Genomic DNA, 115343 nt, shown 5'->3' with positions numbered 1-115343 from the left:
GAACGACGCCTCCCCGTTTTCCCGTGCCGTATTGTCGCGAAATTCGCGCTTCGCGTCGTGAACGGAATCCGGCACCTCGGAATGCAGCCGCTTCAGCTTGTCGATGGCTACCTGCTGCGACTCGACGGCGTTGCGCAGACTCGAGATCACGCCTTCGATCTCCCGCCACCCGTCGAGATTCGACTCTCCCACGGACCTGTCCCCTCTTCGGCGGATAACAACACGGTAGCGTGCTCGAAACCAGGTCGTGACCGCCACAAGGGTTAACCGGGCAGCCGGTATTAATACCGCTCCTATGGTCGCATTGAAGTTCCGTCACGGCACCGCGAGACTGAGCAGGAACTCCGGCGATCGACGAGAGAGCGAAATGCGATTCGAATCCGGACCACTCGACGGCAAGGTCGCCCTGGTGACCGGCGGCGCTCGCGGATCAGGGCGCGTCATCACGGACGAGATCGCGCGGCGCGGCGCGCACGTGATCATCAATTACTGCCACGCCGAGGAAGCGGCGAAGGCCGCGGAGGCGGAATTGCTCGCCGGCGGCGCTTCGGTCGAGCTGATACGCGGCTCCGTGGCGCGGGAGAAGTCGGTGCGGGCGATGTTCGACCGAATCGCGGAAAGGCGGCCCGCGCTCGACATCCTGGTGAACAACGCCGCTTCCGGCGGTTTCGGTGGTATTCGCGAACTCACGGCCAAGGACTGGGCGCGAGCGGTGGACACCAACCTCTACGGCACGCTGCACTGCGCGCTGGCGGCCGCGGCGCTGATGCGGGGCGGTGGGGTGATCTGCAACCTCTCCTCGACCGGAGCGCGGAACATTGTCCCCGGGTACGCGGCGGTCGGGGTGACGAAGGCCGCCGTGGAGGCACTGACCCGGTATCTCGCCGAGGAACTCGCCCCGTTGGGGGTCAGGGTGAACTGTGCGTCCGCGGGCCCGCTCGACAGCGCCGTGCTCGACACGCTGGCGCCAGGAGCCAGGCACCGGATCGCCGAGCGGACCCCCGCCGCGCGCCTCGGCACCGCCGAGGACCTGGCCCGGCTCGTGGGTTTCCTGGTGTCCCCGGAGTCCGGCTGGATCCGAGGCCAGACCATTGTCGCCGACGGCGGCCTCACCCTGTCGTCCTGGCCCGCGCGATGACCGCCGCACCACCGGTCGCGCTCGTCACCGGCGCCTCGGGAACACTCGGCAACCGGGTCGCGGATCTCCTTGCCCGGCGCGGGATTCCGACCGCGTGCCACTACGCGCGCCGGAATCCGCCGACGTGCGAACCCGGCATCGCCGTGCAAGCCGATCTCGCCCGCTCCGACCAGGTCGAGGCCATGATGGACGAGGTGCGCCGGCGGCTCGGGCCAGTGGGCATCGTCGTGCACTGCGCCGCGGCCACGGCCGACCGGCTCGCCGTCGAGCAGAGTGAGCGGGAGTGGCGTGAGGTGATCGAGGTCAACCTCGTCGGCGCCTACCGCGTGCTCCGGTGTGCGCTCCCGTCGATGGCCCGCCGCAGGTTCGGCCGCGTCGTGCTCGTCTCGTCACCGTCGGCGATCCGCGGTGTGCCGGGCCAGTCGGCGTATGCCAGCGCCAAGGCCGGCCTGCTCGGGCTCATGCGCACGCTCGCCGCCGAGTACGCGCGGCGCAACATCCTCGTCAACGCGGTGACGCCGGGATTCATGGACAGCGAACTCACTACGGGTATCACCGAGCAGGCCCGCACCACGCTCCTCGCACGCACGCTGCGCGGCCGCCCGCTCGATCCGGACCGGGCGGCTGAGGCCGTGCTGTTCCTGCTCGACAACGACGCCGTCACCGGCCACAACCTGGTCGTGGACGGCGGTTTCACCCTCTACTGAAAGGGGCGAGGAGATGATCGGGCTGTGCTTTCCCGGCCAGGGCATACCGGAGACCGAACTCGCCGACGCACTGGCACGGCTCGGGGACGACCGCGTCGCTCCCCTGCTGTCGGCGCTGTGTGCCGCGACGCTCGGTGAGCTCGATCTCACCGACACGCGCGTGGTGCAGCCCGCGATACTGACGCTCAGCCTCGCGGGCGCCCGCGCTACGCCCCGTCCGGACATCGGACTGGTGCTGGGGCACAGTTTCGGCGAGATCAGCGCGCTGGCCTGTGCCGGTGCCCTGTCCGATGTGGACGCTCTCCGGATGGCGGTGACGCGCGGGGAGCTCTGCCGTCGGCAGGCCCGGCAGCGGGGTGGCGCGATGGTCGCGGTGCTGGGCCTGGTGCCGACCGAGATCGAATGGCTTCGCCGTCGCGTGCTGGGCGCCCTGCCGGGCGCCCAGCTTGAGGTCGCGGCCGTCAACGGCCCCCGCCAGATAGTGCTCTCCGGTGACCGGCCGGCCGTGCGCTCGATCGCCGAGGACGTGGTCGCGCGCGCTGCCGAAGCCCGGATCCTGCCGATCGACGGTGCGTTTCACAGCCAGCACATGGCGGGTGCGGTGCGAGAGTGGGCGAAGTTCCTGGACGCCGTGGAGATCCGGGAAGCCCGGGTCCCCTTCGTGTCATCCACCGAAGTGCGGGTGGCGACCACACCGTCGGACATCCGCCGCGCACTGGTGCGTGCGCTGGTGCTGCCCGTCCGGTTCACCGAGGCACTCGATCTCGCGGCCGCGCACGGCGTCCGCACGATGACGGACTGTGGGCCGGGCAAGGTCCTCGAGAAACTCGTTCGCAGGCACGGCGGCTTCACCGTGCGCTGACCAACCACTGTGGACATTCCCGTCGGCGCGGCTGAACCAGCCCCGGCGGTCAGGACACGCACCCGGCGAGCGCTTCGCCGCGGTCGGTGTCTTCCCAGGGCAGGGTCAGGTCCGGGCGGCCGAAGTGCCCGTAGGAAGCGGTCTGCGCGTAGATCGGGCGCAACAGGTCCAGATCCCTGATGATCGCCGCCGGCCGCAGGTCGAACACCCGCGTGATCGCCGCCTGGATCTTCGACGGATCCACCGTCTCCGTCCCGAAGGTCTCCACGAACAACCCCACCGGCGCCGCCTTGCCGATCGCATAGGCGACCTGCACCTCCACCCGCGACGCCAGCCCCGCCGCGACCACGTTCTTCGCGACCCAGCGCATCGCATACGCCGCCGAGCGGTCCACCTTCGACGGGTCCTTCCCCGAAAACGCGCCACCACCATGGCGGGCCATGCCACCGTAGGTGTCCACGATGATCTTCCGGCCCGTCAGGCCCGCACCCCCCATCGGGCCGCCGATCACGAACCGGCCCGTCGGATTCACCAACAGCCGCACATCGGCGGTGTCCAGTTCCAGCCCGGCAAGCTCCGGCGCGACCACCTGCTCGCGGACATCCACGCCCAGCATCGACTCCAGGTCGATGCCCTCGGCGTGCTGGGTCGACAGCACCACGGTGTCCAGCCGCACCGGCTGGTCCCCCGCGTACTCGATCGTCACCTGCGTCTTGCCGTCCGGCCGCAGATACGGCGCCACCCCGTCCTCGCGCACCCGCGCCAACCGCCGCGACAACCGGTGCGCCAACGCGATGGGCAACGGCATCAACTCAGGCGTGTCCGAACAGGCGTAACCGAACATCAGGCCCTGGTCGCCCGCGCCCTGCCGGTCCAGCTCATCCGCGACATCCTGCCGCCGCACACCCTGTGCGATGTCCGGGGACTGCGAACCGATCGCGACGTTCACCCCACAGGAGTTGCCGTCGAAACCCTTGGCGGAGGAGTCGTAACCGATCTCCAGGATCTTCTCCCGCACGATGGTCGGGATGTCGGCGTACGCCTCGGTGGTCACCTCACCCGCGACCTGGACCTGACCCGTCGTGATCAGGGCCTCCACCGCCACCCGCGAACGCGGATCCTTCTCCAGCAACGCGTCCAGCACCGAATCACTGATCGCGTCGCAGATCTTGTCCGGATGCCCCTCCGTCACGGACTCCGACGTGAACAACACGGCCATCGACCCACGCTGGCACGGTTCCGTGAATACATGGTGGGGCCGACACGGTTCATGAACCTCCAGTCCTGTTTCGATCTACGCCTGGCCGAAACCCCTGCAGCAGCCGCGGCCGCCCGTGCTCGTCGGCGGAGACGGCCCCACCGTGTTCGACCGGGTCCTCGCCTACGGTGACGGGTGGATGCCCGGCCACCACGAGGACCAGGGCTTCTTCCGGGAGCGGGTCGCGGAGCTGCGGGAACGCGCCGCGGCCGCCGGCCGGGGGCACATGGAGATCACGATCTTCCTCGCCCGCCTCGACTCACTCGACGACTACGCCGCCGCCGGCGTGGACCGAGTCGTGGTGATGCTCCCGACCGGGGAGGAACGGAAGTTCCTGAAGGGCGTCGCCAAGGCCAAGGACAGCCGCTGAAGGTCCGCGGCGCCCTCGCGTCCCGAGACGGGAGCGTAATACCGCCGCGGTTCAGCGACGATGTTCGGGCGGCAGCAGGGCGGTGAACCAGATGTCGCTGAGCACCTCGGCCGCCTCGTCGGCGGAGGAGTCGATGGTGCCCTGGACCGCCCAGCGGACGAAGAACCGTTCGAGTTGGCTGACCAGCAGTTCGATCCTCAGGCGCGCTTCGTGGTCGCGATCCGGGCCCCAGCGCTCCAGGTAGCGGGGCATCGCCGCGGGCAGCTCCGACACGGCCCGCCGGGCAATGGCCTGGAACTCCGGTTCGAGCGCGACCGCCTCGTCCCAGGCGGGCAGGATCTCCTGGTTGGCCTCGAACCACTCCACCGCGCGCCGCATCCAGCCGGCGAATTCCGCGCGGGAACCCGAGGCGAGTACCGGGTCGAGATCCGCGTACATCGTCACGGCGCGCCGCGCCATGGTCTCCGCGCCGATCTTCTGCAGGATCTCCGGCTTACCGGAGAAGTGAAGGTAGAAGGTGGCGCGGCTGCATCCCGCCGCGGAGACGATGTCGTCGATCTTGACCGCGGCGTACCCGCGCTCGACGAACAGCGCCTTGGCGCAGTCCAGCAGTTCGCGGCGGGTCCGCAGCTTCTGGCGTTCCCGCAGCGTCGGCCCCTCGCCCACGATGTACCTCCAGCACTCGACGACACCCAGCCTACTCACTGGACACCGTGTCATCGAAGGTGTCACAGTGGCAGCGGCACCGTAGCCAGCGCAGGAGGTAGTCGTGAGTTCGCTTCCGTCGGTCTGCATCATCGGCGCCGGTTGTTCCGGCTTCACCACGGCGAAGCGGTTGAAGGACCACGGCATCCCCTTCGACTGTTTCGAGGAATCCGACGACGTCGGCGGCAACTGGTATTTCGGCAATCCCAACGGCCGGTCGGCCTGTTACGAATCGCTGCACATCGACACCTCGACCACCCGCCTGCAGTTCGAGGACTTCCCGGCGGGCGACGACTGGCCCCATTTCCCCCATCACAGTCTGATCCACCGGTATTTCCGGGACTACGTCGATCATTTCGGGCTGCGCGAGGCGATCACGTTCGACACCGCGGTCGACCGTGCGGTGCGGCGGCCCGACGGCACCTGGGAGGTCACGCTCGACACCGGGGAATCCCGCAGCTACGACGCGCTTGTCGTGGCGAACGGTCATCACTGGAACCCGCGATGGCCCGGGTACCCGGGCACGTTCGACGGCACGATGCTGCACAGCCACGCCTACCGGAGTCCGTTCAGTCCCGTCGACATGCGGGGCAAACGCGTTGTCGTGGTGGGCATGGGCAATTCCGGCCTCGACATCGCCTCCGAGCTGTCGCACCGCTCGCTCGCCCAGCACGTCTGGGTGTCCGCGCGCCGGGGTGTCTGGGTGCTGTCGAAGTACCGCGGCGGCCGGCCCGCCGACAAGATGATGATGCCGCCGTGGATGCCGAAGAAGCTGGGGCTGGCGCTGTCCCGCCGGGCGATCAAGAAGATCCTCGGCAACATGGAGGACTACGGGCTGCCGAAACCGGACCACGAACCGCTGTCCGCGCACCCGTCGGTCAGCATCGACTTCCTCGCCAAGGCCGGCTCCGGCGATCTCACGTGCATTCCCGAGATCGCGCGCCTGGACGGAGACGCGGTGGTGTGCGTGGACGGGACCCGGGTCGAGGCCGACGTCATCGTCTGCGCGACCGGATACACCATGTCCTTCCCGTTCTTCGACGATCCGGCGCTGCTGCCGGACGAGCGACACCGGCTCCCGCTGTTCAAGCGGATCGTCAAGCCCGGCATCGACAACCTGTACTACGCGGGTCTCGCGCAGGCTTCGCCCACGATCGTCAACCTCGCCGAGCAGCAGAGCAAGCTCATCGCCCGGCACCTGACCGGTCGCTATGTGTTGCCCGATGCCGAAGAGATGAAGGCGATCATCGCCCACGACGAACGCAAGCACCTCGGCCAGTACTACGCCGCGCCGCGGCACACCATCCAGGTGGATTTCGCGCGCTACGTCAGGGATCTGCACAAGGAGATCGAGGCGGGCGCGAAAAGGGCGAAGGCGACGGTACGGTGACCGCCGCCTGCCGGCAGGTCAGGCCCAGGTGACCGGGAGTTCGTGGACGCCGTAGATGTTCATGTCGGTGCGGAGTTTCACTTCGCCGGCCGGGACGGCGAGCCGGAGGGCCGGGAAGCGGCGCAGCAGACCCTCGAAACCGGCTCGCATCTCGATGCGGGCCAGTTGCTGGCCGAGGCACTGGTGGACGCCGTGGCCGAACGCCACCTGACCGCGGACCTTGCGGTGCACGTCCAGGACATCGGGGTGGTCGAACCGCCGCGGGTCGCGGTTGGCGGCCAGCAGCGAGACGACGACCGTCGAACCCGCGGGGATGGTTTCACCGCTTAGTTCGATGTCTTCGGTGGCGTAGCGGTAGAAGATGTCGGCTACGGACAGGAAACGCAGGAGCTCCTCGACGGCGTCGGGCAGCAGGGACGAGTCAGAGCGCAGCTCGGCCAGCTGGGCAGGGTGCTCCAACAAGGCGAAAGTGCCCAGCGCCAACATGTTCGCGGTGGTCTCGTGGCCCGCCAGCAACAGCAGGAAGGCCATGCCGGTCAGTTCTTCGACGGTGAGGTCCTCGTCGCGGGCCAGGTCCGACAGGATGTCCTCGCCAGGCTCGGCGCGCTTGTTCGCGCACAGCTGCCCGAGGTAGCCCATCATCGCGCCGAACGCGGCCATCTTGTCCTCCAGCGTCACATCCCTTTCCATGAACTTCGAGGAGTTCGCCTGGAAGGTCTCGCGGTCGGAGTAGGGGACGCCGAGCAGTTCGCAGATCACCAGCGACGGCACCGGAAGCGCGAACTCCCGCACCAGGTCGACCGGCGGGGTGAGGGCCGCCACCAAGTCCAGCTGCCGCTCGGTGATCGCGATGATGCCCTCTTCGAGCTGCTTCATCCGCTTGACCGTGAACGCGCCGGTCAGCTTTCGCCGCAAGCGAGTGTGGTCCGGCGGGTCCATGCTGATGAACAGGCCCGGCACCTGCGGGGACGGTTCGGTGGCGGCCGGCATGCCGGGCGTTTCGAACGGCACGTGGATGATGCCGATGTCCTGACGGTTGCTGAACCTGGTGTCGGACATGACCTCGCGCACGGCGTCGTAGCCGGTGATCAGCCAGCCTTCGTGGCCGTCCGGGAAGATCATCGGGCTGACGGGGCGGATCTCACGCAGGCGGGTGATCTGGCTGGGCGGGTTGAACGGACCCGCGTCGCGGTCCATCGGCAGGCCCTGCGGGACGGAGATCGTCTGGCTCATCGGATTTCCTTTCTTGTGCCTCACACGCCGGCGGGCTTGAACCGCGCTCAGTGCCTCTGATCGCGTCAAGCCCGGTGCAGGTCGCGCCTTTCTTGTGCCTCACACGCCGGCGGGCTTGAACCGCGCTCAGCGCCTCTGATCGCGTCAAGCCCGGTGCAGGTCGCGCCTTTCTTGTGCCTCACACGCCGGCGGGCTTGAACCGCGCTCAGTGCCTCTGATCGCGTCAAGCGCGGTGCAGGTCGCGCGTTTCGTGGTGGTGTCTTGGCACCACGGTCGCCGACAGGCCGGACACCGCGCTGTCACGACGCTGACACGGCCGGAGAACCGTGTCAGGGCGCGAGTACCACCGCGACCAACTCGGTCCAGCCGGTCTCCGCGCCTTCCCGGGCCGCCATGTCGAACGCCGCGTCGCCGAGCCGGCTTCGGGCCGCCTGCCCGATCCGGGCCACGTCCGGGTTGGACCGGTCCGCCAGGCCGAGCACGCCGGCGCTCGCCGCCAGCAGCCGTGCGGCGTGCTCGTACTGTTCGCGACGCAAGGCCAGATCCGCGACGCCGACGATCATCCGCGCGATCAAGGGTGCGTATCCCGTCTCGGCGGCTGCTTCACAGGCCGCCGCCCGGTGCGCACGCGCTTCGCCCAGATCGTCGGCGAAGTAACCGTGCAGATCGTGGGCCGCCGCACGGATGTGTGGTTGCGGCGCTTCCTCGCCCAGCAACTGCATCGCGACGCCGAGTTGGCCGAACGCGTCCGAGGCGTCGCCGTTCCACCGCGCGAGTTCCGCTTTCGCCAGTGCCAGCGTGGCCAACGTGCCCGGCCAGGTAACCCCTTCGGCGTGGCGTTCCGCCTCGGCCACCGCGGCCGCGCCGGCGTCCTTGTCGCCCATGAGCCAGTACAACCGTGCCTGTCGTACGCGTATCTGGACGACATCGTCGACCGCACCGAGTTCGGCGACGGCCGCGATCGCCTGTTCGAAGTGTTGGCATGCCTCGGCGAAGTCGCCGCGCAGGGCGATGTGATCGGCCAGTTCGGTCTGTGCGAAGGAGATGCCGAACCGCTCGCCGAGTGCCCGGAACTCGGCGAGTGCCTCCTCGAAGTACGCCTGGACGTCCTCGCCCTGGCCAAGCATCATTCGCATCTTGCCGATGTGCAGCCGGGACAGCGCCCGCACCCACGGATCCTCGTCGTCCAGCAACGACTCCCACGCCGGCAGCGCGGCATCCGGCTCGCACAGCAATCGTTCCAGCGGGATGGCCAGCCTCAGCCCGGGGTGGTCGTGCCGACTGTGCCGGCCGAACTCGTAGGCCTTGTGGATCCACTGCGCGGCCTCGGGCGTATCACCCGGCCCGGAGGTCACGAACATCGAGGTGAGGGCGTAGACCACCGCCCGGACCCCGTCGGGAACCTCGCCCGGTGTGTCGATGGCCGCGGTGATCAGTTCCATGCCCTCGGACTTGCGGCCGGTGAGCCACCAGTACCAGGCGGCGGCCGCGGCGAGCCGCATCGCCGCGTGTGCCTCACCGGCGGCGAGCGCACCGCGCATCGCCGACGTGATGTTGTCGTGCTCCGCCTTGAGCGTGGCGAGCCATTCCCGTTGCCCGGCACGGCGAAGACGCGGTTCCGCCGTCTCGGCCAGCTCGGTGAAGTACGCCAGATGGGCCTGCCGCGCCGGCTCCGACTCCCCCGCCTCCGCGAGCCGCTGGGCGCTGTACTCCTTGATGGTGCCGAGCATCCGGTACCGCGGTGCGCCATCACCGGACGCGACCAGCAGTGATTTCTCGGTCAGCGCCGTGAGCAACTCGAGAACCTCGTTCTCCTCAACGAGATCTCCCGCGCACACCCGCTCGGCCGCGTCCAGGCTCGCCCCGCCGGCGAAGACCGACAGCCTGCGCAGCACCACCCGTTCGGCGTCGGTCAGCAGCTCCCAGCTCCAGTCGACCACCGCACGCAACGTCCGGTGGCGGGGCAGCGCAGTACGGCTGCCACCGGTCAGCAACCGGAACCTGTCGTCCAACCGGTCGGCGAGCTGGCCGATGGACATGGTGCGCAACCTCGCCGCGGCCAGCTCGATCGCGAGCGGCATCCCGTCCAGCGCCTTGCAGACCCGCGCCAGTGTCGAGGCATCGACGCCCAAGTCCTTGCGCACCGCGACCGCGCGGTCGGTCAGCAGCTGGACCGCGTCCGCCAGGCCAAGCGGTTCGACCGGCCACAGCGCCTCGCCGGTGATGCCGAGCGGTTCCCGGCTCGTCGCGAGAATCCGCAGCCTCGGGCACTCCCCGAGCAGCCGATGGGCGAGCGCGGCGGCGGCCTCGATCACGTGCTCGCAGTTGTCCAGGACCAGCAGCGTCTCCCGGTCGCGGAGCGCGGCGACGAGCCGGTCCACCGGCTCCGCGCTCGACGCATCGCCGAGGAGTGCGTCTCGCAGCCCCAGTCCGGAAAACGCCGCCTGCGCCACGTCGCCGTCGGCGCCGATGGCCGCGAGCTCCACGAGCCAGGCCCCGTCCGGCAGATCAGCGAACGTGCGGGCGGTTTCCGTTGCCAGCCTTGTTTTTCCGGAACCGCCGGGACCGGTCAGGGTGGTCAGCCGGTGGCCGGTCACGAGTTCGCGGACGGTGGCGATATCGGCGTCCTTGCCGACGTAGCTGGTCAGTTCGGCGCGCAGGTTGGTCTTGCGGTTCGCCTCGCGACGCCCCATCTCGCCCCGCAGCAACGCGACGTGCAACGCGGACAGCTCGGGTGACGGGTCTGCGCCGAGCTCTCCGGCGAGGACCTCTCTCACGCGCTGATATGCCCGCAGCGCCTCGCTGTCGCGGCCGGCGGCCACCAGCGCGCGCATCAGCGCGGCAACCAGCTTCTCCCGCACCGGATGCGCGGCCACCAGGTCGGTCAGTTCCGTGATCAGCTCCGCGCCGTGGCCAAGGCCGATCTCGGCCTCGAACCGCTCTTCCATTGCCGCGAGGCGCAACGCGTCGAGCCGAGTGACCGCGGCGTCGAACGCCTCGCTCTCCTGCAGACCGACGTCCTGCATCGCCGGGCCACGCCACAACTCCAGAGCCTCGCGCAGCCGCCGCACCCGCAACAGACCCTGGTCGCCGCGTGCTTGGACGACGAGCCGTTCGAACCGCACCGCGTCGACCGCGTCAGCTTCGATCATCAGGCGATAGCCGTCCGTCAAGCCCTCCACGACCGCACGCGGAAGTGCCTTGCGCAACCGGGAAACCAAGCGCTGCAAGGCGTTCACCGCATCGGCGGGAGGGCGCTCACCCCAGATCCAGTCGACGAGCGTCGCCTTCGGAATCACCTGGCCCGGTCGGAGAGCGAGGGCGGCCAGCAGCCCGCGCAGCCGCGCGCCCGGTACCTCGGCGACGGTGCCGTCGTCCGCGCGAACCTCGAACGGCCCAAGGATCCTGATATGCACCTGGTCGATCCTGCCATCGGCGAAAGCGGGCCCCGGCCGCGATCGGGCATCACTCCGGTTGTGCTGTGGCGCCCAACTGGTCCGTCAGCTCACTGAGGGTCAGCCGGCTGAGAATCTTGGAGATCGGCAGCAGCACCCCGTGCGAGCGTTGCACCTCCTGCCTGAGCTGAGCCGCCATCAACGAGTCGAGTCCCTGGCTGGTCAGGTCCCGGTCCGGATCGAGTGATCCGGGGCCGACGCGCAGGATGGCGGCGACCTGGGCCAGGAAGGACTCGGCGGGTGCCGCCGCACCGGCTTGTGCCGTCCCGTTCCCGGACGGGGAGGATGCACGCGGGGGTTCCGGCCGCTGGACGGGAGCCGTCGGCCGTGCGCGGCGCTCCGGCCGGATCCGTGCACGCTCGGCCGGAGCCGCAGTGGCATGGGGCGCCGGCGTGTCGTCGACGACGTCCCGCAGGAACGGGGAAGCGGCCGCGACCGGGTACGCGGCCCGCCACTGTGCCCAGTCCACCGGCATGACCACGGTGTCCCCGGCGCCCGTGGCCAGGAGGTGGTCCAGGACCGCGAACCCCGCCTCGGAGGTGAAGCCGGACATGCCCCTCGGGATCAGGTTCCGTCCGAGTTCGGTGCCTGCCCGTGCGGCCATGCCCCGATCGGTCCAGAAACCCCAGTTCACCGCGAGCGCCCTGCCGCCCCGGCCGCGACGGCCGCGGGCGATCGCGTCGAGGCCCGCGTTGGCGGCGGCGGCCGCCGCGACCTGGGGCGAGGCCAACAGCGCGTTCGCGGAGGAGAACAGCACGAAATGGTCGAGGTCGTCCCCGAAGAGACGGTCGAGGACACGGGCGCCCTCCAGCTTCGGTCTCAGCACGGCTTCCAGATCCCGCAAAGTGGTCTCACCGATCGGCTTGTACAGGAAGACACCGGCGGTGTGGAAGACGCCCCGGATCGGCGGACGGCCGGCGGCGCGGCGGTTGCCGACGAGCCGGCGCATCGAGGCCTCGTCCGCCGCGTCCACCGGGGCGTACTGCACCTCGGCGCCCAGGCCGCGCAGTTCTTCCAGCAGGGCCGCGATGGTGCCACCGTCCGGCGAGGCCAGGGCGGGCACCGAGCGGCCGGTGAGCAGCAGGTGCCGGGCACCGCGGGCGACGAGCCGGCGGGCCAGCCCGGAACCGATGCCCCCGGCGCCGCCGGTCACGAGATAGGTCGCATCCGGCCGCATCGAGGTCGGCGCGGGTGCCGGCGGGTCCGCCGGGGCGGCCGGCAGATCGATGAGCACCTTGCCGACGTGCCGGGCCCCGGCCATGTCGGCGAACGCCGCGTCGATGGCGTCGGCCGGATACACCTCGGCGGGCAGCGGCGTGAGTTCACCGGCCGCGATCAGCCGCAGAACCCGGCCGAGCAGCGCCCCTGCCCGTCCGGGGTGTTCGCGGCAGAGGGCGGCGATGTCGAGGACCTGGAAGGAACCATTGCGCAGCAGCCCGCCCAGCCCGGTCGGCCGGGCGTCCTGCTTGGCCAGTTCCACATAGCGTCCGTACGGGGCGAGTATGCCGAGGTTCGCTTCGACAGCCGCCCCGGTCAGCGAGTTGAGGATGACGTCCATCCCCGCGCCCCACGTCGCCTCCAGCAGTGGACCGGCGAAGTCGCCCCGGGAGTCGGCGACCTGGGTGACGCCCATCGTCCGCAGGAGGGCCCGCCGCTTCTCGCTGCCGGCGGTGGCGAAGATCTCGGCGCCCCGCCACCGGGCCACCTGGATCGCGGCGAGTCCCACGCCGCCGGTGGCCGAGTGGATGAGGACCTTCTCGCCCTCGCGGAGCGTGGCCAGTTCCATGAGGCCGTACCAGGCGGTCAGGTAGGAGATCGGCACGGTGGCGGCCTCCGCGAGACCGAGACCGCCGGGGATCCGGTGGGTCAGCCGGCGATCGGCGAGGACCCGCGTGGCCAGGCCTGGATGGGCGACGGCGACCACGCGATCGCCCACCCGCAGTCCCCGCACTCCGGCACCGGTCGCCGTCACCACACCGGCGGTTTCCCAGCCCAGCCTGCCGTCGTCGTCCTGGTCCGGGTAGGCCCCGGTGGCCTGGAGCACGTCACGGAAGCCGACCCCGCCGTAGGCGGCGGCGATCTGCACCTCGTCGACCGCCGGGGGCCGCGCCTCGGCCACTGTGCGCACTGGTCCGGTGCGGCGGTCGCCGGCCGGCACGAACTCGGTGACGTCGTCGCTGCCCGGCGCCGGTGCGGTGCGGCGCAGCCGCAGGACGTACCGGGCATTCCCCCGCAGCGCGATCTGGTCCTCGGTCGCGTCGGCGGCCGCGATTTCCCGGACCAGCGGTTCTGTCCGTGCCGTTTCCTGGGCCGCGTCCAGGTCGATCAGGGTGTGCCGGACGGCGGGCAGTTCGCTCGCCGCCGTACGTCCGAAGCCCCACACGGCGTACTGTTCCGCATCCGGCACCCCGTCCGTGTCCGTGACCGTCACGGCGCCACGGGTGACGAGCACGAGCCGCGGGACAGGGCCATCCCACCGCGCGATGGACAGCGCCCGGTCCAGCAGCAGCACACTGCCCAGCCCCAGGGGCACCACCCCCACCGGGCTCGGCGCCCGCATGCTCCACAGGTGCACCACGGCGGCGACGCCCTCAGGACACTCGCGTCCGACCTCCAACAACAGCCGGGCGTAGTCATCGAGCCGGGACGGGTCGATGCGGTACGTCCCATCGCCGGTCCGCTCGTACCTCTCCCCTGGCAGTACCGAGATCCGCGCGCCATGGTCCGGTGCGAGCCGCGGCCCGAAGTCCTCGTCCTCGAACACCAGCCAGGCCCCGGTGGCCGCCCGCGGCGCTGCCGGGGGCGCGGCGGCCGGCGTCCACCGCGGCTCGTAGAGCCAGTCGGTCAGCGGGCCGGGCTGTTCCCGGCGCAGCAGCCAGCGGATCCGCAGGCCGCGGAATTCGGCCAGCAACGTGCCCCGCTCGTCGCGGACGGCGATGTCGCCGCTGAACGACTCGGGCGTCAGGTCGCGCTGCACCACATGGCTGTAGAGGGTCCCGGTCAGCGGACCATGGCGGCGGAACGCTTCGACGGAGCCCAGGATGAACGCGTGCTGCTCGCCGGGGACCGCCAAGTCGGCCAGGGTGGCCGCGAGCACCTGCCCGCAGGCATCGAGGACCGCCGGATGGACGTGGTGCCGCTCGTACTCGGCGAGGCCTGCCGGGACGGCGACCTCCGCGAGTGCCTCGTCGTCGCCGCGCCACACCTGTCTGATGCCCTGGAAGACGCCGTACCAGTCGTTGCCGCGGGCCGCGCACCGTCGGTAGAACTCCGCGCCGGTGAGGTGGTCTGGGACGCGTGCGGCGATCTGGTCGGGCGTGTCCCCCGGGATGTCCACGAGGGGTACGCCTGCGGGCGCCTGCTCGACCTGGCCGTGCGCGTGCCGGACCCAGTCGGCGCCGTCGGCGGTGGCGACGTCGAAGACCCACCCCCGGCCGGCGGGCCGCAGCGTCACCCGCAGCACCGGCGGGTTTTCGGCGGTGAAGAAGAGCGCCTTGTCGTAGCGGACGTGCGTGACGACGACATCGGCGGCGGTGACTTCGGCGGCCACCGCCGCGAGTTCCAGATAGGCCGTGCCGGGCAGGATGACCATGCCCTGCACCTGGTGGTCCAGGAGGTAGGCGTTGCGCTCCAGGTCGATCGGGCCTTCCCACCGGTGCGCGCCGTCGTCGAGGACGGTGTGTGCGCCGAGCAGCGGGTGCCCGCCCGGGCGGTCCGTCGCGGGCGGAGTCATTCGCGGGCCGGCCGTTTGCTCGAACCAGAATTCCGTGCGCTGCAAGGGATAGGCCGGCAGCCCCACGAAGGCGGCCGGCCCGTCGAACAGTGCGCGGTGCCGCAGCGGGTATCCGGCCTGGTAAAGCTGCCCGGCGGAGGTCAGCAGCGCGGTCAGGTCGTCGGTGTCGCGCAGCAACGAGGGCACCACCTGGTCGTCGTTGCGTTCCTCGGGCAGGCATTCCTTCACCGCCGCGGTGAGGATGGGGTGCGGGCTCATCTCGACGACGACCGCCGCCTCGGTGCCGGCGATCTCGGCGTCGACGGCCGCGTGGAAGCGGACCTCGTCGCGGAGGTTGCGCACCCAATACTCCGCGTCCAGTTCCTCACCGGTCAGCAGTTCCCCGGTCACCGTCGAACGCAGCGGCACCCGGCCCTTACGGGGCCGGACCGGCTCCAAGGCGCCGCGCAGCGCGTCCAGCAGAGAGTCGACCTGACTGCTGTGCGAGGCGACGTCCACCTTGACGATCCTGGCGAAGACGTCCTGCTCGGCCAGTTCGGCCAGCACCTTCTCCACCGCCGCCGTGTTGCCCGAGATGATGGTGCGCCGTGGGCCGTTGCTCGCCGCGACGTCGACGTCGGTCACGTCGGCGAGTTCCCGCCGCAGCTCGTCGGCGGGCAGGTCGACGGCGGCCATGGACCCGGCTCCGGCGATCTCCTTGAGCAGGGCGCTGCGGCGGCAGATCACCGCGGCGCCGTCGGCCGGGGTGAGCGCGCCGGTGGCGCAGGCGGCCGCGACCTCGCCCATGCTGTGTCCGATCACGACATCGGGCACGACGCCCCACGCCCGCCAGAGCGCGGCCAGTCCGACCTCGACCGCCCAGAGCAGCGGCTGCACCACGTCGATCGGCCAGGCCGCCTCGTCGTCGGCGGTCAGGTGCTCGATCACCGACCAGCCGCGCTCGGCGCGGACGTGCCGATCGCACTCTTCGACCGTCTTCCGGAAGACCGTGGAGGTGCGCAGGAGCCGGCGCCCCATGCCGGCCCACTGGGAGCCCTGGCCGGGAAAGACGAAGACGGTCTTCCACCGCGCGCCGGGGTCGGCGGCGACGATCGGCCTGCCCTTGCGCAGTTGCCGGACGACCTGGTCGTGATCCGGGGCGAGAACGGTCATGCGGTGCCGGTGATGGGCGCTGCGGGCCAGCGCGCTGAAACTGACGTCGCGCAGCTCGTGCCGGCGCCCTTCCCCGCCTGGTTCGAGGAAGTCCGCGTAGGCGTCGGCGAGTTCCCTCAGCGCGGTGGGCGTGTGCGCCGAAAGCGCGAGCAGGTACGGCTGTGGCTCGGCGGGCGGCGGCACGGCGGCGGAGCGGTGCTCACCGAGGACGACGTGGGCGTTGGTGCCGGAAATGCCGAACGAGCTGACGGCGGCATACCGGAGAGCGCCGTCCCGGCCCCAGTCGCGGGTGGTCTGCGGGATCTCCAGCGCCATGCCGTCCCAGTCCACCGCGTCGGTCAGCCGATCGCTGTGCAGGCTGGGCGGGACCACGCCGTGCGCGACACACAGCGCCGCCTTGATGACCGCCGCGATGCCGGCGGCCGCCTCGGTATGACCGATGTTCGTCTTCACGGAGCCGACCAGCAGGGGGTCCGCCGCCGACCGGCCCGCGCCCGTGCCGTACACCGCGTTCAGTGCGCGCAGTTCGATCGGGTCGCCGGTGGGTGTGCCGGTGCCGTGCGCCTCCACGAACCCGACGGCGCGCGGGTCGACGCCGGCGCGCGAGCAGGCGTGCCGCATCGTGTCGATCTGGGCGGTCTCCGACGGGGTCATCAGATAACCGCTGCTGCGGCCCTCGTTCTCGACCGCCGAGCCGAGGACGACCGCGTGGATCCGGTCCCCGTCCGCCTCGGCCCGCGCCAGCGGTTTGAGCACGACGACGCCGACGCCGTCACTGCGGACGAAGCCGTCGGCACCGGCCGCGCCGAACTTGCACAGACCGTCCGCGGACAGCATGTCCGCCTGGGAGAACGTGATGCTCTCCTCCGGTGTGAGCACCAGGTTGACGCCCGCGGCCAGGGCGAGGGTCGCCTCCCCACCGCGCAGCGCGGCGCACGCCTGGTGCACGGCCACCAGCGACGACGAGCAGGCGGTGTCGACGGAGGTGCTCGGGCCGCGCAGATCGAAGAAGAACGACAGGCGGCCGGACAGGACGCTGCGGGAGGTGCCGGTGTTGGCATAGATGTCCAGCGCCCCGGCGGCGCGCAGCAGGTCCCAGTACTCGGCGGTGCGCTGCCCGACGACGACCGCGGTCGGGCTCCCCGCGAGTTGCTCCGGCGTCAGGCCCGCGTCCCGCACGGCCGCGGCGGCGGTGTGGAGCAGCAGCCGCTGTTGCGGGTCCATGTGGCTCGCCTCGCGGCCGGAGACGCCGAAGTAGCGGGCGTCGAAGCCCCGGATGTCGGGCAGGAAACCGCCGCGGCGGCTGACGATCCGTCCGGGCGTGCGCGGGCGGGGGTCGTGGAAACTGTCGATGGGGAACCGGTCGATGGGGACGTCCGTGGTGGCGTCCACCCCGTCGAGCTGCATCTTCCAGAACGCCGGGACACCATCCGCGCCGGGGAACTCGCACGCCATGCCCACGATGGCGATCGGGTCCTGCTGCCGCACCACCACGAGACTCCTTCTGCTCGGCCGTGCTCGGTCCCTATGTCCAGAGGGGCAGTTCGGTGATGGTGAGGACCACCGCCACGGCCGACCATCCCGGAGCGCCGCCGAAGAGCAGGAGGTGGTCACCCGCGTCGAGTTGCCCGGTGCGCAGCAGATGGTCGACGGCGATGAACTGGTCGCTGGACGAAGCGTGTCCGATCCCGCACCCGAATTCCCACTGCGATCGGGAAATATCCAGGCCGAGCGGGTCCATCATGCAGTTCCGGGTGGTCGCCTCGTCGCCGTTGGGCACGAGGACCCAGCGCAGGTCCCCGACGCCGATGCCGGCCTCGTCCACGGCTGCGAGCGCCGTCTCGGAGCAGGCTTTCGCTATGCCGTCGGCGACACTCATCCCGCCGATTTCCCGCACGCGCTCGTTGAACTGCCGGGCGCGTCCCACGGTGTCGATCCGCCGGCCCGTGGAGCCGGTAGGCGGGAACAGCGGCTCGTCGCCGCGCGCCATCGCCTCGAACTCCGGATAGATCCGGGAGACGACCGCGTCGACGCGGGCGAAGCCGGCGGCCGGGCTGATCACCACGGCGCTCGCCGCGTCGGCGGCGATCACGCCCATCGGCCCGCTGTCCCACCGGTCGAACAAGGGCGAATTGAAGTTGTCCGCCGTGGTCAGCAGGATGTCCGGACGGCCGGGCGGCTGGTGCGAGAGCAGGCCTGCCGCCAGTTCGATACCGGTGAGCATGCTGTTACACCCGTTGCGGATCTCGGTGCCACCGGCCCCCGTGATGCCCAACTCCCGCATGATGTACGCCGACGGCGACCACATCTCGGGCCCCTGGTAGAACGTCGAACCGTGCAGCAGCGCCCCGATCGCCGCGGCACCGCCCGGGGTGCGGGCGAGTGCCGTCCGCGCGGCCCGTACGGCCATCTCCGGCGGCGACTCCGGACCGGCGACCAGCACGCCACGCAGCCTGCTCTCGGCGAACACCGTGGCGTCATACAGGCCCGCGGCGGCTGCCTCCGATGCGGCGTAGGCGGTCGGCAACCAGCAACCGAGGCCGGAGAGGAACACGTTCACCGGCTTCATGCCGCTCCTTGGCCGGGATTCATGGGCGTCCTGCCCTGTTCGACCCGCGACGGCCGGGGTTCGCTCATGTCGATGTAACCGCTTTCTCTTCGCGTTTTCTCAGCCGCTCCGGGAATCGCTCCGCGCTGTTTTCCGTGCTTTGGCGAGAAGCCGGATCAGAGGGACCGGTCAACACCGTTGTGATCAGAACTATGAGGACGAGGAGGTGAAGCCGACCTCGTCGGGAAACCCCTATCGCGGCCGCGGAATCCGACGGTCTATCGAACTGAAAAGGTCACCTTGCGTCGACACCATTCCCCGGCGCCTCCTGCCGGCGAACGCGTTTCACGTCGCCGAGCGGTGCGCCGCACTGTGAACCAGCTTACAGTCGGCAAGGCCGGCGTGTCATTCCTCTGCACTTACAGGCAAAAGGTCAGCCCATTTGGGAAGGAAATGGACAAAGAAGGAGGAGCGTGTCTCCGGGCCGGGGTCCGCCGGAGCGCGGTCATGGGCAGTGGGTCCGGTAGGGCAGCTCCGGAATGAGTTGTGCCCATTGTTCCGGGCTGATCGTGCCGCTCGTCGTCGTGCACAGGCGCCCGGCGACCATAGTTGTGTCGAGGTTCCACAGTCTGGTGGTGCCGTCGTCGCCGGCGGTGGCGAGAACGTCGCTCCCGGGGCTGAAGGCGAGCGCGGTGACACTGCCGCCGTGACCGGCGAGGGTGGCGATTTCGGTCTTCGAGGCGGGATCCCACAGGTAAACAGTGCCATCGCGGCCGCCGGCGGCCAGGGTTGTCCCGTCGGGGCTGAAGGCGATGCGGTCGAGAGGGGTTGATCGGCTCGTGAGGGTGGTGGTTTCCGCGCCGGTTGTACCGTCCCGCAAGATGATGGTGCCGTCCGCGGCGGCGAGGGCGAGGGTATGCCCGTCGGGGCTGAAGGCGAGTGCGGTAAAGGTGTCGTGGTAGCCGATAGGGTGGCTGTTCGTCTGATGGCCGGACAGATCCCACAGTTTCGCGGCGCCGTCGCCGGTGGTGGCCAGGCTGTGCCCATCGGGGCTGAAGGCGATGTCGCCGGGTAACCGTCCGGTGGAGGGCCACGTGGCGATCTTCCTGCCGTGCACGAGGTCCCACAAGGTCACGCTCGTATAGCTGACGACGCTTCCCTGTTCGACGGTCGCCAGAGTATGGCCGTCCGCGCTGAAGGCCACACCCGCGACAAGGTAGGCATCCGGTAGCCACGCGGGTGTTTCCCAGCCCCGCTCGGCGGTCCACAGCGCCAGGTGGCCATCACGGCTGATCGCGGCCAGAGCCTGTCCGTCCCGGCTGAAGGTCAGCGTGCGCAGGGCACCGATACCGGTGACCCAGGTGCCGATTGTGCCGCCGCTCTTCGTGTTCCATCGATCGACCGTGCCGTCGCGGGTCGCGGTGGTCGCGATGTCACTGCCGGGGGTGAGGGAGATTCCGAGCACCGGTGCCGCTGGCGCGGTGGAGAGCACGCTACCGCTGGTGTTCCCCGTGCCCGTCGTGTTCCACACAGCGACGGTGCTGTCCTCGCCGGCGGTCGCCAACTGTCGCCCGTCCGGGCTGAACGCGACGTCTGCGATCGTGCTGCGGTGGCCGCTCCAGATCGCCCGCGCTTGCCGGGTGGCGATCTCCCACAGAGCGGTCTCGTCCCCCGTGGCGGCAAGGGTCCGGCCGTCGGGGCTGAAGGCCACCGCCATGGTGGCGGAGGAGCCGGTGAGGGTGGCGTCCTCGTGGCCTGTGGCAGGGTCCCAGAGCTGCACGGCGCCGTCATAGCTGGCGGTCGCGAGGGTCAGTCCGTCCGGGCTGAAGGCCGCCTGCCGGATGAGGGGACGGCCGGTCCAGGCGAGCCGTTTCTGGTGCGACGGCACGTCCCAGAGCGTGATCGTGCCGGTGGAGTCCCCGGTGGCCAGGGTGCGGCCGTCAGGGCTGAACGACGCGCCCCAGACCCCGGGAGCATCGGGCGTCAGCGTCGCGATTTCCCGGTGCGAGGCGACATCCCAGAGCGCGGCTCCTTCACCGGCGACGGCGAGCGTTCGCCCGTCCGGGCTGAACGTCAAGGCCATGATCCCTTTCCCGTGGTGGGTTCGGCTGAAAGTCTCTTCGCCGGAGGTGACGTCCCAGAACCGCAGGGTGGCTGGATCGCTCGTCGTGGCGGTGACGAGGGTGTGGCTGTCGGGACTGAATGCCAATGCTCGAATGGCGGCATTGGCGCGAGATGGTCCCGGCAAGGGGGTGTGCGTTCGCGTGTCCCACAGTTTGATGTCGCCGTTCGTGCTGCCGGCGGCCAGGATGGTGCCATCCGGGCTGTATCGCACGGACAGCCAGGTGTCGGATGGGGAACCGTAGAGCCGGGCTTGGAACGGTTGGGTCTGCGCGGTGAGCAGGGCGCCGCGGGCCTCGGGGGTGGGGGCCTGATCGAAGGCCTCGACCGCGAGCCGCATCGACGCCTCCGGCTGGCTGGCGGCCAGGGCGGTGGACCTCGCCGCCAGAGCCCGTGAGAGCGCTGTTCTTTGCTGGTCCGCGGCTGCGTGCCCGCGCTGGATCGCGACCACACCGGCGGTGATGGCCACGCTCACCGCGAGCGCCAGACACGCCAAGGTCGCCAACACTCGGTGCGTGCGGCGCCGGGACGAGCGATACTCGCGGGTCTGCTGGTCGATACCGGCGTCCAGGAATTCCCGCTCGCTGGCCGTGAGTCTGGCCCGGCGGCGCTCGTCCCACTCCCGGGTCAGCGCCAGCTGCAGTCCCCGGTACAGCGCGCCGGGATCACGGTCCAGCGTTTCCCAGGTTCGGGCGGCCTCGGTGAGCTGCCGATGCAGGCGTAGCCCGTCACGGTCTTCGGCGAGCCACCCGCGCAGCCGGGGCCACGACCGGATCAGCGCCTCGTGCGTGATCTCGACGGTTTCCTCCCCGACGGTGAGCAGGCGTGCCCGCACGAGCATGTCCAGCACCACCCCGAAATCGGAGCCGGCACCGTCGTCCCCCGGGTGGATACGGTCGAGTTCGCCGCGCCGGACGCGACGCCGGGTGTCCTCGGTGCCTTCGCCCGGTGCGGTCAACCGCAGGAACATCTCCCGGGCCAGGCTCCGCTGGTCGCGGTTGAGAGCCTGGTAGACGCGTTCCGCGCTCTGAGCGAGCGCGCCCTCCACCCCGCCCGCGGTCTGATATCCGGCCAGCGACAGCGTGGTACCCCGGCGGCGGCGCCAGGTCTCCACCAGCGCGTGCGACATCAACGGCAGTGCGCCGGGGCGGCCCACCATTTCCGCGACGATGGTCGCGACGAGCGCGTTCTCCACGGTCAGCCCGGCGCGGACGGCAGGTTGCACGATCGCCTCACGAAGCTGGTCCGCGGCCATCGCGCCGACCAGGGTCTGACCGTCACGCAGCGCTTCGATCAGATCCGGATGTTCGGCGCACCGGCCGTAGAAGTCGGCGCGGATTCCGAGCACGATCCGAGCCCGGCTGGTGCTCGCCCGCGCGGCGCCGAGCAGCGCCGTGATGAACTGCGCCCGCTCACCGATGTCTTGGCAGAGGGTGAAAACCTCCTCGAACTGGTCCACCACGATCAGCAGCTCCACATCGCCGGGCCGGTCGGCCAGGGCCTGGCGGATCGCCAGATGCAGATGGTGCGGATCGGCCCGCAGGTCGGCCAGCACGGCGCTGGCCGGAATCCCCATCAGCCGCGCCAGTTGTGCCGCGCCCTCCTCCAGCGGGTGCTCGCCGGGGGTGCACAAAACCACCGGCCGACCGTGGTGATCCCCGCCCGCCAAGGCCGGAACGAGTCCGGCCCGCAGCAACGACGACTTCCCGCTGCCCGAGGGCCCGAACACCGCCACGAAACGACGTTGGGTCAGTTGGTCGCGTAACTCCGCCACCAGCCGCGACCGTCCGAAGAACCGATCGGCGTCCTCCGGCTGGAACGTGCCCAAGCCGACATAGGGCGCGCGCAGGTCCTGCTCCGGGGTCTCCAACTCCATCGGCGCCAATTCGGTCGCGACCGCCCGCCACCGCGCCTCCCACTCCACGGGATCCCCGCCACACGCCCGCACATACGCCAGCATCACCGCGAGGCTTGGCAGTTTCCGGCCCGCCGCGGCATTCGACAGCGTGGTGGCCGAATAGTGCGCCCGCCGCGCTAGTTCCCGATAGCCGGGAGACCCCGCGCGCTCGCGCAAACGCCGCAAACCAGCTGCCAGACGCTGCAGCACATCGCCGTCGGCGTCCAAAGGCCGTTCCGGTCGTGGCATCGAAGCCTCCCTTCCCCGTCGCCCGATCATCCACCCCGTCCGCACCGCGCAGAACCCTCGGTTGTCCGCCATTGGTTGTTCACCGACCCGGTGCCGACACGAAACAACCCCATACGGCTAGACAGAAAGCGCGGCCGGAGGAGGACAACCAAGGGGGCCACCGGCCGCCCCTTCGCCTGGGTAGCCGGATCGGGAACGAAGGCCGCGTTCAAGAATTTCGCCGACAACTGGACCTGAGACAGGGGGTCCGCCGCGGCGACACACAGGGAGATCAGGCTCAGGTAGAGCCCGGCTTCGATGTCCCAGTCCCGCGGATCGAGGCCCGGCCGCGCGAAGCTCGGGCTCACCTGGACCAGGGCCGATGAGCGTGTGCTGAGCGTCGAGCCCGTCCGGGGTGAAGGCGATGCCGGTGATGACTTCCCCCAGCGCGAGCAACCACGGCGCGGCGTTACTCGCTGGGGCCGGAAGAGACGCGGTATAGGGCGCGAGCAGTGGCGGGGCGTCACGGTGCTCCGGCCGCATCACGGCGACATCCGAGCCGGGTTCGGCGTAGTAGACCAGCCGGTTGCCGTTCGTCTCCCAGTCGATGCAGAGAACAGTCCCATGTGGACGGAGAGCGTCGACCACCTTCTGCGAGAACGGCCTCCGGTTGAACGCGATCGCGAGTGTCCACTCGCCTTCGCGCCGCAGCGCGACCTGTTCGGTGTCGGTCAGTGAGACCGGCCCCGTGCCCAAAGCGACGTCACCGAATGCCGCCGCTACGGTGTCGAGCGGGATACCTCGTGCGTAGGTGATCGAGGCACTGAGACCGAGCCAGTGATCGGTGATCCACGCGTGGCGCTCCAGCGGGCCGCCGTCGCCGGCCACGGCACCGTCCGAACCAGACGGTGCCGGCGGATTTCCCAGGAGCTCCAGGAAACCGGCGAGCAGCGGCGCCGGATCGGCGTTGTCCCGCCGCTTGGCGAGTTCCGCCGTGGCGATCGTCCTGAACGCGGCGGTCAGTGGGTTCGGCGCGAGCCGGAGCACGCGAACGGCATCCAGGGCGGCAAACCACAGGTGATCGTCATCGAAGACGTCCGTACCCGCCTCGTAGCGGGCCATGCGGATCATTTCTTCGAACTCGGCGTCGTCGTCGGGAACCCCGGGCAGGCCGGACGATGCGACCAGCCCGTCGACGGCGGCACGCGCGACCGTCATCAGCGCCTCGTCGTCGGCGCGCCGCAACGCGGCGGCGAGTACCGGATGCTGGTATTCCAGCGGCTCGAACCCCGGTGTCACCGGCCGCACGTCCTCGACGTGCTGCGCGATCGGCGCGATGAGAACGTCGCCGTCCAGCCAGTCTTCGGTGCACGGCTGCCCGGTGATCCTGGCGGCGAGCACAAGCAGGCTCTCCTGCCACTGGTACGTTTCCCAGTCGACGTCCGCGACCACCGACGACAGGCAGTCCGGGTCGTCGCCCCACCGCCCCGAGTACGCTCCCGCCTCGAACGCCGTCTTGACCCGGCCGTCGGCCGCGTAAGCGAACCTGGTCGCGCCTTTCACGCTCCAGTAGGCAGGGCGAGTACGTCGTCGCGATCGAGGTCAACGGATTCCAGGGCTCGCGCCTCGTCGAACGGAAGAAATCGAGCCTCGCTCATCACCCCGCCGAACCCGTCCATCACCGCGTCCACGTCAGTGGTCCGCACCATGGTCACGCAGGCGGCCTTTTCAGCAGTGGCCGCCGTTACGAAGTCGGGGGTGCGACCGCGAGGCGTGTGCCGGTGAGCCCGCTCAGGCAGGAGGCTGCGCCGGGCGGTTTCGGCGCCGCCCGCGCACCAGCCGGAACACTCCGATGAGGAGGGTCGCGGCGGTGGTCGCGGCCATGACCGGGAACTGAGGCAGCACGGGAACGGCTATCGCGAGCCCGATCGTGCTCACCTCACCCCGGGGACGGACCTCGACGAACACGCCGATGGCGGCGGCGACGATCATCACCAGCGGCGGGCCGAACATGGGCGCGGTGAGCGCGCGACGACGGGTGAAAACGACCGCGAACAGGCTGCCCAGCACGACCGCGGTGTCGAAAGGCACGCCGAGGGTGTGCGACACGCGCAGATCCCACAAGCTGCCGCCGGTGGCGACGGCGAGCGACAGGAGCATCGTCACCGGCCATGGCAACCCGCGTAATGGGACGGGTTCCGGCCCGGCGATCTCCATTGTGGGTTCCTCGTCCACGACGCCCGGCCCGGTGCGTTCGGGGTGATCAGTGCGCACGGTGCGCCGCCGGGGGACGATGGGTGTGCGGCGTGGTGGCGTCGCCGGGGATGTCACGGTCGACGTGGTCGGCGTGGAACAGCGCCTGGGACAGCAGGCGCCGCACATGGTCGTTGGCGGCGGAGTAGTACACGAACGTGCCTTCCCGCCGGCCGGTGACCAGCCCGGCCAGCCGGAGTTTCGCCAGATGCTGGCTGACCGCGGTCGGTGCGGCTCCCGCCAGTTCCGCCAGACATGCCACGGAAGACTCTCCCTGCAACAGTGCCCACAGCACCTTGATCCGGGTGGGGTCAGCCAGCATACGGAACGACTCCGCGGCCAGATGAACCTGTTCGTCGGCGGGCATGTCGAAGTCCGGCCGGCTCGTGTGCATGACCACCACGATACCGACGATGCCACTGCCTGCGTAACTGCACATCTGCGCAGGTACGCTATCAGGGAGCGCGGCCGCGCACAGACCTCGAAACCAGCACCCGGTGGAGCACTTCGCCATGACCGACCGACACCATCACGCCGAGCATCACGGACACGGCCACGGCGGGGGGCCGCCGGCGCGGTTTTGGGAGCAGGTCAAGCACGCCGTGACCCCGCACAGCCACGAGAGCGCCGACATCGTGGACTCGACGCTGGAGGCCAGCGCGCGGGGGATGCGGGCGCTGTGGATTTCCTTCGCCGGCCTGATGGTCACCGCGCTCGCGCAGGCGATCGTCGTGGTGCTCAGCGGTTCGGTGGCGCTGCTGGGCGACACGTTGCACAACTTCGCCGACTCGCTGACCGCGGTCCCGCTGGCGATCGCGTTCCTGCTCGGGCGGCGGGCCGCCACCCGGCGCTTCACCTATGGGCTCGGACGGAGCGAAGACCTTGCCGGCCTGGCGATCCTGCTGGTCATGTTCGCCTCCGCGGTACTTGCCGCGTGGACGGCCATCGACCGGCTCCTCCACCCCCGCGACATGAGTGCCCTCGGCTGGGTCGCCGCCGCCGCGGTGGCGGGATTCCTCGGCAACGAGGCCGTGGCCCGTTACCGCATCCGGATCGGCCGCGAGATCGGGTCCGCCGCGCTGGTCGCGGACGGTCTGCACGCCCGCACGGACGGGTTCACCAGCCTGGCCGTGCTGCTGGCCGCCGGCGGCTCCTGGGCCGGCTGGCGCTGGGCCGACCCCGTCGTCGGATTGCTGATCACCCTCGCCATCCTGTCCGTGCTCTGGGGCGCCGCCAAAGAGGTGTTCTCCCGCATGCTCGACGCGGTCGATCCGGCTCTGGTGGACGCCGCCGAACAGACCCTCGCCGCCACCCCCGGCGTTCGCGGGGTCGACACGATCCGCCTGCGGTGGGTCGGCCACACCCTCGTCGCCGAGTCCGAACTCGACGTCGACCCCGCGCTCACCCTGCTGCAGGCCCACACCATCGCCCACGACGCCGAACGCCGTCTCGCCCACGCGCTGCCCCGGCTGAATCAGGCTCTCATTCACACCCACTCCGCCGAACATCATCAGCCCGCGACGCCGTGACCGGTCAGGTCCTGGCACGACGTCGACCGGACGCGCCGTTGTGCCGCCCGAGGGTCACCACACTGGTCTCGGCGTCGCCCTGATCTTCCAGTTGCACGACTCCGTCGGCGTCGCTGCCGACCGGTTTGGCCGCTCCTTCGAGCACCTCTCCGACCGCACGGACCACCCGGGGCAACGCGCTGTCGGTCAGTGCCTTGAACACCGGCACCGCGGCGATGAACACCGCCAGCGGTGGCTCGACCAGACCCAGGCCCACCGCGGCCGCCAAGCCCCCGAAATAACCCACCGACCTGGGTACGTCCATTTTGATCCGGCCGGTTTCGATCGCCAGGACACTGCCCGGGGCACCGATTCGGACCTCCACCACACCGTCAGACGCCATGACGTCACCTCTCCGCGTATTCATGCTCGTGCCTGCCGGCCGCTCCGGGACCAGGACAGGCCTTCGCCATCGGCATACCCGGGCACCACCTCGTCACCCATGCCACCCCGAACAGGGCCCGACTCACCCAAACGGGTGACTAGGCGGGAAAGGCGCGGAAACTATGATCTTCGGCTATCTACTTGGGCAAAGGTGCCGGGGGCGAGGCTCATGGACGCGAGCACGGAACGCCGACAGGCCGGCGCGCTGGTGCGGGCGCTCAGCCGGTCGTCCCTGGACCATGTCGAGCTGCTGGCCGACGCCATCGTGGAGCGGGTTTGGTCGGACGTGTACGTCCCCCTGGGCCCGGTCCGCAAGGACGACCTGTGGCGGTCCTGCCACGACAACCTGTCCAGCATGCTCGGGTTCCTCAACGACGCCCCGGCGCCGGACCCCGGCCGCCTCGGCACCGCCCGCGCCACCGGTGTCCGGCGGGCGCGGCAGCGATGCCCGCTGGAGTGGGTGCAGCACGCCTGGCAGGTCGGCGGCCAGGTGATGTGGGAGGACTTCACCAACCAGACCGGGGCGCTCGACCCCGACGAACTGCGCCAACTGGTCCGCGGTGCCGGTGACGTCTGGCAGGTCGTGGGCGAGTTCACCGCCGAGATGGCGGCCGCCTACCACGCGGTCGAGCAGAAGCTGGCGGGCACACCCGACCCACGGGTTCCCGAGCTCATGGACGCGCTGCTCGACGGCCGGGGCGCCGAGGTCGCCACCGAGGTGACCCGGGTGCTCGGGTTGCCCTCGCCCGGCCGCTACGTCGTCATCGTCACCGAAGACGACCGCCGGACCGTACTGCGCCCCCTCACGCGAACTCTGGGCCTGCACGGGATTCCCGCGGAGTGGCGTCATCGCGGCGGTCTTGCCGTCGGCATCGCCGCGGTGGGCGGGGACGAACCACGCGCACTCGCCGACCTGCTCAGGCCGGTGCTGTCCGGCCGCACCGGCCTGTCCCCCGCCGTCGGCGAACTGGCCGGCCTCCCGCTCGCGCACCGGATGGCCGAGCTGGCGATGCACACGATCGCTCCCGGCGCGTCCGGGGTGATCACCCTCGACGACAGTCTGCCCAACGCGTTGCTGATCAACTCGCCGGAGCTGGCCCAGCGGCTCGTCGACGTGACCTTCGGCCGGCTGCTGACACTGCCGGCGGCCGAGCGCGACGAGATGCTCGACACCGCGGCGGCCTGGATCTCCTCCGCCGGTTCGAGCGTGCAAGCGGCCAGAGTGCTTTATTGCCACCGCAACACCGTGCTGAACCGGTTGCACCGCATCCACACGCTCACCGGATTCGACCTGACCGACACGGCAGCCTGGTCACAGGTCATGCTCGCGCTGTCCGCCCTGCGCTACCAGGACTCCCGCACGCGGGCCTGACGAGGCGACAAGGTGCCCAGCGAGCGCCCGGCAACCTTGTGCGATCAGCCGCTGACGACCCGGCTTCCCCGGTGTGAGACTGCACCAGCAAAGCTGCCTGCCGGGGAAGGACTGCTATGGCGGATCATCGTCGATCCACGCAGGGAATGGAACGTCGCCGATTTCTCGGGTACGTACTCGCCGCGCCGACCCTGATGGTCGCGGCACAGGTCGGCGGGTCGATCGCGGCCCCCGAGGCCGCCGCGGCCGTCCCCACGCCGCCGCAGCCCGCCGATGTCTACGACCTCAACGACCTGCTCACCGACGCCGCGCTGCCGACCTCGGCCCTGATCACCGTGCAGGTGCACACCGACGGGACCGCGTCGTTCGCGCTGCCGCGCGCCGAGGTCGGCCAGGGCGTCACCACATCGACGGCGATGCTGATCGCCGAGGAGCTGGACCTGCCGGTCGAGAAGATCAAGGTGTCGCTCGCCGACTCACGGCCCGAGTTGGTGTTCAACCAGCTGACCGGTGGATCGAACACGACGATCTCGACCTACACGCCGATCCGCGTCGCCGCGGCGGTCGCGAAGGCCAGGCTGATGCGGGCCGCCGCGGTCGTCCTCGGCGACACCGTCGGCGATCTCACCAGTCGCCTCGGCGTGATCACCGGCAGCGGGGGAAGGAGTGTCACCTACGGCGAACTCGCCCAGCGCGCCGCGAGCACGGAGACCACGCAGGTTTCCGTCGTCCTCAAGCCGCGCTCGGAATTCAAGGTCATCGGCACCGCGCACAACCGGATCGACGCGCTCGACGCGGTCACCGGCCGCAAGGTCTTCGCGATGGACCTTCAGATCCCCGGCGCGCTGCCCACCATGGTGTGCCGCCCACCGACGATCAACGGCAAGGCGCGGTCGGTGCTGAACGCGGCGCAGGTCGAGGCGATGCCCGGGATCAGCGACGTGGCCCTGGTTTCCACCGGTGTCGCGGTGCGCGGGCGGACCTTCGGCCAGTGCATCGACGCCGTCCGCGCGCTCCGGGTCGACTGGGGTCCCGGCACCGCGCCCGGCGCGTCCGACGCCTCCGTGCTGCGGGAACTGAAAGCGGCCCAGCTCCCTTTGGCGGTCCCGCCACTGCCTTTGCTCGCCAAGACGCTGGACGCCGAATTCACCTTCGCCTTCCGCAGCAACAGCGCGCTGGAAACCAACTGCGCGATCGCCGACGTCCGCCAGGACCGCGCGGAAATCTGGGGCAGCCTCAAATCCCCGATCGTGACGCAGCAGGCGATCGCGGCGAAGATCGGCCTGCCGCAGGGCGCGGTCAAGGTGCACGTCACCGAGGGCGGCGGCTCGTTCGGCCGCAAGCTGTTCTCCGACGCCGCGCTCGAAGCCGCCGAGATCTCCCACAAGATCGGGAAACCGGTGAAGCTGATGTGGCACCGCACCGACGACTTCCGGCAGGGCCGCACGCATCCCATGTGCACCGCCCGGATCCGCGCCACCTACGCGGCGGGCAACGTGCTCACCTTCGAACAGCGCCACACCAGCGTGTCGACCGACTTCGGCCACGGCGTCGGCGAGATCATCACCGCGCTGTCGGCCAAACTGCCCGTCGGGGACATCGGGTTCTCGGAGACCATTTTCGAGCTGTCCCAGAGCATGCCCTACAACTTCGGCGCCACCACCCAGTTGCTCAACGAGGTGGACAAGGGCTTCAACACCGGGAGCATGCGCAACATCTACTCCCCCGACGTGTGCTGCGCGCGCGAACTCGTCGTCGACCAGCTCGCCAAGGGCATGGGCAAGGATCCGTACGCGTTCCGCCAGTCCTTCGTCAAGGACGCCCGTGCCCGCGCCGTGCTCGACAAGGTCGCCGAGGTCGGCAAGTGGGGCCGGGCGATGCCCGCGGGAACCGCGCAGGGCATCGCGATCCACGCCGAGTACAAGGGCGTGACCGCCGCGCTGGTCGAAATCGACTGCCGGCCCTCGACGGTCGGCCGGAAGGTCCGGGACGCCTATACCGGCCCGAGGGTCACCAAGGTCGTGTTCGCCGTCGACGCGGGACTGGCGGTCAACCCGCGTGGGCTGGAAGCGCAGATGATGGGCGGGATCAGCGACGGCATCGCGCTCGCGCTGTCCTCCAGCCTGCACCTCGAAAACGGCTCCTTCCTCGAAGGCAGCTGGGACAACTACTTCTACACCCGGCAGTGGAACGTGCCGCCGGAGATGGAGATCGTCGTGATGCCGCCGACCACCGGCGAACCCGGTGGTGCCGGTGAACTCGGCGTCGCCTCGTCCTACGCCGCCGTCGCCTGCGCCTACACCCGCGCCACCGGGACCCTGCCCGGCGCGTTCCCCGTCAACCACGACGGCCCGCTCGGCTTCGATCCGCTGCCGACCGTGCCGCCGATCCCGCAGTCGCCGACCGACGGCCTCAGCCATTCCTTTTAGCCAATCCGACTGGAAGTAGGCGGATACGGGCCGCAGCAGACCGCTTGCAGGCAGCCGTTTCCGCCGTGACTGCCGTCGGATTGCCAAAACACGACACAGGAGGAGTACCCATGCCCCGGCACACCTTCATGCTCAACGGAAAACAGGTCAGCGTCGATGTGGAGGACGACGTGCGCCTGCTCTGGGTGCTGCGCGACCTCCTCGGCGTCACGGGCCCGAAGTACGGCTGTGGCCTCGAAGTCTGCAAAGCCTGCACCAGCCACATCAACGGCAAGGCCTTCAACCCTTGCTCGGTCCCGGTCGGTGACATCAAGCCGACCGACGAAATCACCACCATCGAAGGGCTTCCCGGCACCGTGGGCGAACCGCTGCACCCCATGCAGCGGGCCTGGCTCGACCGCGATGTCGCCCAGTGCGGGTACTGCCAGCCGGGCCAGATCATGGCCGCGGTGGCGAAGGTCAAGCAGGCCAAGGCTCAGGGCCGTCAGATCAGCGACGCGGATTTCGACGAGATCCGCAACATCTGCCGCTGCGGCACCTATCACCGCATCCGGGAGGCGATCACGGCCGCCGCCGAGCACATGTAGGAGGAGCGCTTCTCCCGGCGGCAGGCGGAACCGGAGGCCTTCTTCGCGAGTCCCAGGACGGCACCACCGGAGCCGACTGAGGGAGCTCGATGAACACCTGGAAGAACAAGGCCGCCGCCACCGTGGCGGGCGCCGTCGTCGTGTTCGGGACGACGGCGCTCATCGCCCCGCCCGCGTCGGCGGCGATCAGTTGCGAGACATCGTCGAGCGGGAAACCCGCGTCCTTCTACGACGGCCCTTCCGCGTCCTATGCCTACGACAGCCGTTTCGCGAAGGGCCCCGCGATCCCCGAACTGGACACCTACACTCCGCAGGGCATCGCCACCTGGTACAGCTGGGACGGCGGCAACGACCTGCTGGTCATCAGCGCCTACTCCGACGGCGGGGACGCCCACCTGATCGGCGTCGACGCCAAGACCGGCAAGCACATCGGCACCGTCGCCATCGCACCCACCCACGCCGGCGGTGTCGCGATCACCCAGGGCTGGGCCTTCGTGGCCGGCGAAGGAAACACCATCCGCAAATACCGGCTCTCCGACCTCGAAACCGCGATGAAGCAGTCCGGCACGCCCTATCTGGAGCAGGTCGGCGACCCCCGGGAGGTCTACGGCGCATCGTTCCTGACCAGCTACGGCAACAATCTCTACGCCGGGAAGTTCAGCGAAAACGACCGCGAAAAGATGTACCGCTACACCGTGGACACCGACGGATCGCTGACCACCCAGTCCGGAGCCTACGAAGTGCCGGTCAAGACGCAGGGCCTGATGGTCACCGACACCCACTTCGTCTTCAGCACCTCCTACGGCAACGACAACCGCGGCAACATCTACGTCGTCGACGCCGGTGCACGCGACATCGACATCTCCTCGACCCGCTGCTACCGGTCCCCGAGCATGAACGAAGGCATCACCGAATCCGGTGGCTACGCCTACCTCGTCTTCGAATCAGGCGCCGCGCAGTACGTCGCGAAGAACCCGCGCAACGTCATCCGGAACCTGCACATGGGCCCGGTTTCCGGACTGTAGGGCGGTAATTCGCTTGATCCGGCCCCGGGGTCGGCGGTGCACTGTGGACCAAGGCGCCACCCGTCGTGGTGCCGGTACCCCAGGAAGGCAGCGGCCGCGATGGAGATCCGTTCCACGACCGAGAAGGACCTCGGCGTGTTCGCCGACACGATTCATGCCGCGTTCGGGCGCTTCCGGGCACCCTCGGCCGAGGACAGCGGGGACTGGTTGTCGGCGCTGGAAATGGAGCGGAGTCTGCTCGCCCTGACGGCCGACGGGCGGCCCGTCGGCACCGCCGGTGCGTACTCCTTCGAGCTGACCCTGCCTGGTGAAATCGTCGTCCCCGCCGCCGGGGTGACCGCCGTCGGCGTCCTGCCCTCGCACCGGCGCCAAGGCGTGCTCAGCGCGCTGATGCGGCGTCAACTCGAGGAACTGCGCGCCCGAGGGGAGTCGCTCGCGGTCCTGCTGGCCTCCGAAGCCGTGATCTACGGAAGGTTCGGCTACGGACCGGCGACCTACACGCGGCACCTGAAAGTGCAGCGTCACCGGTCCGCGCTGGCTCTCCCCCGGGCGCGCGGCACGGCCGCCGCGGCGGAGACCGGCTCGGTCGAACTGCTGCGGCGCGCCGAGTGCGGCGCGATCCTGGAAGAGGTCTACGACCGCTACCGTCGCCAACAGCCCGGCGCCCTGTCCCGGCCGCACCGCTGGTGGTCCTCGGGCGCCGGACAGCCCCCGGTCTCCAAGACACCGCGCTATCTCGCCGTCCATCGTGACGCCGACGGCGTCCCGGACGGGTACGCCAGCTACTCGACCGGCGAGCCGCCCGGCACCTTGACCGTCGACGAGGTCATCACCACCGGCGACGCCGTCTTCACCACGCTGGCCCGGTTCGTACTCGGGCACGACCTCATCACCCAGGTCGTGTTCAAGCATTTCCCGCCCGGGCATCCGCTGCGCTGGCAGCTCGCGGACTTCCGCGCCGGGCAGGTCAGCGACCACACCGACTGGCTCTGGGTACGGCTGCTGGACATCCCGCGCGCGCTGACCGCACGCGGCTGGTCCGCCGAGGGCGAAATCGTCCTCGACATCGACGATCCGTTCCTCGGCGAGCACAGCCGCTATCTGCTCACCGTCCGGGACGGCAAGGCCGGCTGCGTCCCGACCGACCGGGAACCCGACCTGTCCCTGGACGTCAGCGACCTGGGTTCGGTCTATCTCGGTGGCACCGCCCCGAGCACGCTCGTGCGGGCCGGGCACATCCGGGCCCACCACCCCGGCGCGGCCGCCCTGGCCGACTCCCTCTTTCGCGGCGACCGCCCGCCACACTGCCTGCACTGGTTCTGACCACTGGTTTTACCAATCCGACCAAAAGTAGGCGGAGACGGCCCCGAGCCGAACCGCTTACAGAGCCCCATTTCCGCCGTGGCTGTGGTCGGATTGGTAACGACCGGCACAGCAACCAGGCCAAGCGTGCGGGGGCGGGCGGCTGAAGTCCCACCTTCGAGTTAATTCTCAGCACGATGCCGCGGCGATGTCCGACACTGGGTGGTATGGCGATCACTCGACGTGTCTTTGTCAGCGGCTCGATGGCGGCACCCCTGGTCGCGCAGCTGGCCGGCGCCGGGGCCGCGAACGCGGCCGGCGAGCAGACGCTCACCGCCCTCGACGGGCTGGCCGAACTGCGGTTGACCGACCTCGCGCTCAAGCGGCTCGCGGGCCAGGGCATCGGTGTGCACGCGGTGGACCCGGCGACCCCGATCCTGGACACCGACGGCGCGACGGTGGGAGTCAAGCTGACCCCGGAGTACGCCGGTGGCACGATTCTCGCCACCGGGCAGCCAGGAAAGGGCAGCGGGCGCGCCCACGGCGGTGTCGTGCTGTCGAACTCCCGGGCGCGCATGGAGATCACCGACATCAGGGGCTCGGTGCCCGACGGCGTGATCCTCGCCTTCCTGAAGGTGAACGACGTGTGGCTGGGCGAGCTGTCCCTGTTCTCGTCGGACCCGAGCGCGGTGCGGCTGAGTCTGCAACCGGGCACGCCGGGTCAGCCGATCCTGGTGAGCTGCAACGGAATCCCGGTCACGCCGACCCAGGAGGGCGTGGACGAGTTCGCCAACGCCTTCGGCACCGCGCTGTTCACCACCAAGGACACGGTGTTCACCGCGTCCGGGCACGGCAACGCGTGGCCGGTGCCCTCCTTCCCGGCCTGAGGGCCGGGCACCGGTCACTGTCCGCCCGGCACTGCTTTTCCCGGGTGGGTTTTCGTGGTCGCGATCGCGACGGCCTGCAGCCGGCTGGCGCGCAGGAACGGGTACGCGGCCTCGCCGTGCACTCCCCCGCTGCGCCCGGTTCCGCCGAGGCCGGGCAGATGCGGCCCGTGTCCCATGTGCGAGTCGTTGACCTTGAGCAGCCCGCCGTTGACCACCTCGCTGACGAACCGCTCGATGACCACGGAGTCCTCGGCCCACAGCGAATTGCGCAGGCCGTAGGTGTTGCCGTTGAGGAAATCGATGCCGCGGTCCAGGAGGTCGGGGCCGTCGTCGGGCACCACGACCGACAGCAACGGGAAGAAGGTCTCCTCGCGCACGGCGGCGATGGTGCCCGCCGGCTCGAAACCGTTGACGCGCACCACGGTCGGTTCGATGAACAACCCTCTCGGATCGGGCTCCCCACGAAGATCCACCTGGTTGCCACCGCAGATCTTCGTGGCACCGGCGCCGAGCGCCTCGTTGAGGCAACGGTGAAACGCGGTGGCGCGCAACACCGGACTGAGCACGGTGTCGGAATCCTCGGGGTCGCCGGGGCGGAGCGCGGAGGCCGCCGCCTCGAGCCGGGCCAGCAGGTCGTCGGCGATCGCGGGGTGGACAATGGCGTATTTGGGGCTGAAACAGGTCTGGCCGGAGGCGTAGAACGCCTCGATCAGTGCCGCGACGGCGTGGTCGAGGTCGGCGTCCCGCCACACCAGCACGCCGTCGTTTCCGGACAGCTCCAGAATCGCCTTCTTGCCGCGCTCGACGCATTTCCGCTCCAGCGCGAGCCCGCGCTCGCTGGAGCCGAAGTAGTAGATGGTGTCGACCAGTGGGCTGTCGAGCCACTGCCGCATGGTGACCTCGTAGTCGGCGCACAGCACGTTGAGCGACCCGGAGGGTGCGCCACGGGATTCGAACACCGGGATGATGACGTTGTGCAGCGCGTAGCTCAACGAACTGGCGCAACTGCGCGGTACGCGGACGACCACGGCGTTGCCCGCCATCAGCACGAGCGAGGCGATGAGCCCGAACAGGGGCGCGTTGGCCGGCGGGTCGACACAGACGACTCCGTCGGGCTGGCGTTGCAACACGATCCTGTGCCCAGCCGTGGTGATCTCCTGGCGGAGCAGTGCCCGCGTATGCTCCAGGCTTTCCGGACGGACCAGATCGAAGATCACGCCGAGTTGGGCTTCGGCCAGATTCCGGGGACAGCCTTCCGAACGCAGGAGACGCGAGATTTCCGCCCGGTGGGCCAGAAAAGCGTTGTGCAGGTCCTGGACGCAGCTGAGCCGGCGGTCCAAGGGCACCGCCCGCAGCTTCGGCACCGCCTCCGCCGCGGCGCGCAGCGCGGCCTGCCCCAGTTCCGGGGTGGCCAACGCGGCCGAGCACAACACGTAGGGATGAGCGTGCAATTCCTCCTCGCTGCCCTCACGCAGCAGGCGGAACAGCCTGGCCGTTTCGGGGCCCGTCGGGTCCAGCACCGCGCGCACGCTCACCCCGTAGGCCCACTCCGCGGTGTCGACACGCTCATTCCCGATATAGAGCGGAAAATGGCTCACGGTGCTTCCTCCACGAGTTTGCGCGCCCCCGCGATCGTGTCGACAGGGCGCTCCTGCTCAGGCAGCGGTACGTCCGGCAGAAGGGTGCCCTGCCGCCCCGATAGCGGATAACAAAGGCGCGCTCCGTGGTCACCTTCACTGCCGCGAGTGGAGGTCACCTTGTTTCCTCGGTTCTGAAGTAGGTGACCAGCGACCTGGCCAGATCGTCGATACCGCTGCTGGCGACGACGCGCATGAGCGGGACCTCCCGGCCGAAACGCCGCCGCATCTTGGCGATCAGTTCGGCGCCCATCAACGAGTCCACGCCGAGTTGATCCAGCGGCCGGTCGCGGTCGATGCGCTCGGGAGCGACGCCGAGAACCTCGGCGAGCGTGGTGACGATGGTGTCGGCGGCCAGCGCGATCGCCTCCTCCGCCGATGCTTCCCGCAAGCGGTGCAGCAAATCGTCGTCCCCCGGATCCGGAGCGTCCTCGCCACCGGCGAGCTCACCGAGCCGCGGCGTGGTGAGGTGTGGGTAGAGCCGGCGCAGAAACTCCCCGTCGTGGCTCCACACCAGCGCGACTTCGGGCCCGTCGACCAACTCGTCGAGCGCCTGACGCACCTGGTGTGGCGACAACAGGTCCAGCCCCGCACGCGTCATGGTGCGGGCCGTGGCCTCGTTGCGGGCCAGGTAGCCGACCTCGCCCAACGGTCCCCAGGCCACGGCCTGCCCGGCCAGTCCGCGAGTGCGGCGGGCACGGGCGAGTGCCTCCAGGAAAAGGTTTCCCGCGCAATACGCGGCCTGTCCGGCATTGCCGAAGACCGCGGCCGCGGAGGAAACCAGCAGGAACAGATCGAGCGCGTGGCCGTCGGTGACGCGGTCGAGTACGAGTGCCCCGGCCATCTTCGGCGCCAGCACGGCGCGGAACCTGTCGGCGGTGGCGTCGGCGAGCATCACGTCGTCGAGCACCATCGCGGCGTGCACCACCCCGCGCAACGGGGCGCCCGTGCCGTCGATGGCCTCCACGACGTCGCGCATCGCCGACTCATCGGTGACGTCGGCGGCGTGCACGGAAACCGTCGCCCCTCCCGCCGTCAACTCGGCTACCAGGTCCTCCGCGCCCGGCACGGCCATGCCACGGCGGTTGACCAGTGCGAGGTGCCTGGCTCCCCGGCAGGCCAGCCATCGCGCGATTTCCGCACCGAATCCGCTCGCGCCGCCGGTTACCAGGTAGGTACCCGAAGGGTCGGGTTCGAAGGGGTCCGGGGGTGCCACGCTTTCCACGGGCGGTCGCTGGTCGAAGGTGACGACCAGCTTGCCGATGTGCCGGGAATGCTGGATCGACCGGAACGCCTCCGCCACTCCGGCCGCCGGAAAGACCCGGTGCGGAACGGGTTGAACGGTCCCCGCGTCGATGTGGGCCATGACCCAGCTGTGGTGGTTGGTGAGCAACCCGAGGCGCTCCTTGCCCAACTGGTCGACGTCGACCACGAAGTAGCTGACGTTGTTGCGCAGCGGGAACAGGGGGATGTTCCGGTCGCTGTAGAGATCGCGCTTGCCGAGTTCGACGAACCGGCCGCCGAAGGCCAGCAGATCGAGGCTGCTTCTGAGGAATTCCCCGCTCAGCGAGTTGAGGACGACATCGACGCCCCGCCCGCCGGTGACCGCGAGCACGTCGGCGACGAAACCGAGGCCCCGTGAGTCGAAAACGTGCTCGACGCCCAGCAACCTCAGGAAATCCCGCTTCTCCTCGGTGCCCGCGGTGGCGATCACCGTCGCGCCGGCGAACCGGGCGCACTGGAGTGCGGCGAGCCCGACCCCGCCGGCCGCGCCGTGCACCAGCACCACCTCGCCTTGGGAGACATTCGCCTGGCGCAGCAGTCCGTAGCTCGCGCTGATCAGCGCGACGGGCATGGTCGCCGCGGAGGTCAGGTCGATGCCCGGTGGCACGATTCCGATCAGGTTCTCCTCGGCCAGCGCGTGCGAGGCGAACGAGCCGGAGACGGAGCCGAACACCCGGTCGCCGGGCCGGAACCTGCTCACCCCGGGCCCGACCGCGGTGACCACTCCCGAGCACTCACCGCCCAGCCGCATTCCGGTCATCCCGGCGTCCACCACCCAGCCGGGCAGCATGCCGACCGCGATCAGCGCGTCGCGGTAGTTGATGCCCGTCGCGTGGACCTTGACGACCACCTGGCCCGCCGCCGGTTCCGGCATCCTGGTCGTCACCCAGGCCAGTTCGTAGGACGGCCCGGTGTCCCGGACGACGAGCCGGTAGGCCGTCGCCGCGTCGGCCGAGACGACCGCGGGGAGGTCGCGCAGCCGCGGCACGAACCGGCCCGACGAGGTCAGCACCACCTCGTCCTCGCTGGTGGGCTCCAGAATCTCACGGGCGATGTCGTCCGCCGGGACGTCCCGCTCGACCGAGATCCGCCGGATGCCCGCCATGCCGTGTTCGGCGGCGACGACACGGGTGGCGCCCCACAGAGCGGCCTCGACAGGGCCGGCCGCCTTCTCCGGCGCCGGGTTGCCTCCGGTGGGGCGACTGATCAGCCACAGTCTCACCACCGCACCCGCGGGCAGGTCCGAGGAGCCGATCGCGAGCGCGCGCACGAATTCGAACCGCCGGGTGGTGGCGTCGACGGCGGCATCGGGGGCCGTGCCCGCCTCGCCGAGTATCAGCACCACGTCGGTCTCGGGCGCCGACAACCAGTCCCGCGTGCCGGTGCCCACGCCGACGCGCACGGCGTCGGCGCCGAGTTCGGTCAGCCTCGTGGCCAGTGCGGTGGCCAGGTCTGCCTCCGCGTCGTCCTCGGCGACGACCACCACGCGCGCGGTCGTCACGACGGTCGGTGGCTCCAGTGACGGGCGGGCCGCACGAGTGGCCGAGATCAGCGAGCACAGCTCACCCTCCACAATGGTCCTTGGGTCCCGGAAACCTTGATCCGCCACCAGGTCTCGCCATTGCTCCGTGGACAAGAGCGGCGAGGCGGGCCGCAGGCCGCCATCGGCCATCGACCAGAATCCGGGCACCAGGCCGAAGGGCAGGGCCACCATCGGCGGATCGTGTGCCTCGATGAACAGCAGGCGGCCGTCGCCGGTCAGCAACTCCGCCACCGCGCGCACCGCGGCCCGCGCGTCCTTGGTCGTGTGCAGGGCGTTTCCGGCGACCACGACGTCGAAGGTGCCGGGTTCGAGGTCGGGTTCTTCCAGGTCCAGCTTCCGGTACTCGACGAAGTCGTAGCGCGCGAATCTGGCCTCGGCGGGAGCGAGGAAGAACGGTGAGACGTCGGTGAACACATAGCGGGTGCGATCCGGTGGCAGGACGGGCAGCAGTGCCGCGGTCAGTGCCCCGGTGCCGCCTCCGACTTCGAGAATCCTCAGTGGACGGTCGGTGGGCCACACCCGCGCCAAGGACCTCATCACCTCGGCGGCGGCCTGGTTGCAGGGCCGCATGGCGGGCGACAGCTCGTAGTAGTGGGCAAGGGTGTCGCTGCCGTGCGTGGGAAAAAGAATGTCGAGCGCGTCGCGGCCGCCCCGCAACAACTCGGCCAGGTGCAGGCCACACCGGCCGAGCAGGGTCAGATCGGTGACATAGGCGGGGAAGCTGGCGACCAGATCGGCGAACGATCGTTCGGCGGCACCGGGATGTATTCGCCACCGGGCACGGCCCTGGAACTCACCGAGCCATTCGAGGTGACCGTGGTCGACGGCCAGCCCGGTCAGCAGGTCGAGCAGGCGGGCGAACTCGGGACGCACCCCGGCGGCCAACAGGTCGTCGGTGAAGAACACCTCCGCTCCGTCGAGAAGGGTGGCGTAGGCGCGCACCGCGAAGGCGGCGGTCAGCGCGATACGCCGCCGCCTGAACTCCGAGTAGCCCTCGATCGGCCGTGACTCGGCCGGTGGCGGCGTGTGGACGACTTCGGCCGCGGGCGCCGGTCCTCGCGGGGCGGCGCGGAGTTCGACGTGCTGGCGCCGCATCGTGCGCCGGTTGGGGGCCTTGATCCGCAGGAAGCGAAGGTCCAGCAGTTCCAGCAGGACGATTCCGGCTTCGTCGGTCAGCACGATGTCCGTCGAGGCCCAGGTGTCCGACACGGTCCGGCACCGGAAATACACCGCGCCCTTTTCGGCCGGGGCGCCCCACAATCGCCCGGTACCGACCGCCACGGGCAGGTAGGAGTCCTCCTGATCGACGCGGCCGTGCCGCATCCGGCCGAGTTCGATCCCGAGCTGCGGTGCCGCGTCCGTCCATGCCGGGTGCGCGTGGAACCCGCTGAAATCCAGGTGCCCGCAGTCGTAGTCGGCCAGCGCCTCCCTGCGCCCCACCCACAGCTGGGAAATCACCAGGAAGGCGGGGCCGTAACCGAGGCCAAGGCGTTCGCCGTCGGCATAGAGCGTCTCCCGGTCGATGTGCTCCGCCTCGCCGGCGAACCGGGCGCGTAACGCCGTCAGGTCCAACGGTGGCGGCGGCTCGGCCACCCGTCGCCGTACCCGGCCGCGTGCGTGGGTCTGCCAGGGTTTTCCCTCCGCCGAGCGGGTGGCCACCCGGAACACACCGTCCTCTTCGGACAGTGAAACCTGCAGGCGGGGCAGCTCCGACTCGTCGTCGGGAGCGACCATCGGCCTGGTGATGTGCAACTCGCGCACCTCCACCGGCCCCTCCAGCGCCAGCAGGCCGGCCGCCCAGCCCATCTCCAGGTAGCCGGCCGCCGGCATGATCGCCGCCCCGGCGGCCCGGTGGCCGGTCAGCCACGGAAGCCGGGCCGGGTCCACGGTGGACAGCCAGGTGGGGTCGGCGACCGCGGTCCGGTCGCCGAGCAGGACGTGATCGGGGGGCGTGGTGACACCGCTCCAGGTGTACTTGCTGCCCAGCCAAGCTCGTTCGCGTTGCCACGGGTATGCGGGCAGCGACACGACGCGTCCCGGTCGCGGGAAGTACCGGCCGGGGGCGATGGAGACGCCCGCGGCGAGCGCTGACTCCACCGTCGCTCGTAAGGCCGCCGTTCCGGGCTCGGACCGCGTGAGCGTCGGCAGAACGGCGAGCACCCCGTCCTTCGCGGCCCGCTTCAAGTACGTCCGCAACACCGGTTTCGCCCCGATCTCGATGATCGTGTCGAAGCCGGCGGCGACCAGGTGACCGGTGGCCGCGGCGAACCGCACGGGTTCCCGAAGGTTGCGCCACCAGTATTCGGAGTCGAGTTGTTCCCCGGCGATCGGCTCACCGGTGACCGTCGAGACGAATTCGGTCGTGGCGGGTTTGGGTTTGAGGTAAGCCAGGGAGGTCAGCAGCGATGGCCGGAGAACATCCATCGCCGAGCTGTGGAACGGGTAGTCCAGCTCCAGCAAGCGGGCGAAGACCTCTCGTTCCGCCATCCGGGCGACCAGATCCCGGAGGTCCTCGTGGGAACCGGCGAGCGTGACGTCGACCGGGCTGTTGAACCCGGCGATCTCCACCCGGCCTTCGTAGCGCGCGATCGCCTCCTCGGTCTCCTCCGGGCCGAGGTTGACCGCCGCCATGGTTCCGGTGCCCGCGGTGCGCGCCTGGGCCTGGCTGCGCGCCACCGCCAGTTCCACGGCCTGCTCCACGTCGTACACACCGGCGACGAACGTGGCGGCGATCTCGCCCGCGCTGTGCCCGTACACGGCCTCCGGATGCAGGCCGTACCCGGCCAAGCCGGCCACGATGCCCGCCTGCAGCGCGAACAGGACGGGCTGAACCACCCGCGTGTCATGAAAGCGCGGCTCGGGCGACCTCAGCTCTTCCGCGACCGTCCACCCCACGCGAGGCGCGAGCAGCTCGTCGATCTCCGCGATGGTCCGCGCGAATACCGGGTCGGCATCGAGGAGGTCGCCGGTCATGCCGGGCCACAGCGCACCGTGGCCGGAGAAGGCGAACGCCACCCGGCCCTGCTTGGTGGCGCGTCGCGGTTCGACCCGATCCGCGAGACGGCTTCGCGCTTCATCCGCCGTGGCGGCGAGCACGACCCGGCGATACGCGTGTTTGCCGCGCCGTTGGTACGAGGTGTAGGCGACGTCGTGAAAGTCCGGACAACCATCCAATCGTCTGTCCATTCGGGACAGTGCTTCGGCCAGGGCGGCTTCGGTGTGCGCGGAGACGACAACCGGCACCTCGTTTCCCGTGCCCGGTGCGGGCCGCGGCGCCGGGGGCGGCTTCTCCAGGACGACGTGCACGTTCGCGCCCCCGAACCCGAACGAGTTGACGCCGGCCAGACTCCCCGTGGCGGGACCGCGCCGCTCCACCGGCGTCAGCGCCAGCCCGTCGAAGTCGATCTGTTCGCTGCGCCGGCAGGCGTGCGGCGCCGGGGGAATTTCCCCTTGGCGCAGAACCAGAATGGCCTTGCACAGCCCGGCCATGCCCGACGCCGGTTCGAGATGCCCGAGGTTCGCCTTGATGGACCCGACCGGCAGCGGCCCGCCCGACCGGCGCAGGCCCAGTGCCTTCCCGATGGCCTGGCACTCCGCGGGGTCGCCGATCGGTGTCCCGGTGCCGTGCGCCTCCAGATAGGCCAGATCATCCGGGTCGAGCCCGAAGCTGTCATAAACCTCGCGCAGCAACGCCTCCTGAGCTTCGCTGCTGGGGAGCACCAGCCCGCTCGTGCGGCCGTCGCTGTTGGTCCCGGAGCCGGCGATCACGGCGTGCACGCGATCGCCGTCCGCGATCGCGTCGGCCAGCCGCTTGAGCACCACCACGCCGCCGCCCTCGGCACGCACGTACCCGTCGGCGTCGGCCGAGAAGGGGCGGCAACGCCCCGTCGGTGAAAGGAAACCGGCCTTGGCGAACCCGGCGAAGGTCAACGGGTTCAGCAGCAGGTTGACCCCCGCCGCGAAGGCGACCCGGCCGCCACCGTGCCGCAGGTGCTCGCAGGCCAGATGGACCGCGTTCAGGGACGAGGCGCACGCCGTGTCCACCTTGAGACTCGGCCCGTGCACGTCCAGGTGATACGACATCCGGTTCGCCGTGTTGGACAGCGCCGCGCCGGAGTTCGTGTAGGGACCGATGCCGCTCGGCGCCAGCATCTGCTGTCCGGCGTAGTCCAGCGCGGACACACCGACGAACACGGCGGCGTCCGTACCCGCCAGGGACCGGGGATCGATCCCGGCGTCGTCAAGCGCTTCCATCCCCAGCTCCAGCAACAACCGTTGCTGAGGGTCGATACACGCCGCCTCGCGCGGGCTGATCGCGAAGAAGCCGGCGTCGAATCCCGTGATGTCACCGAGATAGCCGCCCGCGAACGTGTAGGACTTGCCCGGCCGCAACTGGTTCGGGTCCCAGTACCGTTCGATGTCGAACCGGTCCGCGGGCGGCGCGCTCACCGCCTCGCGGCCGTCGCTCAACAGGGACCACAGGCTGTCCAGGTCGGCCACCTCGCCGGGAAACCGGCAGGCCACCCCCACAATCGCGATCTTGTCAGGCACGCGGCCATAGTGCCGTCGTTGCCGGGTCGCCCAACTGGGGCAGACGGGCGTTCACCCGATTAACCAACCGAACAGGTGACACCCGCCTGGAATCGGCGCCAGTACCCGGGACAGGGATGCCCTGAGCCGGGGGTCAATGCGCCGTCACGCGGCGGTAGTGGTTACGGGACTTCATGCGATTGCCGCAGCGGGCCATCGAGCACCACTGTTTGTTCCGGGCCGGGGAGAGGTCCACGTAACGGATGCTGCAGTCTTCGGCGGCGCATTGGCGGACACAAGCCCGCTCCGCCACTCGTTCGATCGCGTCGGCCGCCAGCGTCGCGAGGGCCGCGGCCGCCGGGTCACCCGGCAACACCTGGCAGGACTCGGGAAGCCCCCTCGACGGCAAGCGCAGTTGCAGCACCGCCCGAGGCGCGGAGGTCGCCGTCGCATTGAGCATGTGTACCGCTTTGGCGGACGGTCGTTCCCGGCGGCCCACCGCCATGAGGACCGCGTCCATGGCCTCCCTCAATGCCACGGCCTCGGCGAGTCGCGCAGGCGTCAATTCGGGCGCGCGATCGGTCAGTTTCGCCGCGACCAGCCACTCGCCGAGCAGTTCCGGCGTGGTGAGCAGTTCCCAGCCCCCGAGATAACGGTCCCGGAGCGTGTTTAAGAAATTCACGCTGGGGTAGGGGCTGTCGAGAATCCAGTCACCGGACATGTTCCGAGTCTAACGGGTTGCATGAGCCCGGGATCCGCCACTAACCTTCTTAGTGGGTTAGGTGGTCGGCGGGAGGCCGGCGGACAGCACCGATACCCCTCGGCCGCGGCCGTGTTCTCCGAAGTCTCCCTCCGGCCTCTTTCCCGGGTCGACGACGACTCGTCCGATGTCTACTCACAATTTGGGAAAGGTTTGTGTTCGTGCTGCCATTTCCTCCTGATCACACTCCTCGTTATCAGGACTTCTCGATCAAGGCCATCTCCGACGAAACGCTCCGCGAGGGTGGTGAACGCGCCCCGTTCGGTGCGGACGACCAGCGGAAAGCCCGCCTGATCGAGGCGATCACGCAGGCAGGCATCACCGATATCGATGTCGGGTCCGGAATCACCGAACCGGCGTTCGTGCGCTCGATCCTGGACGCCAAGCACCTGATGGGCCGGATTCCGGAGCAGGCGGGCTTCTCCTTCAACCTGACGCTGAAAACCTGGGAACCGTTGTGCGAGGAGCTCGAACGACAGCTGCCACGCACCTATCTCGAAGACATCTACGTCAGCATCGGCATGATCGAGATCGACAGCGAGAGCCACCTGTTTGAAAAGGTGTGCGACCGGCTCCGTTCGATCGGCGTCGGCAAGCTCCGCTCCAGCCTGCTCAACGCTTTCTCCAGCACCGTGGACGACGCCAAGTACGAACACCTCAACCGGCAGATCGAACGGTGCCGGCGGCAGGGCATTTCCCTGATCCGCATCAACGACTCCGTGGGCACGCTGATGCCCGACGCCACGGCCGTCCTCGCGGCCAACCTGGTGCGGGACAATCCGGACATCACGTTCTATCTGCACAGCCACAACGACCGCGGGCTGGGCACGGCGAACTCCCTGATCTCGGTGTTCCACGGGTTCCAGATGATCGAGGGCGGCGTCGCCGGGGTCGGCAACCGGGCAGGCCTCGCCGAAATCGAGAGCATCGCGTCCGTCTTCGAGGAGAACGACATCACCATCGATTCCGGCCCGCTGGATCAGGACAAGCTGAACTCCGCGGCACTGCTGGCCGAGAAGACCTTCATGGCCGCGCCCGATCCCTACCGCGCGGTCAGCGGGTTCCTGGTCCGGAACGAGAACGCCGGCATCGTGAACGTGCCGGACTACCTCGGCGTGTCCCGGCCGGTCGACTACTTCCTGAACCGGATCGGGCTGTTCCCGACCTACATCAAGCAGATTCTCACCGAGTCGGGAATGAACACCGAAGCCATCACCGACGACGCGTTCATCGATGAGGTCTACGAAGAACTGGCCGCGCGGATGGACCGGAAGTACCAGGCCAAGCGCGACGAGTACGACCGGCTCACCAGTGAGATCGTGGGGTTCTACGACGACATCGTCCGCCTCGACGAGGTCCAGACCTGCGCACTGGATGTGATGAGCCGGCACCAGTCCATCGACCGGCAGGTCACTCTGAGGGCCGCTTGATGAAGGTCCTCGTCTACGGAGCCGGGGGAATCGGCCTGTACTTCTCGGCCGTGCTGGCGGCCGCCGGCGCCGACGTCACCCTGATCGGCAGGTCCGGCACGGTGTCGGCGGCCCGCACCAGTCCCCTCGTGCTCACCAGGCACGGTCGCTCCGAGCGCGTCGACGGCGTCACCGTCGTCGACGCGCCGGACGGCCTGTCCGCACCCGACCTGGTGATCGTCGCGGTGAAGTCCTGGCAAGTCAGGACAGCGGCCGAAGAACTGGTCAAAGTCGTCGGGCCGGAGACCGTTGTGCTGCCCATGCAGAACGGCGTCGACGCCCCGGGCATTCTGGCGGCCCGTCTCGGGCTTCAACCGGTTCTCGGCTGCGCCTGTGTGGTCATCAGCAAACGCACCGGACCACTCGACGTGACCTGTGTGGGCGCCGACGCGGCACTCGAGATCGGCGCTCTGGACCCGGACACCAGGCCCGGCTCGCCGCGTGTGACCGCGGTGCGGGAGTTGCTGGAAAGCGCCGGTGTGCGGGTCACCTGGTCGGACAACATCCAGGTCACGCTGTGGAAGAAGCTCATGCTGATCGCCTCCTACGGAGGCATCGGGGCGCTGTCACGGTCACCGGTCGGCGTCACTTCCGGTACACCGGAACTGGCAGAACTCGTCGAGCGTGCCATGCTGGAAGTGGCCGCGGTCGCCCGCGCGCGAGGCGTTCCTGTCGAGGAGCACCATATCGACGGGGCAATGCGGACGTTCCGTTCGTTCGCTCCTGACACGACCGCGTCGATGCAGCGTGACCTCGCCGAAGGGCGGCCGTCCGAACTGGCCGACCAGAGCGGCGCGGTCGTCCGGTACGGCAGGGAAAGCGGTGTCGACACACCGGTGCACGCGTGCGTCTACGCCGCCTGCCTTCCCGCGGAACGATCAGCCCGCGAGAAAGAGGGTTGATGAGCACGGCAACCGTCGAAAGCACCGCCACCCGGCTCTCCCTGACCGGTGTGATCGCGGTCAGCACCGGGAACTTCTTCGTCACGTTCGACGCCTCGGCCGTGAACGTGGCGCTGCCCAGCATCCGGAGTTCACTGGGCGCGTCCAGCGCCGCGCAACAATGGTTCCTCGACAGCTACACCATTCCCTTGTGCGTTTTCCTGCTGGCCGCGGGAGTTGTCGGGGACCGGTGGGGCGTCGGGAGGGTCTATCGCTGGTCCCTGGCGGCTTTCGGCGTGGCGTCCTTGCTGTGCGCGCTCGCACAGACCAGCGCCGAGCTTGTCGCCGCCCGTGCGATCCAGGGCGCGGCGGCGAGCTTCATGCTGCCGATGACCCTGTCCATCATCACCAAGGGCATACCCGATCTCGACCGCCGTGCCCGCACGATCGGCGGATGGGGCGTCGTCGGTGGCTTCGGCATCGCGTTCGCCCCCATCATCGGGGGCGTCATCGCGAACTATCTCGGCTGGCGCTGGCTGTTCGCGGTCAACGTGCCGGTGTGCGCCGCCGCGCTCCTGCTGATCCTGCGCTTCGACGACGTGCCGAGCCACTCGGGGCGCCGGTTCAGCCCGAGCGGGCAGATCCTGTTCTGCCTCACTCTCACGTGCCTGACCGCCGCCCTGATCGAAATGGGCCGCCGGTCACCGGGTTCACCCGTCGTGCTCGCCCTCGTCGGCGGGTTCGTGGTATCGCTGGCCGCGCTCGCCGCCTCCCAGCGCCTCAGCACCGTGCCGATGCTTCCCCGTGCGCTGTTCACCCACCGGCCGTTCCTGTTCGTCGTGCTGTCCGGCGGTTTCTACCAACTCGCCTCATACGGCTCCTTACTCGTCCTCGCCCTCTACCTGCAGGCCAAACAGGGATATTCGCCGGATGTGGCCGGCTATGCCTTGCTGCCGTGCTGCGTGGCCTGGCTCGCCGGGAACGCCCTCGCCGTCAAGGTGACACCGGCGGCGCGGAGGAGAGTCATCGTCGCCGCCACCATTCTCGGGGCGGGCGGCGGCGCGGCCGTCGCGATGATCTCCCTCGCCGGCTCATCCCCCATGACCTTGGCGGCCACCGTCCCCATCGGACTCGCCTCGGGTCTGCTCGCGTCCTCGCTCAGCGCCGAAGCGATGCATCTGTGCCCAGCGGAAATCTCGGGCACCGCGTCCGGGCTGCTCAACACCAGCAGGCAAACCGGAATGGCCATCGCCATCGCGGTGCTCGGCGGCCTCGGCTACGCGCACCAGTTGCTCGTCCCGATGAGCATCATCGCCGGAGCGTTCGCCGTCGTCTTCCTTTGCTGTCTGACCGCCTTCGCGGTATCGGCGCCCTCGGCTCACGCTGTCCGGTCATGAGGTTTTCGCGTCCGCGGCGGACTTCAGCACTTACCGGTGCCAGGTCCGGAAGCCCGTCGCCTGGAGCTGACCCAGACGTTCCTCGGTGGGCGAATCCGGAGCACAGGTGTTCGGGCCACGTTGCGCAGGTGCTCACGCTCGACCGCACAGGCCCTCGACGCCCTCGCGGTGCACCCCGGGCAATGGCTGTTGATCACAGGTGCCGCGGGCGCGGTGGGATTTACCGCGACACAACTCGCGGTATTGCGGGGCCTTCAGGTCGTGGCCCAGGCACGCCCCGAGGACGCGGCCGCGCTACGGGACCTCGGCGCCGAGAAGGTCGTGCCGCGGGGGGAGGACCTGTCCGCCGCGGTCCGCGCGATCTTTCCGGGCGGCGTCGATGGTGTGCTCGACGCCGCCAACACTCCATTGCCCGCGTTCGATGCCACCCGGCACGGCGGGCGTCCACTGTGGAAGGTCCGTTTTCACGCGCTTTCCGCGGCCTCGCTTTCGATGCCTGCACGGAATCGCTCTTCGATTTCCTTGTCCCCGAACGGCCAGGTCCGCTCGACCCGCGCCCAGATCAGGAAGGCGATGATGCCCGCGAGAAGCCACAGCAAGGACAACACGATGGCCTGCGTTCCCGACTTGTAGTAGACGAATACCCACCCTATGAGGGCGATGATGCTGGGCACCGGGTAGGCCCATTGCCGATAAGGGCGTCGAAGGCCGGGCTGGCGGCGGCGCAGCACCGTCAGGGCCACAACCTGCGCGATGGATTGCACGAGCACGAAAACCGCGGTCAACATCGCGATGACCTCCGACAGGTCGAACAGGGACCCGATCGCCGTCACGGCACCCATCGCCAGCAGACCGACGGTCGGGAACTTCAGCCGCGGGTGCAGCCTCCCGAACCACGGAAGGAACAGTTTGTCCCTGGCCGCCTCGTACGGCACCCGCGAGCCGCCGAGCAGGCCGGCGAAGACGGAGCCGAACGCGGTGATCACGATCGCCACGGTGAGGATTTTCGCGGTGGTGCCGCCCCACGCCTTTTCGAGGACCAGCGACGCCATGGAGGTCGAGTGCTCGAGATCCTGCCACGGCACCGCGCCGAGGACGCCGACCTGCAGGACGAAGTACAGCGTCATGATCCCGACGATCGAGAACACGATGGAACGCGGGATGGTCCGCCCCGGATTCCGCATTTCCGCGCCGAGGTACGAACTCGTGTTGTAGCCGAGGTAGTCATAGATCGCGATGATCAGCCCGGCGCCGAGCCCGGTCCAGAACGGTCCCCCGAAGAGCTTGAAGGCTCCCGGGGTGAAGGCGACATAACTCGCGTGAAAGTTCACGAAGGCCGCCACGATGACAGCGAGCACCGAGAACAGCATGACCACGAACAACACCGAAGTCAGCCTGCTGATCTGGCCGGTCTTGCGATACAGGGCGACCACCACCAGCGCCACCACCCCGATTCCGACGAGGTGGCCCACCGTGGTGGTGTGCCCGTCCGAGTCGACCAGGCCCGGCACCAGGAACCCGAGGTAGTCGACGAGCCCGATCACCCCGGTCGACATGATCAGCGGGATGAACAGCACGGCGCTCCAGGTGAACTGGAAGGGCATCAGGCGCCCGGTGCGGTACTGGAACGCCTCCCTCAGATAGAGGTAGGTGCCGCCGGCGCCGGGCATCGCCGCGCCGAGTTCGGCCCAGATCAGCCCGTCCGCGAGCACGATCACCGCACCGACGACCCAGCCCAGCATCGCCTGCGGGCCCCCCATCGCGGTGATCATCAGCGGGATCGTGAGGAAGGGCCCGATGCCGCACATCTGGGTCATGTTGATCGCCGTTGCCTGCAACGGACCGATCTGTCGGTCGAACTTCGGCTCACCGGCCTTTCCGGTGGTGCCGAGCCTGGAGGAAAATCCCATGACGGCCTCCGTGATTCTGGTGGTCACGTTGCTTCGACAGCGTCAGAAGACCCCGTCCCGTGCCGGCTCACTCACCGACCGTAAGCCAGTGGTCTAGGCCAGGGCAAGATCCGCGAGAGCGTTCCCGAACGGTTCGCGAGCGGGCCGATCCGTTTGTCTACCCTGGGCTTATGGAGCCGAGCGTTTCATCGCCCCTCGTCGAACTACGCGACGAGCGCGTGGAGCGCCATGGCATCCGGGTCTGGCTCACGCGTGACGACCTCGTCCACCCCGGCATGCCGGGCAACAAGTGGCGCAAGCTCAAGTTCAATCTCGCCGACGCCCGTTCCTGGACGCGGAGGTCCGGCGCTTTCAACACGACGGTTTCGGAGCCGTGACGACCAACTGGACGATCGACCATGACTACGCTTTCGGCGGCTACGCCAAACGCACACCGGAACTGGACGGTTTCCTCCACGATTTCGAGGAACGGCATACCATCGTCCTCGACAGGACTTACCAATCCGACCAAAAGTAGGCGGAGACGGACCCCAACCAATCTGGCTGGATAGAACCGTTTCCGCCGTGGCTGTGGTCGGATTGGTAACGATCGGCACGGCATGAAGCGAAAATGCTCTATGGTCTGTTCGCCCGTATCGAAGCCGGGGATTTTCCGGCCGGAACGACGATCGTGGCCGTGTTGAGCTGACGGCTCCCGCCTTGCCGGGAGACGACCGGCGAGAAGTCTCAGTCGGTTGACTGGTCGGTCAAGGGTGACTGCCGGACCATCGGGGTGAACGACGCGCGCCGCATGGGGCTCAACGCCTGCATCATGCCGCCCCGCACCGCGGGAATCGCCGCTGTGGCCGCCCGCTGACCGAGCGGCGCCGCGAGGGTGCCTGGCTCCGGTCGGGCCAGTGCGCCTGCCGCCTGGGGGTAGTCCGGCACCGAGTACACAACGGTGATCGACAGGCCACCGGGTGGATTGATCGGATCGTACGGCTTTTCCCGGCCGGACAGCCGCTCGAAGGTGCCGGACAACGCGGCCAGACTCCCGTCGACGGTGCCGGCCAGGTCACCGACTTCGGCCGCGGTCTGCCGGCACAGCCTGCTGATCGTGTCGGTGTCCTGGTCATCGGACGCGGCGGGATTGGCCATGCGCCAGCTTTTGGCGTCGGCGAGCAGCCACTCGCAGCGGGTGGCGGCCTGGCTCTGCGCGTACGCGATGGCCGCGACCGCCTGGTCCGCCGCGTCGGCCGCCTGGGTGAGTACTTCGGACAGGGCGCTGCCCGCGTCGGTCAAACGATGGGTGTAGTCGGTGAAAGCGGTCGCGGTGGCGCCGGTCCACTGGCCTTCCAGGCGGCGTGCCGCCCTGGTCACCGCGGCTCCGCTCGTAGCGCACTGGCCTGCCGCCTGTTGCCAGCGCCGCGTCAGCCCGGACAGAATGCCGCTGTCCACCCGGTTGACCCGATCCAGCGCGGAGACGACCCTCCCGCCGCCGGGCAGCGCGGCGATGTCGTCACGCAGGTCCATCCGGACCGATCCTCCTCGCGTTGATGCGGTCCAGGTCGTGAAAGAACCGAGCGCCGCCACCGGCCGCGTCGCCACCCGCGCGGATCAACGCGGCCGCCCGGCTCAACTGGCCGAACACCGCCTGGTCGAAGGCGCGCACGCTCTTGGCGAGCCGCACGGCGTCATCGGAATCGCCGAACGGGTTGCCACCGATCGCCGGGACCGGACCTGCCACGACGTTGTCCAGGTCCCGCGCCGTCTGCTCGAGTTCGGCGCGGCAGGCACTGACCGCCGCGGGGTTGATCGAAGTGGACTCCACGGCGACGAGTGTGCAACGTCCGCGCTCACCATCAGTAGTGGCTGCCGCGAGCAGGCCCGGAGTTTAGGAGAAACCCTCAGCTACCCTCGCCGGTAGGCGTAGAGGATGAGGCCTTCGTGGAATTCGGCCAGCTGGTCGTACAGCGCGCGGGCCGGGGCGTCGGCGAGCGTGTTCCAATAGAGGCGCGGATAGCCGTGCTCCTCGGCATCCCGCGCCACCCACCTGATCAGTGCCGTCGCGACACCTCGTCGCCGAACTTCCTGGTCCACGAACAGATCCGCCAGATAGCATCTCCCGCCCGGCCTCCAGACGGCGGCGTGGAACACATAGTGCGCGATGCCGACCATCCTGCCGTCCAGCCTCGCGGCGATCCCCCGCGTCGGCTGTCCCTCGAGCAGGCGTTGCCAGGTCTGTTCGTAGCCCTCGTCGTTGATCCGAGTCCCGAAGTGGGCGTGGTGACCACGGGCCAGTGGTTCCCAGTCGGTGCGGTCGGATTCGGTCAGCAGGCTGATCTCCACCATAGGGCTCATCGTCCTCCCAACTGCCGGGAAAGCGCTTTCCGGAAAGAGCGGACACGTCGACTCGCCCGAAAATGGTTGGGGCGTGTTCGGTGCCGCCACTACTTTTTCACCGCGTGAACGGTGTCGAGGTGCTCGTCCTGCATGGATCGCCGGGTTCGGGAAAGACGACCCTGTCGAGAGTCATAGCCGAGCACCTGCGGACGGCAGGCGTGGCGAACGCGGTGATCGACTTGGACGATCTGTGCATGGTTCATCCCAGCCCTGACCGTTCCTTCGCACGTGAGAACCTCAAGGCCATCTGGCCGAACTATGCGGCTATCCCGCAGGTGAAGGTGATCATCCCCAGCGTCATCGCGGACGAGGAGGAACGGCGCGTGCTGCGCGCCGCCGTGCCCGGCACGAAGTTCGCCGTCTGTGAATTGACCGCACCCGAAGCCGTCCTCAAGCAGCGGGTAACGGCGCGGGAACCCAACGAGTTCTGGAAGAGGCGGCTTCGCGACTTCGTCGACCTCTACCACCGGCGGACCGATCTTTCCAAGATCCGGGACTTCCAGGTCTCCACGCACGGCAGATCGGTCGACGAATCGGCCCGGGAAGTCATCGAAAAGGCCGGCTGGCGGAGGCACGCACGAGGCGAGGTAGGTCCGTAACGGACCGCCCGTCACCGCCGGGCGAACCGCAGCGGCCGGACGGACGGCGCGTCGAGCAGTCGCGCGGCCAGCCACGCGATGGCGTCCGCGGTGTGCGCCGGGGTGTCGGAGGGCTGCATGACGTGGCTGAGCACGGTGCGGACGACGACGTCGATCAGCGCGGTGATCTGCTCCTTGGTCAGGGGCGGGCGGTAGGGCTCGACGCGGCCGGCCAGCATCGTCTTCGCCTCGGTGAGCAGGCTCGAAGCCTGCGTGGTCAGCAGTGGCAGGAGTTCGGTGTCGGCGCCGTGAGTCGCGGACGCGATCGCGCGCAGCAGGATGTTGCCGTTGGCGAGTTCCAGGACGCTCCGGACGGCGTCGTAGATCGCCTCGACGAGATCTTCGGGATGGCGTTCGAAGGCGTCGCGGACCACGGCGAGGAACCGCTCGAGTTCGTGCGAAATCATGGCTTCCGCGAGCGCCGTCTTCGAGCCGAGTTCGTTGTAGACGGTGCGGCGGCTGACTCCGACGATCTCGGCGAGCCGGTTCATGGTGACCGCCGCCCAGCCCTCGGTCGCCGTCAGCTCGATCGCGGCCGTGAGGATCGGCCGGCGGTACTGGCCGCCGGCCGAAGGCGCGGTGGACAGGGCTGGGCTCACGACAGTCATTCTAGGCGGCCCCCTGGCGCCGGATCCTCACCGTGCGCTCACCTTGCCCGGCGCCACGAAGTCGACCTTCTCCCTCACCCCGCAGTCGGGACAGCACCAGTTGCCGGGGATCGACGACCACGGGGTCCCGGCCGGGAACCCTTCGCGCGGGTCGCCGATCTTCTCGTCGTAGAGGTAACCGCAGCCGGGGCACATCCCGCCCTCGGTCGCGTCACCGTGGGTGTCCGCCGCCACCGGTTCCGGGGTGTGCCCGGCAACGTCATCCCGAACGCCATGGCGGGCAAGGACTTTCGCGCGTTTCGCGGGCTGGATGTTGGCCCGGGTGATGTCGCCGTCGAAGTGGGCGAGCACGCGCGGGTCCATCACGCGCCGCCACAGTGGCGGGATGAGCGCCAGCACGATCATTCCGGCATAACCCGTCGGCAGCACCGGCGATTCGGCGAAGTCACGGAGCGTCTGGTACCGGCGGGTGGGGTTGGCGTGGTGGTCACTGTGCCGTTGCAGGTGGTACAGCAGGACGTTGGTGGCGATGTTGTTGGAGTTCCAGCTGTGACTGGGGTCCACGCGCTGGTACCGGCGCCGTCCGGGCGCTCCCACGCGCCGGCGCAACATCCCGTAGTGCTCCAGATAGTTGACGACCTCCAGCAGCGAGAACCCGACCACCGCCTGGATGACGAGGTAGGGCAGGATGCCGAGGCCGAGCCACGCGATCATCGCGGCCCACAGCACGGCGGACATCAGCCAGGCGTTGAGGACGTCGTTGCCGATCCGGAACGGATGCCGTCCCCGGCGGGCGAAGCGCTTGCGCTCCAGCCGCCACGCCGATTTCAGCGAGCCGGCGACCGTGCGCGGCCAGAACCGGTAGAAGCTCTCCCCGACGCGGCTGCTCGCCGGATCGTCCGGTGTGGCCACCCGCACGTGATGGCCACGGTTGTGCTCGATGGAGAAGTGGCCGTACCAGCTCTGTGCCAGCGCGATCTTCGACAGCCAGCGCTCGTGGCTTTCCTTCTTGTGTCCCAGCTCGTGCGCGGTGTTGATGCCGATCCCGCCGATGCAGCCGATCGAGACGGCCAGCCCGATCTTGTCCACAGTGGACAAATCGCCGCGGCCGATCAGCCAGCACGCGCCCGCGAAACCGAGGTACTGGATGGGCAGGAACAGATAGGTGATCCAGCGGTAGTACCGGTCGTTCTCGAGCCGCTCGAGCACGTCGTCGGGCGGATTGGCGCGATCCAGCCCGGCGACCAGGTCGATCGCGGGAACGATGACCAGGATCACGATCGGCCCGATCCAGAACCACACGCCCCAGCCGGTGGCCGCGTGCAACCCCATCGCCAGGAACGCCAGCGACGGCACGACCAGGCCGATCAACCACAGGTAGCGCTTGCGATCAGTCCATGTCCCGGTCGAACCGGGCGGCACCGTCGGATTCGCAGCGGTCATCGCAGCCTCCTCGTTGAGCTTCACAGAAGTGAATGAGGTGTGCATCGCGATGCACAAGTGACGAGATTTTGTAAACCCGGGCCAACGGTAGGATACGAGCGAATCCAGCTTGGGAGGCAACCCACTCATGTCACGCTCCGCGCCGTCCTCCGTCCGGCCGCCGACCACGTCAGGCGGTCGCGCGAACGGCGTGATCGCGGTGCTGGCCTTCGGAGGCGTCGTCGTTTCGGTGACGCAAACCCTGATGGTGCCGCTGCTTTCGGAGCTTCCGTCGTTGCTGCGCACGTCGAATTCCAACGCCGCCTGGGTGATCACCATCACCCTGCTGACCGGCGCCGTCTCCACCCCGGTGCTGGGCCGTCTCGGGGACATGTTCGGCAAGCGGCGCACGCTGCTGATCGCGCTCGGCCTGCTCGTGGTGGGGTCGCTGGTGTGCGGTCTCGCCTCGTCCCTGCTGCCGATGATGATCGGCCGCGCGCTCCAGGGCTGCTCGATCGGCGCCATTCCGTTGGGCATCAGCATCATGCGGGACGAACTCCCGCCGGAGCGGCTCGGCTCGGCCATGGGCCTGATGAGTTCGTCGCTGGGCATCGGCGGCGCGCTCGGGCTGCCGGCCTCGGCACTGGTCGCCGAACACCTCGACTGGCACGTCTTGTTCTTCGGGGCGGCCGGTATCGGCGCGATCGGTCTCGCGCTGATCCTGCTCGTGGTGCCGGAGTCCACGGTGCGCTCCCCCGGCCGGTTCGACGTGCCGGGCGCGATCCTGCTTTCGGCGGGGCTGGTCTGCCTGCTCCTGGTCATATCCAAAGGCAGCGACTGGAGCTGGAGCAGCGGCCGCACTCTCGGTTTCCTCGCCGCCGCCGTGCTCATCCTCATGGTGTGGGGTGTGCTGGAACTGCGCACCGCCGAGCCGCTGGTCGACCTCCGCGCGACCGCCCGGCCGCAGGTGCTGCTGACCAACCTGGCCTCGATCCTGGTCGGTTTCGCGCTCTACTCCACCCAGCTGGTGCCGCCGCAACTGCTGCAACTGCCCACCGCCACCGGATACGGGCTCGGCCAGACGATGCTTATGGCCGGACTGTGCGTCGCCCCGACCGGACTGCTGATGATGGCGGTGTCTCCGCTGTCGGCGCGCCTCACCAAGGCCCTCGGCCCCAAGACCACGCTGATCTGCGGGATCGGCGTGCTCGGCGCCGCCTACCTGGCAGGCCTCGCGCTGCTGAGCGAACCGTGGCAGCTCGCGCTGTTCTCCGCGATCGCCGGCGCGGGTGTCGGCCTGGCCTACGCGGCGATGCCCACGCTGATCATCGCCGCGGTGCCCGAGTCCGAAACCGCGGCGGCCAACGGCCTCAACACCCTGATGCGATCGATCGGCACCTCCTCCTCCAGCGCGGTGGTCGGAATGGTGTTATCCCATATGACGACCCGCTTCGGGGCGGTTTCGGTGCCGGCCATGGCCGGTTTCCGCACGGCGCTGCTCATCGCGTGCGGTGCCTGCGTGGCCGCTTTGCTCGTCGCGGCGGGCATTCCCGGGCGCGGGCGGGCGGCGGTGAAACCGCGCACCGTCACCGGCGCTGTCCTCGGCACGAACGGCGGCGCCGTCGCACGGGCACTGGTCGTGGCCGTCGACGCTCGCGGCGAAGTGGCGAGCAGCGTCAGATCCGGCCCGGACGGCACGTTCGATATCACCGACCTCCGCCCCGGCCGCTACACGCTCACGGTCAGCGCGACCGACCATCCGCTCGTGGCGCGCTCGGTCGACATCGGCGACCGGCTCCAGACCCGCCAGGACATCGAGCTCGATTCGGGCGGCTCGGCCCGTGTCGCGGTGCGGACGCCGGACGACTCACCGAGCGTCGCGCTGACCGCGAGGAACATGGTCGAATACCGGCGCCACGTCGGTCACCGCCCGGGTGGTGCCAGCCGGTAGACGGCGCCGGCCTCGTCGTCGGTGATGTAGACGGCGCCATCCGGTCCGGCGACCGCGGCCACCGGGCGACCCCAGCGGGATCCGTTCTGGGCCTGAAACCCGCCCACGAGGGTCCGCTGTCCGCCCATCTCGCCGTTCTTCCACGGGAAGAACGACACTTCCGGAGCCCGTGGCGGTGTCGCGTTCCACGAACCGTGCACGCCGACCAGCGCACCCTGGCCATAGCCGTCCGGCAGGTCCGTGGTGACGAACGACAGCCCCAGTGGCGCCGAATGTCCGCCGAGCCCCTGTTCGGCCGGGGGCAGCGCGGCACAGTCGAGCTTCCGTCCGTCCGGATTGGTCTCGAAGTCGCGGACGAACGGGATCTTCGAGAAGTTCAGCGCGCTGCCGCGGACACCCTGTTGCACATCGGGATCCGGTTCGCAGTAGGGCCAGCCCAGGTTGCGCCCGGGGGTGAGCTTCGCGAGAGGCTCGGCGGGGTGGTCACGCACGTACTCGTCGATCACCTTGCCCTGCGAGGATTTCGAGCCACCGGCGTAGGGACGGTCGAACGGGTATTGGATGTTGTCCCGGCTGTTCACCGCCGTCCACACCGCACCGTCAGGGGCGACGGCAAGTCCGGTGCCGTTGCGGACTCCGACGGCGAAGGGCCGCGCCGGTCCGCCGCCGGGCGGAACGCGCAGGATCGAGGCCCGCGGCGGGTTCGCCGAGAGGTCTTCGGCGGAGATGTTGCCCGTGGAGCCGACGGACACATAGACGGCCCCGTCCTGACCGACCGCCACGCTCTTCAACGCGTGGGCGTACTTACCGCCCAGTTCCGGGCTCTTGGCGTCGGGCAGCCCCGTCACGACCGGATGCGGATTCGTCGCCATGCCCGCCGCGTAGGCATAGGCGTCCACGCGGTCACTCTGCGCGACGTACAGGGTCGAACCCGAGAAGGCGAGGCCGTGCGGCTGATTCAGCCCACGCAGCAGCACGGACACCGTCGCCCTGTCGTGTCCCACCGGCACCAGCCGCACCACCGTGCCGTTCTTCGGTACCGACACCAGCAGCGTGCCGTCCGGCGCCCACACGGCGAGCCGAGCCCCCGGGACGCGCGCGAACACCGAAAGCGTCCAGCCACGCGGCACGAGCGCCTGCCGGGTCTCGTCCAGCGGAGCCGAGTTCATCCCTTCCGGGACGCTGACGGTGACCGAGGCCAAGCCCTCCGGATGGGTGGCGGCGGGGGCGGACTGCTGCGCCGCGCAGGCGGACGCGAGGAGCGCGGCGGCCGTCACCAACAGCGCGAAACGTCGGGCAGGCATGGGCCTCCTTGGAATCCGGCCAGGTGCACACAACTACAACCACGGTAAGGCCCGTGCGGAGGTTCACGACCGTCGCGGGCCGGTGAGTTCGGCGATCACGCACTGAGGCGCCCGCATTCACAGAGCTTGCACAGCCGGAAGACAGCAACGCACCGCAGTGCCCCTTCTATCCTGGGTGACCGGCGACGGTGCCGGACATGGCTCGCGACGAACCCGGGAGGACCGCTGATGGCGTCCGGCACAACCATCGAACCCGTAGCCGGCGGCGGTCGCTTCCCGGTGACCATCGACGCCAAACGGAAAACGCTGGTGATCGCGCTCGTGGTGATCGCGGCGGTCGCGGTGCGGCTGGTCTTCTTCGGCTACCGGTCCGGCGACTACGCCGGCTTCGTGTCCCGGTGGTACGACTACATCTCTTCGCACGGCGGCTTCGCCGCGTTGAAGGACAATTTCGCCAACTACAACGAGCCCTATCTTTACCTGCTCGCCGCGCTCACCTATACGCCGATTCCGCCAATGGCCGGTATCAAGCTGATGTCGGTCGTTTTCGACTTCCTCCTCGGCTTCTTCGCGTACCGAATCGTCGACCTGCGCCATCCCGGCCGCTGGTGGCCGATTCTGGCCGGGGCGATCGTGGTGTTCCTGCCGACCGTCGTCCTCAACAGCTCCATGTGGGCCCAGGCCGATGCGATGTACGCCGCGTTCGGGGTCGGCGCCCTCTTCTTCGTGCTGCGCCGGCGCCCGTGGCTCGCCTGCCTGTTCTTCGGTCTCGCGTTCTCCTTCAAACTGCAGATCGTCTTCCTGTTCCCGTTGTTGCTCCTGCTCGTGCTGCGCAGGTACGTGCCGTGGCGGGCACTGCTGCTCATCCCCGTCGTGTATGTCCTGCTCGACGTTCCCGCGCTGCTGGCCGGTGCGAATCCGGGCACCGTGTTTTCGCTCTACGCGACCCAAACGGGGACCTACGACCAGTTGACCCTCAACGCGCCGAACGTCTACCAATACCTGGACATCACGGCGTCGACGCCACTGCGGATCACCGGGATCGCGGTCACGGGAGTCCTGCTGCTCGCGTTGATCGTCCCGGTGGTCCTGCGCCGCAGCGAGCTGACTCCGGCCAGGATCGTGCTCGCGGGCACGGTCTCCGTGCTGCTGGTGCCGTACTTCCTGCCCGCCATGCACGAGCGCTACTTCTACCTCGCCGACGTGCTCACCGTGCTGGCCGCGTTCCACCTCCCGCGCAAACTGTGGGCACTGCCGGTGCTGGAGCAGTTCGCCTCGGTCTTCTCCTACTTCCCGTTCCTGCTGATGGCCGGTGGGCGCGGCGGCTTCGGCGGCGGCCGGGCTCCGGGCAACCGCGGCAGGTTCCCGGGTGGCGGTTTCCCCGGCGGCCGGGGCGGTCCCGGCGGTGGCGCCTTCAGCGGCGGGGGCGGCGGGTCGGGGACCCCGGTGATCAGCTTCACCGTCCTCGCCACCGTCATGCTCGCCGCGCTCGTGCTCGCCCTGTGGGTGGCGATCCGCGAGTTCCGCACATCCGAACCGGTCGTGTTGGCAGATCGACAAACCTCTTAGTGGGACTACCTCCGACGAGTTGTAACACCAAGACCGCGCGAGCCGCATACTGAATCGGAAGCAGCGTGCCGGGCGGGGAGGTGATGCCGATGGTCGACGGAATCGGTGACATCCTGTCCACACCCGGCACGCCCGACGCGCGGCAGTACCATTACCGATGCTCCGAGCCCGGTGGGTGTACGACCAAAGGACGTTTGTCGACGACGATTCTCAAAGGCGCCGCGAGGCCGCAATGTAAACGTCATAGGCGTTGGATGGAACTCTGTACGAATGCCAGGTGTGGCCTTACCAAACTGCCGCACAAGGTGCTGTGAGCGATGGCTGCCGGATAGTCCATGAGCGTGACAGTGAGCCCCACGCCGACGCTGACCCAGCGCTTCAGTGTCGTCAGCGTGTTACCGACCATGGTGCTGATCGCGTGGCCGGTCTTCCTGATCGGCTGCCAAGCCTTCACCGGCCGGCCGCGCCCCGGCGAACTACTGCGATTCCTCGGCACTCTCAACGTCGCTCAGGTGAGCGTGCTCGCGCTGCTCGCGGTCGCGATCGGGTCCCTCTTTCACCCTTTCCAGTTTCTGCTCGTCCGGCTTCTCGAAGGCTATTGGTCCACGATTCCCGTGCTTCGCACGCTCGCGCCCCTGGGTGTCGAGCTGAATCGGCGCCGCATGCGCCGGCTTGTGCGGCGCAACGACGGAAGACAGTTGCGGAAGCTCTACCCGCCCGACGAGTCCGAGTTGCTGCCGACGAAGCTGGGCAACGTTCTGCGGGCCGGGGAACGGCAAGCGGGAAGACCCTACGGTATGGACGCCGTCCTGATGCTGCCGCGCATCTACCCGGTCGCCTCACCGGGCATCGCCGCGGCCTTCCTCGACCGGCGCAATCAGCTGGATGTCGCCGCGCGGTACACGGCGGTGTCGGGTCTGATGGCTGTCTCGGGGTTCGTAGCGTTCGCCGATGACGGTGCGTGGCTGACGTTGCCTGCCATGCTGTCCGGGGTCACGGTGCTGTCCTATCGAGCGGCCGTCAGGACCGCGGTCTCCTACGGGGAGGCACTACGGTGGCTGTTCGACCTCAACCATGCCCAGGTGACGCAGGCCCTTGGCTGGCCGGTGCCGCATGACATCGGGAAACTCAAAGACCTCAACCGGCAAATCGAGCAGTGGCTGGAAGACGACGCCGAAGCCCCACCCGGCTACCGTGGACCGGACGCCTCGACGGCCCAAGCGGAACCCCCGCCTTGCGACGACACGGCCTATCTCTAGATCCTAATGACCGGTGCCTGGCCGGCCCGCGGGTTCGATCCCGATCGTCGGAGCCAGTCCCACCACCACGACCGACACCCTTACCGGAGGCGTCGGCGCGTCGGGATCCGGCAGGTCCGGATCCGGTGGGGCGGTCGTCAGACCACCGCGAGTCACGGAAAAGGCGTGCCGTACGGTGATCCGCTCTTCCAGGAAGGACTCCGGCACCCGGATGTACAGCGATCCGAGAAACACCGTCGCGTCCACTTCGATGTCGGTATCGCTGTCCTCGGCATGGGATAGATCGAGCACAACCCGGACGAACCCTACGGTGATCGCCACCGCCTCCGCGTCCCGGGGAACGGTGACGGTGTCAGGGAGAAATCTCCGGACGACGAAGGTATTCCCGTCCGCCATCCGGCCTGGACGCTGGCCTGAGGAGCGCGACGCGATCACGATCAGCCGCAAACCACCCCACCCTGACAGGACGGCGAAACCCACGACCCACGGAGAGACGCTCGCCAGTCCTCGCACCGCGACCAGGGCTACCCCACCGGCCGCGACCATAAGCCATACGACCCCGCCCGCAACCCGTGCCACGCGCATCTTCGTACTGTGGCACATCCGGCCCCCGGCGATTCCCCAGCATGCGAGCGCGCGCATCGGTCGCTCGACGGCCTCAGTGGCGCCGTTCGCCTACTTGACCAGGTGCCGGAGGAAGAAGCGCGCTGAACTCTCCAGTTCGAATGGTGGAACGGCCGAATGGGGACCGGGGTTGGCGTGCAGGGTCTTTTCCTGGGATCCGAAGGCATCGAACACCCTGAGACCCGATTCGCGCGGGACCAGTTCGTCGTCCCACTGCAGCACGAACTCGACCGGGATGGTGACCCGGCCTGCCGCCTCGCCGACGGACCGGTGGGACGTGAGCCCGAAGACGGCCGCGGTGATCCGCGGTTCGGCCGCCACGAAGGGCACGCCGATCGAACTGCCCAGCGATACGCCCCAGAAGCCGACCGGGCCTCCGGTGCCGATGCCGTCGAGATCTTGGAGAGCGTCGAGGGTGGTCTGCCACTCGGCGACGGCTTTCGCCGCGCGTTCGGCCATGCCGCGGGTGATCTCGGGGTCGACCTGTTGGCCCGACGCGACCCGGCGGCGGAGGGCCGGCGTCAGCTTTTGATCGAGTTCGAGGCGTGGGCGATCCCCGTACCCGGGCACATCAATGGCCGCGACGGTGAAGCCACAAACGGTCACGTAGTGGCGTGCGCGGGTCACCAAGGGCGGTGCCTTCTTGTGCTGACCGCCGCCGTGGCCCAACAGGACCAGGGGCCGGTCACCGGCAGCGTCCGCCGGTGACCAGAGCGCGCCGGTGATGTCGCCGAGAGTGAACAACCGTTCCGTGACGCCATCCGACGTCGTCTCCGCAGTGAAACGCATGGATCGATCGCCTTTCCGTCACGAACTTCGCGACGCTACCACGGCCCTCCCGGCCGGGCGCCGGACAAGGTGATAGCCAAAGCCAATCCTGCGACTCCGAACCCGAATGCACGGACCGTGCGGGCGTCCGCCGTCCTTACGCTCCACATCGTCCGGCTTGAGCACCTCGGGAGGGTGGCATGGCCGAAGAACTCCTCGCGGAGCGAGAGAAGCCCGCTCCGCGCCGGAAAGTGATCAGCAGTCCCTACCTGCATCGGTTGCAGCGCCGTCATTTCCTGCTGTTCGATGTGGCACCGATCGCGGGAACCGTGGGAGCGTTCGCGTTTCTCGCGGTGCGCCCGTTCTCCACGACCGACCTCGTGCTCTTGCTGTCGATGTGGCTGTTGACCGGACTGGGCGTGACCGTCGGCTATCACCGGCTGTTCACGCATCGCACCTTCCGGGCGGCACAACCGGTCGCGGTCGTGCTCGCGATCCTCGGTTCGATGGCGGGCCAGGGCGGGCTGGTGTCGTGGGTCGCGTTGCACCGGCGCCACCACGAATACAGTGACCGCGAGGGCGACCCGCATTCCCCGAACCTGTCCGGCCGTGGCTTCAAGGGCCGGCTCCGGGGGCTGGCGCATTCGCATTTCCTGTGGATGCGGCGGCACGAATATCCCAACATCGTCCATTACGCGCCGGACCTGCTCAAGAATCGCGCGTTGGTGCGCGTCGCCCGCTATTACTACCACTGGGTCGTGCTCGGCATCGCCGTGCCCGCGCTGGTCGGCGGTCTCGTCTCGCTGAGCTGGACCGGGGCGGTGAGCGGCCTGTTCTGGGGCGGCCTGGTCCGGATCTTCCTGCTCGAGCACATCGTCTGGGCGATCAACTCGTTCCTGCACATGTTCGGCACCCGCCCGTACGAGTCCCGGGAGAACAGCCGCAACGGCGCGATCTTCGCCCTGGTGACGCTCGGCGAGTCCTGGCACAACAACCACCATGCCTTCCCGGAATCGCCGTCGTTCGGTTTGGACTGGTACCGGCTCGACCCCGGCTACTGGCTGATCAGGCTGCTCGCCGCGGGCGGCCTGGCCTGGGATCTGAAAACGCCGTCCGAAGACCGGCGAGCGGCCAAGCGCATGACCGAAACCACCCCCGCCGGCGGACCTTCCGCGTGAAGAACGAGCATGAGGAAAAAGCAATGGACACGAGCAAGGACGCCATTCTCCAGTGGTGCCGTGAGTATGTCGCCGACCTCCTGGCGACCCCCGTCGACGCGGTGGACCCGGAGGCGGACTTCGACCGGCTGGGCATCGACTCGGCGCTGGCCGTCTCGTTGCTGATGGAGGTCGAGGAGCGCTACGACGTCGACCTCTCACCGGAAAAGTTGTTCGCCAACCCGAACCTGAACGCGGTCGCCGATTACCTGCACGCGCGAACCCAGCGCAGCGCGGTCTAGCGATGGTCACCCCCGCCGACGCCGCAGCGGCCATCCGGCACCACTACGACGTCGGAAACGAGTTCTACGGCTTGTGGCTCGACCGTTCGCTGACCTACTCCTGCGCCATGCCGGACGGCCCGGACGACACTTTGGACTCCGCACAGGAGCGCAAGCTGCGGTACCACCTGGACGCCGTGCGAGCCGGCAGCGCGGAGAGCGTACTGGACGTCGGGTGTGGGTGGGGCTCGGTTCTGCGACGACTCTCCGCGACACCCGGAATACGCCGAGCCGTCGGGCTCACGCTCAGCGACGAGCAGGCGGCCTTCGTTCGCTCGCGCGACTTTTCCCGCGTCGAAGTGCAGACCGAGCACTGGCTGCACTACGAGCCCGAAGCCCGGTTCGACGGGATCATTTCGATCGGCGCCTTCGAGCATTTCGCCGGTTCCGGGGACTCTTCCGCGGAGAAGATCCGGACCTACCGGGAGTTCTTCACCCGTTGCCGGGACTGGCTGCACGACGACGGCGTGTTGTCGGTGCAGACGATCGCCTACGCGAACATGGCGCCCGAAGACGCCAGCGACTTCATGCAGCGCGAGATCTTTCCCGACGCGGATCTCCCCACGCTCGCGGAGATAGCGTCCGCTGTGGACGGTCTGTTCGAGATGGTTTCCCTGCGCAACGGGCGCCTGGACTATGCCTGGACGTGCGAACAGTGGGCGAGCCGGTTGCGTTCGCGCCGCGACGAGGCCGTCGAACTCGTCGGCCCGGACGTGGTGGCCCGGTACCAGCGCTACCTCAAGCTGTCCGCCCTCGGCTTCCGGATGGGAAAGATCTGCCTGCTCAGGATCGTGCTCCGGCCCTATTCCCGTGGCTTCTTCGACGGCGGTGCGAGATGAACCTTCAGGCGCCGGTCCGGTTCAATCCCTTCAGCGCGGAGTTCCGCCAGGACCCGTATCCGCTCTACCGGGCGCTTCGCGAAACCCGGCCGGTCCACAAGACGCTCGGAATGTGGGTGCTCACGCGGCACGCCGACGTGCGCGAGGTCCTGCTGGACCGCTCCTTCAGTGCGGGACTCATCCCCCAACTGGTCAGCCGGCAGGCGGGAGATTCCGGCGACGACGCCGAGCGCATCGAACGGCTGGGCCGGAAATCCCTGGTGTTCACCGACAATCCCGATCATGCCCGGCTGCGCGGCCTGGTGAACCGGGTCTTCACCGCGCGGGCCGTGGCCGGGTTGCGCCCGCTCGTCTCGGCGATCGCGGAGCGGCTGGTGCGGCGGGCCTGGGACCGGGGCGGCATGGACGTGATCACGGACTTCGCGGCGCCACTGCCGATCACCGTCCTGTGTGACTGGATGGCGTTGCCGGGCGACCTGCGCGAGCAGGTCGGCTCCTGGACACACGACATCCGGTTCCTGCTCGAACCCGGCCTGATGAAGGGCGAGGACTTCGCACGCGTCGGTGCGGTCGTGAAAACGTTTTCCGAAGCGCTGCACGAGGTCGTCCGGAACCGGGAAAGGCAGCCGGGCAAGGACCTGGTCAGCTCCCTGCTGGCCGCGCGGACAGCGGGCGGTGACCGGCTGACCGACGAGGAACTCGTGTTCGTGTGCATCATGTGTTTCGTCGCGGGCAACGAAACCACGAAGTCCCTCATCGGCAACGGAACGCTCGCCTTTCTCGAGCATCCGGATCAGGCCGGGCGGTTGCGCTCGCGGCCGGACCTGGCGTCCGGCGCCGTCGACGAGGCGCTGCGCTACGACAGCCCGCTCCAGCTGACCAAACGCCTTGCCACCCGGGAGACGACGATCGGGGACAAGGTGATCCGGGAAGGCGATCAGGTGCTCCTGTGCCTGGGCGCCGCGAACCGCGATCCGGCGGTGTTCGCCGAGCCGGACGCGTTCGACATCACCCGCTCCACACCAGGGCATCTCGCGTTCGGTCACGGGATGCACGGCTGTCTGGGCGGTCTGCTCGCCCAGTTGCAGGCGACGGTGGCCTTCGAACGCCTCTTCACGCACGCCGAACGTCTCGAACCACTGGCCGGGCCCCGTGAGTGGCAGGACGGGAGTTTCATCGTCCGCGGTCTCGAACGCCTCCCGGTCGCGGTGCGGAGCGCGTCGTGAGCCGGACGCCTGGGAGTGGTCGAGTGATTCCCGATGTTCTCGCCGAGCATGCCATCCGGATTCCGGACCGCACCGCTTACGTGTTCTTGAACGAAGACGGGGAAGAGACCGTTTCGATCACCTACCGCGAGTTGTACGCCCGCGCGCTCGCCGTCGCCGGAGAACTGAGCCGGCGGTGCGCGCCCGGGGACCGCGCCATGCTGGCGTTCCCGCAGAACCTCGACTTCATCGTCGGCTTTTTCGGATGTCTCTACGCACAAGTCGTCGCGGTGCCCGTGAACCCGCCACGCCGGAGCCGCGTCCAGGACGCCACCCGGGGTATCGCCGAGGACTGTGAAGCAGCCGCGGTACTCACGAGCGCCGCCATGGTCGAAAAGCTCCGGAGCGCCCTGGACTACCCGGGCGGTCCGTCGCACTGGCTCGCCGTGGACGAGATGGTGGAGGACGAAACCGGATTCGAACCGCCGGTGTCCTCCGCCGAGACCCTCGCGTTCCTGCAGTACACCTCGGGGTCCACGGCCGCGCCCAAGGGCGTCATGGTTTCCCACGGGAACCTGGCGGCCAACGAGGAGATGATCCGGTATGCCTTCGGGCACGACGAAAAGTCCACAGTGGTCGGATGGGCGCCGTTCTTCCACGATCAGGGGCTGATCGGCAACGTCCTCCAGCCGCTGTATGTCGGCGCCAAGAGCATCCTGATGTCCCCGGCGGCCTTCATCCGGCGTCCGCTGTTGTGGCTGCGAACCATTTCCCGCTACCGCGCGCACACCAGCGGCGGGCCGAACTTCGCGTTCGACGCCTGTGTCGAGCATGCCGCGAAGAGCGGCATCCCCGAACTGGACCTCAGCTGCTGGAAGGTCGCGTTCAACGGCGCGGAGCCGATCCGCCCCGAGACCCTGCGCCGCTTCGCCGAGACCTTCGCGCCCTCCGGCTTCGACGAAGGCACGCTCTACCCCTGCTACGGCCTCGCCGAGGCGACTCTGATCGTGACCGGCAGCCGTAAGGGCCGCGGCCCGCGGATCGCCGAGGTCGACGCCGGCGAACTCGGTCGCCGGAGGTTCGCCGAAGTGCCTGGTGGCAGGCCGCTCGTGGGATCCGGCCTCGTCCTGCCCGGCGAAGAGGTGCGCATCGTCGACCCGGACACGCGGCGTTCGTGCCCGGACGACAGGATCGGGGAGATCTGGGTGTCCGGTCCGCATGTGGCCCAGGGTTACTGGAAACGCCCCGATACGACCGCCGAAACCCTCCGGGCCATCTGCGACGGTGACAGCGGCCGTACCTATCTCCGGACCGGGGACCTCGGCGTGCTGGCCGACAGCGAACTGTTCGTGGTGGGCAGGCTGAAGGATCTGCTGATCATCCGGGGCCGCAACCACTATCCCCAGGACATCGAGCAGACCGTGCAGGAGGCTCACCCGGCGCTGCGGCCCGGATGCGGTGCCGCCTTCACGGTCGCCGGGGAGAACGGCGAAAAGCTCGTCGTGGTCCAGGAAATCCGGCGCGAACACCGCATGGAGGCGGACCCGCTCGACGTGTCGGGCGCGATCCGGGCGGCCGTGCTGGCCGAGCACGAGCTGGCCATCGGGGAGCTGGTCCTGACCATGCCCGGACGGCTGCCGAAGACCAGCAGCGGCAAGATCATGCGTGCCGCGGCCAGAAAGCGCTATCTGGACGGCGAGTTCGAACCGTGGACTCGCCCCCACCGGGAAGAAGGAGCGGTCCAGCCGTGACGAGTGTGACTTCAGCGGTGCCGACGACGGCGCCGAACCCCGACTTCGAAGACGCCGTGACCGCCGCGCTGCTGACCATGCCCGCCGCGCTGCACCTCGGCTTCTCGCTGGGCCGGATGGCGCCTGGTGAAGCCGAGATCATCCAGCCTCACCGGCCCGAGCTGACCCAGCACGACGGCTACTTCCAGGGTGGCGTGCTCGGCTCGCTCGCCGACTTCGCCGGTGGCAGCGCGGCCGCCACGCTTCTCCCCCGGGGCTGGGTGAACATGACCGTCGACTACACGGTGAAGATCGTCGCCCCGGCGAAGGGCGAGAAGGTCGTCGCGCGCGGCCGGGTGGTCAACGCGGGCCGCACCCTGACCGTCGCCGCGGCCGATCTCTACGCGGTGGCCGGAGACGAAGAAACACACTGCGCCACCGGGCTGGTGACCTTGCGCAACCTCAAACTCGCGGGGGAACGCCGGTGACGTTCGTCTTCGATCCCTTCGCCGACGGCTTCGGCGATGACCCCTATCCCCACTACGCGAAGCTGCGCGAGATAGCGCCCGCCTACCACCATCCGCTCGGTTTCTGGCTCCTGTCGCGTTTCGACGACGTCGTGAGGCTTCAGCGAGCGTCCCATTCCGTCGACGAGCGGGACCTCACCCACGTTCCCCTGTGGAAGAGGGATACCGGCGTGCCGCCGAGCGAGAACCGGCCGATGCGCGGATTGTCCATGTTGGACCAGAATCCGCCGAATCACACCAGGCTCCGGCGCCTGGTTTCGCAGGCGTTCACGCGCCGTGCCGTGGACGCGCTGGAGCCGCGCATCGGGGAACTGGTCGACGAGGCCCTGGACCGGATGGCCGCGAAGGGGGAAGTCGACGTGGTCGCCGAACTCGCGTTTCCGTTGCCCTTCACGGTGATCTCGGAAATGCTCGGCACCCCGGCGGTGGCCCACGACCGCCTCCGCGAGCTCACCGGAACGCTCGTGCGCGCACTGGAACCGATGCCGTCACCAAGCCTGCACGCGGAAATCCGGGCCGCGAACAAGGAGCTGACGGAGATCATCCGTGAGCTGATCGACGGGAAACGGACCCGCCCCGGCGACGAACTGATCACCGGCCTCCTCGCCGCGCGGCACGAGTCCGACGCGCTCACCGGGGACGAACTCGTCGCGCAGGTCATGTTCCTCTACATCGCGGGCCACGAAACCACGGTGAATCTTCTCGCGAACGGAATCCTCGCGCTGGCACGCGATCCCGGTCAGGCGCGGCGGCTCCGCGAAGATCCCAAGCTCGCCGCCAACGCGGTGGAAGAGCTTTCGCGCTACGACAGTTCGGTCCACCTGATGCGGCGGATCACGCGCGAACCGCTTTCCGTTCAAGGGGTGGAGATCCCAGCCGGGAGCTATGTCATCGCGTGCATCGCGGCGGCCAACCGGGACCCCGGGTTCTGGGGCCAGGACGCGGATGAACTGCGTCTCGACCGGAGCGACGCCCACCGCAACGTTTCGTTCGGCGCGGGTGCGCACCACTGCCTCGGCGCGCCGCTGGCGAGGCTGGAAGCCAGGATCGCGTTCAGCCGGTTCGTACGGAGATTCCCCGAGGCCGTCGTGGAACGGGTGCGCTGGAACGGGCGCATCAACGTCCGTGGGCCCGCCGAACTGACCTTGGCCGTGCGGTAGGCGGACGCCATGCCGACCGTCACCGCCAACGGCGCCACGATCGCCTACCACGACGAAGGACCCCGTGACGCTCCCACCGTCCTTTTCGGACACGGCCTGCTCTTCGGTGGCTGGATGTTCCGTCCGCAGATCGCGGCCCTGCGCGATCGCTACCGCTGCGTCACGCTCGACTGGCGCGGGCAGGGGGAAAGCCCTGCCGCCGCAGGGGACTACGGCATGGACACCCTCGCCGCCGACGCCGTCGCCCTCATCGGCGAACTCGGTCTCGCACCGGTGCACTGGGTGGGCCTGTCGATGGGTGGTTTCGTCGGGCAGCGCCTCGCCGCCCGGCACCCGCACCTGCTGCGTTCACTGACCCTGCTGGGCACCAGTGCCGCCGCCGAGGACCGGCGTGCCGCGCGTGAATACAAGCTGCTCGGCTGGTTCCAGCGGTTTTTCGGCGTCAAACCGGTGCTCGGCAACGTCGCCCCGCTGCTCTTCGGTCCCACGTTCCTCAGCGACCCGGCGAGCGAGCCGATCATCGGTGAATGGGCGCACCGGCTGGCTTCCATCGATCGCTCCGCCCTTCGGCGGGCGGTCTTCGGGGTGGCCGACCGCGCGCCGGTGGAGCCGGAGATCACCACCATCGTCGCGCCCACCCTGGTCGTCACCGGCGCCGACGACCGCGCCACCCCACCGGAACGGGCCCGGCGGATCGCGGCGCTCATTCCCGGCGCCGAACTCCACATCATCGGTGACTGCGGGCATTCCAGCACACTGGAACAACCTTCGGTGATCACGAAACTGCTCGACGAGTTCCTCACCGGCGCCGGCTGATCGGTTCAGTCCGGAACGGCGCCCAAGGCGCGCAGCACGGTGTCGGTCACGCGGTCCGGATAGTCCGGTTCGACCGGCGCCTGGCGCACCACCATCCGCCAGTAGACCAGCCCGGCCACCAGGTCCTGGGCCATCTCCAGGTCCGTGCCCGCGGGCAGTTCGCCGCGAGCGATGGCGCGTTCCAGCCTCGGCCGTCCGACCGCTCGCCGGGGCTCGCCGATGGTGGCCGCGATCGCCTTGGCCAGTTCGGGCGTCCGGGCCGACTCGGCCACCAGGTCGGGAATGATCCGGGAGAACGGCGGTTCGGTGAGCCATGCGGTGATCGCGTCCACCGAGGCGCGGATATCCCCTCGGAGGGTGCCGGTGTCGGCGGCCTCCGCCATGGGCACGGTGATCTCGGCGAGCACCGCCAGCACCATTTCCCGCTTGGTGCGCCATCGGCGGTAAAGGGCGCTCTTGCCCACGCCCGCGCGTTTGGCCACACCCTCCATGGAGAGCCGCGCGTAGCCCCGTTCCACCAGTTCGGCCAGCACGGCGTCGGCGATGGCGGCGGTGATACCGGGTTGGAGCACGGCCGCCCCGGACGGCTCACGACGCTTCATGCGGGCCACTCTAGCGGATGGACGATACGGTACCGTCCGTCGTGCTATGGTCGGGACGGTACCGACCCGTCCATCGTTTTGGGTCTCGTTGAGGAGCAGGGATGACACCGCGCGAGGTAATTGACAAGGCTCTGGAGCTGTTGCTGGCCAAGGACATGTCGGGGTTCGCCGACCTGTGGGCCGCCGACGGCACCATGGAATTCCCGTTCGCCCCACCCGGTTGGCCGACGCGCCTGGACGGCCGTGAAGCGGTCCGCGAGTACCTCCGCGGCTACCCGGACGTCTTCGACGTCAAGGGCGTCGTCGAGCAAACCGTGCACGAGACCACCGACCCCGAGGTGATCATCGCCGAAGTCGAGGTGGAGGGCGTGGAGATCCCCACCGGAAAGTCCTACCGGCGCCGCTACATCAGCGTGATCACGGTGCGGGACGGGCACATCGCCGCCTACCGCGACTACTGGTCGCCGCTGGGCCTGAACGCCGGAACCGATTTCACCGGACGCGGCGATGCGTGAAGTCCTGGTCATCGGCGCCACCGGAACCACGGGTTCGCGCGTCACCGCCGGGCTGGCCGAAATGGGCGTGCCTGCCCGGCCGGCCACCCGGACACCCCGCGAGCCTGGACAGGTCCGCTTCGACTGGGCCGACCGCGACACGCATGGCCCCGCACTGAAAGGGGTCGGCGCGGTCTACCTGATCGCGCCGATCGGCGTGGCCGATCCGGTCCCGCTGGTCGAACCGTTCCTGCACGAGGCTGCCGAGTCGGGCGTGCGCCGGATGGTGTTGCTCAGTTCCTCCGCCGTCACCGACGAGACCCCCGGTCTCGGCGTGCTGCCGCGTCTGGTGCGCACCGTCGGTCCTGAATGGACAGTGCTGCGGCCGAGCTGGTTCATGAACAACTTCACCGGCGATCATCCGGTGGCGCGAGGAGTGCGCGCCGGTGAGATCGTCACCGCGACCGGTTCGGGCCGGGTCGGGTTCGTCGACGCGGAGGACATCGCCGCGGTCGCCGTCCGCGCGCTGACCGACCAGCGCCCGCACAACACCGAACACCTGATCACCGGCCCCGAGGCGCTCAGCTACGCGGAGGCGGCCGCGATCATCGGCGAGGTCACCGGCCGTCCGGTCGTCCACCGCGCCGTCGAGGCGCCGGAACTGGTGAAGCGGCTGTCCCCCCTTCCCCCGGAATTCGCCGCCATCCTGGCCGCACTGGACGTCGCGATCGCCGCCGGAGCCGAAGACCGGGTGACCGACACCGTGGCCAGGGTGACCGGTCGTCCGGCCCGGGACTTCCGCACCTTCGTCACCAAGGAACTGTGACGCGGCAACGGTTCCTCAGCCCGCTCGCCGGGCACGCAACACGACGTCGTGGGTGTGGTGCGCGCCGGATCCGCCGTTGATCACGCGCTCCCGCACTTCGTCGGCCTCGATCTCCCAGCCCGGGCCGAGCAGCCTGGCGACATCACGCGGCCCCACCCAGTCGTCCGGGTGGAAACCGTGCTCGATCACGGCCACGCGGTCACGGATGTCGTGGTGGACCACGAGCAGGATGCCGCCAGGCGCGACGGCGCCGATCAGAGCACGTTCGGCGTCGTCACCCGGCGTGCGGCGCAGCGCCGGATACTGCGCGGAGACAAGGTCGAAGCCACTGTCGGGCAGTGTCGCGTCCAGCAGGCCACTGTGCAACCAGGTCACCGCGACCCCTGCCGCGTCCGCGTGCGATCGCGCCCGGTCGAGCGCGACCCCCGAGACGTCGAGCGCCGTGACGTCCCATCCGCGCGACGAAAGCCAGACGGCGTCCGCGCCCTCGCCGCATCCGACGTCCAGCACCCGCCCCGGCGGCAGATCGGCCACCTCGCGGACAAGCGCGCCATTGGGCTCACCGCTCCAGATCCGGTCCGCGCCGGCGTACCGCTCGTCCCATTCCCCGGCCTCGCTCAACACGCCGCCCGGCCGGCCGTGATCACCATCGCTCATACCCGTCAGCGTGCGTCAGCGGGCACAGGTCTGACAAGTTTCCTTGCCAGAATGGCAAGACAAGGCAACCTACTTACCAATCCGACCAAAAGCAGGAGACGGACCGCAGCCAGTCTGGCTTTATAGCACCGGTTCCGCCGTGCCTGTGGTCGGATTGGTCACGATCGGCACAGTACCTTCCTGGTAAGCGTTGTGGAGACCGGTGGCCGTTTCCTGGAGGGCTGTCACCATCGCCTGTGCCTGCGCGGAAGGGTGCGGTGCGGCCACCGAGACGGTCGTGCGGCCGGGCCAATGCGCGTCGGTGACCGCCACCGCCCGCACTCCGGCAGGCAGCGAAGGGATGGCCACGTCAGGGATGACCGTGATGCCCAGGCCGGCCGCGACCAGACCGAGGCGCGGCCTTCGCCGACCGGTCGATCCGCCGCGGCACCGTGGTGGCCGAGGGCGACTACGTGGCCTGCCAAACATGGATCGAGGGAACCTTCGTCCGCGAGTTCACCCATTCACCCGTCGGCCCGTTACCCCACAACGGCAGGCGCGTGGTGTTCGATCTGATCAACATCTTCCGCTTCGACGACCAGGGACGCCTGGTCGAGGAATGGGTGCGCACGGACAATCGCGGTCTGCCGCGCCAGCTGAGTGTGGAAGAGAGCACGGATTGAGCCGTCGTCGCCGGTCGGCGCAGTGACCGGCCCCGGGGCCCTTCCCCGTCCGGCTAACCGGCCGCCACCGTCTCGTTCTCGTATTCGTCGTGCCGTCGCCACCAATAGCCGGTCTCGTTACGGCCGAGGGGAGCACGATCGAGCCATTGCCACATGCCCCACAGGGCGTCCAGCCCTCGCGCGTACGTCGAATACGTGTGGTAGACAACGCCTTCCTCGAGCACGAACGCGCTCACGCCGGGCCCTTCACGCCGGTAGGTCTGCCAGTCCGTGCCGACGATCGACTGGGTGAAGGCGTCGCGGGAACTCTCCTCACCGGGCGCCGGGCGCATGTCCTGTTCGGCGAAGTTGTACGCCACGACACCCGCTTCCCATTCCTCCTTGGTGTGTGCCGCTCCGAAGTCGAAGTTGAAATCACTGCCGTAGGAAGACGCCCACGGGAACGTCCAGCCCATCCTTTCCCGGTAGGCGTGGAGTTTCGCGAGCGGGGCACGCGACACCGCGCTGAGCGTGACGTCGTGGTTGGCCAGGTGAACCGCGAAACCGTTGAAGCCGTCGGCGACCGCCGAGCACGACGGGCACCCGGCGGTGTAGTCGGGCCCGAACATGAAGTGGTAGACGAGGAGTTGGGAGCGCCCGCGGAAGAGATCGGCCAGCGACGCCGCCCCCTCCTCCGTCTCGAAGCGATAGTCCTTGTCGACCCGGACCCAGGGCAGTTCCTGCCGCTGCCGGGTCACCTCGTCTCCACGCCGGGTCAGCTCTTTCTCCGCCTCGAGCAGTTTCAGCCGCGCGGCAAGCCATTCCTCGCGTGTTCCCGTCCTGTGACTGGTCATCACCTTTCTCCTTTTCGTCATTTCGTTGGTGGTCCGTCGTTTTCGGGCCGCGTGGCTTCACCGGCCTGCCGGTCGAGGTGGCCCTTCAGGGCGTCGAGCGAGCTGTCCCAGTCACGCGCCATCGCGGCCAGGAACTGCTGCGCCACCTGCATCGGAGCGGAGCGCAACCGGTACCGGATGCGCCGCCGCTCCCCCGGTTCGGCCGTCACCAGACCGGCGTCGGCCAGCAGGGCCACATGCTTGGCGATGGCCTGCCGCGTGATCGGCAGCCGGTTCGCCAGATCCGTGGCGGTGGCCGGGCCACCGGAGGCCAGCGTGGCGAGAATGGCACGCCGGCTCGGATCAGCCAGGGCGATGAAGACCTGTTCCGCGATCGCCTCGATATCAGGCCGCATCGAGGTAGTCGACCAGCTCGCCCAGTTCGCTCGCCCAGCCCTTGACGTGGGAGTCGTATTCGGACCGGTAGGTCTCGTCCGGCAGTTGCGCGAAGCCGGTCTCGACGACCGTCAGCCGGGTGCCCGTCTCGACCGGTTCAAGGGTGAACTCGACATAGGTGCGGCGTGGGTCGTCCTCGGGCAGCCCGTTCATCGGCCAGGTGAAGCCGAACACCGTCGGCTCCTCCACCCGTTCCACGCGCATGGCGGTGGTGAACCCGCCGGTGAAGCTCATTCGCGCCGCCCCGCCCGGGCGAAGGTCGATCATGGCCTCGTCGCCGAACCAGGCACCCAGACCCTCGGGCGTGGTGATCGCCGCCCATACCGCCGCCGGCGGGTGAGCGATCTCGACGGTGCGCTCGATGCGATCAGGGAATCCCATGACTGTCTCCACTCTGTAGCAACCTGTTGGTTGCCATATTATGGCAACCAACAGGTTGCGTCAATCGGGGCACCATGATCAGTCGTCAGCGACGTGGCCGCCGTGGTAGAACGACGACGTGTGCCGATCGCGGTCGGCACGGTCGTCGGGGGATTGGAGACAGCGGTGAGGACGCTCGTCGGTTTGCTGCTCATCACCATCGGCGCGGTGATGCTCTCTTTCGGCTTCGATTCGCGGTTCGCGCTGTGGATCACCGGCTTCGTCCCCCTCTTCGGTGGCTTCGTGTTGCTGGTCCTCGGCGGGATGGTGGCCGACGCGCGGCAGCGCTCGCGACTGATGGCGACCGGGCTGGCCGGTACCGGGACCGTCATCACGTTCCGGGACACCGGAATGACCGTGAACGACAACCCCCGGGTCGAGTTCGACCTGCGGGTCACCCCGGCGGACGGCTCACCGGACTTCCGTGCCACCACGAGGAAAACCGTGTCCCGGCTGGAACTCCCCTATGCCGGGCAAGAATTGTCGGTGCGGTACGACCCCGATGACCGCACCAAGATCGTCATCGCCGGACCGGCCGAGCCGGCCGAGCGCCCGGTCACCGAGCCGGAAACGACCGGGACGCTCGAGGATTTGAACCGGCTGTTCCGGCTGAAGCAGTCCGGCGCGATCACTGAAGACGAGTACCAGACTCTGAAGAAACGGATCGGTTTCGACGAGCCAGGCCCGTTGAAGCCATGACAACGGGCGCCACGAGGAGAACCAGCGTGGCCACCTCCACGAGCACGCTGATCAAGGCCTGTGGCGCGGGCTGAAAACCGTGCTCGACAAAGCTCCCGATGCCGGCTGTCCGGGAGAGCGCGAAACCGGCGAGCGCACCGAGCGCCAGGCCCGCGGCTCCCAGGCGGACCACGAGCGGCGCGCCTGCCAGGAGCAGGAGCGCGATCGCGAACGAACCGGCGCCCTGGAGCAGGAAGGCCGGACCGACCAGGGGGATCGACCGGTAACCGTGGAGGTAGAGATCGGTGTGGAGGTAGCCGCTCGCGGCCGTGCAGGCCGCGACGGCGAACCGGATCGCGGGACGGGTCATGCGAGCTTCACATCCTTGATCGCCAGGCCAGGTTTTCCCGGGCGGTAGGCGACTTCCCGGATGCCGAGCGCGTCGCCGAGTTTCCCGGCGGGCAGGGTGACCGGGGTCGGCGCGGGCGCGGTGCCGGGGGCGGGCAGCGGATACGCGGTCGTGGTGGCGCTGTGGAAGGTCACGTTTCCTTCGGTCTTGGTGAACAACTGGTGGACGTGCCCGTTCAGGCAGGTCACCGAGGAAAACCGGCGCAGATGGGACAATGCCTCGGTGGCGTCGTCGGTTCCCCAGCCCCACGCCGGGTACATCTCGAACAGCGGAATATGGCTGAAGACCACGATCGGGGTGTCCGAGGACAGTTTCGCGACATCCTTGCGAACGAAGTCGAGTTGGTCCGTGCCGAGGTGGCCCAGTTTCTCCAGACTGAGCGTATTGACCAGGGAAATGAAGTGCACGCCCTTGACGTCGAAGCTGTACCAGCCGTCACCGGCCGTTCCGGCGCCGAACGCGGCCCGGTATTTCCGGCCGGCGTCGTCGACCGAGTCGTGCTCACCGGGAACGGTCAGCACCTTCCCGGTGTCCAGCGCGCTCATCATCTGCTTGACCTGGTCGAACTGCGCCGGCGTCGACAGGTGCGTGAGATCACCGGTGTGCATGACGAAATCAGGCCGGAATCCCAGCCCGTTGATCTGGTCGATGGCGTGGGAAAAGGATTCCTCGACGGCGGTGTTCGCCGTCCCCTTGAAGCCCAGGTGGCTGTCGCTGACCTGGACGAAGCGCAGCGCGTTGGGATCGGCGAAGGCGTCCGTGGCCTCCTCGCCCGGTGCCGGCACGTGGCTGATGACCTCGCCACCCGCGACGGTCAGCACCACGGCGGCGCCGAACCACGCGGTGTGGCGCAACAACTGGCGGCGGGTCATGCCCTCGGGGCCGGGCTCGTCTTCGGCGGTCACGGTGTCACCGTCACGGTGGCCGTCATGAACGGGTGGATCGTGCACAGGTAGTCGTACCGGCCCGGTCTGGTGAAAGTGTAGGAATAGGTCTCACCCTGGGCGAGCGTCGGCGACCGCAGTGGGCCCGCGTTTCCCGTGCTGGTCACGGTGTGCGGGTCCTGATCGGCGTTCTTCCACGTGACGGTCGCACCGACCCGCACGGTCGCCTCCGAAGGACCGAACGCGAAGTCCTTTATGGACACCGAATTCGTCGCGACCGGACCGCTGCTCGCGGGCGCGGGCATGACCGGCATCGACATGGCCGACGGTGCGGGCGCCTGCGGTGCCGGCTGGTTCGCGGTACAGGCGGCCAGTCCGGCACCGAGGACGATGACGACCAGAAGTCGTTGTACCCCAACGAGATTTCTCATGCCTTGTCATACGCGGGCGGGTTACGTGGCCACCGGGGGCACGAAGACCTCGATGACACCGCCGGATTCGCGCACCATCAGATGCGGCAGTGGCGGAGGCTCGACGGGGAGCTGGTGGAAGAGCACGGCACCGTCCACAGTGAACGCCGTCCGGTGGCACGGGCAGTTCAGCCGCCGTTGCGGGGCGTCCAGCGCCAGCCTGCACCCGAGATGCGTACAGGTGGCCGACACGCCCTGCACCTGGCCGCCGGCGCGTCGCACGAACCCCGCCACGGCGCCGAGGTCGAACGCGCGCACACCGCCTTCCGGGAGGTCGCTCGCGGCGACCACCGCCCGCCACTCACCGGTGTCCGGCACCATCGTCCGGTCCGGCGCCGGCCCGGCACTCGTCCCGGCGGTCACCAGGATGTGGTCCAGACCTGCCCCGGCCACGGCGGCGGTCGCGGCCGCCGCGGAGGTGATCTGGACGAACCGCCGGCGGTTTCCCCCCTGAGCCGGAGCCGTTTCGCCGTCCAACTCGGTGGCAAGCCGTTGCCGCAGGCCGGTGACGAACTCCTCCGACGGCACTCCGCTGCCCGGCCGGGCGTCCCGCAGCATGATCGCCGTGCGCAGTTCGGCCTCGTCGTCCGGTTCGGCGGCGAACCGGCGTGGCCGCCGCTGCCGCAGGAGGTCTTCGACGAACCGGCGAACTCCGCGCGTACTCACGTCGCCATCCTCTCCGCGACCTGCGCGGCCTGGCGCAGTGCCCGGTGCTGCAGCACTTTCGCGTTGCCGACGGTGACACCGAGCTCCACGGCGGCCTCCTTGATCGAACAGGCCTGCAGGAACCGGAGCTGCAGGATCCGCCGGTACCGGTCGGGCAACTCGGCGAGGATCGCCTCGACGCACGCGGGCGTCAGCGGATCGGCCTGCCCGGTTTCGAGCACGGGCACGTCCCGCTCGTCGTCCAGCGTCGTCACCTCCCGGCCGAGCGTGCGCCGCCAATGCGACGCCAGCACGGTGCGCGCCGTCTCCAGCAGGTACGCCCGCACCTCGCCCACGCTGGCCGAAACCCGCAACGGCCGCAAGGCGGTCAAGAAGACCTCGGTGGTGAGGTCTTCGGCGTCGGGCCGGTTGCCCACCTTCGCGAACATCAGCCGGTACACCCGCTCCACATTGTCCCGGTAGATCGCCTCCCAGTCCGGATAGACGTCCGCGCCCACCACCCGCAGCCGCGCGGGCCCGGACCCGTCGTCCCCCGGATCGTGTTCGTCCTGTCCGGTCGGTTTATGTCGTTGCCAGAACCGCTGTCCCACCTGTCACCATCCGGCCTCCCGCTCCCATGGAACCCCATCCGGCAGACCAATACGCGCCAGGGTTACACCACGCGGGCCGGACTCCTCCGCGGGGTCAGCCCGCCTGCCGGTAACGGTCGAGGATCGCGACGCGCAGCGCGGCTCCCGGTGCGCCGAGGGCCAGCAGAATCGGGGCCACCAGCCCGCCTTCCATCCGCGCCAGGCCGAGCGCGAGGTGTTCGGCACCGATGTGGTGGTCGCGCATGGCCTGCGCCTCGCGAACGCTGTTCTCCAGGCACTTCCTGGCACGAGTGGTGAACGGCAGGTGCCCACGGGGAACAGGACCGGTGGCGTGGTAGCGACCGGTGGCCATCGACGCGGAGGCCGGCGCGCCGAGGACGGGACGGCGCCGACGGAACAGGCGACGGAACAGGCGGCCGATCAGTCGCCGCAGGCGCGGAGGAACCGCGCGGCGCGGGTTCAGCCGGGACGGACGCGGCCCTCGGTGCATGGCGTTGGCCGCGCGGATAAGGGCGTCGGGTCCGAAGGATGCCTCCACCCGGGCACGCACGGCATCGAGGTCGATCCCGATGGCCGCCAGCGCATCCCGGTCGAGGTCGCTGAACAGGGCTCCTCCGCCACCGAGGCCGGCCCGGTGGACGATTTCCTCCTCGACGCGGTCCGGCGTGATCCCCTGCTCCCGCAGGACAACGCCGACAGGCTGCCGACTGGCGGCCACGGCGAGCAGGAGGTGTTCGCAGCCGATGTAGCGGTGCCCGAGACGGCGCGCGTGTTCCTGCGCGTGGACGACGACCGTGCGGGCCTCCGGAGTGAAGCGCTCGAACATCATCGACCTCCCACTCGCCGGCCGTACTTGCGGTGCACGGTCTGTTTGGTGACGCCGAGCCGTTCGGCGATGTCCTGCCAGGACCAGCCCAGCTTCCGGGCGCTTTCGACTTGGAGGATCTCCAGCCGTTCGGTGAGTTCCCGCAGTGCGGCCACCGCGCGCAGCCCCACGTCGGGGTCGTTGCTGGTGGCGCCCTGCGCGATTTCCAGTGTCGGTTCCATGTCCGTCAGCATATGCTGACAACCCACAGGCGTCAACATATGCTGACGACTCGAGTCGGCCAGGCCGGGGTGGGGAGGATTGGCGCTATCGTGCAGACATGGCGTCTGGGGATCGGAAGATGGTGCCGGCCGCACCGGGAGAACACGGCACCGTTCCGCCCGTGTTCGAACCACGGTTCCAGGACACGTTCGAGCAGTTGCTGCGCTGGCGGCGCGATGTCCGCCACTTCGACCCCACTCCGCTGGACGCCGGACTCGTCGAGCGGATCCTGGACGCGGCGTGCCTGTCCCCCAGTGTCGGCAACTCGCAGCCGTGGCGGTTCGTGTCGGTCGAAGCACCGGCCACGCGAGCGGCGATCACCGCCAACTTCGAGCGGGCCAACGCCGACGCCCTCGCCGGTTATTCCGGCGCGCGGGCCGAGCGATACGCCACCCTGAAACTGTCCGGTCTTCGCGACGCGCCCACCCATCTCGCCGTGTTCTGCGACGAAAGCACCGAACAGGGCCATGGCCTGGGAAAGGCGACCATGCCGGAGACCCTGCGGTATTCGGCGGTGCTGGCCGTGCACACGCTCTGGCTGGCGGCGCGCTCCCACGGTATCGGCGTCGGCTGGGTGTCGATTCTGGATCCGCACGCGGCCGCCCGCACGCTGGCGGTGCCCGAGCACTGGGCTCTGGTGGCCTATCTGTGTATCGGCCGTCCTCTTTCCGACAGCGACACCCCGGAACTGGAACGACTCGGCTGGCAGGACCGCACCGCGCGGTGCCGTCAGGTACTCCGGCGCTGAGGTGATCACCGCGAAAACCGGGCTCGCCGTGAGGATGCCACAATTCACCAGAGTTTCCTTCGGGGAGGAGAGTGGCTTTGACGGGGATTCTGGTGGTCGGGGGCGGGATAGCCGGACCGGCGGCGGCATTGTCGTTGCACCGGGCGGGTTTCGACGTCACCGTTTACGAGGCGCATCCGGACACCGGGGCCGACATCGGGGCCTTCCTTACGCTGGCCGGGAACGGTATGCGTGCACTCGCCCAATTCGGCGCGGCCGAAATCGTTGCCGAAATCGGTTTTCCGGTCACCAAAATGACCGTCCTGGACGCCACCGGCACCGCGCTCGTCGACGTGCCCCTCGGGGAGGACGACGACCCCCTGACCCACTACCGTTGCCTGCGGCGCGCCGAACTCGCGTCGGCGTTGCGGCGGGAAGTCCGGCGCCGGGAAATCCCCCTCCGGCACTCCGCCCGGCTCGTCGGCATCACCGAGGACGCGGCGGGCATCACCGCCGGGTTCGCCGACGGCACGTCGGCCACCGGTGACCTCCTCGTCGGAGCCGACGGTCTCCATTCGGCCGTGCGGTCCTGCCTCGATCCGGCGGCCGGACCGAGTTATGCCGGACAACGCGTCTTCTACGGTTACACCACGCGGGCGAAGCCGCTGGACGACCGGGACCGGATCACCATGATCCGCGGCAGCGGGGCCGCGTTCGGTTGCCTGTCTTCCCCGGCCGGAGAAACGTTCTGGTTCGCCAGGGTGCCGCGCCCGCCGTCGTCCGCCGAGCACGGACGGAAAACGGCGGCCCGGTTGCGGGACGAACTCCTGCCCCTGCTGCGGCCCGACGCCACTCCCGCCGCGGACATCGTCGCGGAGACCGGCGAGGACCTGATGGTGACCGACGCCCTGCACCTCAGCCCGGGTATCCGCTGGCGTAGCGGCCGCGCCATCCTCATCGGCGACGCCGCCCACGCGGCCTCACCGGCGACCGGTCAGGGCGCGTCGATGGCTCTCGAAGACGCCGTCGTCCTCGCCAAGGCGTTGCGCGACAGCGAAACGCAGGCCGCGGGGCTGGAGCGCTACGAACTACACCGCAGACCCCGGGTCGAGCAGAACATCGAAGTCAGCGCCCAGTTGACCGCGAGCCGCGCGGCGCCGACGCCGTCCGCGGTCGGCAACGCCGCGCTGGCCCACCAGAACCGCCGTCCCCCGCGCGCGAACCCGGCCCTCACCGCACTCCTCGACTGGCACACTCCCCTGCCCGCTCACCCGGTCCGGTAAGCGCTTTCCAAAACCGGGGAATCCGCCGCCTCCGGTTCGGGCGGCATGGCGAACAGCCCGGTTCCGCGCCATCCGCCCAGGGAAAGCCGCCAGATCAAGGCCAGCAGCGCGGCTCCGCCGAGATAGCCCGCCACCAAGGCCATCGCGCCTGTCCCGCCGGGCGGCAGGAGCATCGCGGCCACCGTGCTGAGCACCACCAGCGCGAGGCGGCCGCGGCCCCCGCGCACGCTCGCGGCCAGCGGAAGGATCGCCCACAGCAGGTACCACGGCTGCACGACCGGTCCGGTGACCAGCATCAACGCGAAGACGAGACCGAGGCCGGCGAAGGGATCCACGCGGCCGCGGAAGATCTTCCACACCACGGTCGCGCAGGCGAGCGCGCCCAGAACCGCGCCGAGCCGGATGGTCACCGCGATCGCGGCGGAGGTGATGTTCGCACCGGCCAGCGCGCCCAGGCCGGCGATGAGGAAACCGAGCTGGTTGGTCGGGGCCATCCAGCTGTGTACATCGGTCGACGAGCCGAGCGCTGACGTCCAGCCCAGGCCGAGGCCGGTCACCCAGGAGATCAGGAGGAAGGCCAGAGCGGAAGCGCCGAGTACACCGAGCATCACCAAGGCACCGCGACCGGCCGTGCGGCCCCATCGCCGGGCCCACGCGGCACCGAGGCAGCAGATCGCCGCCGCGGCCACGATCTTGATGTTCGCCGCGACCGCCAGCAGCGCGAGCGCGGCGACGAGCCGCGACGGGCGGGACGAGCCACCGAGCGCGATCTCCATTCCGGCGAGCACCAGGCCGATCATCAGGCCGTCGTTGTGCGCGCCGGCCACGACATGCCACAGCACCAACGGGTTCAGCAGCCCGAGCCACATCGCGATTCCCGGCGAAACCCCGAGGCGCCGCGCCAGCCGCGGCAGTGCCCACGCGATCAGGGCGACACCGGCCAGTTCGACCAGGCGGTTCAGGAACAACGTCACGAACAGGTTCTCGCCGGCGATGTGGGCGATGGCGCGCGAAATCGCGATCCACACCGGCCCGTAGGGTGCCGGCGTGTCCTGCCAGTAGTGGCTGACCTGCTGGGTCACCGGCGAGTTCGCGCCGAGCGCCGCCAGGGGGGAAAGCCGGTAGACATCCAGTCCCTTGGCGGCGATCACCCCCTGCGCCAGGTAACTGCGGATGTCGCCGCTGAACAGCGGACGCGCGAACAGCAGAGGCAAACACCATGCCGCGGCTGTCCAGGAAAGCTCACGCACCGACATGCGCGCCGCGCTCCGGCCCAGCCGGAGCCAGGCGAGCACGACCACGCCCATCCCGGTCAGCCCGAACGCCACCTGCAAGGCCGTCGGCAAAGGAACGACCGAGGTCGCGAGCACGAGCACGAGCACGCCCGCGAACCCCGCGATCGACGGTGACCCCACGGTCACTGGCGGGCGCAACGATATCCCCATCGCGTCAGCATCCCGGGTCGCGCGCGACGGACTCATCCGGGGGTCACCCTGATTTTTCCCGCCCGAAATCAGCCTCGGGTCGGACAACCTTTTCCGGTCACGCGATAAGACCTGGTCAGGCTTCCGAGGGCTCGGCGAGGGTGTCGATGGCGTGGACGAGTTCGGACAGCGCGGGCAGCGCCGCGGTGAGCAGATGCCGCCAGGCCGGGTGAAGTTCGTTCAGGGCACCGCGAAGGATGGCGGTGTTGGTCGTACGCCATTGCCGTACGGCCCGCTCGCCGGCCGGCGTGAGGGTCAGTGAGACCGTTCGACGGTCGTCGCTGCCGTCCGCGCGCGTGATCAGGTCCTGCTTGCGCAGTCCGTTGACCAGCGTGGTGACCGAGTTCGGCGCCAGGCGCAGCAGGCGCGCTATCCGGCTCGGCCGGGCGCCGGGGTTCTCCGCCAGGCAGGACAGCAGTTCCAGTTGCGCCACCGAAAGGGAATTGCCCGGGTCGGTGACGCGGGCCGCGCGGCGCATCGCCCGGCGGAGGCGGGCGATGACGTCGGCCAGTTCCGCCTCGTCCCGCGAGTGCGCGTCCGGTGGTGAAGCAAGCGTGGTCATGATGGTCCCTTCCCGGGCCGTGAAGCCACCGCTGTCACCGCGGCCGCGGACCCGAACACGAGCAGCGCGGCCAGGGCGAGCCGGGGACCGGTACCCGGCGCGCCGGTCGCGTCGGCCACGTGCAGGAACAAGGTAACGATCGCCACGCCGAGGGCGGTGCCGAGGCCGCGAGCCATGTTCACCAGGCCGCCCCCGGTCGCGGCCACACGCAGGGGAATCGCGCCCATGATCGCGGAGTTGTTGGCCGGGATGAACACCCCGAGTCCGAGGCCGAGCACGAACAACCACACGGCCACCCAGACCGGCACGGAAGGCGCCACGGCCAGCACCCCGGCCGCGATCGTTCCCGTGATCGCACCGGCGAGGCCCCGCGCTCGGGCGCCCCAGCGCCGGGGCAGGAGCCGTTCGGCGAACACCGCGGCGACGGCGAACCCGGCCGGCAGCGCGGTCAGGACGAGCCCGGCGCTCCCGTGCGCCCCCAGCACCTGGGGAAACAGCGTCAACGGCCCGAAAAGCACGAGATAGGCGCACAACGCCCCGGCCAGGCCGGCCATCGGGGGCAGGACTTTCAGGTCCACCAACGGATCCGCGGCCCGTCGTTCCCGGAGCACGAACGCGGCGAACCCCAGGGCGGAGACCGCGATCAGCGCGAGGCCCGCCCACAACGGCAACGGCAGCCCGGAAACCGCCGACACGCCCAGCAACAGCGCGGTCGTCGCCACCGCCAGTGCCACCAGCCCCGGCCAGTCGAAGGAGCCGAGCCGGGTGCGCTGCCGGGTGCGGGGCAGCAGGTAACGGCCCGCGACCAGGGCCACGATGCCGACCGGCACGTTGACCCAGAACACCCACTGCCAGCCCACCGTGCCGACCAGCACGCCGCCCAGCGCCGGCCCCAATGCCAGGCCGAGCGCCTGCGCCGCGGCCTGCACCCCGAGCGCGGCGCGCATCTTGTCCCGCGGCACGCTCGTGACCACCAGCGCGACGCTGTTGGCCTGCAGCATCGCCGCCCCGGCCGCCTGCAGCATCCGGAAGCCGATCAGCCAGCCGAGCCCGGGGGCGAGCGCGCAGGCCGCCGAAGCCGCGGTGAAGACCAGGAACCCGTACAGGTAGATCAGCTTGCGGCCCTTCGCGTCCGCGATCCGCCCGGCCGCCGCCACCAGGCCGACCAGGGTGAGCAGGTAGGCCAGCGACACCCACTCCACCGCCGCGAGCGGCGCGTGGAACTCCGCCTGCAGGGCCGGGAACGTCAGCGTGACGATGCTGGCGTCCAACTGGCCCATGAACGCGCCGAAGCACACGGTGGCCACCGCCAGCCAGCCCGCCATCGGATGTTCACGCACCACGCGCGGGCGCGCCGGTTCGACCAGCAACATCACTTCAGGCTCTCCGGCTCGTCGTGCCTATAGTTCTGCCACAGAACATCCTACTCGGCGAAGTCCATGAAGAAGGTTTGTGTGTAAGGAAGGCAACGCCCAAAGCGGTCGTGTTTACTTCGGGGAGAGAACTATACTCCGCTGAGGAGATCGGGTCAGCGGGTGGCGGGCTCGGTGATTTCCGTGCTCTCGCCCGGCTCGAGTGCTCGTCGATCCCACAGGCGGAGCAAGGGTGTGGCCATCATGGTCGTCACGATCGCCACCACGACCAGCACGCTGAACAGCTCCCGCGTGACGATGCCCGCGGCGAGCCCGACGTTGATCGCGATCAACTGCATCAGGCCGCGCGCGTTCATCAGGGTGCCGATCCGCAGCGCGATCGCGTTGGGCTCGCCCACCAGGCGCGCGGCCGCCCAGCAGGCCCCGAACTTCCCGGCGACGGCGACCACGACGGCGGCCACCGTGAACACCAGCACGTCCGGCCGCACCAGCAGTCCGAAGTCGGTGTTGAGACCGGAATAGGTGAAGAACAACGGCAGGAACACCGTCCCGACCGGGGCGATCGTGGCCACCGCGCGGTCGACCGCGTCCACCCGGGGGAACACCACGCCCAGGCTGAACGCGCCGAACACCGCGTAGAGCCCGATCTTGTCGGTGTACCAGGCGAACAGGAACAGCACGACGACGAGCACGAGCAGGAGGTGTTCCGGCGCCGACCGTTGAGCCGCCGGAGTGAACCGTCCCCGCACGCGCACCACGCCCAGCAGCACCGCGGCGAAGATCAGCGTGCCGCCCACGGCGATCGACACCGGGCCCGCACTGCCCGCCGCGATGCTCAGCACGGCCGCGAGCAGCACCCAGGCGACTGCGTCGTCGAGTGCGCCGCAGGCCAGCGCGACCGAGCCGAACCGGGTGCCGGTCAGGCCGCGTTCGGTGATGATCCGCGCGAGCATCGGGAACGCGGTGATCGCCAGCGTCACGCCGACGAACAGGGCGGACACGAAGACCGGTACCCGCGAAGCGAAGATGTGCACCCGCCCGACCGCGAGCCACGCCAGCACCGCGCCCATCACCAGCGGCGCCAGCATGCCGGCCGTCGAGATCACGCTCGCCGAACGCGCGACCCGCCGCACCCGCTCGGTGCGGAACTCGTAACCGGCCTGGAACATGAACACGACCAGGCCGATCTGCCCGACCACATACAGCACGGGCCGCAGTTGGGGTGGGAAGACGAAGGCCTCCGCACCGGGGGCGAGCAGCCCGAGCACGGACGGGCCCAGTACCACGCCGGCGACCATCTCCCCCACCACGGGCGGCTGGCCCGCGGCGCGCAGCAGCCGGCCGACCAGCCGGCACACGACGAGAATGACGATCAGGGCGAGGAAGAAGGCGGGGGCCAGTTCGGTCGTCGACATCGCTGAGGAATCCTCTCCGGTGCTTGTCCGTCAGTCCCGGTCCATTTCTTCGAAGTACCGGACGGCCAGTCGCCGTCGCCGCGCGTCGAGCACCATGCAGGTGCCGAGAACCAGCTGCGCGACGCTGCGCCAGACGTCCTCCCACCGGTCCCGGCTCCGGAGAAAGATCCGGACGAGGCGAAGCCGCCCCGGCGCAATCCGGTGCCCACGGCGGATCAGCAGGCACGGCCCCCGGCTCGGCAGCGAGCGCGTGTGCGCGACCGTCGAATCCAGGTCGAACCACCGCAACACCTCCCGCGCCGACGCCCGCATCGCCAGCGGGGCGAGGCGCCAGGCCGGACAGGGGCGGTTGGCCGCGATGCCGAACGGGACGTGGGGCGCGTCCTTGGCGGAAAGCGCTTCCCACCGCGACGGGTCGAACCTCTCGGGATCCGGGTAGCCGGAGGCGTGGTAGCCCGGATAGTCGAAGCACAGCACCGATCCCGAGGGGAGTGTGGTCTCCTCGTCGACGACGATTTCCCCGGTGGTGATGCGGTGCGCGATCCCGAACAGCGGGTAGAGCCGCATCGTCTCGTCGATCACGTGGGCGAGGTATTCGTCATCGCCGGTGGCCGCTCGCTGCCGCGTCCGGTGGTGTTGAGCGAGGGCCAGCAGCAGATGCGTCATGCCTTCGGACATCTGCACGACCGCGGTGTTGAAGAACGTGCCCTGGAGGTAGTAGACCTGCTCCTGGCGCGTCAGGGACGCGGGCAGTTCGTGGGGCACGTCGTCCAGATGGCCCGCGAGGTAGCGGGTGAGCCGCGTCCGCCGTTCCATGTGCCGGAAACCGGTGCACTTCAACGCGGTCACCACATCGTCGGCGTGCGCCACGATCAGGTCCCGGGCCCCGCGCGGGCACGGACGGCGGAAGACGGTTTCGTAGAAGAACTCCGCCCACACCGGCATCATGAGATCGCGTAGCCGCACCAGGCGGTGTTTCCCCGAGCCGGTCTCGCGGAGCACGGTGGCGGTGCACCGCGCCGCCGTGGCGGCGAGATCCTCGCTTCGCCCAGCCAGAATTCGCGACGTCGTGCGCGCGACGTCGTCGTAGCGAGGTCCGTCCTCCAGATGTTCCTGGTGTACTTCGGGTCCCGGCGAAAGCCAGTACCAGAACAGATCCGACAGGCCGGCGCCCCGGCTACGGCCCCGCGCGGCGGGATGTGAGTAGAGCTCCCGGAACCGTTCGGGACCGAGCCGTTCACCCGGAACCGTGATCACGTTGTCGCCGTTGACGTGTTCGAAAACCTTCATCCGCAGCGCGACCACCCGCTGGGCGAGGCTCACCACTTCCCGCCTTCCGGCCCGCGCACGGTCACCAGGTCGCGCGTCAGGTCGGCGGGCCCCTGGCCACCGCACAACGCCAGCGTGTGATCGAACTCCTCCCGCAGCAGCTCCAGCACCTGCCGCACGCCGAGTTCGCCGTCCGCGGCAAGGCCCCAGATCACCGGCCGTCCGACGCCCACCGCGACGGCGCCCAGCGCGAGCGCGATCGCCACGTCGCTGCCCCGCCGCACCCCGCCGTCGAGCAGCACCGGTACCCGGCCGCCGGCCACCTCGGCGATCCTCGGGAGCGCGTCGATCGACGCCGGCACGGCATCGAGCTGACGACCGCCGTGGTTGGACACCACGATCCCGTCGGCACCGCGCTCGATGGCGAGATGCGCGTCCTCGGGATGCAGAATTCCCTTGAGCAGCACGGGCAACGACGTCGAGGCACGCAGCCGGTCGAGGTGCTCCCACGACATCGGCGTCATCTCGATGTTCCGTCGTCCCCCCGGCAGGTCGCGCATGTTCTCCGCGGCGAAACCGGCCGGCAGGTCGGCGAAGCCGTTGCGACGGTCCCGCTCGTGGCGTCCGAACACCGGCGAGTCGACGGTGACCACCAGCGCCGAGCAGCCCGCGTCCGTCGCACGGCGCACCAGCGTCTCGGTCACGCGGGTGTCGCTTTGCAGGTACAGCTGAAACCACAACGCCGCGCCGGGATCGACGGCGCGCGCGGCCGCGGCCATCTCCCCCACTCCGACCGTCGCCGCCATGCTGGCGATCAGGACCGTGCCCGCGGCCGCGGCGGCCCGCGCCGTCGCCAGTTCCCCGTCGGGATGGGCGAGCCGGTGGAACGCCGTGGGTGCCACGACGACCGGCATCGAGGCGCGGGCGCCGGGCAGTTCGACCGAGATGTCGCGGTCGGCACGGCCACGCAGCACCCGGGGCATCAGGGCGAGCCGCCGGAACGCGCGTTCGTTGTCGGCGAGCGCGGTCTCGTCCGCCGCGCCTCCGGCGAAATAGTCGTAGTATTCCGGCACGAGCCGTTGCCGCGCACGGTCGTGCAGTTCCGCGATGGTGGTCATCGCAGGACCGCTGGTTCCCGTGTGCTCAGGTATTCCCGTAGCGGCGCCAGATGCACCCGCTCGCTGTCCCACTCGTTTTCGAGGTTTTCCGTGATGTGGTGTTCACTGAGGAGCTTCCCGTCCTGGTAGGACCGCACCACCGGATGCAGGTAGCGCCCGTCCAGGCCGCTGACGTCGTCCTGCGAAGTGCGGCCGGCGGTGACGTCGAACGGGTCGACCTTGTCGTGGTCGGCGCCGTATTCGAGGGTGATGGCGAAATAGGTCCGCACGGCACCGAATTCGCCGCGTGCCACCGCGTCGTGCAGATAGTCCGCCGGAATCTCCTCGGCATAGCGGACGGACGAGTCGGGCCCGAGGAACACCACGTCGGCGAGGAAGCCGAACATCTGCCACAGCGCCGAGGTCCGGTTGACGCGCTGGATGATCGCCTGAGCGATCGCCTCCGGGGTTCCGTCCAGTTCATGGGCGGGCCAGGGCACGTCGTGGTAACGTCGCTCGAGAATACGGTGCAGCGCGCGCACGCCGTAACGGAAACCGTGAATGAACCCGCTGGTGGACTTCTTGAAGTCACGCATCTGCGTGATGGTCCCGGCGAAGAACAGATCCGGCACGTTCACCGATTCCCACGCCGGGGTCTGCGCCGGGAACCGGCCCTTGATGACCAGTTCCGGCCGGCACCACTCGGCGAAGATCGAGGCGTCGAACCGGAATCCGGTGGCGAGGATGACCCGGTCGTAGCGGATTTCCTTGACCACCTCGTGCACCCGCGCGAAGCTGATCCGCACGAGGTAGGAGTCGCCGTCACGGCGGATCCCGAGAATGTGCCCGTCGAGCACCGCATTCTGCGACTTGAGCTGATAGGTGTCGAGGAAGTTGTTGTTCACCGCGCGCAGATGGCCGACGAAGTGGGTCTTCCAGGCCAGCCGCAGAGAGCCGGGGCCCGCCACGTGGATGACGGCCGCGGTCTCGATGAGGTTGTCCGCGGTCTCGAACGCGGAGTTCCCACGGCCGATGATGAGCACTTTCTGATTGGTGTAGTCGGCCGGGTCGACCGGTATGTCGGTGTAGTGCTCGGCGAGTTCGACGCCTTCGATGTCCGGAATGTAGGGCTTTCCCACGCCCGTCGCGGCGATCACGCGCCGCGCGTGGTAGGTATTTCCGTCGGCGTCGCGGGCCACGAAATCACCGGGCCTGGCGATCTCGACGATGCGGGTGCCGTACCGGACCGCGAGGTCGTGCTGGGTGGCGAAATCGCCCAGATAACGCACCATGTCGTCCGCCGCGGGGAAGTAACGCGGGGTGTAGGCGGTGAACAGCGGAGAGTTCTCCTCGGAGAGCAGGGAATTCCAGTCGACACGGAGATTCAGTTCTGGATCATCCCATCCGGTATGCACTTTGTTGCTCGAGATGAGCTGACGGTGCCGGGGGAAAGTGGTGAAGAACGTCCCCGGGGAATCACCCGCCTCGACGATGAGGTAGCTGCGTCCCGCGCGGGCGAGGTAGTAACCCATCTGCAGGCCGGCGGGCCCCGCGCCGAGTACGAGGTAATCGAGTTTTTCCTTGCTGGACAACACAAACCTCCTCAGCCTGCGCGGCTTGCGGCCCGCGTTGGTTGATAATTGAACTAACCTGGGATCACAATGCACCGTGATCGCTCTCCGCGCAACAACGACAGGTAGGAATTTTCCGACCCCGGCGACCCGCCTCCCGTCGTCTGGTACGACTGCCGCATCCACGTTCACCTGAACGGAGTGACGACCCGATGGAGAAACCGTTTCCCCGGCCACTGCTCGAAGCTCTCGCCACCCATCCGGACCTGCCCGCTTTCGAACTTGCCGCGCGAGTAGTGACCCGTGGCGAACTGCTCATGACAATCGCGCGGTATGCCGGCGCGCTGCGGGCAAATGGCCTGCACCAAAACAGTGAGGTCGCGATCGCCACGGGGGTCACCCCGGAAGGCTTCGCCGTGCAGATCTCCGCGCACGTCCTCGGCTGCCGCGTGGTCCCCGTCGGCCCGGGGCTCACCCCGGACCAGGCGGCGCGGGTGGCCGGCACGGCGGACGTCCTGGTCGTCGACGAGACGAGGGCACCGATCGCCGACGCGCCCAAGACGCTTCGCTTGTCCGAACTTTCCGGTGAACCTGGGTCGCTGGAACCACAGGGGCGTCCGGACGACATCGCCGTCGTTGCCTACACCAGTGGCAGCACCGCTATGCCGAAGGGAGTGGAGTACACCTACGCGGCGATGTCGGCGTACTGGGCGTGGCGGACCGACGAGTGGACCGAGGACACGCGGCGGCTCGCCGAGCGCTACCGGCGATTTCTGTTGTTCGGCACACTGGCGAGCGCGGTGATGCGGGAACACCTCGCCTTCTGCCTGCTCGGCGGGGGAACCGCGGTGGTTCCGGAAACGCCGCCGGTGTTTCCGCGTGTGCTCGAAGAATTGCGTATCAGCGCCGTCCTGTTGACCGTCCCCCGGCTCTGCCGGATTCTCGACGCGCTTCGGAAGAAACCGGCCGATCTGCGACGACTGCGCTCGGCGCTGGTCGCCGGTTCCCCGCTGCCCCCGCACCGTCTCCGTGAGGCCTTTGACCTCATCGGCGACGCGGTGCACCAGGGATACGGCCAGACCGAGACCGGAATGCTGACCCTGCTCACCGCGGACGACGTGGCCGCCCATCCCGAGGCGATCTCGTCGGTCGGCCGCCCGTGGACAGGGGTGGAACTGGAGGTGCGCGACAATTCCGGAAAGCGCTTACCAGAAGGGGCGACCGGTGAAATCTGGGTCCGCACCGCCAACGCTTTCCGGGGCTACCGCGGCGAGGACGCGAAGCCCCTGAAGCACGCGGGATGGGTACGCACACAGGATCTCGGAAAGGTCGACGCCCACGGTTTTCTGCACCTGACCGGCCGGTCGCGGGACGTCGTCATCATCAACGCGATCGTGCACTACGCCGGCGCGATCGAACAAGCGCTGGCGGAGGATCCTGCCGTCGACGAAGCCTACGTGGTCGGCACACCGGACGAGCGAACCGGCGAAGCGGCCCACGCTTTCGTCGTGACGTCCAACGGCGGAACGCCCGACCTCGACGCCCTCCGTGCCGCCGTGCGGGAAAAACTCGGCGACGCGGCGGTACCGTCGACGATCACGGTCATCGGCTCCGTCCCGGTGGCCGCGAGCGGCAAACCGGACAAGCGCGCCTTACTGTCTCTTGTGGACCTTCACCGCCGAGCGACCGGGTGAAAGACGTTTCGCTCACCGCGCCACGCGACGGGCGAACTCCGCGCGGGCGCGCTCGGCGAACGCTTCCACGGCAGCCAGGTCGGGTTTGTTTTCCGCGTCGAACATCGCGGACTGCAGCACCGGGCCAAGCCTGCCGGGATGACGGTCCATATCGGAGCGTCGGATCGGCTGGAGGATGAAGTGGATGTGCGCGGCTTCGCCGTTGGTATGCGACCACTGGCAGGTGTAGACCTGGACCGGATCGGTCAACGCCGTGACGACGGCGGCGACCTCCCGCAGCAACTCGCCCAACTCCGCGGCTTCTTCCCTGGTCAGGGCGGCGACGTGGACGACATGCCGCTTCGGCACCACGGCCAGCGCGCCCAGGCCGAACGTACCGAGCACATGCGTCACCAGCCACAGCGACGTTTCGTGGATCCTCCCGCCGGGCAGGCTCACCCGGCCGTTCATCATGTCGCAGGGCACGCAGCCGGCCACGTCCGTGGGTTCCGGCGACGAGCCGGCGTGCCGGCTGGATGGCGTGGCCGGGTCCGTGGCACCGTCATGATCCACTACGCCAGTGTAGATCACCACGAAGGTCGTGGACGACAGACCGCCAGGGCCCGGTCACCGGACTGACCGCGCTGCGTTTCAGCGTCGACGATCCGGCACGGTTGCTCCGCGAACTCGCCCGGGTCAGGGCCTCGTGCTGATCGGCATGGTGTGGACGGCCGCCGCGGCGGCGGTGGCGCGATCGACCGCGCTCGGCCGGCGCGTGTGGCGGGCCACGAGCAGGCCGAGGGCGATGCCCGCCGCCGAGAAGATCGCCAGTGCGATCGACGCCCGCGAAAAACCGGTGGCCAGCGCCGAGGATGTCGCGCCACCGGTCACGAGGTGTCTCGTGCTCACCGACGCGTAGATCCCGGCGACCACCGCGGTCAGCACCGCTCCCCCGACGTAACGGGCCATGTTCGAGATCCCGGACGCCGAGCCGACCTCTTCCTGCGGCACCGAGGCGGTCGAGATGGACGAGGCGGGACCGTTCGACAAACCGAGGCCGATCGCCACCGCGAGCAGGCCGGGCAGGAACACCACGTACGACCACGACGGCCGGACCGCGCCGAGGAACAGGAAGCCGGCCGTCATGAGCAGGAACCCGGCCACGACGACCGGGCGGGCGCCGAACTTGTGCGCCAGCGGGGTGACCAGTGGTGCCACCAGGACGACCAGCGCGGCCACCGGCAGGGAGGCGAGCCCGGCCTGGAGGCTGCTCATGCCCAGCGTCGCCGGATCCTGGAAGTACAGACTGATCACCAGCGACAGGCCGGCGACCGCACCGGCCGCGATGAGGATCGCCGCCGTCGAACCGACGAGCAGAGGGTTCCGCAGCAGGCGAAGATCCACCAGCGGTGCCGCGATCCTGCGCTCGGTGGCGACGAAACCCACGCACGCCAGCACCGAGATCGCCAGGCAGACCAATGTCGGCACGGACACCCAGCCCCAGGTCGACGCCTTCGTCATGGCGAAGACGAACGGGACGAGGATGGCGGCCACCAGCACGGTTCCGGCCAGGTCGATCGACCGGGACCGGCCCGGATCGCGCGATTCCGGCACCGCACGCAGCGTCCACGGCACGCACACGGCGGCGATGGCGGCGTCGACCCAGAACAGGCCCTGCCACCCGGTGAACTGGTTGAGAACACCGCCCAGCACCGGCCCCGCCGCGGCTCCGCCCGCCGCGGCCGCTCCCCACAGCGTGACCGCGCGCATCTGCGCGGCACCGCCCGTCCCGACCGACAGCAGGCTCATGCCCGACGCCACGATGGACGCTCCGGCCGCCCCCTGGACCACCCGGCCGAGCACGACCATCAAGCCCGACCCGGCCAGCGCGATCACCACGCACGAAACGATGAACAACAGCAGCCCGTAGACGAACATCCTCCGCCGCCCGAAGACATCGCCGAGCGCGCCCCAGGTGACGATCGTGGCGGCGCCGACCAGCATGTAGCCCGTCACCGCCCACTGCAGCACGTCCAGCGAGGTCCGCAGATCCGCGCTGATGGACGGCAGCAGGATGGCCACCGCCGAGGTGTTGACGTTGACCACGAACGTGGACAGCGCGGCGGTGCCCAGCACACCTGAAGCCTTCGTCACCGCCGTGGCGCTCATGACCGGCCTCCTCGCCTTGTCCCGGATCTCACGATCCCGGAACCGGCGGCAGCCACATCACCCGATCCGGATTAAGTCCCGGGGGGCGACACCCCAAGGGCAGACGGTGTCACTTCCGGCGCGACGACCACTTCGCGTCGCGCAACCGCTCCAGGCCGTCGAGGAGCAGATCGAGCCCGAACTCGAACTCGGCCTGGTCGTCACACCACCCCGGGGTCGAATCCGGGTCATCGTGCGCGATCGCGCCCAGCATTCCGGCGAGATTGGGCAGATGCCCGGCCATCTTGGCGACCTCGGCTACGGCCTTCTCGTCGGCCGCGCCACCGCCGGGATCGAACAGTTCCTGGCTGAACCCGAGCGCCCGGCTGCCCAGGGCGTGCAGCGCATGGTGGGCCAGGTCGTGGGAAAGACCGCCCCGCAGCATGAGCCCGAGCAGACCGTCGTAGTAGCGCAACACGGCCGGACTGGTCGTGGAACGGGTCTCCATCACGGCGGGCGCCCACCGATGCCGGAGAAAGACCTCGCGAGCGGACAGGATCCGCTGCCGTACGGCCTTCTTCCAGCCGTGTCCCTCGGCGGACACCTCGAGCCGGTCCACCACGTCGTTGATCTCCCGCACGACCAGGTCGACGATGCCGTCGAGGACCTCGTCCTTCTTCGCCACGTGGTAGTAGAGCGACATCGCCTCGGCCCCGAGTTCTTCGGCGAGACGGCGCATGGTGAGCGCGCTGATGCCGTGTTCGTCGGCGACCTTGACCGCGGCCCGGAGTACGCGGTCCCGGCTCAGCGGGATCCGGGGCGCGGATTCGGCTTGTCCCTGGGTGGCCACCCGCATCAACCTACCTCGCGCCTGAGCGTACGAGGTAAAACCGGTGGCGGACGCCGTCGCTTACCGGGACAAGAAGGACGCTCTGACGACACTGGCCGGGCTCGTCGAAGACGGCGCGGTCACGCCGGTCATCGACCGGTGTTATCCGTTCGGCGAAATCCGGACCGCGATCGGCTACCAGGAACAGGGACACGCCCGGGGCAAGGTCGTGGTCACGGTCCGCGCCGCGTGACCAGTGCGCTCCACTTGTCATCACCGGGCCCGGTAGCGATCACCGTTTCATCAGATCCAGGATCAGCGTGGCGACGTCTCCGGGAGCTTCCTCGGCCATGAAGTGACCCGCCCGGGTGGTGAAGTGCTCCAGGTCGGTGGCCCACGGCCGCCAGATCGAGGCCGCGTCGAAGCCGAGCTGGCTTCCCCAGTCCTGTTGGAGAACCATCACCGGCATGGTGAGCCGGTTACCGGCGTCGAGGTCGGCTTGGTCGTGGGTGATGTCGACGGTCGCGGTGGCCCGGTAGTCGGCGACGATCGACGGAACGGCGTCCCGGCATGAGCGGAGGTATTCGGCGCGTACGTCCGCGGGGATCGCGCCGGGGTCGTTGGCCCAGCTGTCGAGGAAATGTCCGAAGAACGCGTCGGCTTCGGCGGCGATCATCCGCTCGGGCAGGCCGGGGGGCTGAGCCATCAGATAGAGGTGGAAGGCCACCGCCGCGCTGACCCCATGGAGAACGTTCCAGGTGTCCAGCGTGGGGACGATGTCGAGGATCCCCAGATGACTGACGCGATCCGGATGATCGAGCCCGGCCCGGAAGGCGACATGGGCTCCGCGGTCGTGACCGACCAGGGCGAACTCGCCGAACCCCAGTGCGTCGGCCAAGCCGACGATGTCCGCGGCCATGGTCCGCTTCGAGTAGGTGTTCTCGTCGACCGCCACTGGCTTGCCGCTGGCGCCGTAACCACGAAGGTCCGGGCAAAGCACGGTGCGGTGCTCGGCGAGGACCGGGCCGACATGCCGCCACATCAGGTTGGTCTGGGGAAAACCGTGGAGCAGCACAAGCGCCGGACCGTGACCTCCCATCGTGACATTCAGCTCGACACCGTCCGCCACGCCGATCTGCCTGGTTTCGAATCCTGGAACGGTGATGCCCATCGAGTGTCGTCTCCTTCGCGTAGATGCGTGAACGGGAGAAGGATCCGAGAGGTGGGTTAGCAACGGATCAGCGGCTCGGGCGTGCCGTGGAGGACAATGTGCCCGTGGAGGTCTTCGTCGCCGTACTCGGGCCGGTTCAGGCCGTTGACGCCAGTGGGCATCCGCTGGCGGTCGGCAGCCTGCGCCGTCGCGAGTTGCTGGGACGGCTGGTCGCGGCCGGCGGACGAGCCGTTCCGTTGCCGATGCTCATCGGTGACCTCTGGGAAGATCCGCCGCCCGGTGCGGCCGGCGCCGTCCGTACGTTCATCTCCGAACTGCGGCGTGCCCTCGAGCCGGATCGCTCCCCGCGAGCCCGGTCGAAGGTCATCGAAACCGTCGGAACCGCCTACGCCTTGCGGATTCCACGGGCACAAATTGACGCCCACCGTTTCGAGGACGCCCTTCGGGGCGTGCGGGGCGCACCCAGCGGCCAGATAGTCAGTGTCCTGGACGAGGCGCTCTCCTGGTGGACGGGCGAACCTTACGCGGACCTCGGCACATCGGCCTGGGTGACGCGGGAGCGGGCCCGGCTGGCGGAGCTTCACTCGCACGCGATCGAGTCCCGCGCTCGCGCGGCCCTCGACCTGGGACGCGGCGAGGCGCTGGTCGCGGAACTCGAAGCGTTCGCGACCTCACATCCGTGGCGCGAACAGGCCTGGGTGTTGTTTTCGCATGCCCTGTACCAAGCCGACCGCCAAGTCGACGCCTTGGCGTCACTCCGCACGGCTCGCACCCGGCTGCTCGATCAGTTCGGATTGGACGCGGCGAGCAGTCTCGACCGGCTCGAAGGCGATGTCCTCCGGCACGATCCGCGGCTGGTTCCGGTGCCACAGGCCGACTCGCGGCTTCGGCTGCTGACGCGCACGGAAGCGACCGGAACCTACACCCGGCTGCGCTCGATGAGTACCGTGGCGAAGGCCGCGGCGCTGACCGGTGGAGCCAACCTTGTGCTGGCTCAGGCACAACGCGCCGAAGCGGTCGCGGAAGCGGAAAGGACGGGAGATCCCGGTCTCACGGCCCGCGTCATCGCCGCGTACGACGTCCCGACAATGTGGACTCGCAGCGACGAACCGGGCCAAGCCCGAGCCCTCGTCGAAACCATCCGGCGCACTCTGCGCAGACTCGGGCCGGACGCACCGCCCGCGCTGCGCGCTCGTCTACTCGCGACTGTCGCCCTGGAACATCGCGGGTCGCGGGACCGCTGGGCGGCCGGCGCCGCGCTCGAAGCCGAACGGACCGCCCGCGATCTGGCCGACCCCAACGTGCTGGCTCTCGCCCTCAACGCGCGGTTCGTCCAGTCGTTCCAGCGACCAGGGCGGACCGGGGAGCGCGATGACCTCGCCACCGAACTCGTCGCCCTCGCCACCCGCCACGATCTCCCCGCCTTCGAGATTCTCGGGCACCTCATCAAGATCCAGGTTCACGCGGCGCGCGGCGAAATCGAGGCAGGGCAACACCATGTGTCAGCCGCCGAACGTCTCGCCACCGTGCACGAGAGCCCGCTCGTTCCCGTGCTCACCTCGGCCTACCGGGCAATGCTGTTGACGGAGCCCACGCTCGCCGAGGCCGCTTATCGTGGTGTCGCCGCGAATCTCGCCCGCGCGGGAATGCCGGGCGTCGAGGCCGGCCTTTTCCCACTCGCGCTGCTCTCCCTGCGCCTTCGTCATCGGCGCCCCGCGCCGACCGACCCTGGCCTGGACTGGGGCCCCTACCGGCCGTGGGTCCAACCGCTGCTCCACCTCGCCCACGACGATCTCTCCGCGGCTCGCCGCGCCGCCGCCGGACTGCCCGAGCCACCCGCCGACCATCTCTATGACGCGCTCTGGGCCGTCAACGCGCACACCGCGCTCCTGCTCGGCGACGAAACCCTTGCCGCGCGAGCCTATGACGCCCTCTCCCCGTTCCGAAGCGAAATCGCCGGAGGGACGACCGCGATGCTCAGCTTCGGCCGCGTCGATAACATCCTGCGCAGCCTGTGTCAAAGTTTCGTTGTGGAGCGAGGTGGCTTTGCTCGGCAGCCACCTCGCTCCCGTTAAGAACCCCCGTGCGGGTGACCGTGTTCGAGGGCGGTTTGGACCGTTCGCTTCGCCCAGGCGACTTCCATCTTGCCGGTCGGCGTGCGCGGGAGTTCAGGGAGCAGCACGACGGTGCGGGGCACCTTGTAGCCCGCCAGGCCACGCCGCACCCAGTCCTGGATGTCGTGCTCGGTCAAGGCGTCGTTGGTGGTCGCCACGACCGCCGCGACCCGTTCTCCCCAGGTGTCGTCGGCGACGCCGACGACGATTCCGTCGGTGACGTCCGGATGGCTCAGCACCGCGTCCTCGACCTCCTGGGGATGCACCTTTTCCCCGCCGGTGTTGATGACGCCCGATCCCCTGCCGAGGAACCGGATCGCGCCGTCGGCGTCGACGGTGGCGAGGTCGCCCGGGATCGAGTAGCGCACGCCCTCGATGGTGCGGAAGGTGGTCGCGCTCTTCGCCACGTCCTTGTAGTAGCCCAGCGGCATCGGCCCGCTGTAGGCCAGCACGCCGGTCTGCTCGCTGCCCGGCACGACCTCCTTGTCCTCGTCGGTGATCACCTTGGTGGCGGGAACCGGGAAGAACCGCGACGGCAGGTCGTCGACCGAGGTGGTGATGGCGAAGGCGAACGGGCCGCCTTCGCTGGAGGCGAGCGCATCGGTGATGGTGACCCGGGCCCGTTCGTGCAGTGCGCGCTTGAGCCGGTCGCTGAGCACCACGCCCGAACTGAGCACCGCCCGGAGGGAACCGAGATCGTGCGGGCGGCCGTCCCGTTCGGCGGCGGCCAGTTCGTCGACGAGCGGCTGGCAGACCGCGTTGCCCGCCACGATGATCAGCGCCACCCGCTCCTGCGCGACGGTGGTCCAGACATGACGCGGATCGAGCCTTCCCGGGCGCACGGTGACCACCCGGCCGCCGACCAGCAGCGCGCCCATCGAGTTGAACAACCCGGTGCCGTGCATGAGGGGCACGACCGGCATCGTCACCGGGGCAAGGCCCTCGCGCACCGCGCGGACCGCGATCCCGACCGCTTCGTCCACAGTAGACGGAAGTCCGGTCACCCCGAGCGGCCGGAAGATGGGCACGGTCAAGGAGTGCAGCAGGACGGCCTGCTCCCAGATCACGCCCTTGGGTTTCCCGGTGGTGCCGCCGGTGTACATGAAGAGCTGATCCGAGCCGGGCCGGGGCTCGGCGGGCCGGGGTTCGGTCGCGGCGAGCAGGTCCTCCAGTTCGGGCACGTCGGGCCCGCCGGTGGACGCCGCGCCCACCCGGACCGCGAGCCGGAGCGTCGGCAGGCTTCCCACGGCGTGCGTGACGTTCGCGGCGAGTTCCCCGCTGAAGACCAGCGCCGCGGCGTCGGCATCGGCGAGCAGCGACGACAGTTCGTCCTCGGTGTAGCGGTAGTTCGCGTTGACCGGCACCGCGCCGATCTTGAACGCGGCGAACACCGTCTCCAGGTAGGCGGAACCGTTGTAGAGATAGCACGCCACCTTGTCACCCGGTCCGACCCCGGCCGCCGCCAGCGCGGCGGCCAGGCGCGCGGACCGTTGCTCGAACTCGGCGTAGGTGTGGTCCCGGCCGGGCTCCGAGATCGCGATCGTCCCGGGCAGTTCGCGGGCGATCGCCTCCCAGATCGTTCCGAACGAAACGTCCACGTTCAGGCCTCCTTTGGCCGGGAAAGGGGATTCACATGGGAAATTCCTTCTCGCGCGCGGATTCGTGCTCGTAGGCGGCCCGGACGGTCTGGACCAGCAGGGTGGCGATCGTCATGGGCCCCACTCCGCCCGGCACCGGCGTGATGAAGGACGCCCGTTCGGCGGCGGCCTCGAACTCCACGTCACCGGTGTTGTCCGCGTATCCGGCGTCGACGACGACCGCACCGGGTTTGATCCATTCGCCACGGATCAGCCCGGGCCGTCCCGCCGCCGCCACGACCACGTCCGCTTCCGCGATCCGGTCGCCCAGCGACGGTGTGCGGGAATGGCAGTAGGTCACCGTCGCGTCGCGCGCCAGCAGCAACATCCCGGCAGGCTTCCCGAGAATGGGGCTCCGCCCGACGACCACGGCGTGCTTGCCCGACAGAGGAATGTCGTAGGCGTCCAGTAACGCCATGATCCCGCCCGGCGTCGCGGACTCGAAGCCGCCTTCGGCGAACGCCATGGTGGCGAACGAAGTGCGCGTGACGCCGTCGACGTCCTTGCCCGGGGCGATCGCCTCGAACGCCGCTCGCTCGTCGATCCCCGCCGGGACCGGGTGCTGGAGCAGAATCCCGTCGACGGCGGGATCGTCCGACAGCGCCCTGATCCGGCCGACGAGTTCGGCGGTGGTGACCTCCGCCGCGAGGTCGATCCGCCGCGAGGAGATCCCGGCCTTGGCGCACCGGTTCGCCTTCATGCGGACGTAGGTGTGCGACGCGGGATCGTCGCCCACGAGAACCGTGGCCAGCGTCGGCGCCCGGTCGTAGGCGGCGACGAACTTCTCGACGTCGTCACTCACCCGCTCGAGAATCCGCGCCGAAACCGCGCGCCCGTCCAGAATCGTCGCCGTCACGGGTCAGAACACCACCGTCGAATTGCCGTCGCGGATGACCCGGTCGTCACAATGCCAGGTCACCGCCCTGGCCAGCACCAGGCGCTCGACATCGGCGCCCTTGCGTTGCAGTTCCTGCGCGGATTCCTGATGCGACACGCGAATCACGTCCTGCTCGATGATAGGTCCTTCGTCGAGATCCTCGGTCACGTAGTGCGCGGTCGCGCCCACCAGTTTCACGCCGCGCTCCTTGGCCCGCTGGTAGGGACCGGCGCCCATGAAAGCGGGCAGGAAAGAATGATGAATGTTGATCACCGGCACGCCGAGCTCCTCCAGGAACCCGCCGGACACGATCTGCATGTAGCGCGCCAGCACCAGCAGGTCCACATTGCCCTTGAGCAGATTGAGCTGTTCCTTCTCGGCGACCGGCTTCTTCCCCTTCTCCACGGGCACGTGGAAGAACGGGATGCCGAATCCGCGCACGTCGTCCCCCAGGTCGGGGTGGTTCGACACGACCATCGGGATGGTGACGTTCAGCTCGCCGCGGCGCTGCCGCCACAACAGGTCGAGCAGGCAGTGGTCGGCCTTGGAGACGAAGATCGCGACCCGCTTCCGCCGCCTGGCCTCGACCAGCCGGTAGGTCAGGCCCAGTTCCTCGGTCAGTCGCTGTTCGAGCGCGGCGTTCAGCGCACCGATCTTCACCGACAGGTCCTGCAGGTGGAAGACGGTGCGCTGGAAGAAACGACCGCCCGAAGGGTCGCTGGAGGTCTGGTCCAGCGCGACGATGTTCGCGCCGTGCTCGGCCAGGACGCTGGAGACGCCCGAGACGATGCCGGGACGGTCGGCGCCCTGCACGATCAGGCGGCCGTAGTCCCGTGCGGAAACGTTGTCCGTCATCAGCGACCATCCTTTTCGGAGACCGCGGCGAGCAGTTCCTGGCGCCAGCGTTCGGTCCCGCGGAGTTCGTTGAAGGTGAAGATGTGCAGGCCGCGGATGTTGTTCCGGGTCCGGCCCGCCGCGGACGCGAGCCGCTTGACGAGTTTCGTCGGGTTGTAGCCGCCCGGCAACAGGAAACGCCACAACAGGCTCTGCTGCTTCTGCAGGAACCGCGCCGACTGGCCGAGCCCGATGCCGGCCGAGATCCGCATCAGCTTCTGCCGGTTGACCGGGCCGGGCATGCCGACGTAGACGGGCAACTCGATACCGGCGGCGGCGATGTTCGCGGCCCAGGTGCTCGTCGTGGTGGCGTCGAAGCAGATCTGGGTGAGCACCCGGGTGGCCAGCGGTGCCTTCTGTTTCAGCGCGAGGTCGATCGCCTCCTGCGGAATCAGCGCGTGCCCCTCCGGATACCCTCCGATGCCGACCTCGGTGAAGGGATGGTTCGCCTTTTCCATCGCCTGAAGCAGCGAGAAGGCGTCGGGGAAGACACCCGCCGGTTCCGGCGCGTCACCGCCGACGACGAAGACGGACCGCACCCCGGCCTCCGACAGCCGGGCGACCACGTCGGCGACATGCGCGGCGTCGACGAACTGGCGTGCCGGCAGGTGTGGCGCGGCCTGGTAACCGTGTCCCAGCAGGCGCTCGGTGAGGTTCAGCGTGTGGTCGATCCCCTTCGCCTCGGTCACCGTGACCGTGAGCGGGACGCTCTTGGGCACGTACGCGAGCACGTCGGCTTCGGTGTTCTTGAACGGCATGACCTCGTAGCTCATGGTGCGTACCAGGTCCGCGAGACCCGGCCGTGGGCTCGCGGCGCCGTTCGCCTCCTTGCGTGGGCTCATCTGTAGTCTCCTCATCCCGTGCGCGAGCTTCGACGCTCGAGCGGGCGGGGCCGGCAACACCGCCCCCGGGTAGTACAACCGAAGACACGGCGCGTTTCGCCCGGCATCGAGACTCAGTTGTGCGCGACAAATGACACAGGCGCACGAGACTCCGGCTGGAGAAAACGTTTACGGCTTCGAAATCAGCACCGCCGTTTTGGCTCGCAGTTCCGCGTATTCCGCGCCCGGCCGGGAGTCCCAGGTGATGCCACCACCGGTGCCGTAGGTGGCCGTGTCGCTGTCCCGGTCCACGACCAGGGTGCGGATCGCCACGTTGAAGCGGGCCTGGACCGGCGAATCCGGCGTCTCCGGCGGTCCGACCATGCCGATCGCTCCGCAGTAGACACCGCGCGGTCCGTCTTCGAGGTCCCGGATCAGCCGCATGGTCCGGGGTTTGGGCGCGCCGGTCACCGATCCGCACGGGAAGAGCGCGCCGAACACGTCGGCCAGATGCGTTTCCGGCCGCATGCGCGCGGTCACGTCGGAGGTCAGCTGGTGCACGGTTTCGTACCGCTCCGCCCGGCACAACGCGGTCACCGAGACGCTGCCGGTGACCGCGACCCGGGCGATGTCGTTGCGGACCAGATCGACGATCATGATGTTTTCCGCGCGTTCCTTCGCACTGGCGCGCAACCGGGAAACGATTTCCGCGTCCTCGTCCTCGGTCCTCCCCCGGGAGGCGGTCCCCTTCATCGGCCGCATGAGGACCTCGTCACCGGTGGTCGCGAAGAACAGTTCCGGGCTCGCACTCGCGATCGCGAACCGGCCGAGGTCCAGATAGGCGTTGTACGCGCCGCCCTGTCCATGGGCCAGATCCGCGTAGAGCCCGGTCAGATCCCCGAAGGCCCGGCCGGTCATCCGGGTGGTCAGGTTGCACTGGTAGGTCTCGCCCGCGGCGATGTGGCGCCGGACCGCTTCGACCTGGCGCGCGTGGCGGCCGGAGTCCCACTGGCACACCCAGTCGCCGGAGTGATAGCCGAGGCCCCCCTGACCACGCACGACGGGCACCGCCTCCCGCGCGGCGCAGACGCCGAACCAGGCCAGCGGCAAACCCTCCACGGGGTCGTGCACGACGAGGGAAGGATCGAAGCCCGCGGCGGCTTCGTAGGCGACGAAACCGAAGGCCCACCACCCGTTCCGGGCCGCGAGTTCGACCTCGGCGAGCACGTCCGGGACATCCTTGGCCTCGAAGGCGACCAGATCGTAGGCGACCTCGGGAAAACGCCACGCGGTACCGGCCCGGAGGTCGTCGAATCGACCCCAGGCGGTCAGCGGTCTCATGCCGGCCCGGTTTCCCGCGTTGTCACCGTGTAGACGGTAGGCCGTCCATTGGACTGGAGAAACGGCTTTATGTCGGTTCTCACGACGCCACTCGGCCGGTCGTGCCGCGTCAAATGACCTACGCCCGACCGGCTTCCGGGGCGCTAGGGTCGCAAGGAAGGTGCCGACGACCTCCGAGGAGATCCGATGGGTTCACCACAGCACGTGATCGTCACCGATCCGCCGCGCGCGGACAGCGAGAAGGTCGGCAGGCTCGCCGGATACGGCGTGGCGACGGTCCATGAAGCGCTCGGACGGACCGGTTACCTCGGTCCCGCCATCCGCCCGGTCCACCTCGGCTCCCGCGTGGGCGGCACCGCCGTCACGGTGCTTTCCTGGCCTGGTGACAACCTCATGATCCACGCGGCGGTCGAGCAGTGCCGCCCCGGAGACATCCTGGTGGTCACCACCACTTCCCCGTCCACCGACGGGATGTTCGGCGAACTGATCGCCACATCGCTTCAGGTGCGGGGTGTGGTCGGTCTGGTCACCGCCGCAGGGGTCCGCGACGTGGCCGAACTGCACGAAATGGGCTTTCCGGTGTGGTCCGCGGCGGTCAGCGCGCAGGGCACGGTCAAGGCGAGCCCGGGGGCGGTCAACGTGCCGATCACGATCGGCGGGCAACTCGTCCGGCCGGGAGACGCGATCATCGCCGACGACGACGGTGTCGTGTGCGTACCGCGAGAAGCCCTCGACCGCGCGCTCGACGCCTCACAGGTGCGTATCGAGAAGGAAGAAGCCACGCGCCAGGCGTACCGCGACGGCGAACTCGGCCTCGACCGTTACGGCCTGCGCGCCAAACTGAAAGAGCTGGGTGTGGAATACGTGAGCGCCGAAGAGTACGGCCTCTGAGGAACCGTCTGCGAATCGTGGGTCACCTGGGCAAAGTAACCAGCCGAACGCGCCATCCGAAGATAGCCGATCTTGGGGGCAGGGCTCCGGTCGGCCAAAGCGAGAGTCAAGCACTGAGGAGAGCCCTGGCCACGAGATCGGCTGGGCGCGTTCACCAACAACGCTGATGGGCTTACGTCATATGACGCACAAAGCGTTGCCGCTGTGGCGATTGAGTCCCCGCCATTCCTCCGTATCATCTGCCCTGGCGCTTGCGTAGCTTGAGGCCGATGGGATCGCCGAAGGTGTCGAACAAGAACGGATGCACATGAGCGCAAAAAACCTGCAGGAAGTGTTGGACCAGGCGGGCAACACGGTGGACCTGCTTCGTAACTCCCAGCTCGGGGCCTACATCTACCCGGTGGTCCCTGCCGAGTTCACGAACTGGCGCGCCGAGCAGCAGGCCTGGCGCGACGGGGCGGTGCTGTTCGACCAGTCGCACCACATGGTCAACCTGTTCATCTCGGGCCCGGACGCGCTGCGGCTGATCTCGGACACCGGGATCAACAGCGTGGCGAAGTTCCCGGTCGACACGGCGAAACAGTTCGTCCCGGTTTCCCCCGACGGCGGTGTCATCGGCGACGGCATCCTCTTCCACCTGGCGCAGGACGAGTTCGTGTTCGTCGGCCGCGCGCCCGTCGCGAACTACCTGACCTTCGTCGGCAGCAAGGGCTACAACGTCGAAATCCGGCTCGACCAGCGCTCCCCTTCGCGCCCGTACGGCAAGTCGGTCACCCGCGAGGTGTGGCGGTTCCAGATCCAGGGGCCGAACGCCTGGCAGGTCATCGAGAAGGTCAACGGCGGCACGGTCGAGCAGGTCAAGTTCTTCCGCATGGGCTACATGAACATCGCGGGTGAGCGGGTCCGCACCCTCCGCCACGGCATGGCGGGCGCGCCGGGCCTGGAGATCTGGGGCCCGTACGAGAGCTACGAGAAGGTGCGCGACGCCATCCTCGAAGCGGGCCGCGACCTCGGCCTCGAACCGTGTGGTTCGCGGGCGTACTCCTCCAACACGCTGGAGTCGGGCTGGATCCCGTCGCCGCTCCCGGCGATCTACAGCAGCGAGGAACTGCGTCCGTACCGCGAGTGGCTGAAGGCGGACAGCTACGAGGCGACCAACGCCCTGGCCGGCAGCTTCGTGTCCGACAAGATCGAGGACTACTACCTCAACCCGTGGGAGCTGGGCTACGGCTCGTTCGTCAAGTTCGACCACGACTTCGTGGGCCGTGACGCGCTGTCGAAGATCGACCCGGAGACCCAGCGCCGCAAGGTGACGCTGGCCTGGAACCCCGAGGACGTCGGCAAGCTCCTGGCCTCCCCGGCCGACCCGAAGGGCCCGGGTTACCAGTTCTTCGACCTGCCCAACGCCAACTACGGATCGTCGAACTTCGACTCCGTGCTCGACGCCGACGGCAGCGTCGTGGGCCTGTCGCTGTTCACCGGATACAGCGCGAACGAGCGCAGCGCGCTTTCGCTGGCGACCATCGACCCGAACGTCCCGCTCGGTGCGGAGGTCAAGGTGCTGTGGGGCGAGCCGGACGGCGGCACCCGCAAGACCACGGTGCAGCCGCACGAACAGCTCGCGGTGCGGGCGATCGTGAGCCCGGCGCCGTACTCGGTGATGGCGCGGGAGACCTACCAGCCCGGCTGGCGGAGCCAGGCCGGCTGAGCCGCGGCATCCACCCACTCGAGGACCGGCCTTCGGGCCGGTCCTCGGTCGTTTTCCGGCCTTCCCGCACCGGTCCCGGCGGGGAGAAGGTGTGCTGTGCCACGGTTTGGCAAGGCCCGATACCGGTTATAGCCTGACAGCGACAACGGGTACCGACTCCAGACGGCTGCCTGTCCCGTGGGCCGGCGTCGGGTCACCCAGTCTTCTCTGGGAGGTGCCCTGGAAGGCGGGTCGCCACTCTGGGAGGAGGTGAGTGTCGTGGCCGAGCCGCCGGCCGCGAGTCATCAAGGCGGCCACCCATACTCTCCCAGCCCGGACACGCGGCTCCCCCGGTTACCGGCGGAGGTGGACTGGACCGCCACGCCACTGGGCCCCGTGGCGGACTGGACACCCGCGCTGCGCACCACCGTGGACACCTGCCTGAGCTCACCTTTCCCCATGCTGATCATGTGGGGCCCGGAGCTGGCGATGGTCTACAACGAAGCCTTCGCGCCCATCCTCGGAGCGAAGCATCCCGCGCTCGGCAGGCGCGCCACCGAGATCTGGGACGACGCCTGGCCGGTGGTCGGAGGAATGATCAACAGCGTGCTCGACGGCGGCGAAGCCTCCTATCGCGACGACCTCAGGTTGATGCTCCGCAGGAACGGCTTCGACGAGGAGGTCTACTTCACCTTCGCCTACAGCCCGGTTTTCGAGCAGGACGGTGATGTCGGGGGCGTCCTCACGATCGTGAGCGAAACCACGCACCGCGTGCTGGGCGCCCGCCGGATGGAAGTGCTCCAGGAACTGGGCGACAGCAGAATCACCAGGGACGACGTCCGCGAAAGCTGCGAGACCTCGATGGAGGTACTCGCCGGGCATCGCGCCGATCTGCCGTTCGGGGCGATCTATCTGCTCGACGACGAGCACGCGCACGCGGTGGCGGGCTACGGGGTTCCCGGCACCGTGGGGCTTCCCGCCGGGCTGGCGGACGATGAATGGATCCTGCGGGCGATCACCATGGCGGAGCCGGTCACGCGCGACGGGCTGGCACCGGTGCTGGGGGTGTCCGCCCCCGAGTCCGCGGGCGGCGGCGCCGTGGACACCGCCGTCGCGCTGCCTCTGGCGGTGGCGGGACAGGAAAAGGCGGGCGGGGCACTGGTGCTGGGGGTCAGCCCCCATCTCGCCCTCGACGAGGGGTATCGCGGTTTTCTCGATCTGGTGGCGCGGCAGGTGGCCTCCGCGGTCAACGACGCCAAGGCCTACGCCGCCGAACGCCGCCGCGCCGAAGACCTCGCCGAACTCGACCGCGCGAAAACACGGTTCTTCACCGGGGTCAGCCACGAACTCCGCACCCCGCTGGCGCTGATTTCGGGTCCGGCCGAAGACGCGCTCGCCGACACCGCGAACCCGCTCACGCGGGAACACCGGCAGCGCATGGAGATCATCCATCGCAACGCCGGACGCCTGACGCGGCTGGTCGACACCCTGCTCGATTTCCACCGGATCGAAGACGGGCAGCTGCGCCCCGAACCCGGTGCCACCGAACTGGGCGAACTGACCCGCGGCATCGCCGAGTCCTTCGCCCCGGCCGTGGCGCGGGCGGGCCTGGAGTTCACCATCGACTGCCCGTCCGGTGACCGGCCCGTGCTGACCGACCGCGACATGTGGGAGAAGATCCTGCTGAACCTGCTGTCCAACGCGGTCAAGTACACCATGACCGGCGAGGTGCGGGTCAGCCTGCGCATCGCCGACGGCGAAGCCGACCTGCGGGTGAGCGACACCGGTGTCGGTATCCCGGCCGAAGAACTGCCGGCGCTGTTCCAGCGCTTCCATCAGGTGCGCGGGGTCACGGGCCGCTCACACGAAGGCTCCGGGATCGGGCTGGCGCTGGTGCGCGAACTCGCCCGCCTGCTGGGCGGGGACGTGGAGGCGTCGAGCCGGCCGGGCGAGGGAAGCACTTTCGCCGTGCGGATCCCGGTTCGCGAGGCCGGCGGTGCGGCGGCCGAAGCGGAGGAACCGGTTTTCGCGGGGCGGCAGGCCTATGTGGACGAAGCGCGGCAATGGGCCACGGGAGTCACCTCCGCGCCCGAACCGGGAACCGGCGCCGACCGGATCCTGGTCGCCGAGGACAACGCGGACCTGCGCCGGTACCTGTCGGGCCTGTTGGAGCCGTCGTACGAAGTCACCGTCGCCTCGAACGGGGACGACGCGCTGGACCAGGTCCGGCGCCGACGTCCGGACCTCATCCTCGCGGACATCATGATGCCCGGAATCGACGGTTTCGCGTTCCTGCGCGCACTGCGCGCCGATTCGTCCACCGCCGGGATCCCGGTGATCTTCCTCTCCGCCCGTGCCGGGGAGGACTCGGCCATCGAGGGGCTCGCCGCCGGGGCCGACGACTATCTGGTCAAGCCGTTCTCCTCGGCCGAACTGATGGCCCGCGTGCGCTCGAACCTCGATCTGGCCCGTGTCCGCAATCACGAGTCGGCCTGGCGCAAGGCGCTCCTCAACTCGATGCAGGACGGGTTCTTCGTGGCCACCGCGTCGGGCACGGTGGTGGAGATCAACGACGCCTTCACCGAGGTTCTCGGGTATCCGGCGGGCGAACTGCCGCTGCCGCTCCCGCATCCGTGGTGGCCGTCGGAGGACGACGACCCCGAAGGTTTCGCCCACGTCAGCGCCACGATGGAAAGGGCGCTGCGGACCGGGCGCGGCCGGTGGGTCCTTCCGTTGCACCATCGCGACGGCCGGAATCTGTGGGTGAATCTCGCCATCGACGCGCTCGGGGAGGGCGAGCACCGGCTCATCGTCGGAACCCTGCGCGATGTCACCGCCGAACACGTCGCGGCGGAACGGGACGCGGCGCTGGCGCGGCTGGCCGGCAGGCTCACCGGAATCGAAGACGCCGAACGGATTCTCGAAGTCGGGTTGAGCGAACTGCGCGACGTCTGGCAGGCGGCGCGAGTGTCCACTGTGGCCTGGCAGCGCGACGGGAACCCGGTCGTCACCGCGACGACGGACCCCGCGCGGCCGTCCGTCCGCGACTTTCTCCCGGACGGCGCCGAGGAGTCCACCCGCACGGGCCGGATTCTCACCGCGCCGATCGCCACCCCGGACGGCGATCCGGTCACCGGCATCGGGGCGCCGATCTCCGACGAGTTCGACCTGGTTCTGGTGTGGCTCGAATTCTCCGGCAGGAGGCCGTTTCCCGCGGCGGAGCGGGCTTTGCTGGTCCAACTGTGCGCGCATCTCCAGCGGGCGCTGGGCCGGGCCCGTGCCTTCGACGACCAGCGCAAGGTCGCGCTGACGCTGCAACGGTCCCTGCTCGGTCCGGCCGGCCTGCCCGACGCCTTCGCCGTCCGCTACGAACCCGCCAGCGCGACCCTGGAGGTCGGTGGCGACTGGTACGACGTGGTCAGCCTGCCGAGCGGCCGGTACGGGGTCGTCGTCGGCGATGTGGTCGGCCGTGGTCTGCCGGCGGCGACCGTGATGGGCCAGCTGCGCAGTGCGGCGCGCGCGCTGCTGCTGGAGAACAACTCCCCCGCCGAGGTGCTCACCGCCCTCGACCGGTTCAGCACGCTGATCCCGGCAGCGCGCTGCTGCACGGTCTTCTGTGCCGTCGTCGACTCCCATGGCCACACCGCGAACTACAGCAGCGCCGGACATCTCCCCGCGTTGCTCGCCCACCCGGACGGCACGGTGCGGCGGCTCGACGAGGCCCAGTCGCTGCCCCTGTCCGTCAGGCCGGAGGTCGGCAGGCCCGAAGCGAACACCGAATTGCCCGCGGGTTCGACCCTGCTGCTCTACACCGACGGCCTGGTGGAACGACGGCGCGAGCTGATCGACCTCGGTATCGGCCGCGCGGCCACGGTGCTGACCGAAAGTGCCGAGCGGCCACCCGAAGACATCGCCGACGACCTGGCCGCGCGCCTGCTCGCCGGCGACCACGAAGACGATGTCGCGTTCCTGATCTACCGGCAGCCGTCCACCCCCGCGCCCCTGGCGAGGTCCTTCCCCGCGGAACCCCGGAACCTCGCGGAAAACCGCCGCGCGCTGCGGGTCTGGCTCGGCACGGCGGGAGCGGACGCGGACACCGTCAACGATCTTCTCGTCGCCGTGAACGAAGCCGTCACCAACGCCATCGAGCACGCCTACCGGCAGGGCGAAGCCGGAAGCGTGCACGTGGAGGCCGATTTGGACACCGCGGGTGTCCTCCGGATCGCGGTACGTGACAACGGACGATGGCTCCACACCCCATCGTCGCCTGCCCATCGCGGCCGCGGACTGACGCTGATGCGGGCGCTGACCGACAACGTGGACGTGGTCACCGGCACCGAGGGCACCGCGGTCCGTCTCACCCGGAGGATCGCGCCCGAAGCCCTGTCCACTGTGGATTGATCACGCCACCGGTCCGGTCTCGGGAAAAACGCGCGAAAAAAAGCGTCGCCGAAACTAGACTTCTGTCATGACGGTCGCGATCTGGGTGGCGCTGTGCGTCGCCGACATCATCGCAGGCCACTGGATCATCGGAACCGCCGGACTTCTGTTGCTCGCGGGTTCCGCGCCCAGCGGCCTGCGCCTTCGTGCGCGCCGCCGCCGGAGCCGGGCCTCCGCCCGCACGGCCGCGTCCGCCCGTCCGCGCACCGGCGCTCGTTCGGCCTGACGCCCGGCGCCGGAGCGCGCCCGAACCACGTCGCGGACTTGAGGTTCAGGCCACCGGCTCGTGTTCGGGTGAGAACGACGGCGCACCGGCCCATCGGCGCAGAGCGGCTTCCAGTCCCGCGGTGCTGTCGGTGTCGCCGGTGTTTCCCGTGCTGTCGGTGGCCCAGGCGACCACTCCGTCCGGGCGCACCAGCACCCCGGACGGCGTCGCGTGGCCGCCGGTCACGCTCGTCACTCGCCCGGCCCACGGCGCGGCCAGACGGGCGAACACGCCACCGGAAGTGCGATCGAGCAGCAGGAAGCCGCCGTCGTGACCGTGGTCGGCCAGCCGGGAGCCGTCGGCCGGCCACAGGTCGGGGGCGAACCGGCCGACCAGCGGATGCCCGCCGGGCAGGTCGAAGTGCTGCGTCACGCCGGAGATCTTCTTGACCGCGTAGGTCGTGCCGTCCCGGGTGCCGAGCAGATCCGCGACGATCGCCCGGAGGGCCGCGGATTTGGCGTCCCCGCGCATCATCGCGGTCTGGGCTCTTGTCCAGTCCAGCACCCAGGCGCCGAGGGGACGGCGCTCGGCGTCGTAGGTGTCGAGCAGTCCCTCGGGCGCCCACCCGGCGACCATGGCGCCGAGCTTCCACCCGAGGTTCATGGCGTCGCCGACCCCGAGATTCAGCCCCTGACCACCGAACGGCGCGTGCACATGTGCGGCGTCACCGGCGAGCAGCACCCGGCCCGACCGGTAGGTCGCGGCTTGACGGGCGTTGTCGGTCCAGCGGGTCGCGGTGGCGCGGAGCGCGGTCACCGTGACGTCGGTGCCCGACAGACGGCGCAGACTGGCCTGCACCTCTCCGAGGGTGACCGGCGCCGACCGGTCGGCGGGAACGTCACCGAACTCCAGGGTGGTCACCCGCCCGGGCTGGGGCCCGTAGCGGTAGGCCCCCCGGGTCGACCATGCCCATCCGTTCACGAGCTTCTCCGGGTCGGCGATCTCGGCGTTCGCCAGGTATCCGACGAATTCGGGGTCGGTGCCGGGAAAAGCGATGCCCGCGAGGCGGCGGACGGTGCTGTGCCCGCCATCGCACCCGGCCAGCCATCCCGTGCGCACCGGGCCGGCCGTGGTGCCGACGAGCACCCCGTCGCCGGTGTCTTCGAGCGAAGTGACCTCCACCCCGCGACGCACCGGCACTCCGAGACGCGTGAGGTGTTCGGTCAGCAGCGCCTCCAGCCGGGGCTGCGGCACCATCATCGCTCCGGCCACCGCCGCGTGCGCGGCGAGCTCGGGATCGGACTCGTCCACCAGACCGGGGTCGAGGACCAAGCCCGCGAAATGCCCGGTGAACCGGGCTCCCCCGGCCTTGGCCACACGAGCGAACGGCCCCATCTTCTCGAGCGTCTCCCGGTGCACTTTCTGTGCCGCGGCCAGCAGGCCACGGCGGTCGAGCGCCTCGGCCGTCGGCACGTTGACCGACATCGCCTTGTTCGCCTCGGCGGGCTCGGCCAGCCGTTCGAGTACCTGCACCTTCACCCCGGAGAGGGCCAGCTCGGCGGCGAGCACGAGGCCCACCGGTCCGGCTCCGGCCACTGTCACGTCCGGGTCCTCGTTCGCGTTCGTAGACACGAACAACGTTCTACTTACGAACAGTGTTCGTGTCAAGCTATGGTGGTGCGGTGAATCCGAGAGAACGGCGCGCGGCGCGCCACCTGCCGCCGGATCCCGCGCTCCACACCGGTCCCCGGGCGCGGCGCCGCAAGGCCCCGATCACCGTGGAAAAGGTCGTCGACACCGCACTGGCCCTCATCGCCGCCGAGGGTTACGAGGCGCTGACCATGCGCCGGCTGGCCGGCGCGCTCGACACCGGGCCCGCCTCGCTCTACGCCCACGTGGTCAACAAGGCCGACCTCGACGAGTTGCTCATCGGGCGGCTGTGCGCCGGTCTCGTCCTCCCCGAACCCGACCCGGCGTCCTGGCGGGACCAGATCCGCGACGTGTGCGCCCAGATCCGTGACCAGTACCTGAAATACCCCGGAATCTCCCGCGCCGCGCTCGCGATGGCCCCCACCGATCTGGAAATCGTGCGCGTCAGCGAAGGAATGCTGGCGATCCTGCGCGCCGGCGACATCGCTCCGCAGGCCGCCGCCTGGGCCATCGACGCGCTCATGCTGTATGTGGCCGGTTACTGCCTGGAGATCTCCATCATGAACCAGCGGAAGATCCACCACGACGCGGACTGGGTCGTCGACGGCGACGAGCTCCGGCGGCGGCTGGCCTCGCTGCCTGCCGAGACCTTCCCGCAGACCACTCGCTACGCGGCCGAGCTCACCGCGGGCAAGGGCCACGACCGGTTCGACTTCACCATCGCCCTGATGATCGACGGCGTGGTCTCCCGTCAGCCGTAGGTCGCTCAGTTGTGCTGCGGGACGCCGTGCGCCCCGGCCACCACGCGGTCCACGATGCCGTAGGAAAACGACTCGACGGCGGAGAAACTGCGTCCGCGTTCGAGGTCCCGGGAAACCAGCGCGAAGGACTTGCCGGTCCGCCGGCTCATTTCCCGGGTGATCTCGTCGTGCCAGTCATGGCGGACGTCCGCGCGCCGCGTGATGTCGTTCCCGGCGTCCCAGCGGGACGGGTGGCGCATGACGATCCGCGCTGCCGGCAGCGCGTACCGCTTGCCCGGTGACCCGGAGCAGAGCAGGAACTGCGCGATCGCGGCGACGAAACCGACGGCCCAGGTGGACACGTCCGCCGCCACGAACCGCATCGCGTCGTAGATCGCGAGCCCGGCGGAGAGCGACCCACCGGGCGAATCGAGGTAGAGGCCGATGTCTTCCCGGGGATTCTCGGCGTCGAGCGCCACCAGCTGGGCCACCACCCGTGCGGCGAGATCGTCGTCGACCTCGGCGCCGAGCACGATCGTCCGCTCACGCAGTATCCGGCCGAAAACGAAGTCCGACCACATCCCGGGCCTGGTTCCGGACATCGGGCACCTCCCGCTCAATGATGCCCCGATCCGCCGCCTTCCGGCGACGGTTCGCCCGGCCCGCCATTTTCGTCCGGATAACGCGTATGGTGCAGTCATGGCCGAACTTCACCAGCACGCCTTGGAGCCGGGAGCGCTGCGGATCACCCACCACCCCCGGCCGGACGGCGTTGTGCTGATCGAAGCGGCCGGGGAGGTCGATCTGAGCACCGCACCCGACCTGGTCGACGAGGTCCGCGAGGCGCTCGACCGGAGCGAGACCAAGCTGTGCGTGCTCGACCTGACGGCGGTGACGTTCCTCGCGTCCGCCGGTCTCGCCGCGCTGACGGAAGCGGCCCGTCACGCCGGAAGGCTGCACGAGCCGCTTCGGATCGTGGTGGACTCGAACCGCCCGGTGATCCGGCCGATCGAGCTGACCGGCCTCGATCGGATCCTCGCCCTCTACCACAGCGTCGACGAGGCCCTCGCCGCCGGAGGATGAGGGCGCGGCCCGGGAAAGCTCAGTGCCCGTGCTTCGGCTTGGCGGTGGCCAGCTTGTCGATCCCCTTGGCCGAAGCCCGGTCGACGGCGGCCTTGACCCCGCCGAAGATCGCGCCCTGCAACACCGCGGCGAGCAGCACCTCGCGCGTGCGATGTTCGGACGAGGTGGCCTCCGGCGCGTCCTTGTCCCCGGACACCGCCTTCCAGACCTGTTTGAACACCGCGCCGGCGAGCACCCCGCCGAGGATGCTTGCGGCCATACTCAGGGGTTTGAACAGCACATTCACGTCGAGCTCCTGATCGGTCCGGACTGCAGCGGGACTGGTTGTCGGCG

The 115343-nt window shown here is 69.2% G+C and carries 100 protein-coding genes and 2 pseudogenes (1 of these 102 cut by a window edge); 45 read left to right on the top strand and 57 right to left on the bottom strand.

What is annotated here, in order from left to right:
• A protein-coding gene (locus ACFSXZ_RS11290) for a response regulator transcription factor (RefSeq protein WP_378264124.1) crosses the window boundary here: on the bottom strand, positions 1–192 show its beginning. 216 nt of this gene lie to the left of the window's left edge; the window shows 192 of its 408 coding nt (coding positions 1–192); the start codon lies at positions 190–192; the stop codon falls past the left edge of the window.
• A gap of 175 nt (positions 193–367) precedes the next feature.
• Between ACFSXZ_RS11290 and ACFSXZ_RS11285 the strand changes: the two genes are divergently transcribed.
• Genes ACFSXZ_RS11285 through ACFSXZ_RS11275 form a run of 3 tightly spaced genes read left to right on the top strand, consistent with a single transcriptional unit; the run spans position 368 to position 2707 of the window.
• Complete coding sequence (locus ACFSXZ_RS11285) at positions 368–1138, top strand: SDR family oxidoreductase (RefSeq protein ID WP_378264122.1); 771 nt, start codon at positions 368–370, stop codon at positions 1136–1138.
• Positions 1135–1845 (top strand): SDR family NAD(P)-dependent oxidoreductase, encoded by a 711-nt coding sequence (locus tag ACFSXZ_RS11280; protein WP_378264120.1) that lies wholly within the window; start codon positions 1135–1137, stop codon positions 1843–1845. The genes ACFSXZ_RS11285 and ACFSXZ_RS11280 overlap by 4 nt, the downstream gene beginning before the upstream one ends.
• Positions 1846–1858: 13 nt before the next feature.
• Positions 1859–2707, top strand: a complete 849-nt coding sequence (locus ACFSXZ_RS11275; RefSeq protein ID WP_378264118.1) for an ACP S-malonyltransferase — start codon at positions 1859–1861, stop codon at positions 2705–2707.
• 49 nt (positions 2708–2756) lie between these two features.
• On the opposite strand, the gene metK is transcribed toward ACFSXZ_RS11275, so the two are convergent.
• Entirely contained in the window at positions 2757–3926 is a 1170-nt protein-coding gene (gene metK, locus ACFSXZ_RS11270) for a methionine adenosyltransferase (protein ID WP_378264116.1), read from the bottom strand.
• A 115-nt stretch (positions 3927–4041) separates the two neighbouring features.
• On the opposite strand from metK, the gene ACFSXZ_RS11265 reads away from it, so the two are divergent.
• A complete protein-coding gene (locus tag ACFSXZ_RS11265; RefSeq protein ID WP_378264114.1) occupies positions 4042–4335 on the top strand; it encodes an LLM class flavin-dependent oxidoreductase in 294 nt (97 codons plus the stop codon).
• Positions 4336–4386: 51 nt separating this feature from the next.
• Here the strand turns inward: ACFSXZ_RS11265 and ACFSXZ_RS11260 are convergent, their stop codons facing one another.
• Positions 4387–5040: a TetR/AcrR family transcriptional regulator gene (locus tag ACFSXZ_RS11260; protein WP_378264112.1), complete on the bottom strand. Its 654-nt coding sequence runs from the start codon at positions 5038–5040 to the stop codon at positions 4387–4389.
• A 64-nt stretch (positions 5041–5104) separates the two neighbouring features.
• Between ACFSXZ_RS11260 and ACFSXZ_RS11255 the strand changes: the two genes are divergently transcribed.
• Positions 5105–6430, top strand: a complete 1326-nt coding sequence (locus ACFSXZ_RS11255; protein WP_378264110.1) for a flavin-containing monooxygenase — start codon at positions 5105–5107, stop codon at positions 6428–6430.
• A gap of 18 nt (positions 6431–6448) precedes the next feature.
• Here ACFSXZ_RS11255 and ACFSXZ_RS11250 read toward each other — a convergent pair whose 3' ends face one another.
• The 9 genes from ACFSXZ_RS11250 to ACFSXZ_RS11210 form a co-directional block, all read right to left on the bottom strand.
• The gene (locus ACFSXZ_RS11250) at positions 6449–7663 is read right to left on the bottom strand and encodes a cytochrome P450 (RefSeq protein WP_378264108.1); all 1215 of its coding nucleotides are present in this window, start codon (positions 7661–7663) and stop codon (positions 6449–6451) included.
• 329 nt (positions 7664–7992) lie between these two features.
• The gene (locus ACFSXZ_RS11245) at positions 7993–11079 is read right to left on the bottom strand and encodes a BTAD domain-containing putative transcriptional regulator (RefSeq protein ID WP_378264106.1); all 3087 of its coding nucleotides are present in this window, start codon (positions 11077–11079) and stop codon (positions 7993–7995) included.
• A gap of 49 nt (positions 11080–11128) precedes the next feature.
• Entirely contained in the window at positions 11129–17494 is a 6366-nt protein-coding gene (locus tag ACFSXZ_RS11240) for an SDR family NAD(P)-dependent oxidoreductase (protein ID WP_378264104.1), read from the bottom strand.
• A 34-nt stretch (positions 17495–17528) separates the two neighbouring features.
• Positions 17529–18572 carry a ketoacyl-ACP synthase III family protein gene (locus ACFSXZ_RS11235; protein WP_378264102.1) on the bottom strand — a complete coding sequence of 348 codons (1044 nt, stop codon included), beginning with the start codon at positions 18570–18572 and terminating at the stop codon, positions 17529–17531.
• A gap of 484 nt (positions 18573–19056) precedes the next feature.
• Positions 19057–22818 (bottom strand): nSTAND1 domain-containing NTPase, encoded by a 3762-nt coding sequence (locus ACFSXZ_RS11230; protein WP_378264100.1) that lies wholly within the window; start codon positions 22816–22818, stop codon positions 19057–19059.
• Positions 22819–22935: 117 nt separating this feature from the next.
• A complete protein-coding gene (locus ACFSXZ_RS11225; RefSeq protein ID WP_378264098.1) occupies positions 22936–24360 on the bottom strand; it encodes a hypothetical protein in 1425 nt (474 codons plus the stop codon).
• A complete protein-coding gene (locus ACFSXZ_RS11220) occupies positions 24357–24512 on the bottom strand; it encodes a hypothetical protein (RefSeq protein ID WP_378264096.1) in 156 nt (51 codons plus the stop codon). The genes ACFSXZ_RS11225 and ACFSXZ_RS11220 overlap by 4 nt, the downstream gene beginning before the upstream one ends.
• A 76-nt stretch (positions 24513–24588) precedes the next feature.
• Entirely contained in the window at positions 24589–25071 is a 483-nt protein-coding gene (locus ACFSXZ_RS11215; protein WP_378264094.1) for a DUF6542 domain-containing protein, read from the bottom strand.
• Positions 25061–25444, bottom strand: a complete 384-nt coding sequence (locus ACFSXZ_RS11210) for an ArsR/SmtB family transcription factor (protein WP_378264092.1) — start codon at positions 25442–25444, stop codon at positions 25061–25063. The genes ACFSXZ_RS11215 and ACFSXZ_RS11210 overlap by 11 nt, the downstream gene beginning before the upstream one ends.
• A gap of 118 nt (positions 25445–25562) precedes the next feature.
• On the opposite strand from ACFSXZ_RS11210, the gene ACFSXZ_RS11205 reads away from it, so the two are divergent.
• Positions 25563–26579 (top strand): cation diffusion facilitator family transporter, encoded by a 1017-nt coding sequence (locus ACFSXZ_RS11205; RefSeq protein WP_378264090.1) that lies wholly within the window; start codon positions 25563–25565, stop codon positions 26577–26579.
• Between the two features lie 4 nt (positions 26580–26583).
• On the opposite strand, the gene ACFSXZ_RS11200 is transcribed toward ACFSXZ_RS11205, so the two are convergent.
• Entirely contained in the window at positions 26584–26961 is a 378-nt protein-coding gene (locus ACFSXZ_RS11200; protein ID WP_378264088.1) for a hypothetical protein, read from the bottom strand.
• A gap of 210 nt (positions 26962–27171) precedes the next feature.
• On the opposite strand from ACFSXZ_RS11200, the gene ACFSXZ_RS11195 reads away from it, so the two are divergent.
• The 6 genes from ACFSXZ_RS11195 to ACFSXZ_RS11170 all read left to right on the top strand — a co-directional run bounded on the left by ACFSXZ_RS11195 (position 27172) and on the right by ACFSXZ_RS11170 (position 34604).
• The gene (locus ACFSXZ_RS11195; protein WP_378264086.1) at positions 27172–28374 is read left to right on the top strand and encodes a PucR family transcriptional regulator; all 1203 of its coding nucleotides are present in this window, start codon (positions 27172–27174) and stop codon (positions 28372–28374) included.
• 116 nt (positions 28375–28490) lie between these two features.
• Positions 28491–30803: a molybdopterin cofactor-binding domain-containing protein gene (locus ACFSXZ_RS11190; protein ID WP_378264084.1), complete on the top strand. Its 2313-nt coding sequence runs from the start codon at positions 28491–28493 to the stop codon at positions 30801–30803.
• Positions 30804–30913: 110 nt separating this feature from the next.
• Positions 30914–31390: a (2Fe-2S)-binding protein gene (locus tag ACFSXZ_RS11185; protein WP_378264082.1), complete on the top strand. Its 477-nt coding sequence runs from the start codon at positions 30914–30916 to the stop codon at positions 31388–31390.
• Positions 31391–31479: 89 nt separating this feature from the next.
• Positions 31480–32415, top strand: coding sequence for a hypothetical protein (locus ACFSXZ_RS11180; protein ID WP_378264080.1), 936 nt, complete (start codon positions 31480–31482; stop codon positions 32413–32415).
• Positions 32416–32514: 99 nt separating this feature from the next.
• A complete protein-coding gene (locus tag ACFSXZ_RS11175) occupies positions 32515–33738 on the top strand; it encodes a GNAT family N-acetyltransferase (protein WP_378264078.1) in 1224 nt (407 codons plus the stop codon).
• 206 nt (positions 33739–33944) lie between these two features.
• On the top strand, positions 33945–34604 hold the full coding sequence (locus tag ACFSXZ_RS11170; RefSeq protein WP_378264076.1) for a hypothetical protein: 660 nt from the start codon (positions 33945–33947) through the stop codon (positions 34602–34604).
• A 14-nt stretch (positions 34605–34618) separates the two neighbouring features.
• On the opposite strand, the gene ACFSXZ_RS11165 is transcribed toward ACFSXZ_RS11170, so the two are convergent.
• The 3 genes from ACFSXZ_RS11165 to ACFSXZ_RS11155 all read right to left on the bottom strand — a co-directional run bounded on the left by ACFSXZ_RS11165 (position 34619) and on the right by ACFSXZ_RS11155 (position 44319).
• Positions 34619–36202, bottom strand: coding sequence for an aldehyde dehydrogenase family protein (locus ACFSXZ_RS11165; protein WP_378264074.1), 1584 nt, complete (start codon positions 36200–36202; stop codon positions 34619–34621).
• 154 nt (positions 36203–36356) lie between these two features.
• Entirely contained in the window at positions 36357–43619 is a 7263-nt protein-coding gene (locus ACFSXZ_RS11160) for an SDR family NAD(P)-dependent oxidoreductase (RefSeq protein WP_378264072.1), read from the bottom strand.
• A gap of 133 nt (positions 43620–43752) precedes the next feature.
• Positions 43753–44319 (bottom strand): CGNR zinc finger domain-containing protein, encoded by a 567-nt coding sequence (locus ACFSXZ_RS11155; RefSeq protein WP_378264070.1) that lies wholly within the window; start codon positions 44317–44319, stop codon positions 43753–43755.
• A gap of 200 nt (positions 44320–44519) precedes the next feature.
• Here ACFSXZ_RS11155 and ACFSXZ_RS11150 point away from each other — a divergent pair, with 200 nt between their 5' ends.
• The 4 genes and pseudogenes from ACFSXZ_RS11150 to ACFSXZ_RS11135 all read left to right on the top strand — a co-directional run.
• Positions 44520–45788: a hypothetical protein gene (locus ACFSXZ_RS11150; protein ID WP_378264068.1), complete on the top strand. Its 1269-nt coding sequence runs from the start codon at positions 44520–44522 to the stop codon at positions 45786–45788.
• Positions 45788–46729: a ketopantoate reductase family protein gene (locus ACFSXZ_RS11145; RefSeq protein ID WP_378264066.1), complete on the top strand. Its 942-nt coding sequence runs from the start codon at positions 45788–45790 to the stop codon at positions 46727–46729. The genes ACFSXZ_RS11150 and ACFSXZ_RS11145 overlap by 1 nt, the downstream gene beginning before the upstream one ends.
• Complete coding sequence (locus ACFSXZ_RS11140; RefSeq protein WP_378264064.1) at positions 46729–48105, top strand: MFS transporter; 1377 nt, start codon at positions 46729–46731, stop codon at positions 48103–48105. The genes ACFSXZ_RS11145 and ACFSXZ_RS11140 overlap by 1 nt, the downstream gene beginning before the upstream one ends.
• Positions 48106–48141: 36 nt before the next feature.
• Positions 48142–48489, top strand: a pseudogene (locus tag ACFSXZ_RS11135) (hypothetical protein); the annotation flags it as partial.
• A gap of 80 nt (positions 48490–48569) precedes the next feature.
• Here the strand turns inward: ACFSXZ_RS11135 and ACFSXZ_RS11130 are convergent.
• Positions 48570–50015, bottom strand: coding sequence for an APC family permease (locus ACFSXZ_RS11130; RefSeq protein ID WP_378264062.1), 1446 nt, complete (start codon positions 50013–50015; stop codon positions 48570–48572).
• Between the two features lie 170 nt (positions 50016–50185).
• Here ACFSXZ_RS11130 and ACFSXZ_RS11125 point away from each other — a divergent pair, with 170 nt between their 5' ends.
• Both ACFSXZ_RS11125 and ACFSXZ_RS11120 read left to right on the top strand, forming a co-directional pair.
• On the top strand, positions 50186–50392 hold the full coding sequence (locus tag ACFSXZ_RS11125) for a hypothetical protein (protein WP_378264060.1): 207 nt from the start codon (positions 50186–50188) through the stop codon (positions 50390–50392).
• The gene (locus tag ACFSXZ_RS11120) at positions 50389–50532 is read left to right on the top strand and encodes a hypothetical protein (protein WP_378264058.1); all 144 of its coding nucleotides are present in this window, start codon (positions 50389–50391) and stop codon (positions 50530–50532) included. Before ACFSXZ_RS11125 ends, ACFSXZ_RS11120 begins: the two co-directional genes overlap by 4 nt.
• 209 nt (positions 50533–50741) lie before the next feature.
• On the opposite strand, the gene ACFSXZ_RS11115 is transcribed toward ACFSXZ_RS11120, so the two are convergent.
• The 3 genes from ACFSXZ_RS11115 to ACFSXZ_RS11105 all read right to left on the bottom strand — a co-directional run bounded on the left by ACFSXZ_RS11115 (position 50742) and on the right by ACFSXZ_RS11105 (position 52346).
• Positions 50742–51527 (bottom strand): WXG100 family type VII secretion target, encoded by a 786-nt coding sequence (locus tag ACFSXZ_RS11115; RefSeq protein ID WP_378264056.1) that lies wholly within the window; start codon positions 51525–51527, stop codon positions 50742–50744.
• A complete protein-coding gene (locus tag ACFSXZ_RS11110) occupies positions 51514–51825 on the bottom strand; it encodes a hypothetical protein (protein ID WP_378264054.1) in 312 nt (103 codons plus the stop codon). Before ACFSXZ_RS11110 ends, ACFSXZ_RS11115 begins: the two co-directional genes overlap by 14 nt.
• Positions 51826–51905: 80 nt before the next feature.
• Complete coding sequence (locus ACFSXZ_RS11105) at positions 51906–52346, bottom strand: GNAT family N-acetyltransferase (RefSeq protein WP_378264052.1); 441 nt, start codon at positions 52344–52346, stop codon at positions 51906–51908.
• A 113-nt stretch (positions 52347–52459) separates the two neighbouring features.
• Here ACFSXZ_RS11105 and ACFSXZ_RS11100 point away from each other — a divergent pair, with 113 nt between their 5' ends.
• A complete protein-coding gene (locus ACFSXZ_RS11100) occupies positions 52460–52996 on the top strand; it encodes an AAA family ATPase (RefSeq protein ID WP_378264050.1) in 537 nt (178 codons plus the stop codon).
• Between the two features lie 11 nt (positions 52997–53007).
• On the opposite strand, the gene ACFSXZ_RS11095 is transcribed toward ACFSXZ_RS11100, so the two are convergent.
• Positions 53008–53643, bottom strand: coding sequence for a TetR family transcriptional regulator (locus ACFSXZ_RS11095; RefSeq protein ID WP_378264048.1), 636 nt, complete (start codon positions 53641–53643; stop codon positions 53008–53010).
• A gap of 27 nt (positions 53644–53670) precedes the next feature.
• Positions 53671–55086: a fatty acid desaturase gene (locus ACFSXZ_RS11090; RefSeq protein ID WP_378264046.1), complete on the bottom strand. Its 1416-nt coding sequence runs from the start codon at positions 55084–55086 to the stop codon at positions 53671–53673.
• 127 nt (positions 55087–55213) lie between these two features.
• Between ACFSXZ_RS11090 and ACFSXZ_RS11085 the strand changes: the two genes are divergently transcribed.
• The gene (locus ACFSXZ_RS11085) at positions 55214–57016 is read left to right on the top strand and encodes an MFS transporter (RefSeq protein ID WP_378264044.1); all 1803 of its coding nucleotides are present in this window, start codon (positions 55214–55216) and stop codon (positions 57014–57016) included.
• Here ACFSXZ_RS11085 and ACFSXZ_RS11080 read toward each other — a convergent pair.
• Positions 56989–58320: a PQQ-dependent sugar dehydrogenase gene (locus ACFSXZ_RS11080; RefSeq protein ID WP_378264042.1), complete on the bottom strand. Its 1332-nt coding sequence runs from the start codon at positions 58318–58320 to the stop codon at positions 56989–56991. The genes ACFSXZ_RS11085 and ACFSXZ_RS11080 overlap by 28 nt on opposite strands.
• 228 nt (positions 58321–58548) lie before the next feature.
• Between ACFSXZ_RS11080 and ACFSXZ_RS11075 the strand changes: the two genes are divergently transcribed.
• Together ACFSXZ_RS11075 and ACFSXZ_RS11070 are read left to right on the top strand one after the other, a co-directional pair.
• A complete protein-coding gene (locus ACFSXZ_RS11075) occupies positions 58549–59889 on the top strand; it encodes a hypothetical protein (protein WP_378264040.1) in 1341 nt (446 codons plus the stop codon).
• A gap of 335 nt (positions 59890–60224) precedes the next feature.
• Positions 60225–61148: a hypothetical protein gene (locus ACFSXZ_RS11070; protein WP_378264038.1), complete on the top strand. Its 924-nt coding sequence runs from the start codon at positions 60225–60227 to the stop codon at positions 61146–61148.
• Between the two features lie 3 nt (positions 61149–61151).
• Here ACFSXZ_RS11070 and ACFSXZ_RS11065 read toward each other — a convergent pair whose 3' ends face one another.
• Both ACFSXZ_RS11065 and ACFSXZ_RS11060 read right to left on the bottom strand, forming a co-directional pair.
• Positions 61152–61727 carry a hypothetical protein gene (locus ACFSXZ_RS11065; protein ID WP_378264036.1) on the bottom strand — a complete coding sequence of 192 codons (576 nt, stop codon included), beginning with the start codon at positions 61725–61727 and terminating at the stop codon, positions 61152–61154.
• Positions 61728–61823: 96 nt separating this feature from the next.
• Entirely contained in the window at positions 61824–62561 is a 738-nt protein-coding gene (locus ACFSXZ_RS11060) for an alpha/beta hydrolase (RefSeq protein WP_378264034.1), read from the bottom strand.
• Between the two features lie 179 nt (positions 62562–62740).
• Between ACFSXZ_RS11060 and ACFSXZ_RS11055 the strand changes: the two genes are divergently transcribed.
• From ACFSXZ_RS11055 to ACFSXZ_RS11020, 8 genes are read left to right on the top strand one after another with little or no spacing between them, the layout of a single operon-like run.
• Positions 62741–63718, top strand: coding sequence for an acyl-CoA desaturase (locus tag ACFSXZ_RS11055; RefSeq protein WP_378264032.1), 978 nt, complete (start codon positions 62741–62743; stop codon positions 63716–63718).
• Between the two features lie 23 nt (positions 63719–63741).
• Positions 63742–63999, top strand: coding sequence for an acyl carrier protein (locus ACFSXZ_RS11050; protein ID WP_378264030.1), 258 nt, complete (start codon positions 63742–63744; stop codon positions 63997–63999).
• A 2-nt stretch (positions 64000–64001) separates the two neighbouring features.
• Positions 64002–64877, top strand: a complete 876-nt coding sequence (locus tag ACFSXZ_RS11045) for a class I SAM-dependent methyltransferase (protein WP_378264028.1) — start codon at positions 64002–64004, stop codon at positions 64875–64877.
• Complete coding sequence (locus ACFSXZ_RS11040; protein ID WP_378264026.1) at positions 64874–66103, top strand: cytochrome P450; 1230 nt, start codon at positions 64874–64876, stop codon at positions 66101–66103. Before ACFSXZ_RS11045 ends, ACFSXZ_RS11040 begins: the two co-directional genes overlap by 4 nt.
• Before the next feature lie 23 nt (positions 66104–66126).
• Positions 66127–67833, top strand: a complete 1707-nt coding sequence (locus ACFSXZ_RS11035; protein ID WP_378264024.1) for a fatty acyl-AMP ligase — start codon at positions 66127–66129, stop codon at positions 67831–67833.
• Positions 67830–68300, top strand: coding sequence for a PaaI family thioesterase (locus tag ACFSXZ_RS11030; RefSeq protein ID WP_378264022.1), 471 nt, complete (start codon positions 67830–67832; stop codon positions 68298–68300). The genes ACFSXZ_RS11035 and ACFSXZ_RS11030 overlap by 4 nt, the downstream gene beginning before the upstream one ends.
• Positions 68297–69499, top strand: a complete 1203-nt coding sequence (locus tag ACFSXZ_RS11025; RefSeq protein WP_378264020.1) for a cytochrome P450 — start codon at positions 68297–68299, stop codon at positions 69497–69499. The genes ACFSXZ_RS11030 and ACFSXZ_RS11025 overlap by 4 nt, the downstream gene beginning before the upstream one ends.
• 9 nt (positions 69500–69508) lie before the next feature.
• Positions 69509–70315, top strand: coding sequence for an alpha/beta fold hydrolase (locus ACFSXZ_RS11020; protein WP_378264018.1), 807 nt, complete (start codon positions 69509–69511; stop codon positions 70313–70315).
• Positions 70316–70320: 5 nt separating this feature from the next.
• Here ACFSXZ_RS11020 and ACFSXZ_RS11015 read toward each other — a convergent pair whose 3' ends face one another.
• Positions 70321–70917, bottom strand: coding sequence for a TetR/AcrR family transcriptional regulator (locus ACFSXZ_RS11015; RefSeq protein WP_378264016.1), 597 nt, complete (start codon positions 70915–70917; stop codon positions 70321–70323).
• Positions 70918–71018: 101 nt separating this feature from the next.
• Here ACFSXZ_RS11015 and ACFSXZ_RS11010 point away from each other — a divergent pair, with 101 nt between their 5' ends.
• Together ACFSXZ_RS11010 and ACFSXZ_RS11005 are read left to right on the top strand one after the other, a co-directional pair.
• The gene (locus ACFSXZ_RS11010; protein ID WP_378264014.1) at positions 71019–71432 is read left to right on the top strand and encodes a nuclear transport factor 2 family protein; all 414 of its coding nucleotides are present in this window, start codon (positions 71019–71021) and stop codon (positions 71430–71432) included.
• Positions 71425–72237 (top strand): NmrA family NAD(P)-binding protein, encoded by an 813-nt coding sequence (locus tag ACFSXZ_RS11005; RefSeq protein WP_378264012.1) that lies wholly within the window; start codon positions 71425–71427, stop codon positions 72235–72237. Before ACFSXZ_RS11010 ends, ACFSXZ_RS11005 begins: the two co-directional genes overlap by 8 nt.
• Positions 72238–72252: 15 nt before the next feature.
• Here ACFSXZ_RS11005 and ACFSXZ_RS11000 read toward each other — a convergent pair whose 3' ends face one another.
• Both ACFSXZ_RS11000 and ACFSXZ_RS10995 read right to left on the bottom strand, forming a co-directional pair.
• The gene (locus ACFSXZ_RS11000; RefSeq protein WP_378264010.1) at positions 72253–72894 is read right to left on the bottom strand and encodes a class I SAM-dependent methyltransferase; all 642 of its coding nucleotides are present in this window, start codon (positions 72892–72894) and stop codon (positions 72253–72255) included.
• Between the two features lie 120 nt (positions 72895–73014).
• Entirely contained in the window at positions 73015–73242 is a 228-nt protein-coding gene (locus tag ACFSXZ_RS10995) for a hypothetical protein (RefSeq protein WP_378264008.1), read from the bottom strand.
• Between the two features lie 59 nt (positions 73243–73301).
• Between ACFSXZ_RS10995 and ACFSXZ_RS10990 the strand changes: the two are divergent.
• Positions 73302–73556: pseudogene (locus ACFSXZ_RS10990) on the top strand (ester cyclase); the annotation flags it as partial.
• 53 nt (positions 73557–73609) lie between these two features.
• Here the strand turns inward: ACFSXZ_RS10990 and ACFSXZ_RS10985 are convergent.
• Genes ACFSXZ_RS10985 through ACFSXZ_RS10975 form a run of 3 tightly spaced genes read right to left on the bottom strand, consistent with a single transcriptional unit; the run spans position 73610 to position 75205 of the window.
• The gene (locus ACFSXZ_RS10985) at positions 73610–74389 is read right to left on the bottom strand and encodes a DUF899 domain-containing protein (protein ID WP_378264006.1); all 780 of its coding nucleotides are present in this window, start codon (positions 74387–74389) and stop codon (positions 73610–73612) included.
• A gap of 17 nt (positions 74390–74406) precedes the next feature.
• Complete coding sequence (locus tag ACFSXZ_RS10980; protein WP_378264004.1) at positions 74407–74784, bottom strand: ArsR/SmtB family transcription factor; 378 nt, start codon at positions 74782–74784, stop codon at positions 74407–74409.
• Positions 74774–75205: an SRPBCC domain-containing protein gene (locus ACFSXZ_RS10975; RefSeq protein WP_378264002.1), complete on the bottom strand. Its 432-nt coding sequence runs from the start codon at positions 75203–75205 to the stop codon at positions 74774–74776. Before ACFSXZ_RS10975 ends, ACFSXZ_RS10980 begins: the two co-directional genes overlap by 11 nt.
• Positions 75206–75307: 102 nt before the next feature.
• Between ACFSXZ_RS10975 and ACFSXZ_RS10970 the strand changes: the two genes are divergently transcribed.
• A complete protein-coding gene (locus tag ACFSXZ_RS10970) occupies positions 75308–75943 on the top strand; it encodes a DUF3592 domain-containing protein (protein WP_378264000.1) in 636 nt (211 codons plus the stop codon).
• Here the strand turns inward: ACFSXZ_RS10970 and ACFSXZ_RS10965 are convergent.
• The 7 genes from ACFSXZ_RS10965 to ACFSXZ_RS10935 form a co-directional block, all read right to left on the bottom strand.
• Positions 75873–76292: a hypothetical protein gene (locus ACFSXZ_RS10965; RefSeq protein WP_378263998.1), complete on the bottom strand. Its 420-nt coding sequence runs from the start codon at positions 76290–76292 to the stop codon at positions 75873–75875. The two genes, ACFSXZ_RS10970 and ACFSXZ_RS10965, sit on opposite strands and share 71 nt — an antisense overlap.
• Positions 76289–77236, bottom strand: coding sequence for a metallophosphoesterase family protein (locus tag ACFSXZ_RS10960; RefSeq protein ID WP_378263996.1), 948 nt, complete (start codon positions 77234–77236; stop codon positions 76289–76291). Before ACFSXZ_RS10960 ends, ACFSXZ_RS10965 begins: the two co-directional genes overlap by 4 nt.
• Positions 77233–77646 carry a cupredoxin domain-containing protein gene (locus ACFSXZ_RS10955; protein ID WP_378263994.1) on the bottom strand — a complete coding sequence of 138 codons (414 nt, stop codon included), beginning with the start codon at positions 77644–77646 and terminating at the stop codon, positions 77233–77235. The genes ACFSXZ_RS10960 and ACFSXZ_RS10955 overlap by 4 nt, the downstream gene beginning before the upstream one ends.
• Positions 77647–77667: 21 nt before the next feature.
• Complete coding sequence (locus tag ACFSXZ_RS10950; protein WP_378263992.1) at positions 77668–78351, bottom strand: QcrA and Rieske domain-containing protein; 684 nt, start codon at positions 78349–78351, stop codon at positions 77668–77670.
• On the bottom strand, positions 78348–78941 hold the full coding sequence (locus tag ACFSXZ_RS10945; protein ID WP_378263990.1) for an RNA polymerase sigma factor: 594 nt from the start codon (positions 78939–78941) through the stop codon (positions 78348–78350). The genes ACFSXZ_RS10950 and ACFSXZ_RS10945 overlap by 4 nt, the downstream gene beginning before the upstream one ends.
• A 94-nt stretch (positions 78942–79035) precedes the next feature.
• Positions 79036–79770 (bottom strand): Clp protease N-terminal domain-containing protein, encoded by a 735-nt coding sequence (locus ACFSXZ_RS10940; RefSeq protein WP_378263988.1) that lies wholly within the window; start codon positions 79768–79770, stop codon positions 79036–79038.
• Positions 79767–79988 (bottom strand): helix-turn-helix domain-containing protein, encoded by a 222-nt coding sequence (locus ACFSXZ_RS10935; RefSeq protein ID WP_378263986.1) that lies wholly within the window; start codon positions 79986–79988, stop codon positions 79767–79769. The genes ACFSXZ_RS10940 and ACFSXZ_RS10935 overlap by 4 nt, the downstream gene beginning before the upstream one ends.
• Before the next feature lie 98 nt (positions 79989–80086).
• Between ACFSXZ_RS10935 and bluB the strand changes: the two genes are divergently transcribed.
• Complete coding sequence (gene bluB, locus ACFSXZ_RS10930) at positions 80087–80776, top strand: 5,6-dimethylbenzimidazole synthase (RefSeq protein ID WP_378263984.1); 690 nt, start codon at positions 80087–80089, stop codon at positions 80774–80776.
• Positions 80777–80853: 77 nt separating this feature from the next.
• Positions 80854–82038: an FAD-dependent oxidoreductase gene (locus ACFSXZ_RS10925; protein ID WP_378263982.1), complete on the top strand. Its 1185-nt coding sequence runs from the start codon at positions 80854–80856 to the stop codon at positions 82036–82038.
• On the opposite strand, the gene mptB is transcribed toward ACFSXZ_RS10925, so the two are convergent.
• The 7 genes from mptB to ACFSXZ_RS10890 form a co-directional block, all read right to left on the bottom strand.
• Positions 82023–83483: a polyprenol phosphomannose-dependent alpha 1,6 mannosyltransferase MptB gene (mptB, locus tag ACFSXZ_RS10920; RefSeq protein ID WP_378263980.1), complete on the bottom strand. Its 1461-nt coding sequence runs from the start codon at positions 83481–83483 to the stop codon at positions 82023–82025. The two genes, ACFSXZ_RS10925 and mptB, sit on opposite strands and share 16 nt — an antisense overlap.
• 115 nt (positions 83484–83598) lie before the next feature.
• Positions 83599–84084 (bottom strand): MarR family winged helix-turn-helix transcriptional regulator, encoded by a 486-nt coding sequence (locus tag ACFSXZ_RS10915; RefSeq protein WP_378263978.1) that lies wholly within the window; start codon positions 84082–84084, stop codon positions 83599–83601.
• Entirely contained in the window at positions 84081–85457 is a 1377-nt protein-coding gene (locus tag ACFSXZ_RS10910) for an MFS transporter (RefSeq protein ID WP_378263976.1), read from the bottom strand. Before ACFSXZ_RS10910 ends, ACFSXZ_RS10915 begins: the two co-directional genes overlap by 4 nt.
• Before the next feature lie 155 nt (positions 85458–85612).
• Positions 85613–86872: a cation:proton antiporter gene (locus tag ACFSXZ_RS10905; protein ID WP_378263975.1), complete on the bottom strand. Its 1260-nt coding sequence runs from the start codon at positions 86870–86872 to the stop codon at positions 85613–85615.
• Positions 86873–86902: 30 nt separating this feature from the next.
• Positions 86903–88195, bottom strand: a complete 1293-nt coding sequence (locus ACFSXZ_RS10900; RefSeq protein ID WP_378263974.1) for a cytochrome P450 — start codon at positions 88193–88195, stop codon at positions 86903–86905.
• On the bottom strand, positions 88192–89259 hold the full coding sequence (locus ACFSXZ_RS10895) for an alpha-hydroxy acid oxidase (protein ID WP_378263972.1): 1068 nt from the start codon (positions 89257–89259) through the stop codon (positions 88192–88194). Before ACFSXZ_RS10895 ends, ACFSXZ_RS10900 begins: the two co-directional genes overlap by 4 nt.
• Positions 89256–90833 carry an NAD(P)-binding domain-containing protein gene (locus tag ACFSXZ_RS10890; RefSeq protein ID WP_378263970.1) on the bottom strand — a complete coding sequence of 526 codons (1578 nt, stop codon included), beginning with the start codon at positions 90831–90833 and terminating at the stop codon, positions 89256–89258. Before ACFSXZ_RS10890 ends, ACFSXZ_RS10895 begins: the two co-directional genes overlap by 4 nt.
• A 188-nt stretch (positions 90834–91021) precedes the next feature.
• Here ACFSXZ_RS10890 and ACFSXZ_RS10885 point away from each other — a divergent pair, with 188 nt between their 5' ends.
• Complete coding sequence (locus ACFSXZ_RS10885) at positions 91022–92503, top strand: class I adenylate-forming enzyme family protein (protein ID WP_378263968.1); 1482 nt, start codon at positions 91022–91024, stop codon at positions 92501–92503.
• A 12-nt stretch (positions 92504–92515) separates the two neighbouring features.
• Here the strand turns inward: ACFSXZ_RS10885 and ACFSXZ_RS10880 are convergent, their stop codons facing one another.
• The 3 genes from ACFSXZ_RS10880 to ACFSXZ_RS10870 form a co-directional block, all read right to left on the bottom strand.
• A complete protein-coding gene (locus ACFSXZ_RS10880) occupies positions 92516–93055 on the bottom strand; it encodes an HIT family protein (RefSeq protein WP_378263966.1) in 540 nt (179 codons plus the stop codon).
• Between the two features lie 123 nt (positions 93056–93178).
• A complete protein-coding gene (locus tag ACFSXZ_RS10875; protein ID WP_378263965.1) occupies positions 93179–94651 on the bottom strand; it encodes an MFS transporter in 1473 nt (490 codons plus the stop codon).
• Between the two features lie 109 nt (positions 94652–94760).
• Positions 94761–95486 (bottom strand): TetR/AcrR family transcriptional regulator, encoded by a 726-nt coding sequence (locus ACFSXZ_RS10870; RefSeq protein ID WP_378263964.1) that lies wholly within the window; start codon positions 95484–95486, stop codon positions 94761–94763.
• Positions 95487–95523: 37 nt separating this feature from the next.
• Here ACFSXZ_RS10870 and ACFSXZ_RS10865 point away from each other — a divergent pair, with 37 nt between their 5' ends.
• Positions 95524–95712, top strand: coding sequence for a zinc-binding dehydrogenase (locus ACFSXZ_RS10865; protein ID WP_378263962.1), 189 nt, complete (start codon positions 95524–95526; stop codon positions 95710–95712).
• A gap of 39 nt (positions 95713–95751) precedes the next feature.
• Here the strand turns inward: ACFSXZ_RS10865 and ACFSXZ_RS10860 are convergent, their stop codons facing one another.
• The gene (locus tag ACFSXZ_RS10860) at positions 95752–96630 is read right to left on the bottom strand and encodes an alpha/beta fold hydrolase (protein WP_378263960.1); all 879 of its coding nucleotides are present in this window, start codon (positions 96628–96630) and stop codon (positions 95752–95754) included.
• 98 nt (positions 96631–96728) lie between these two features.
• On the opposite strand from ACFSXZ_RS10860, the gene ACFSXZ_RS10855 reads away from it, so the two are divergent.
• Positions 96729–98705 carry a BTAD domain-containing putative transcriptional regulator gene (locus ACFSXZ_RS10855; protein WP_378263958.1) on the top strand — a complete coding sequence of 659 codons (1977 nt, stop codon included), beginning with the start codon at positions 96729–96731 and terminating at the stop codon, positions 98703–98705.
• On the opposite strand, the gene ACFSXZ_RS10850 is transcribed toward ACFSXZ_RS10855, so the two are convergent.
• The 5 genes from ACFSXZ_RS10850 to ACFSXZ_RS10830 form a co-directional block, all read right to left on the bottom strand.
• Positions 98702–100342 (bottom strand): AMP-binding protein, encoded by a 1641-nt coding sequence (locus tag ACFSXZ_RS10850; RefSeq protein WP_378263956.1) that lies wholly within the window; start codon positions 100340–100342, stop codon positions 98702–98704. The two genes, ACFSXZ_RS10855 and ACFSXZ_RS10850, sit on opposite strands and share 4 nt — an antisense overlap.
• A gap of 31 nt (positions 100343–100373) precedes the next feature.
• Entirely contained in the window at positions 100374–101237 is an 864-nt protein-coding gene (locus ACFSXZ_RS10845) for a bifunctional 5,10-methylenetetrahydrofolate dehydrogenase/5,10-methenyltetrahydrofolate cyclohydrolase (protein WP_378263954.1), read from the bottom strand.
• A 3-nt stretch (positions 101238–101240) separates the two neighbouring features.
• Positions 101241–102113: a formyltetrahydrofolate deformylase gene (gene purU / locus ACFSXZ_RS10840; protein WP_378263952.1), complete on the bottom strand. Its 873-nt coding sequence runs from the start codon at positions 102111–102113 to the stop codon at positions 101241–101243.
• Positions 102113–102994, bottom strand: a complete 882-nt coding sequence (locus ACFSXZ_RS10835) for a methylenetetrahydrofolate reductase (protein ID WP_378263950.1) — start codon at positions 102992–102994, stop codon at positions 102113–102115. Before ACFSXZ_RS10835 ends, purU begins: the two co-directional genes overlap by 1 nt.
• A gap of 168 nt (positions 102995–103162) precedes the next feature.
• A complete protein-coding gene (locus tag ACFSXZ_RS10830; RefSeq protein ID WP_378263948.1) occupies positions 103163–104314 on the bottom strand; it encodes a chorismate-binding protein in 1152 nt (383 codons plus the stop codon).
• Positions 104315–104500: 186 nt separating this feature from the next.
• On the opposite strand from ACFSXZ_RS10830, the gene ACFSXZ_RS10825 reads away from it, so the two are divergent.
• The 4 genes from ACFSXZ_RS10825 to ACFSXZ_RS10810 all read left to right on the top strand — a co-directional run bounded on the left by ACFSXZ_RS10825 (position 104501) and on the right by ACFSXZ_RS10810 (position 111558).
• Positions 104501–105205: a 4-carboxy-4-hydroxy-2-oxoadipate aldolase/oxaloacetate decarboxylase gene (locus ACFSXZ_RS10825; RefSeq protein ID WP_378263946.1), complete on the top strand. Its 705-nt coding sequence runs from the start codon at positions 104501–104503 to the stop codon at positions 105203–105205.
• Between the two features lie 307 nt (positions 105206–105512).
• Positions 105513–106913 (top strand): vanillate/3-O-methylgallate O-demethylase, encoded by a 1401-nt coding sequence (gene ligM, locus ACFSXZ_RS10820; RefSeq protein WP_378263944.1) that lies wholly within the window; start codon positions 105513–105515, stop codon positions 106911–106913.
• Positions 106914–107171: 258 nt separating this feature from the next.
• Entirely contained in the window at positions 107172–111293 is a 4122-nt protein-coding gene (locus ACFSXZ_RS10815; protein WP_378263942.1) for a SpoIIE family protein phosphatase, read from the top strand.
• A gap of 67 nt (positions 111294–111360) precedes the next feature.
• A complete protein-coding gene (locus tag ACFSXZ_RS10810) occupies positions 111361–111558 on the top strand; it encodes a hypothetical protein (RefSeq protein ID WP_378263940.1) in 198 nt (65 codons plus the stop codon).
• Positions 111559–111603: 45 nt separating this feature from the next.
• Here ACFSXZ_RS10810 and ACFSXZ_RS10805 read toward each other — a convergent pair whose 3' ends face one another.
• Positions 111604–113169: an FAD-dependent monooxygenase gene (locus tag ACFSXZ_RS10805; protein WP_378263938.1), complete on the bottom strand. Its 1566-nt coding sequence runs from the start codon at positions 113167–113169 to the stop codon at positions 111604–111606.
• Between the two features lie 50 nt (positions 113170–113219).
• On the opposite strand from ACFSXZ_RS10805, the gene ACFSXZ_RS10800 reads away from it, so the two are divergent.
• Entirely contained in the window at positions 113220–113948 is a 729-nt protein-coding gene (locus tag ACFSXZ_RS10800; RefSeq protein ID WP_378263936.1) for a TetR/AcrR family transcriptional regulator, read from the top strand.
• Between the two features lie 5 nt (positions 113949–113953).
• Here the strand turns inward: ACFSXZ_RS10800 and ACFSXZ_RS10795 are convergent, their stop codons facing one another.
• Positions 113954–114529 carry an ATP-dependent Clp protease proteolytic subunit gene (locus ACFSXZ_RS10795; RefSeq protein WP_378263934.1) on the bottom strand — a complete coding sequence of 192 codons (576 nt, stop codon included), beginning with the start codon at positions 114527–114529 and terminating at the stop codon, positions 113954–113956.
• 97 nt (positions 114530–114626) lie between these two features.
• Here ACFSXZ_RS10795 and ACFSXZ_RS10790 point away from each other — a divergent pair, with 97 nt between their 5' ends.
• Positions 114627–115010, top strand: a complete 384-nt coding sequence (locus ACFSXZ_RS10790) for an STAS domain-containing protein (protein WP_378263932.1) — start codon at positions 114627–114629, stop codon at positions 115008–115010.
• A gap of 19 nt (positions 115011–115029) precedes the next feature.
• Here ACFSXZ_RS10790 and ACFSXZ_RS10785 read toward each other — a convergent pair whose 3' ends face one another.
• Positions 115030–115296: a DUF4235 domain-containing protein gene (locus ACFSXZ_RS10785; protein WP_378263930.1), complete on the bottom strand. Its 267-nt coding sequence runs from the start codon at positions 115294–115296 to the stop codon at positions 115030–115032.
• Between the last annotated feature and the right edge of the window lie 47 nt (positions 115297–115343).

Origin of the sequence: Amycolatopsis pigmentata (genome assembly GCF_042684065.1) — a bacterium.
GTDB lineage: Bacteria > Actinomycetota > Actinomycetes > Mycobacteriales > Pseudonocardiaceae > Amycolatopsis_E > Amycolatopsis_E pigmentata.
Note: the sequence above shows the minus strand (reverse complement) of the source record. Positions and strands in the feature narration are given on the sequence as shown.

Bases quoted from the DNA above. Each gene is read 5' to 3' on its own strand.
- ACFSXZ_RS11285 (WP_378264122.1), top strand. From the start codon at position 368: ATGCGATTCGAATCCGGACCACTCGACGGCAAGGTCGCCCTGGTGACC.
- ACFSXZ_RS11280 (WP_378264120.1), top strand. From the start codon at position 1,135: ATGACCGCCGCACCACCGGTCGCGCTCGTCACCGGCGCCTCGGGAACA.
- ACFSXZ_RS11275 (WP_378264118.1), top strand. From the start codon at position 1,859: ATGATCGGGCTGTGCTTTCCCGGCCAGGGCATACCGGAGACCGAACTC.
- metK (WP_378264116.1), bottom strand. From the start codon at position 3,926: ATGGCCGTGTTGTTCACGTCGGAGTCCGTGACGGAGGGGCATCCGGAC.
- ACFSXZ_RS11250 (WP_378264108.1), bottom strand. From the start codon at position 7,663: ATGAGCCAGACGATCTCCGTCCCGCAGGGCCTGCCGATGGACCGCGAC.
- ACFSXZ_RS11235 (WP_378264102.1), bottom strand. From the start codon at position 18,572: ATGAAGCCGGTGAACGTGTTCCTCTCCGGCCTCGGTTGCTGGTTGCCG.
- ACFSXZ_RS11230 (WP_378264100.1), bottom strand. From the start codon at position 22,818: ATGCCACGACCGGAACGGCCTTTGGACGCCGACGGCGATGTGCTGCAG.
- ACFSXZ_RS11210 (WP_378264092.1), bottom strand. From the start codon at position 25,444: ATGCACACGAGCCGGCCGGACTTCGACATGCCCGCCGACGAACAGGTT.
- ACFSXZ_RS11205 (WP_378264090.1), top strand. From the start codon at position 25,563: ATGACCGACCGACACCATCACGCCGAGCATCACGGACACGGCCACGGC.
- ACFSXZ_RS11200 (WP_378264088.1), bottom strand. From the start codon at position 26,961: ATGGCGTCTGACGGTGTGGTGGAGGTCCGAATCGGTGCCCCGGGCAGT.
- ACFSXZ_RS11195 (WP_378264086.1), top strand. From the start codon at position 27,172: ATGGACGCGAGCACGGAACGCCGACAGGCCGGCGCGCTGGTGCGGGCG.
- ACFSXZ_RS11190 (WP_378264084.1), top strand. From the start codon at position 28,491: ATGGCGGATCATCGTCGATCCACGCAGGGAATGGAACGTCGCCGATTT.
- ACFSXZ_RS11185 (WP_378264082.1), top strand. From the start codon at position 30,914: ATGCCCCGGCACACCTTCATGCTCAACGGAAAACAGGTCAGCGTCGAT.
- ACFSXZ_RS11180 (WP_378264080.1), top strand. From the start codon at position 31,480: ATGAACACCTGGAAGAACAAGGCCGCCGCCACCGTGGCGGGCGCCGTC.
- ACFSXZ_RS11175 (WP_378264078.1), top strand. From the start codon at position 32,515: ATGGAGATCCGTTCCACGACCGAGAAGGACCTCGGCGTGTTCGCCGAC.
- ACFSXZ_RS11170 (WP_378264076.1), top strand. From the start codon at position 33,945: ATGGCGATCACTCGACGTGTCTTTGTCAGCGGCTCGATGGCGGCACCC.
- ACFSXZ_RS11155 (WP_378264070.1), bottom strand. From the start codon at position 44,319: ATGTCCGGTGACTGGATTCTCGACAGCCCCTACCCCAGCGTGAATTTC.
- ACFSXZ_RS11145 (WP_378264066.1), top strand. From the start codon at position 45,788: ATGAAGGTCCTCGTCTACGGAGCCGGGGGAATCGGCCTGTACTTCTCG.
- ACFSXZ_RS11140 (WP_378264064.1), top strand. From the start codon at position 46,729: ATGAGCACGGCAACCGTCGAAAGCACCGCCACCCGGCTCTCCCTGACC.
- ACFSXZ_RS11130 (WP_378264062.1), bottom strand. From the start codon at position 50,015: ATGGGATTTTCCTCCAGGCTCGGCACCACCGGAAAGGCCGGTGAGCCG.
- ACFSXZ_RS11125 (WP_378264060.1), top strand. From the start codon at position 50,186: ATGGAGCCGAGCGTTTCATCGCCCCTCGTCGAACTACGCGACGAGCGC.
- ACFSXZ_RS11115 (WP_378264056.1), bottom strand. From the start codon at position 51,527: ATGGACCTGCGTGACGACATCGCCGCGCTGCCCGGCGGCGGGAGGGTC.
- ACFSXZ_RS11105 (WP_378264052.1), bottom strand. From the start codon at position 52,346: ATGGTGGAGATCAGCCTGCTGACCGAATCCGACCGCACCGACTGGGAA.
- ACFSXZ_RS11095 (WP_378264048.1), bottom strand. From the start codon at position 53,643: ATGACTGTCGTGAGCCCAGCCCTGTCCACCGCGCCTTCGGCCGGCGGC.
- ACFSXZ_RS11090 (WP_378264046.1), bottom strand. From the start codon at position 55,086: ATGACCGCTGCGAATCCGACGGTGCCGCCCGGTTCGACCGGGACATGG.
- ACFSXZ_RS11085 (WP_378264044.1), top strand. From the start codon at position 55,214: ATGTCACGCTCCGCGCCGTCCTCCGTCCGGCCGCCGACCACGTCAGGC.
- ACFSXZ_RS11080 (WP_378264042.1), bottom strand. From the start codon at position 58,320: ATGCCTGCCCGACGTTTCGCGCTGTTGGTGACGGCCGCCGCGCTCCTC.
- ACFSXZ_RS11075 (WP_378264040.1), top strand. From the start codon at position 58,549: ATGGCGTCCGGCACAACCATCGAACCCGTAGCCGGCGGCGGTCGCTTC.
- ACFSXZ_RS11070 (WP_378264038.1), top strand. From the start codon at position 60,225: ATGAGCGTGACAGTGAGCCCCACGCCGACGCTGACCCAGCGCTTCAGT.
- ACFSXZ_RS11060 (WP_378264034.1), bottom strand. From the start codon at position 62,561: ATGCGTTTCACTGCGGAGACGACGTCGGATGGCGTCACGGAACGGTTG.
- ACFSXZ_RS11055 (WP_378264032.1), top strand. From the start codon at position 62,741: ATGGCCGAAGAACTCCTCGCGGAGCGAGAGAAGCCCGCTCCGCGCCGG.
- ACFSXZ_RS11050 (WP_378264030.1), top strand. From the start codon at position 63,742: ATGGACACGAGCAAGGACGCCATTCTCCAGTGGTGCCGTGAGTATGTC.
- ACFSXZ_RS11045 (WP_378264028.1), top strand. From the start codon at position 64,002: ATGGTCACCCCCGCCGACGCCGCAGCGGCCATCCGGCACCACTACGAC.
- ACFSXZ_RS11040 (WP_378264026.1), top strand. From the start codon at position 64,874: ATGAACCTTCAGGCGCCGGTCCGGTTCAATCCCTTCAGCGCGGAGTTC.
- ACFSXZ_RS11020 (WP_378264018.1), top strand. From the start codon at position 69,509: ATGCCGACCGTCACCGCCAACGGCGCCACGATCGCCTACCACGACGAA.
- ACFSXZ_RS11015 (WP_378264016.1), bottom strand. From the start codon at position 70,917: ATGAAGCGTCGTGAGCCGTCCGGGGCGGCCGTGCTCCAACCCGGTATC.
- ACFSXZ_RS11010 (WP_378264014.1), top strand. From the start codon at position 71,019: ATGACACCGCGCGAGGTAATTGACAAGGCTCTGGAGCTGTTGCTGGCC.
- ACFSXZ_RS11005 (WP_378264012.1), top strand. From the start codon at position 71,425: ATGCGTGAAGTCCTGGTCATCGGCGCCACCGGAACCACGGGTTCGCGC.
- ACFSXZ_RS11000 (WP_378264010.1), bottom strand. From the start codon at position 72,894: ATGAGCGATGGTGATCACGGCCGGCCGGGCGGCGTGTTGAGCGAGGCC.
- ACFSXZ_RS10985 (WP_378264006.1), bottom strand. From the start codon at position 74,389: ATGACCAGTCACAGGACGGGAACACGCGAGGAATGGCTTGCCGCGCGG.
- ACFSXZ_RS10980 (WP_378264004.1), bottom strand. From the start codon at position 74,784: ATGCGGCCTGATATCGAGGCGATCGCGGAACAGGTCTTCATCGCCCTG.
- ACFSXZ_RS10975 (WP_378264002.1), bottom strand. From the start codon at position 75,205: ATGGGATTCCCTGATCGCATCGAGCGCACCGTCGAGATCGCTCACCCG.
- ACFSXZ_RS10965 (WP_378263998.1), bottom strand. From the start codon at position 76,292: ATGACCCGTCCCGCGATCCGGTTCGCCGTCGCGGCCTGCACGGCCGCG.
- ACFSXZ_RS10955 (WP_378263994.1), bottom strand. From the start codon at position 77,646: ATGAGAAATCTCGTTGGGGTACAACGACTTCTGGTCGTCATCGTCCTC.
- ACFSXZ_RS10940 (WP_378263988.1), bottom strand. From the start codon at position 79,770: ATGATGTTCGAGCGCTTCACTCCGGAGGCCCGCACGGTCGTCGTCCAC.
- ACFSXZ_RS10935 (WP_378263986.1), bottom strand. From the start codon at position 79,988: ATGGAACCGACACTGGAAATCGCGCAGGGCGCCACCAGCAACGACCCC.
- bluB (WP_378263984.1), top strand. From the start codon at position 80,087: ATGGCGTCTGGGGATCGGAAGATGGTGCCGGCCGCACCGGGAGAACAC.
- mptB (WP_378263980.1), bottom strand. From the start codon at position 83,483: ATGGGGATATCGTTGCGCCCGCCAGTGACCGTGGGGTCACCGTCGATC.
- ACFSXZ_RS10915 (WP_378263978.1), bottom strand. From the start codon at position 84,084: ATGACCACGCTTGCTTCACCACCGGACGCGCACTCGCGGGACGAGGCG.
- ACFSXZ_RS10910 (WP_378263976.1), bottom strand. From the start codon at position 85,457: ATGTTGCTGGTCGAACCGGCGCGCCCGCGCGTGGTGCGTGAACATCCG.
- ACFSXZ_RS10905 (WP_378263975.1), bottom strand. From the start codon at position 86,872: ATGTCGACGACCGAACTGGCCCCCGCCTTCTTCCTCGCCCTGATCGTC.
- ACFSXZ_RS10895 (WP_378263972.1), bottom strand. From the start codon at position 89,259: ATGACCACCATCGCGGAACTGCACGACCGTGCGCGGCAACGGCTCGTG.
- ACFSXZ_RS10885 (WP_378263968.1), top strand. From the start codon at position 91,022: ATGGAGAAACCGTTTCCCCGGCCACTGCTCGAAGCTCTCGCCACCCAT.
- ACFSXZ_RS10875 (WP_378263965.1), bottom strand. From the start codon at position 94,651: ATGAGCGCCACGGCGGTGACGAAGGCTTCAGGTGTGCTGGGCACCGCC.
- ACFSXZ_RS10870 (WP_378263964.1), bottom strand. From the start codon at position 95,486: ATGCGGGTGGCCACCCAGGGACAAGCCGAATCCGCGCCCCGGATCCCG.
- ACFSXZ_RS10860 (WP_378263960.1), bottom strand. From the start codon at position 96,630: ATGGGCATCACCGTTCCAGGATTCGAAACCAGGCAGATCGGCGTGGCG.
- purU (WP_378263952.1), bottom strand. From the start codon at position 102,113: ATGACGGACAACGTTTCCGCACGGGACTACGGCCGCCTGATCGTGCAG.
- ACFSXZ_RS10835 (WP_378263950.1), bottom strand. From the start codon at position 102,994: ATGAGCCCACGCAAGGAGGCGAACGGCGCCGCGAGCCCACGGCCGGGT.
- ACFSXZ_RS10830 (WP_378263948.1), bottom strand. From the start codon at position 104,314: ATGAGACCGCTGACCGCCTGGGGTCGATTCGACGACCTCCGGGCCGGT.
- ACFSXZ_RS10825 (WP_378263946.1), top strand. From the start codon at position 104,501: ATGGGTTCACCACAGCACGTGATCGTCACCGATCCGCCGCGCGCGGAC.
- ligM (WP_378263944.1), top strand. From the start codon at position 105,513: ATGAGCGCAAAAAACCTGCAGGAAGTGTTGGACCAGGCGGGCAACACG.
- ACFSXZ_RS10810 (WP_378263940.1), top strand. From the start codon at position 111,361: ATGACGGTCGCGATCTGGGTGGCGCTGTGCGTCGCCGACATCATCGCA.
- ACFSXZ_RS10795 (WP_378263934.1), bottom strand. From the start codon at position 114,529: ATGTCCGGAACCAGGCCCGGGATGTGGTCGGACTTCGTTTTCGGCCGG.
- ACFSXZ_RS10790 (WP_378263932.1), top strand. From the start codon at position 114,627: ATGGCCGAACTTCACCAGCACGCCTTGGAGCCGGGAGCGCTGCGGATC.